Genomic DNA, 115,343 nt, shown 5'->3' on the forward strand with positions numbered 1-115,343 from the left:
GAACTTCGAGATTTGCTTCATCTAAAAATCCTTTGTTGATCGTGACAAAGTCGTTTAAGATAATGGCTGGTATATAGTGTGTTTTCCCATCAATTTTAACAATTGAATTTTCACCAAAGTTTTCTTCAATATTAAAGCTATCTTTCTCAATAAATTGATCAAGTGGTTCTGCCATGCCTGCTTTAATACGTTTATCAAGCTTATCAATACGATAATTAACAAACACGTCGACTTCCCCACCTGCTAGAAGGGAGGTTTCTAATTTGGTATTACCCGCTTCATCGTTAACATACCTTACATATTCAACTTGAATATCAGGATTCGCTGCGTTCCAGTTATCTACTGCTTCTTGTGGTCCACTTTCAGCAGGAACAGCTCCCCAAAACTTCAAATGAACGACATCATTGTCCGATTTTTCATTCCCTCCATTGCTTGATGAGCTTGCGCAGCCCACAACAAAACTAGAAACTAACAACATAAAAGCAATTAAAGTTAGAAACTTTTTCAATTAAGACACCCCTTACATCTTTTTGTTTATCCCTTTATACCACTTGCTGCTACACCTTCAATAAACCACTTCTGACACGCTAAGAATAAAATAAGGACTGGAAGAATTGCACTAACGGCCGCCGCCATCATTAAAGTATAATCCGTACCAGATTCATCTATAAAATTAGAAAGTCCTAAAGGTACCGTAAATAATTCTTCACTTGTGATAAAAATGAGCGGATTGACAAATTCATTCCAATTCAGAGTAAAGCTTAAAATAATGAGCGAAACAAGCGCTGGCTTTGAAAGAGGAATAATGATTTTTGTCCAAATTTGAAAATGATTTGCCCCCTCCATTTGCGCAGCCTCTGAGAAATCCTTTGGTATAGACAAATAAAACTGCCTTAGTAAAAATGTGCCCAATGCGGTGAAAATACCCGGCAAAATAAGAGCCCAATGCGAATTATAAATCCCCATGTAATTAAATAAAACAAATCTTGGAATGAGGGTTACTTGCTCCGGAATCATTAGCGTTGCTAGATACAAGAGAAAGATAGCGTCTCTTCCCTTAAATTGAATTCTTGAAAATCCATACGCAGCAGCAGAACTGAATATCACAATTCCTATTACAGTGATGCCTGTCACTTTAATCGAGTTCAAATAGTACACCCAAAATGGCTTCGTTCCAAACCAAACCTCTTTATAATTACCCCATTCAAACGTAGTAGGAATCCACTCAATCGGAAAAGTAAATACGTCAATTGGTTTTTTAAATGAGGTTGATAACATCCAAATAAAAGGAAGGACCATACTGAGCGCAAACAACAATAATAGTGATGTAAGAATAAGCTTCTTCCAATTTTTCCTCAGCCATGACACGTTCTGCGTTTTTACATCAACACTATTTTTTGTGGTTACAACTTGCGCATCCATCACACCACTCCTTTCATTAGTAATTTACCCATTTCTTCTGTCCACGCCATTGGAAAACGGTTACAAGAAAGACGATTAAAAATAATACCCAAGCCATTGCTGATGCGTAACCCATGTCATAAAAACTAAACCCTGTTTGATAAATATAAAAAGTAATTACGCTTGTGGCGTTTCCAGGTCCACCTTGTGTCATGATAAAGATGGCAGCAAATACCTGGAATGACTGAATAATACATGTAACGAGAACAAAAAACGAAGTTGAAGATAATAATGGTACTGTGATCTTAAAGAAACTTGTAATCGGGCCAGCACCATCTATTCTTGCTGCTTCATACAGTTCCTTTGGAATTCCTTGCAACCCTGCTAAATAGATGATCATGTTATATCCAATATTCATCCATATTGTCATAATGATAATCGCCGGAAGAGCCCAGGTTGTACTTGACAACCATCCAGGTAAATCCGATATTCCTAGGCTTGCAAGAAATGAATTAATGGGACCGTATGATGGACTATAAAGAATGGCCCATACGACAGATACTGCAACAATACTAGAAATATAAGGCATGAAGATCATTAACCGAATTGTTGACTTTAAAAAGACTTTATCGTTTAGAATAACTGCTGTGATTAATGATAAAATCATCGTACAAGGAACTACGACAATGGTAAAAACGATATTATTTACCAAACTCTTAGTAAACCATTCATCGGACCACATCTTGATAAAATTTTCGAAACCAATAAAGCGGATCCCCTTAAGGCCTTCAAGAAAATTCCAATCTGTAAAACTAAGAACTAATGAAAACAGAATGGGAATTAACGTTAAGAGGCCAAATCCTATTAAACAAGGAAGTATAAATAACCATCCAGTTAAAGCCTCTCTATGCGTACGAATCAACCTACCTCCACCTTTCCTAGACCTTTTGTATATCTTTGATTGTAAGTGAACGATAAAGAGATAGGTACCGACATATGTTTGAAGATGAGGGACTATTCCATGAACTTGAAAGCCCTTACCTACAATTCTTTGATATCGCACTCCAATTCACAGAAAAGTCATAAAAATAGTATCAAGTGAATAACTTGATACTTTAACTTAGACTAGTTTTTTCCATTTTGAAATTGTACCGGAGTTAAACCCACGTATCTTTTAAAGATTTTTGAAAAATACTTTGGATCCTCAAATCCTACTTGAGCTCCTACTTCTACCCAGTCTGCTTGTCGATTTCTTAATAGTTCCTTTGATTTTTCGACCCGAGTCTCCTGCAAATAATGGGTAAAGGTTTTCCCAGTTTCTTTGGTAAATAAATTACTAAAGTAATTTTCACTTAGGTTAACCAAACTAGCGATATCTTGAACTCGCAATGGATCCATATAATGAATTTTTAGATATTCAATTGCTTTTTGTATTTCAAATCTACTCTTTGAAGATTTTATTGCTTGAAGCATTTCTTGAATCACAAGATGAAGGCGGTAACACCATTCACGAAGTTCAAAGTACGTTTTGAATTGTTGAATTTGCTCAAATGGAGATTGACCTTGGAGCATTCCCTCAAGATTTCCCCCCCAGTCTCTTAACAACATAATATTTGTTGATAACCACTGGTACACACTGTCCCGTACAGATTGTGGGGGGATAGATTCATCAATTGCAATAGGGAATAACTTGTTAAAAGCATCGTCAGCTTTATCAGTTGCATCTCCCTCAATATACACTTGATAATCTTTAAGCGATTGAGACTCAAAGAATGTAGAGTATTCTCTTTTGGAGGGGTGTACTTCCTGATAGAGAATGACATGTCCATCTCCTCTATGGAATCTGTATTCATTTGCTTGGATAGCTTGTTCTAAGGCTACTTTTCGATTACTGACGTCTCCAAAAATTTTACTTAAACCAATAGAGGATTTATTATAATTCTTATGTAACAGCAATACTGCATTTTCAAGATATTCCGCATCTATTCCACTTATAAAGAATAGGAAATGATCCAATTCTAGCTCTTCAACTAGTGAAAAAGTTACTCCTTTGGACTGTTTCAGAATTGATTGGATTTCCGAGTAATCCATTTGATTTCCACTAAGAATACCTACCTGATACAGATTACTTTCCCTAAGAGATTCATCATCTACCATTGAGGTACCCAATAACCAATCTTCTAGTTTATGGTTCTGCCCATTTTTCGCAACTTGATTTTGAATATTCGAAGATGAAGTGTCACTTTGATCTATTGTATTTTTTAGATTTAAGACCACACGCAATAACTCCTCAGGCTCTGTAAGTTTATTGATGTAGTCATTGACACCTAAACGTAATGCTTCTCTAATGGTACTAAAATCATCTAGAACACTTAATATTAGTATTTTTATATGTGGAAGTTCTTGTCGAATTAAACGAATCATCTCTAACCCGTCCATATTCGGCATGCGGATATCTGTAATGACTATATCTGGGATATGCTTACGGATTAATTCCAGACCGGACTTACCATCTGAGGATTCGCCAATTAGTTCGATATCGTACTGGTCCCATGAAATACTTGAAATAATCCCTTTTCGAACAAATACCTCATCATCAATAATGACAATTCGAGTTTTCACTTAAAATCCCCCCTACAGCATTGCTAATTTACCATTGGATGACTGTTGGCTCTTCTAATAATGGTTAGAATCGTTTAACAGGTAATGATAATGTCACATATGTTTTTTCTTCTATATTATCACGCCATATCTTAATCCCATATTGTTCACCGAACATCATTTGAATCCGCTGATGAACATTTTTAAGACCTATACCAGAGAGTCCTTCATGTTTTTCTTTTTGTATGTCATTCATTAATTGACTAGCCTTCTCTTGATCCATATTTTTTCCATTATCTATAACATGAATTTCTAGGATGTCATTCGTTGATTGAGTGCGAATTTCCATTGTCCCCCCATGTAAAAACAATCCGTGATTGTATACATTCTCTACTAAAGGCTGAAGGGACAATTTAGGAACAATACAATCTACAGTATCAGGATTAATTTCTTCAATCACCTTAATTGAATCACCAAAACGATATTTTTGTATCGTCAGGAAGGCTTCAACATTCTCAAGCTCTTCTTTTAATGTAATTTCTTCTTGTCCTCTATGAATACTCATATCTAGTAGTTGTCCTAATGACATCAACATTTTAGTTATATTTTTTGTTCCAGCCATAACTGACATCCACCTTATGGTATTCAATGTATTATAGAGAAAATGGGGATTGATTTGTGCCTGGAGTGCTTCTAATTTAGCTTTTTCACGATTCCTTTCAAGCAAAACTCGCTGCTTTACATTATCTCGTGTCTGCGAAATCATTGTATTAAAACTCTTACCTAGGAGCCCGATCTCATCATTGTTTTTACTTGTAAATGTAACATCTAAATCACCTTCCTCGACTCGCTTCATTGTCTCACGAAGTTTGATTAAAGGACGTGTCAGCATGGTTGAAAAAAGAATAATAATCCCGATAAATATAGCCATACTTACCAACAATATAATAAAGACGATATTTTGAATTTTGCTGACATCCGTAAATATTCCATCATGGGATACAATTTGCAAAACCCTCCACCCCGTAAGTGGGATATGATAGGTACTAACAATCGCCTTCTTACCGTCGACCTCCCAATTAAATGTATCAATTCCCCTTGTAAGTGTTGGCTTAATATATTGATAGATTTGGTTAATATTCTTGCTTTCATCACCTATCATACTTCCTTGTTCATCCACCATAAAACCGTAACTGTCAGGAATATTCGTTCGAACTTTTAAGATATTAATATAGTTTTCAACAGGCTCACTTATAATTAAAACTCCTAAATTCTCGGTTAAACTTTGACTTTTGATCACCCTTGATACAGTTATAAACCCCTCTTTTTGGGGATGAATGTAATTTTCTTGGTTCAATGACCACACCATGAAGCCGTTTTGATCGACCGTCTGCTTATACCATTCCGAACGAAGGATTCTCTCATACGACGATTCCGAACTTCCCCAATTTGTATACATATTTCCATAATTATCGATTAAGGTTAAATAGACATTATCTGATATAAGAGTTGTGGAGATTTCGAGGTATTTATCATTAATTAGTTTACTAATATCAAGCTGCTCTCGTTCGGTCGTGTATGGTCGCTTTAATAATTCACGAATATGATCCTCCAACACAATTGAATTCGAGGCATACATCATTGCTTTTAATTTCCGCTCAATATTCATATTTACCTGATGTAACCGGTCAGACGTGGTTGATTCAATTTGATTGCGAAGTACATTTTCAACTTCTTTATATCCTATTATACTTGCTGCCAAAATAGGGATTAAGATAAAGGTAATAAATGCCACAATAAGCTTTGTTCGTAAGCTGATAAATTTCATAAAATCCCCCTACTACACATTCATTAAAAAATCGCTTACATTTCGTTTTCCTGAATATATATTTCGACAAATATCTACTATATCCTCTAACAAGCATGATTGGCTTTAGAAATGGGCAGGGTTTTTAATCTACTATGTAAATAGAGTAAGCGTGAGGTTGATTGCTACCATTGTTCCTTTCACCTAGTAATACTGTCCTTAAAATTCCATTACACAAGAAAAAGGGCACCTTCATATTTGAAGATGCTCTTTACAAAAAGGATGTCTATTTAAAAACAGTTCAAAACGTACAATGCAGCCCCTTCCCTATATTTGGATAGGGACAGAAGATCTCTTTACGAATACCCTATCGTTTTAAGGAGAACTTTTCTTGAACACTTCTATTAACCAAGTATTTTGGTAGTTGCCCTTTTAGGACATCCACTACATTTTGTGCGGTTTTTTGTTTTAAATCCATTTCCGACTCCTCCGAATAAAAGGCGACGTGCGGGGTTAAAAGGACATTCTCCATCCTAAGTAGTGGATGATCGCTATTGATTGGTTCTTTTTCCAGAACATCTAATGCAGCCGCTGCAATTTTTTTCTGTTCTAAAGCTTCAATGAGTGCTTGTTCATCAATGATAGGTCCACGTGCTGTATTAATAATACATGCCTCTTTTTTCATGAGGTTAAACTGTTCAAAGCCTACCATTCCCCTTGTATGTTTGTTAAGCGGAGTATGAATCGAAATAAAATCAGAACGTCTGCACAGTTCATCCAATTCCACTAAATCAACATTCATTTCTTCAGCAACTTCAGCTGGAACAAATGGGTCATACGCAATCACTTTTAATCCAAAGGCTTGGGCCTTTTTTGCAACATTTCTCGGGATGTTCCCAAAGCCAACAAGACCTAGGGCTCTATTTTTCAATCTATAAATCGGTTTACTTACTTTATAATCCCATTCGCCACTTTTTACAGAGTTATTTAAAGTTACTATTTTTCTTGCCAATGTTAGTAACATAGCAACGGCATGGTCCGCCACTTCATCAAGACAGTAATCCGTTACATTGGTGACGAATATCCCTTTTTCAGTTGCTGCATCGATATCAACTGTATCAAACCCTATTCCATATCTCGCAATCACTTTACAATTTTCTAATTGATCAATGACACGCTTGGTAAAAGGTGCATATTGGTGGATGATGCCATCTGCATCTTTCGCGATATGTATGACGTCTTCCTCGGTTTTACATTGCGCTGTTATGATTTCTGCATTTAGTTGTTCTAACACTCTCATCTCAGGCTCGAGTGTACCATATTCATAATCCGTGATGACGACTTTAAACTTTTTCATTTTTCGGCACCCCTATGTAATAGATTGAAATGCAGATGCTAAAACAGGAAGGATGAGCAACCCGAGTGGGCCAAGAAAATAACCTCTGACCCACAGGAGCTATGTCACTTAATCAACTACTCTTTCTGGTTTACCCGATTCAATCGACTTATGGGCAGCACTAAGGATTGCGGTGACATGATGAGAGCTTTCAAGGCTAATGTGGGTAGGTTGATTATCGAGTACGCAATCAACAAAATGTTCGATCGCTAAAGGGACAGCGCCTATTCGTTTACCCCCGATTTCAAAGTTTAGTTGGTTTCTTGGAGTCGCAAACCCATCAGGGCCACCATATTCGATATTCTCGATTTTTCGATCGAGGTAAATAACCTCTTCTTCTGTAACCACTTCGACAAAGGAATCAACAATTGTAGGATATGTATTCGGATAGATCCAGCAGGATTCAAAGGTTGCAATCGCCCCGTTTTCATACTTTGCCTGAATCTGGACTGCATCAGGGGTATCTATCCCTTTCCCTTTAAGTACTTTATGAACAGCTGTCGCATAAACCTCGACTACCTTTGAGTCAAATAACCAGTTCATTAAATCAATATCATGTGAGGATAAAAAATAAGCCGGCGATGTTTTATGCGACCATGTAATCATTTCTGTTGGGACAGCGATTCTATCATTCTTTCTGGCATAGCCCATAATTGGAGACAGATTTTTCTTTTGCAGTAGCTGTTTTGCCTGAGCATATGAGGATAACCATCGATTACTGAATAATGTCATCACTGTTAGGTTCTTCTGTTGGGCAAATGCAACGATTTCCCTACTTTCTTCAACACTTATGGTTAAGGGCTTTTCTACAAGCACATGCTTTCCAGCTGCCAATGCATCCATCACAATAGAAAAATGCGCGAAGTCTGGAGTAGCTATACTTACCGCATCAACGTCCTCTGTATCTAGCATTTCCTGATGATTTTCATAATACGTAACACCAAATTGATCACTTATCTCTTTTCCACGAGTGGGGTTCGGGGTTGCCAACGCTTTGATTTGGCTTCGATGGTATTGCTGATAAATCGTCATGTGCTGCTGCCCCATGATTCCTCCACCAATTTGTCCTACCTTCAGCATTTTATTAAAACCTCCCAGTTTATTAGGGACCTTTTGTAAATCGGATCCCGTGTGGGACGAGGGACCTGTCCCTGCGTCCCAGTTATGACCCCATTGATATTGTTTGTAGAATGGTGAAGTCTTTTTCTTTACCCCAATTGAATAGGATGAAGTCTGCTGGTGAGCCTACTTCAAGGGTTCCGACTCCGTCATCTGTTAGGCCAAAGAGTTCTGCGGGATGTAATGAAGCCATATTGATGACTTCTTCAAGCGAAAATAGCTCATTTTTTAACACCTTTTCAATTCCTACATGTAGTGGAGTAGCAGATCCTGCAAGGATATCTGGTGTACTTGCTAAATGTAGGAATCCATCTTCTTCAAGGACCACATCATCATTAATATGCGTGTGATAGCGACCTGGTGGTAAGCCTGCTAAATTTACAGCATCACTTGTTAAAATGGCCTTCTTGCCTTTAGCTCGAACCATGACCTTCAACGTCGAGTATGGCAGATGATGTCCATCTGGAATCAGTCCTGCCCAAAGTTGATCCTCTGCAAGTTGAGCCCAAATATAATTTGGATGACGCTTAATATAAGGATGTGCCCCATTGCCAAGATGAGTACTCATGGTAGCCCCTGCATTTACAGCTTTCTGTATATCTTCTTCCGTACTATTGGAATGTCCGATTGCTGCAACTACCCCTACTTTTGCTAGGTTTTCTATAAATGGTATTGCTCCTGGCTTTTCAGGCGCCAGCGTAACTTTGCGAATACGTCCCCCTGCAGCCTCTTGCCATTCTAAAAATTCATCCCAATCCGGATCTCGAACCCAATCTCGGTTATGTGCTCCTCGAGGACCATCCTCCGTTGAAATAAATGGTCCTTCAACGTGAATGCCAATAACCGCATGATTGACAACAGGGTCTATCTCACACGCCTTCGCTATTGTTTTAACACAGTGAAGGATCCTTTCTTTTGTTCCTGTTACAACCGTTGGACAAAACCTCGTTACGCCACCTTCTTGTAACACCCTTACAACATTTTGAATGGTCTCTACCGTAGAATCATGACTATTGATGTCAAAGCCACCAATGCCATTTACTTGAACATCAATCAACCCTGGCGCAATCCAATTTTCAGCCTCTTCCGTTGCTTTCGTGATCGAAGAAATTCTCCCATCCTTGACTTGAACTTCAATCGTCTCACCGGTAACCCAATGCTTTCCAACCCATTTTTGTACCATGTAACTTCCTCCCAACATCAATTTCCTTTATGGAACCTCTTTCAATAAGCTTCGGTTGGAGCAAAATATCAACTTCATTAAATTCTCCATCCAGTACTTCCAGTAGGATTTTACAAGCGATTTTTCCCATTTCATAGTTTGGTTGATGAATGGTTGTGAGGCCTGGCGAAATCATTGAGGAAACTTCAATATCATCAAGGCCCATGACACTCACATCATCTGGTATTTTTAAGCCCATCTCATTCAACTGTTTGTAAACACCTAGTGCAGTCATGTCATTACAAGCAAAAATGGCAGTTGGTGGATTCTGTAAGTTCATCAGTTTTTCAGTCAAGTTTCTCCCATTTTCGAATTCGTAACTATTCTCAATCGATTCATATTCATTTGTTGAAATAAGGATGTATTCTTCAGGTAAATCAATTTGATATTGAAGCATCGCGCTGCAAAATCCATCAAAAACACTTTTTCGACTAAATCGATCAAGAGGAGCAGAAATAAACCCTATTTTCCGATGACCTTTTTTTAATAAATGCTCTGCAGCCATAAAACCTGCTCTTTCATAGTCAAATAGAATTTGCTGACAATCAAAGTTCTCCATTTTTTGATCCAATGCTACAAGAGAAACACCTCTCTCCTGTATCTCAGAAAACATGGAATAGTCATTAGAAATGGATGAGACAATGATTCCTTTCACTTGATTTTCATACAACGTTTGTAAATAACCCTTTTCAACATCCGCACTTCTCCCTGAATTACATAACAAAACCTGCTTACCTGCTTGCCTCGCTACTTCTTCAATTCCCAACAGAAGTTTCGGATAAAAAGGATTACTTATCGAAGGAAGGATTACCCCGATATTTGTAGTAATTTTCTTCTTAAGCTGACGTCCAATCATATTAGGCATATACCCCAACAAATCAGCCGCTTCCTCCACTCGTTTCCTAAGTAACGGTCTAACTCCATATCCACTATCACTTAAGACCCTCGAAACAGTGGCTGGAGAAACTTTTGCTTCCTTAGCAATGTCGTATATCGTAATATTTTTTTTAGATTCATTCATCATAGTTCTCCTCGTTAGACTACATCATATAAAGAAGGGTACATCCTCAAATGCTGATTAAAGGAATGTACCTCGACTTTTTTAATTACGTTATTTTACATTTTTATCAATATCATCAATCATTGCTTCAACTTCTTCAATGAATGTATCAAGATCCATTTCACCTGTTAAATATTGTTGAAGTAGCTTTGGTACTTCATTGATTAGCACTGGGTATTCTTTATAGAATGGAGCAGTGACAGACTTTTCAATGATTGCAAGTAAGTTGTCTTTCCATTCTGCATCAATTTTATCGAAATGCTCTTTAATTACAGGAAGTTTCCCCCATTCCGTACCAGCTGCAATTTGGGTTTCACCATCCATTAAAGCCTCTTGAATAAATTGAACAGCCGCTTCTTGATTTTTAGAAGCTCTAGGAACAATGATTCCTGCCGTAAATGCATAAGAACCATTTACTTCTGAACCTGGAATTGGGATAACCGTTGTATTTCCTTCACCTACAGTTGGTTCAGCCTCAGGAGCGTGTGAACCACTCTGTAAAAGCATGGCAACTTGATCAGCCTTATAGTTATTACGGCCCGCATCTTTGTTTGTGAATGTATCGATTGAGAAAACGCCTTCGTCAGCACCCTTTTTCCAAATCTCTAGCATTTCTCTCATTTCAGGTGTATCAAATGTTAATACACCATCCTTGTCGTAAAAGGTTCCATTCATGGCTTGTGCAACTGAAATTAATGTGGATTGTGCATTTGGTCCCCACTGAATTGTCATACCTTGTTGGGTAACCTTACCGCCTTCAACCTTTGTCATTTTCTTTGCATATTCATAGAGTTCATTCCAATCTTTCGGTTGAATCACTTTGCCATCGGCATCTAAAAGACCAGCTTCTTCAAACATTTTCTTATTCACATTGATTGCATATGTTTCTAAGCTGATTGGAATTGCAAACTGGAAGCCGTCAATCTCACCAAAGCTAATCGAATTACCAACAAAATTTTCTTTTGCAGTAGGACCTTGGAAAAAGTCCGTTTCATTAAAATCAATTAGTAAATCCTTTGCGAGAAACTGGACAGCCGTTGCAGTTCCATCAACCATTGCGATATCAACATCTGTTTTTCCTTGCGACCATTGTAAGGCAAAAGTAGATAGTACTGTTCTGTCTGCATATGGAGAAATTTGAACTTGGATATCTTCATGATTTGCATTGAACTTTTTAACTGCCTGATCTAATTTTAGTTTTTCAACCATCCACGCATCGGCCCCGAGTTTTAACGTTACTTTTCCGCTATCTTTTTCTTCTCCACCTGATATCTTTTGTGTTGGATCTTTCGATGAACACGCAATAGGGATTAATAACACAATGGAAATAACAATCAAACCTAGTAATCTAGCAAATCTCTTCATACATCTACCCCCTGCAATTTTTTATTATCATTGAGAACCTACTCGCCTAAATAACAACAGCTCCTCCCTTCTACCCTTTAATTGACCCTTGTGAAATACCTTCTACCATCTGCTTTTGGAAAATAATAAATATGATAATTGGCGGTAGCATCGATAAGACGATTACTGCAGCCAAAGTACCAAACGCCCAAACCTCTCCTTTAAAAAGGGTTAGACCAACAGTTAATGGCATGGATGCCTGGTCAGTCGCTAATGTTTTGGCTAATGTGTATTCACCCCAAATGTTATAAAAGCCATGGATGATGATAATAATTAATCCATTTTTGGCCATCGGCAGCATCACTCTCCACCATGTTTGGAAGACGCCACACCCATCGATTGCTGCTGATTCCTCGATTTCTTTTGGAATACTTAAGAAGGTTGCCCTCATAATAAAGATGGCAAATGGAAGCCCCACCGCTACGTTAGGTAGGATCAGTCCTAGATTTGTATTTAAGATTCCTAAGCGATTTTCCATAAGGTACATCGGAATAAGAAAGATCGCCAGTGGAAGAGTGATTGTCATTAGCAAAGCAACAAGTAAGATATCTTGTCCTTTAAACGGCAACCTTGCAAATGCATAACCAGCTAACGCACTTAAGATTGTGATCAAGATAACCCCAACAATGGTGATGATGGCACTGTTTACAAAGTAATTTGAAAAGCCTTCCGTAAATATCTTGATATAGTTATCAAAGATGATATTATTCGGGAAAAAGCTTTGTGGTACCTGAAAGATCTCTTCTTCTGATTTAAATGAATTGAATAATGTATAAATGAACGGAGTAATGAAAAACAATGCTGCTGCGAATAGAATAAAATACTTAATCCCACTACTTAATCTTGAAACTCTCATCATCTTCCCCCCTTCATTACGCCTTTTCTTTCGTACGGTTAATATAGAAATTAATTAACGAGAATACGAGTGCTAATGTTCCAAGGATATAAGCCATCGCTGAAGCATAGCCCATATCAAAATACGTAAAGGCTGTATAGTAAATTTCTTGGTAGAGTACAAGTGTTGAGTTACCTGGCCCACCATCCGTCATGACCATCGGTTCTACAAACACCTTCAGACCATGTAGGATTGCCCAGATTCCGGTTAAAATATAAGTCTCCTTTAAGTTCGGGAGGATGATATAGAAGATTCTTTTAAAACCACTAGCTCCATCAACCTCAGCAGCCTCAAGGATATCCCTTGGAATCGATTGCAATCCTCCTAGGAATAGAATGGTTTCGAATCCGATCGTTGCCCAAAGACTTACTCCGATAATACTCGCCATTGCCGTATCCCCATTGTTCAACCAGGCATACGTCAAAAATGGCATATTTAAGACGTCACCTAATATATGGTTTAACAGACCATAGTTTTCTTGGAGAATCCATAGAAATACAAGTGCTGATAAAGAAACAGGAACAACAATGGGCAAAAAGATAATCGTGCTAAGAAAATTATTGAATCGCTTCGTATGGAATATGAGTAAAGCTAATGTTAATGAGATAACCATTACGAGCACAAAATAGGACGTTCCAAACACAAATGTATTTTTTAACGAAACGATAAAGTTTTTGTCCTTAAGAGCTTCAATATAGTTTTCCAGCCCTATAAATGTTGGCTTTGCATCATATACAAAATTGTAATCGTGTAAACTCATATAAAACGAGTAGACAAGTGGATAAACCATAAAAGAAAAAATAAATAAGAAAGCAGGAAGAATAAAAAGGATGCCATATAGTCTTTTTTTCTGATTCATCGATCTAATCTTTTTAGGTTTAACCACCTTGTTCTCTAGCATCGGCTGGCTTTCCATAAGCTTGCCTCCCTACATATAGAAATCGATTTCTAAAAATTGGTTATTGGTATTGTTTTAGGCTTTCCTTATTCAGTTCGGAAGAAGATTGTTCGTCTAAAAATAGAGTAATGTCTGGGTGGGTTTTAAGAATGGTTGCGGGAATCATGTTGGTGACATCTTTTTCAAAAACATCTTTGATTGCTTTTGCTTTAACTTTGTGAGGTACACAGGAGATAATCGTTTTACAACTCATAATTTGATGAACTGACATTGAAATAGCTTGATTTGGTACTTTGTCTACAGACTCAAACCATCCTTCTCTTACTTGCTGTGCTTTGCAATCGTCATCTAAATTTACAATTATGTAGGGGTCCTTTGTGTCAAAATCAGCTGGAGGATCATTAAAAGCAACATGAGCATTTTCTCCAATACCAATTAATCCTAGGTCAATTGGTTCTTTACTTATTTCTTTGGATAGCTCTTTGACCTTTTCTTGATAATCGCCTTCTCCATCTACAAAATGGGCTTTCTTTAAGGAAACAAAATCTACAAATCGTTCTTTCAGATACTTTCTGAAGCTGGCTTTATGGGATTCAGGCAGGTTCACGTATTCATCGAGATGGAACATTTCAACCTTACTCCAATCAACCTCCATCCTTATCAGATGATTGATGGTTTCAAACTGAGAAGCACCGGTAGAGAGCGCGAGTCTAGCACTACCCTTTTCCTTAATCGCTCGATTTAACACTCCAGCTGCTTGAGCCGCAGCTTCTTTTCCAAGTTTCTCAGGAGTTTCTAGTATTTTTACATTCACATTAATTCCTCCATCCTTTTTAGAAATCGATTTCTTTTTAATATTGTTAATTATCTAAATATTTATTAAATAATAGCACGTTCGAAAGACTACGACAACGCTTTCAACATATTTTTTTTCGGAAACTGTGATACTTTCTTCCTAGATGTTTTAAAATACGTTGAATTTCCGGATGTTATTCCTAGTTTTTAAAATAAAAATTGATAAAAGTTTTATTAGTTACCACGTTCGGTTTCAGGCGAATTTCTAGAAACTTTTCTAGGATAGGGAGAAATATTTCATTTTTTCCTGTTCTTTCCAGATTAAAAATGTTTGAATAACACATTCTAATAAAAAATAGTAGGGTGGTTATGTTGATAGCAAATTTTTTTAGAATTGCAAATGCAATTGTGTTATGGGCTATTGTTATATACTTTCTTCCAAAAAAATCGTTTAAAAGATTTTTGCCAGTTACTTTATTTTGTTCGTGTCTTTTGTTAATACAAACACTCTTAAACCCAATTTTTAACTGGTGGAAGGTTAAAGGAGGTACCAAATACATGGTATTTGATGCCTTAGCCTTTATATTTGGTCCCTTTTTTACAATTAATATGTGGGTGTTTCATTTTACTTATGGGAAATTTTCGCTCTATGCATTAAGCAATTTAATCATGGATCTCATTTTCGCCTTTCCCTTAAACGCTTTTTTTCAAAAGATCGGTCATTATAAACTAAAAAAGTTTAATTCTAAAATCATCTTTTTAATTTTCTACTCATTTTCTCTTTTGAATTACGCTTTTCAGAAATTCTTCGAAAAGAATAACTCGGAATTAACTAACCCTGAATCCAGTAAATAAACTGGATTTTTTTTAGTGTGTCAAAACTCTATAAAAAAAATGACAACCATATAGGTTACCATTTTATCTTTCGCATTTTATTTTGGTGGGACGTGGCCCGTCTAAATGATATTCATACCGACCTGTTCATCTTAGAAATTCTATAAGTTAACAAAAAAGTCCATCACCAAATAGGTGATGAACTGAATTGAACTAGATAAACTTTTTCTTAAATATAATTATGTGAGCTTTAACCTTAAACACTACCATTTTCATCACGGCAAACCAGTCCTGTCACAAATTGTAACCATGCATAGACTCCGGTTTTAACCGTTTCTGATACAGCAGAATCCTTACTTGGATCTAAGCAAACAAAGTCAATATGACGAACAGAAGAATGTCTACCAATCTCTATCAAAGAATCAAACAACTCAGTGGTAGATAAGCCTCCTGGTGTGGAAGCAGGTACCCCTGGGGCAACCGATATATCGAGTACATCCATATCAACTGTTACATACACCCGGTCCACTTTTTCCGATAACTTGTTAAGTGCTTCTTTTACAGTTTGAACAAATCCCGCTTTGCGAGCTTCTTTCAACGTTACCATTTGAATAGAATGTTCTTTGGCGTATGTAACCAGTGGTCTTGTATTAAAATAGCCATGCAAACCTATATTGATGATATCTTCTCCTCGGACGGTTGAACCATCCACCAATTGTCTTATTGGAGTTCCGTTTGCAGGTCCTAATTCAGCCGGATCACGTACATCCAGATGGGTATCAAGTTGCAGGATTCCAATGGACTCATCTGGAAAAGCTTCCTTAACCCCTCTTACTGCACAGGCTGTTATGGAATGGTCACCGCCAATCATTGAGGTGATCGTATTAGGATAGGATGATGCTAAGTAACTTGTAACCTCTTGTATTCGATGGTGGGATAAGGGAATGTCAGTAGTATGCATTACGATATCCCCTGCATCTGCAACCTTGTAATCTACTAAATCAATATCCTCATCGATGTTGTAAGTGGAAAAGCCTTTCCATATCCGACGAAATTCCGTTGGATATAAGGATGCACCTGATACACTAATTGAAGAGCGTGAAATCGGTGCACCATATAGAAGAAGATCTGGTTTTTCCTCCATATGATTAATTTGTTTGACCCACTGGTGAACATAAATTGGGTCATCTGTATTCACATTCCAAGACCATTCAGGTGGTTGTAGCCACTGCTTGCTCATAGTTACCTACCACCTTTACACCCTTTTTCCAGACGGCCTTTACATGGTTAACACCAAACAAATATTGTAATTCCTGATAGTTCTTCACATTCCATAACACCACATCTGCTTGCTTCCCGATTTCTAGCGAACCTATTTGATGTTGACGATTAATCGCACATGCTGCATTATACGTTGCAGCCGTTAATGCTTCTGCAGGTGTCATTCGCATAGTGATACAGGCCAAGTTCATCACAAGCGGCATCGATGTAGTCGGGGAAGATCCTGGATTACAATCAGTAGAAATCGCAACAGCTACACCTTCATCAATCATTTTTCTTCCATCTGCTGCTTCTTCTCGTAAATACAAAGCGGTTGCTGGTAGTAAGCAAGCAATTGTTCCAGCTTTGGCCATTTCTTTTATCCCATTTTCAGAGGCCTTCAACAAATGTTCCGCTGAAATGGCACCAACCTTGGCTGCTAATTCCGCCCCGCCATATGATACAATCTCATCTGCATGTATTTTCGGAATCAATCCGTATTTTTTCCCTGCTTCTAAAATTCGTTCTGATTGCTCAGGCGTGAAAACATCCTTTTCACAAAAGACATCATTAAATTCCGCTAATTGCTCCTCTGCCACAATTGGAAGCATTTCATTAATTACATAATCAACAAACTTTTCCTCTCTCCCTTTGTACTCGGGTGGAACTGCATGTGCTCCCATGAAAGTTGGAACAAGGTCAATCGGATGTGTTTCTTGTAGTTCTTTCATGATTCGAAGTTGCTTTAGCTCGGTTTCAATGTCCATACCGTAACCACTTTTTCCCTCGACTGTTGTGACACCATGCTGTAAAAAGGAATCTAAGCGCTTCTTTGTTTGAGTGATTATCTCCTCTTCTGTGGCCTGTCGGGTCATACGGGTGGTTGCATGAATTCCACCACCCTCATTCATAATCTCCATATAAGAGACACCTTCAAGACGCATTTCAAATTCACGCTCACGGCTTCCACCAAAAGCAACATGTGTATGGGGATCAATTAATCCGGGCGTCACCAAGTAACCAGATGCATCAATTACTTCAGCCGTTTCTATTCTAGTTTTAAAATTCTGTTCCACTTCTTGAGTCGAACCTACCCCTTTAATAATTCCGTCTTCGATCCATAGGCTCCCATCTTCAATTATTCCTAATTGAGACATGGCTTCCTTTGAACGGGGACCTGCCTCTTCGGATACAAGCGTTGCCAGCTGTCCAATATTTTTAATCCAAATCGGTTTTCCCATCTTATTTACTCTCCATTTCTAACATCGGAATGTTTACTCCTCTTTCACGTGCCGTTTTCTTCGCTAACTCGTAGCCAGCGTCTGCATGGCGTACTACACCCATTCCTGGATCTGTAGTTAGAACGCGTTCAATACGTGCTTCTGCTTCTTTCGTTCCATCCGCAACAATTACAATTCCTGAGTGGAGCGAATATCCCATTCCAACTCCACCACCATGGTGAAGGGACACCCATGTTGCTCCACCAACAGCATTGATCATTGCGTTTAAGATCGGCCAATCCGCTACGACATCAGAGCCATCTTTCATCGCTTCTGTTTCCCGGTTTGGTGATGCTACAGAGCCTGAGTCAAGATGATCACGTCCAATTACGATTGGAGCCTTTAATTCGCCATTTGCTACCATTTCATTAATAATTTTACCGAAACGCGCTCTTTCTCCATATCCTAACCAGCATATTCTGGATGGTAATCCTTGAAACTGGATTTTTTCCTGGGCCATACGGATCCAATTACATAAATGGTCATTGTCACTGAACTCACGTAAGATTACTTCATCTAGCTTATAAATATCTTCTGGATCTCCAGAAAGTGCAACCCATCTAAAAGGACCTTTTCCTTCACAAAATTGAGGTCGGATATAGGCTGGGACAAATCCAGGAAAGTCAAAAGCGTTTTCTACACCTTCGTCCTTGGCAACTTGGCGAATATTGTTTCCATAATCAAATGTAACTGCGCCTTTCTCCATCATTACAAGCATCGCCTTTACATGCTTAGCCATTGAAGCCTTAGATTCCTTCACATATTGGGTTGGATTATTTTTTCGTAACAGTGCTGCTTCTTCAAGGGACATGCGTGATGGTACATACCCGTTTAAAGGATCATGCGCAGATGTTTGGTCTGTAACGATATCTGGAATAAATCCTTTTTCAAGCATCTCCGGAAGAATATCTGATGCGTTTCCTATTAGTCCAATTGATAATGCTTTTCCTGTTAATTTCGCCTCAATAGCGATACGAATGGCTTCATCTAATGAATCTGTTTTTATATCTGTATATCGGGTTTCAATCCTTCGGTCAATTCGAGTTTCATCAACATCAATACCGATACATACTCCGCCATTCATTGTCACAGCCAGAGGTTGAGCACCACCCATTCCGCCTAGACCCGCAGTTACTGTAATCGTGTTTTTAAGTGTGCCACCAAAATGTTGCTTCCCTACCTCTGCAAATGTTTCGTATGTTCCTTGTACAATTCCTTGAGAACCAATATAAATCCAACTTCCCGCAGTCATTTGGCCATACATCATAAGCCCTTTTTGGTCGAGTTGATGGAATGTTTCCCAATTTGCATAGGCAGGGACAATATTGGAATTCGCTATAAGTACTCGTGGTGCATCTGGGTGAGATTTAAAAATAGCAACTGGTTTCCCTGATTGAACCACTATTGTTTCATCATTTTCCAATTCTTTTAACGACTTGACGATGGCATCAAAACAATCCCAGTTACGTGCCGCCTTTCCAATTCCACCATAAACAACTAAGTCCTCTGGCTTTTCTGCAACCTCATGATCTAAATTATTCATTAACATACGAAGAGCAGCTTCTTGCAGCCAACCTTTCGTATTTAATTCAGTTCCACGATATCGAATAACTTTTTGAGTTTTTGTTTGTTCCATCTCGATGGCCTCCTTTGATATAAAAACATAGTGATTTAGTTTCGTTCATATTTTTTAAACGTTAGAGCAGCTTACCAACCTTCTCTTCAACCACTGAAATAATCTCTCCCGAGTGTATAAATTCCTTCAAGATTTCTAAATAAGGGTAAAGATATGTATCTTCGTCCATTTTTGGTATGGATTGTTCAATACGTTCTAGCACAGCTGTTGAAGCTGAGCCGGGAGTCAAATTACTTTCAACAAATTGATGTGCATTATATATTGCCAAAAGCTCAATCGCTAAAATATATTCCAGTTTTCTTGCTATTTCTCGTGCCTTTTTCGCCGAGTTATAACCCATGGCTACATAATCCTCTTGATCTGCACATGTAGGAATACTGTCAACTGTTGCAGGTGTGGATAATAATTTCATATCATTTAGTAACCCTGCTTGAGAGTACTGTGGAATCATTAACCCTGAATTAAGACCCGCATTCTGAACAAGGAATGGGGGGAATCCTGAAAGATGTTGATTGATAATCCGATAGTTCCTGCGTTCAGACATTTTCGCTAATGCAGTTACTGCAATACAAGCTGAGTCCAATTCAATGCCTACGTAGGATGAATCGCAATTACTTCCTGAAATGGCACCACCATCTACCTCATCTGGCCATAAAACTGGGTTGTCACTACATGCATTCATTTCTATTTCAAAAGTATTCAAAGCATCAAAAAGTGTTTTTTTGGCAGCTCCATGAAGCTGCGGGATGGCACGTAAAGATAAGGCATCTTGTAAACGGTGATTAATCGACTGTTTTGCAAGTACCGAGTCCTCTAAGATCATTCTTACATTTGTAGCTGTGTTTTTTTGATGTGGGTGTGGTCTGACTTTCATCAAACGATCGTCAAATGCACGTGTGGTTCCCCTTAATACTTCTAATGACATTGCCCCGATGATATCTGCCGCCATAACAGCTTGTAACATGTCATACAAAGCTAAGGCTCCAATAGCAGTTGGACTAGTTGTACCACTAATTAACGCTAATCCTTCTTTTGCGGAAAGTTCAATTGGCTCTAATCCTACTTTTTGAAGGGCTTCTTGTGATGGCAATAACTCACCATCTACATAGGCCTTTCCTTCCCCTAGCAGAACCAAGGCGATATGAGCTTCAACACTTAGATATCCAACGGAACCTTCACGAGGTGCGAAGGGGATGACACCACGGTTTAAAAATTCTCGGTACATTTCCAACGTCTTGAGTCGGACCCCCGAATACCCTTGGCCTAAATTTTGTAACACCATTAGCATAATAGCCCTGACACTTTCCTCTTCTAGTGGTTCACCAACTGATGTAGCGTGAGACAAAAGAATATTCCTTTGCAAAACCTTCGTTTGATCGGCAGAAATAATTTTTGTGGATAGAGCGCCAAAGCCCGTATTGACCCCGTACATAATCCGTTCTTCATCAATCCACTTGTTTACGAGCTGACAGGACTTTTCTACCCGCCTTCTGTATTCGTCCGAAAACTCAACTTGAGTACCAAAACGCGCTATGGAGACGAACTCATCTAATGTAATTTCATGACCTAATACTACTTTTTTCATCTTGTTGCCTCCATTAACTTTTCTATTTCCTTAATCAAGATTATTTTTCAATTTTATCGAAAAAGAACATTTTGATTGCTGAACAAACTTGAAGTACAAAAATGAATAAAACAGCAGAACCACCTAGCGCAGCAAGGTATTTAACACCATCTACCCCTTGTTCCCCACCTGCAAATGCAACCATTACGTAAGCAATAATAGCAATTGAAATCGCCCATACTAGCATTTTCCATTTTGCCGGTTCTTCATCAAAACGAATATTCACAGTACATAACGTTGCAATTGAACGAACCATTGAATCTGCTGCTGTTGCAAATGAAAGGATTAATGCGATCATCACCACAGGAATAATAATTGCTCCCAAAGGTAGATTGGCTAAAAAGGCCCATAAACCGGCAACAGCTCCACTTTCTTTAATGGTAGAAACGAGATCGACTGTATTGTTTTGTTGCCAATGTAGGGCTGTCCCACCGAAAACTCCGAACCAAACAATACTAAATACAGCCGGTAGGATCCAATTGATTAACATGAACTGTCGAATCGTTCTTCCATATGAAATGACTGCAAGAAATATCCCCATTAATGGTGCGTAGGCAATCCAAATCGCCCAATCATATAATGTCCACCACATAACAAGTGCTTCTCCACCAATGATTCCCGGATCAAGACCCCAACCCCAAAAATTTTGTAGCCAGTGTGAAAAACCTGCCGTAGTCGTTTGTAAAATATAAAGGGTTGGACCAATAATGATAAGTGCTACTAAAATGACATAGAATACGGTGGTATTGATGTTCGCCATTCTGCGAATCCCTTTATCTAAACCATTCAAGGCTGAAAGCGTAAACATTGAAGTTATGATAAAAACCAGTATGAGCCAAACGATAGGTCCTTGCTTGATACCATAAAACGTCTCAATACCTGAACCTACTAAAGCTAAACCAGCTCCAAGCGAGGAAGCTAAGCCAAGTGCGATTGCCAAAACAGATAATGTATCAATAATCCCTGGCCAAATTCCCTTTGTGATCTTTTCACCAAACAATGGCGTTAAGGTCCCTGTAACAGACAATGATTGCTTACGATTAAAATACATATATGCAACTACTAATCCACTCAGCGAATACATTGCGTAAGGAATGAATGTCCAGTTGTATAGGGAACGTCCCATTGCATAAATGGCAGCCATAGAGGTACCTGGTTCGATTCCCGTATTTTCCATTTCCCCATATATGTTGCCAAAGTATATGATCGGTTCATTAACTCCATACGTAATGACTCCCGTAGCTATTCCACCAGTCAAAGCCATTGCAAACCATGCCGAGAATGGATATTTAGGTTTCGCCTCTGAACCCCCTAAGCGAATGTTACCTAACTTTGAAAAGGTTACGATTGCCACAAGAATTAGTGCAACAATGGATATAATTTGATAAAGCCAACCGAGTCCGCGTAACGATCCTACAAACCCATTCATTGAAATATCCGTCAACAATTGATTGTTCACAATTCCGAGAATGGCCCCTCCACCTACAACAAGAAAAGCCGGTACAAAAACTGATAATCGCGTCAATTGCTTTTTGTCTACAACGATTTTAGTAGCCCTATCATTTTCTGTTTTCAATGACATCATAGATTCCCCCCTACTTATAATTCTGAAATAGATAAAGAAGCGAAAAACGAAAGGACAACTCTTAGACTTAATACTAGGCGCTCGTTGACCTAACAGATAATTTTTCCTTATCCTAATATACTGAAAATTTTAACGAATATTTTCTCATAGAAATAGGTGATTCATTTTCGAATTATGATATTTTCTTTCGAATTTTTATATAAATAGGACTTTAAATATCCAAAAACTTATAATTTTTTACGATTATTGTAATTATTTACGTTTTTAATATTAATGAATTTTTTACTCCATTCCTTCTCTTATGTGCATACGATATTCTCGTGGAGATATCTTGGTCATTTCTTTAAATATCCGAGTAAAATAACTAGGATTACGAAACCCAACATGATATGCGATTTCTTTAATCGTTAGCTGCCCATCATGTAGGAGGCGCTTTGCTTCATTAATACGTATATTTGTTAAATACTGACGAAACGAAATCCCCTGCTTTTTCATTAATAAGTGGCTGTAATACGATGTACTCCTCCCGACAGCTACTGCAACATCTTCTAATGTTAAATCAGGATTGGTATAATGCTTTTCGATATAAAGGAGGCCTCTTTCAATTACATCTTTCTTTGAAAACACTTCACCCGTTTTAGCACGATCAAGTAAATCGTATAAAAACAAAAGGATTTCCTGCACAATTCGATATAGTACACGATTGAATAAAATCTCTGAAAATATTTTCATATAATATTCTTCCATTTCATCGTGATCGAGTTGATAGGTTTTCATGAATCTTCTGATCTGAGCTAGGATGCTTGTTAGGCGTGTCCTTAATTTTTCCGGATTTGGAAAAGGCGTTTCCATATGTAAAAACTCCTGATGCATCCATCTTTTTATTCGATGTTTATCAAAACTGTTTAACATCTCTACCCATTCCCGCTGTTCAGCAGAGGTTAAAAAGGGGTCTATTTCTCGCCACTGTTCATTAACTTCTTTTGGTAAAATGACTTGACGATACCCAATAAAAAACGTCATTTCTAACAGCCTTCTAGCCACTATATACATTTCATATACAGATTTCATTTCATTATTAGGCGGGATCACGACTGCAGCAAGAGGTTCGATGTTTGAAGCCTCCCACTCCCTTAAGATTTTAGATGCTTCTTCTTTTGTATGCTGTGTTGGATTTTTGAACAAACATACAACCATGTCTGATAAGGGTAAAATTGTTGGATGGTCCCTGAATGGAAAATAAGTCAAAAATTGTAGCAAATCCGAAATTTTTTTGTTATTCTCCACATGTAACAGCATTAATGAAATATCACCATTATTTTGTTCTTGATCTAAAAATATAGATTGATAAGAATAGCCTTCATCCTTGTTAGGTGAAAAAGTATGTATTGGTTCTCGACTTGCAAGTAGTGACAATGCCATTCTTAGACATTGCTTGATTTTTACCGGATCGAGTGGTTTAACAAGTAAATCAACACTACCTAATTCAATTGCCTGCTTTGCCCGTTCAAAGGTCGCTTCTGCTGTAACAGCAATAATTTTGGGTGAAAAGTTTTTCACACTCCTTCTAACTTGTGACCAATGTTCAGCCGGTATCATATCTAATTCCAAATACAGAAGTTCAGGAAGTTCTTTTTCAATCACAGCCATTGTTTCCTTTACTGTGTTCGTTACGAAAACTTTATTAATCGGGATCGAGTAAGTCGATATAAGCCATTCAATTGCAACACCTTCATTGTAATCCCGTTCTGCAATGACTATTTTCATAGTTTCCTTCGCTCCTTAAAATTAGTAATCTCATCTATACTTAACATCAAGGCAATCCTTCCCTTGACTGGAGTTCTCATCCTAACTACTACATTATAGCAAAGTGAAACCTGTTCCTCCTTTCCTATACTAAGATTTTAATACGACAGTATAACAGTCTAACCCAGGAGTCCCTTTTCCTCACAAAACCAATTGAAACAAACAATTGATAGACTTGAAAATTCCCCGATATCATTGAGTTCAACCTTTAAAAATCGTTTGTTTGAAGTCGAAGAATTCAAAAATAGCCCGATTAGTACAGATTACTGTAAAATCAAGCCATTGGTTTTCCACTATAGTTTACACTGACATTCTTTGCATAAAAAAAAGCCCTTCAAGGCTTTCAAAAAATGCGGTGGGACGAGGGGACAGGTCCGTTGTCCCACCATTTTTCTTGGGATGAGGGAACCCCACTATTTTTGTTCCAGGACTTTTATAAATTCTCTCATGTAGTCTGGTAGGTCTGGTGGACGGCGGCTAGAGACGAGATGGCCGTCGGTTACGACAGGTTCGTCAAACCAAGTCGCGCCTGCATTTTCCATGTCATCTTTAATTCCTGGAGTGCTCGTCACTTTTTTCCCTTCCAGTATCTTAGCTGAGATTAGTACCCAACCTGCATGACAAATTTGTCCGATTGGCTTTTTGTCATCGTTCATTTGCTGTAGCATCGATAATACTTCCGGAAACCTACGAATTTTATCTGGAGCCCATCCTCCCGGCACTAAAATCGCATCGTAATCTTCTGCTTTTATATCACCATACGCAAATTCGGAAATGGCAGGGACACCGTACTTACCTATATATTTCTGATTCGCTTCTTCACCAACAAGGTCCACAATAGCCCCTTCTTCTCTAAGCCTCATAACCGGGTACCATAGTTCTAGATCTTCAAAGTCGTGGTGAACAAGACCGATAATCTTTTTTCCCATTAATCGCATTACATAACCATCCTTTCATTTCTAGTTTCATTCATTGTACCATTTCAAAAGGCTATCTTAAACTGAGGAGGTTTTATATAGGGTCAAAGCGAAGAAATGTATAATATAAAGGTTTGGTGAGTCCTTTCTTCCTATTCTTCAATAGTAAAAATTCAAACAAACGTTTGTTTGAAATCGGCATTTACAAAAATAGCTCGATTAGTACAGGTTACTGCACTATCGAGCTATTAGTACTCTAGTATAATTTCTTATAAATCAGATATGAAGTGGGACGAGGGACCTGTCCCTCTGTCCCTAGTTTGCAACTAGGTTGTTTTTGTGCAGGTTTCTTCCAGATGTGAATTCTGGTAATAGATCTGCATGTGCATCAATTAATTCTTTTGTCATATCCCAGATTTCATCAAGTGAAAGGACGGAAGCAGTGTGTGGGTCCATCATGACTGCTTGATAAACATAATCGATATTTTTAGTTAGAACAGCTTCAACTGTTAGTTGTTGTACATTGATATTTGTCATGTTCATCGCAGCTAATTGCGGAGGTAGTTCACCAACATAGCAAGGTTGAATTCCTCCTTTATTAACTAGACATGGAACTTCTACACAAGCATCATTTGGCAGGTTTGTAATCAAACCTGTATTGGCGACATTACCCCAAATAACACGGTCTGTACCTGTTGTGATAGAATGGATGATTGGTGCACCATATTCATGGCTTTTCTCTGCCTCAATGATTTCCCCATTTTCCACTTTAACCTTGGTTTCTTCAAACTTCTTTAAGTTGTTTTCGCTTCGACGAATATATTCGTCGATAGGAATATCAAAGCGTTGAATAAGTTCGTCTCTTTTAATAAAGTATGGAGTGTACTCTGACATATGCTCACTGGATTCTGTAACAAAATAATTCAATCGTTTCATCATTTCAAAACGGACCTTATCTTGGCTATAAATTTCTTCTTTCTCCATGGCTTCAAATAGTTTAGGATATAAATCCTCACCATTCTGCTTTAATTCTAAAAACCATGCCATATGATTAATTCCAGCAACCTTATAATCTAGTTCTTCAACTGGAATATTCAAGTAGGATGCAAGATCATCAGCCGTATTTTGAACACTATGACATAGTCCAACAGATTTAATAGAGGTTGCCTTAGATACGGCATGCATTAACATGGCCATTGGATTTGTATAGTTTAATAGATAGGCATCGGGACAAACTTCCTCCATATCTTTGCATATATCAAGCAACACCGGGATTGTGCGCAATGAACGGAATACTCCACCAACTCCTAGAGTGTCAGCAATTGTCTGTTTAAGCCCGTATTTTTTAGGAATTTCAAAGTCTTTGACTGTCGCTTCATGCATTCCTACCTGAATTAGATTTAATACAAAGTCAGCATCTCTAAGTGCTTGCTTTCTATCCAATGTCGCAAATACTTGGGCTTCTTTTCCTTTGATTAAGTTACTAGCCATTTTTTTTGCGGTATCCAGTCTTTCTTCGTTGATATCTGTTAACCAAAAAGTGGTGTCTGATAGTTCTGGATAAGAAATAATATCTGATATTAATCGTTTGGCGAATACAACACTTCCAGCACCTATAATAGTTACCTTTGTCATAATGAATCTCTCCTCAAATCATATTTATTCTTTCATTCCAGAACCGACAAAGCCCTGAATAAAGTATCGTTGGAAGAACAGAAATACAAGTAAGATAGGGATAATCGATAATAAAGTGAGTGGCATTATTTGAGTCCATTCAATATAATGTTCACCTTTTACCATAGCTAGACCTAATTGGACAGTGTACATGCTTTTTTCAGATACAACAATTAGTGGCCATGCTAATTCATTCCATCTCCACATAAATGTAAAAATAACGAGCACTGCGATTAGGGGTTTAATATTTGGCAAGATGACCTTAGTAAAAATTTTAAATTCACTTGCTCCGTCAATTCTTGCCGCTTCAATTAATGAGTTAGGAATATTTAAAATGTACTGTCTTGCCAAAAACAGTCCAAATGCCTCTGCTGCTCTAGGTACGATTAGACCAGCGTAACTGTTGATCCAATCCAATTCTTTTAATATAAAGAAGTTTGGTACCATTGTGATCTGGACGGGAATCATTAATGTACTAAGTACCATTAGAAATAAAAAGTTTCTTCCTTTGAAGCTGTATTTTGCAAAGGCATAGCCAGCCAAGCAGTTGATAAACACGGTAAGCGCCACAGCTAAAATACTGACAATTAAAGAATTGCCGATATAACCAAGAAAAGGAGCTGCATCTAGTGCATCAATAAAATTACTCCATCTTAACTCTTCAGGAAAAAGAGTAACATTCTTTGAACTTACCTCCTCAGGAGACTTTAGAGATGTAGACAACATCCAAAAGAACGGCATGATAAATAATAGAGCCATAAAGCATAAGGCGATAAATGCAACTGTCTGTTTTACAGTAAATGACCGTTTCCTTCTTCTCTTAGGTTGCATACTTGTAATGTTACGGAAGTTCCTTGTTGGGTTTGTTTCTGGATGTTCTTTATGAGAAATTGGAGTAGCTGTTGATTTCATGAATCATCCCTCCCTATCCGAAGCTGTATAGCAGTTAATACCATAATAATCAGGAAGAAGACGGTACCGATTGCTGATGCATAGCCCATGTCACCTTCAACAAATGCTTTTTGGTAAATATACTGAACGATTACTGTTGTTGAAAAGCCTGGACCACCATTTGTCATCGTGTAGATAAGGTCAAAGACCATGAAACCATGTATAACTTCCATCACGATGATAAAGACGGTTGTGGGTTTAATCATGGGAAGTGTAATTCTCCAGAACTTCTGCCAATCATTTGCTCCATCCATATCTGCTGCCTCATAAAGGCTGTCCGGAACAGCTTGGAGTCCTGCTAAATAAATAACTAAACAATAACCAATTCGTAGCCATAGCGTTGTAATTATGATGGCCGGCATTGCCCAAGTCGTTGAAGTTAACCAGTCAACTGACCCAATTCCAAAGTAAGAGAGAATTTCATTAAACAATCCATAGTGTGGATTGAACATCCATGTCCAAATGAGTCCTGCTGCTGTCATGGAGACAACAACAGGAGCAAAGAAGATCGTACGAAAGATAGGGCGCAGAGGAATCTTGCGGTTAAGCAAGATAGCCCCTAATAAACCGAATGCAGCACTCAAAGGAACAGTGGCAGCTGTATAATAGACGGTATTTCCAAGCGACGTCCAAAATACGTTATCCGAAAACAGTTTCACGAAATTTTGAAATCCAATGAATACTGGTGCCCCAAGAATACCCCAATCATGAAAGCTAATATAGAATGTGAAAATGATTGGAATAATCATAAAGATTAAAAACAATAAGACATTGGGTGCAATGAATATATAGGGGGCAATTGCTATTGAGTTCTTTTTATACCAATTTTTCATGAAATACATAGCTATAACCCCTTTTAGTTTTCTTCAAGTATAGAGTTGATCCTTTCATTGAAACTCTTAGCTGCATCTTCAGGTGTTGTATTGGAAATAAATAACTCTTCTAATGTCTCTGCTAAAGCTTGGTTTATCTTAGAAAAATTAGTGCTTGTCACTGTTTGAGCCAACTCCGATGGCACTGTCTGTGATTGTTCGATAAATAGATTCAGCATTTCAGGATCCTCAACTGCATAATTAAATGGTTCAGTAATATCTGTACGGGAAGGTAAGAATAAACCTTTCTCTACAAATGCCTTCATAACTTCTGCTTCACCCATATAGGCTAAAAATTTCTTAGCAGCCTCACTATGTTCAGAAGCAGCCGGAATTGCTATACCATTACCACCTAAGTCAGATGCTGCAGACTGCTTCACAGGCATGTATGTAACGCCCCATTCAAAATCTTTCATATCAGTTTCGTATTTCGGTATCATCCAGTTTCCTGAGATTAATAGTCCAACATTTCCAGAAGAAAATAACATATTGAAATCATCTGAACCCTTCATGCTATTACCTTGTGACATATGGTTCTTAAACATATCCTGTAAAAATCTAAAAGATTCAATAGCCTCTGGAGTATCTACATTTCCTTTTGTTGCGTCTTCATTTAGTATGGTTGCTCCATTTTGGAAGAAGAATGGTAGAGAACGGTATGAGGAACTCGCTGCCCAGTTAAATGCAATTCCTTTTTCAGCTAGCCCAGCATCCTCAATTTTTGTAGCTACATCAATAAATTCTTCCCATGTCCAAGCATCTTCAGGCGTACTTGGAGCTTCAATTCCTAGTTCATCTAAATATGTCTTATTATAGAAAACGGCTAAAGTATCTGTGTGATGTGGTAAACCAAAGATTTTATCTTCAAACGTGACTGCTGTTAATAAACTAGAATTAAAGTTTTCCTTATCTGCTTCTAAAATATCGGTAACATCTAGTAAAGCACCTTTACTAGCAAATTCTCCAAACTTTTGGTATTGAATTCGGAAGATATCTGGCGAGTCATTCGCAGCGATTCTTGTCTGGATTTTGGTGTAATAGTCCCCTTGTGATGGAGATGGTACTTGGTTCGGTTTTACATCAATATCTGGATTTTTTTCCTCAAAATCCTCGATCATATCTAAAAATGCTTGTTCCTCTCCGCCCGCAGCAGCCCAGTATACAAATTCAATTGTTTCTTTATCACTATTCTCTGCCGGATCTGATTCTCCATTACTACTATCAGATGAGCCTGCACACCCTGTTAATAAAAAGGCAATCATAAGGGATACAAAAAGAATAAAACCAGTTTTATTAAACGCTTTCATTTTACTTCCTCCTTTTTTAAACGCTTTCATTTAAATCCCCCTCCACTTAATGGCTTTACTAGAATAGTTGCGATTGGGCTGATTCCTCCTTTTAATTATTTATTATTGTTACCGCAGCTTTTGCGGACAATTAACTCAGTTGGCAAATATGTAGTTAATGGAAGTGTGATTTCACCTTTTACTCGTTCTGATAGTAATTTAACAGCTATTCTACCTAACTCTTCTTTATGTACGCGAACTGTCGTCAAAGGTGGATTTATATAGGGTGACATTTCTAAATCATCAAAGGAAATAATAGATATGTCATTAGGTATCGTTAAGCCTTTTTCCTGAATCGCCCTATATGCGCCATAGCTCATCCTATCACTGGCAATGAATAATGCTGTAGGAAGATGATCTAAAGCCAAAATTTCCTTCATCGCACGGTACCCACCATTAACTGTAAAACTGCCATTTTTAATCCATTCTTTTTTTATAGGAATATTAGCGTTATTTAGGGCTTGTTCATATCCTTGGTATCTTGCTTCCTCAGTTATTACACTTTCGGAAAGTGCATTTGCCCCAATAAAAGCAATATCTCGATGTCCAAGATTCAATAGATGACTAACCGCATTGAATGCACTCTTTTTAAAATCAAGGGTGACATAATCAATGGGTAAAGAGGGGTTTCCCCCAACAGATATGATGATTGAGACCTGTTGTTTAATCGTTTGAAGATATGAGTTTTCAAGTGGGCCAACAACAATAATAGCAGTGTTATCTCCAGTGAATTTAGTTGGCAACATACCTTCCTGCAATTCCTGTTCATCTATGGTAAATTGTATATTTAAACCCTGGTCCATCAATTCTTGTTCAATACCATAGATAATTTCTGAAAAATATGGATCCTTGTATTTATTTTTTGAATTATTTAGCAATAAACCAATCTGTACTTCAGAAATATTTCTGATTTTTTCTGTGGGTTTCATATGTTTTTTATATCCTAGTTCTCTAGAAATACTAAAAATCTCATTTCGAGTTTCTTCATCTATTGATGTTGGTGTATTATTCAGTACTCTTGATACAGTTGATACTGACACATTTACCCTCTCAGCAATATCTTTTAATGTAACTTTCATAACTTGCCCTCCAATTATTTCAGAAAAAACTCAGAAATTTTCTGTAAATTTATTGTATATTATTCAGAATTTAAAATCAATAAGAATTATTAAAAAATTTAGTCAATATATTTCTGAGATACAGGACCGGTCCCTCTGTCCCAGTTTCACTACTATATTAGCATTTCTTTAAGACGCAAATAATAGTTCCATCAAGCTTTTGTTTGAAAAATATTTCGCAGTTGATACAAGTTAAATTAATAAATAGTACATTATTAATTATTTCCTCTCTATAATTTCTGTAGTGGTACGCCCCTCTCGTCTCTCTCCCTTTTGTACTTGTCCTCATTAAAGTGTTTAGCGTATGATACACTAGACACACAACAAGCATTGCTGGATAAAGTGTTTGTCTTAAGCAATTGGAGGCGTAATCAATATGAAATTAGGTCGAAAAGTTAAATATAATCTTGTGCGTTTACTTAGAGTTAACGATAGCCCTCATCAGGTGGCGTTAGGTTTTACATTGGGTTTTATACCAAATTGGTATCCTACTTTTGGACTTGGCGTGATTCTCTCGGTCGGCCTAGCAAAATTAGTTAGGGCGAATACAGTGGCAGCCTTTGTAGGTGGTTTGATTGGGTCTCCCTTGTGGCCTGCGTTATTTTTGTTAAATTATAAAGTTGGTAGTCTTCTTTTAGATAGGAGTACGAGAGTAGATGAACTCGAGGATGTTGACTACGCAGATGCTCTGGAACATACGTTAGATGGAGTAAATAGCCTTTTTTCAAAAGGATTTACATTTCTAGAAGGGGCCTTTATTAATACCGTTCTTTTCTCCATATTCTTTTATTTCATCGTGAAATTTCTATTTAAAATGTACCGTAAAGGTTTATTACGTATGATCAGAGGGAAGTTTCACTGACCGCTCCTGTGGTTCTAGAAAGCTAGGCTTTCCTCCCCAAACACTTCACATACATCTCCTTTCATCTATTTGATGCACATTGGGGTCTAGCCCAAAGAATTAGAATAGTAATTCACCTCGTTTCACCACTAGAACAGCATTTCTACTCCACCCAAAAAGTCGTCCAATCAAGCGTTGATTGAAATTGAAAGTGCTTGGTACTGTTGTCTTAGACTGCTAATCAAACGTTTGTTTGAAATAAAATTTTGCAATTAGTACAGGTCGAAGTAAATTAATAGTACCGTAATATTCTTTAACACTTGGTTCTGGGACAAGGGACCTATCCCTCTGTCCCTCCCGGGCGTCACTGTGACGCAAAAAAAATGTAACGTTTTAGCCTTGTAGAACGTTTTTATTAGTATGAGAAACCTGGCCAGGGAAAAAGGAGTTACGTCTTATGTCCGACAACAAACATGCAAGGAAAATAGGACACGATGCTGACTTGAATTCCATTGAGGAGATTTGTTCTGCGACATGGGAAAAAGTATATCGATATATATATTATAAAGTTCAAAATCGTGAGGAAGCCGAAGATATTACGCAAGAAACGTATGTAAAGGCCATCCCCTTTTTACAAAAGGGAGGCATTCAACCAGAAAAATACAGTGGTTATTTGAGAAGCGTGGCTTTAAATTTGCTTCGTGATGTATGGCGCAAGAAAAAGCGGAGAGGCACACACGTTAATCTCGAAATGATAAATCCACTGGAAAGTGCCATAGACGATGCTACCGAAATGAGTGCACAGAGGATGGTTATTGAAAAAGCACTAACTCAACTGAAGAAAGAGCAGCGCACCATTATCGAATTAAGAATTCTACAAGGATATTCCGTAGCGGATACAGCTAAATTGATGAACAAAACAGAAGCAAACATACGTGTAATACAGTATCGAGCCATCCAAAAGCTTTCTGAAATCCTTAATGCACATGAAAAGGAGGAATAAATGAATGAACGACAATCATAAAAAACTATCTGATTATATAGATGATTTAAATGCAGAGCAAAAACCAAGTGCACATGGAAATCCAACAAACAATGAAGAACTAAATGAACTTTACGAAACTGTAAGGAAAATTCACAGCTTAAAAGAACCATGTATGCCACAGACAGGTTATGAGAAAACATTAGTAAATTCTATTAAAAAGAACAGACCAAAAAAGAAAACATCATACAAGAAAAAACGTTTCTGGGTTACAAGCGTGGCAAGTATCGCAGCCATACTGTTCTTAGCAATTGCACTGAATTTCTTCTTGCCTCTTACTAACAACGCCAACATCGTTCACGCCATGGAAGAAGCTTTTCAAGAAGTAAAAGCATATCATGGGAATCTTACAATCGTCGAAACCAATGCGAATGGAGATTCGATCACACAGTCAACATTAAAAGTATGGGCAAATCAAAATGGCGACTATTATACGGAGGGGTTGAAAGGCGCGCATAAAGACTTAGTTACAGTAAATAATGGCGAAAAGAAATGGCAAATTGTTCCCGATCAGGAGCAAGTTCATCTGTTCGCACCATTTCCTGATACGTATCGTTTTACATTTGAACTTGGACATGAGATTGAAGAAGTGAAAAATGCGCTATCCACTGAGGTGATCGGGGAAGAATCGATTGATGGCCGTGAAGCCACGATTTTGGAAGTTATTCCACAAGGTGGAGAGCCTTATCGGATTTGGATTGATCGTGCTACAAATCTACCGATTCAAAAAGAAACGACGATGTACAATGCGCTTCAATACAAAATAACATTCACTGATTTGGAAGTTACTGAACAGATTCCAGATGAATTACTGACATACAATGTTCCAGGCAACTATGAAGAAATCGAGTCAGATGGTGAGCAAGTTTTAAATAACTGGATGGAAGTTAAGGAGTATGTCGACTTTTCACCTAAATTACCGAGTGGAAATCCAGCTGGCTTTTCATTAGAGAGGATCGCTATCTTAACAGATCATGAGACTTTGAAGCTTTATTATATGAATCCTACTCAAGACAAAATAATTACTGTCATTCAAGGAAGGGCTACCGATGAATTCACTCCTGATTCTAATGCCATTTTAGGTAAAATCGAGAATCAAACTGCAGAGATTCTGTCTCCTATAGCGGATCATGGAATCCTTGTAGGCTCCATTCCGTATGCTAGTACAACTGACCTTCACTCTATTCGATGGCAGGAAAAAGATCTAGAGTTTACTATAATTGGAAATACGACGTTAGATGGATTGGTTGATTTCACAGAAACTATGACAGATGGTGATGTGAATATCCCATTGGATGAGTCCTCCAAAAAAGGAAAAATCGAAGTACCTGTTAACCTAGAAGTTGAGAAAAATGACCAGAAAAGTGCAGATGCAGGACACTCAGTCTTTAAACTTGACCCATTATTTGCCTCACAAGTTTTTGTAAGTCTGAAGATTTCACCTGAAGGTATTAGTGGTGAATATCCAATAACAGAAAGTGACTTAAAAGTAGTTGAAAACACAGGGAAAGATGCCATAGTTGAAGTAACTGGAAAGAAAACTCCTATATCAAGAGTTTACCTAAAGAGGTTAATCAGACAAGATTCTACTGGAATATGGACGGTTGTAGGATACGACCCCAAAGAATAGATGCTATGGTTGGCAAATAGAAAGCTGAGAGCTATAGATGCTAAAAAGTTACTTATTGTTAATTGGAAAAACTGTCTTAGTTAGACAGTTTTTTTCTTGTATTTCGGATATCTTTATTTGTAAGGAAGAAGGAAGTAGCATAGAATTAAAAGGCGTTCTTTTCCATTTTATAAGGAGTGAATACATTGAGAAAAGCCTCTATTTTGTTTATTTCAGTCTGGTTTTTCATTTTCCTAACAGTTACCAATCGGAAAAAGAACGAACCTCTTCCGAATTAAAATACTGACGACTTTTGTCGATATAATATTTAAATGTATAGTGTAAGGTGGAAAGAAAATGATTCTTAAATATTGGCATTTTCTTATGATGAAATATTACTCCCATTTAATTAGTGATGCCAGGGATCCAATACTTAGAGAAAAATTGATAAATAAGCTTGAATACCACAGTAACGAATATAATAAAAAAGTAAGATAATCGTATAATCGATAAGGAGGCGAGATAATTGCAGCGGATGAAAAAATGGATATTGCCAGCTTTCTTGATTACGATTATTGCTGCTACTCTTGTGATTTCAATTCCGTTCCTTCAACCTGAAGAAACACAAAATGAATCATTAATCGTTTCTAACATGATGAAAAGAGAGCCCCCCGTAAAGAAGATCAAAACCATTGATATTAACGAGAATCAGATTTCCCAAGGAGACTTGCTGTTAGCCAACAATACCTACCCGATTAAACAAACGAGTATAAAAGAAGATATTGTAGCCTTATCATCAATAGAGGAATTAGGTAAACAATTCGGGACGAGCGTTGATTCTATTTCTCTATCAAAAGAGGCGGGACTCGAATTTTCTATGATGATGGATGCAGCCAAAAAGGATGGGCTGGTTCACTTTTCGGTGAATAGTGGATTTCGAGACTTTGAAGAACAAGCAAAACTCTATAAAGAGATGGGATCTAGTTATGCCTTGCCACCAGGTTATAGTGAGCATAATCTAGGATTATCACTCGATGTTGGCTCGACCATGATGAAAATGGAAAATGCCCCTGAAGGAAAATGGATGGCAGAAAATGCATGGAAATACGGATTTATTCTCCGGTATCCAGAGGACAAAACAGATATTACCGGAATTGAATATGAGCCATGGCACTTTCGCTATGTAGGCTTGCCCCATAGTGCGCTTATGAAGGAAAAGGACCTCGTGCTGGAGGAATACATAGATTATCTAAAAAAAGAAAAGAACGTGATGACAACGGTTGGAGAAATAGACTATTACATCTCCTACCACCCTGTTTCAGACACACTTGAAATCGTAGAACCTATTCTTTCTCAATATGAGATTTCTGGGAATAACGTGGATGGGGTGATCGTGACGAGATATCGGTAGTATTTCATGGTTCAACAAAAAATAAGAGATGCCTGTAAATTTACAAGCATCCAAAAAATATCATTATCACTTTAATATAGTAACTTTAACTTATCCCGAAGCGATCTTGCACCGGTATCCCTAGACGTTACTGTGAGAAAGAAGTGGGACAAGGGACCTGTCCCTGTGACCCACACTTTTGACAACTTTCGAATCTTCAACATGAGCTTCGCCTATTGTCTACCTTTGGTCAATGGAATTGACTCGTATTCTTCAGGGTTAATGTCGTACACGGTTCCATCGGCTACGCCGTTGATAATTCCGTATAGACCTCTTTCAACTGCTTTTACTAGTTCCCCCTTTTTCTTTTGGCCCATGCTTTGTGTTTGGCCTCTTACTTCAAACAACACGGCGCCACTTCCGTTTAATGCAAATGTTCCTAACGCTGTTCCTGGTAGGTCAAGGCCTTGTGGATAAAGGGAAATGTTTGCATTCCCTTTTTCTTGTAAGGCGTCAAACACTGCAACATTCAGCTGGCGCGAGAAATCATAGTCGTATGTATCCGCATATTCGGCATATTTTTCAGTTGTGGCTGGGTCTGGGACGAATTGGCCACTGATAGAGAACGTGACTAGATCGTCTGTGCCTTCTACCTCATAGTATGGTGCTTGATGGTGTAAGTCTACAAATACGTCCACCTTGCCAAACTCAGCTTGAAGGTCCTTATACACGTCACGAACGACCTGGGATTCAGGTGTAATGAACCATCCTGGTTGAGAAGAATTCCCTGGGAAGTCCTCAGGCTGTGGGACATAATCAAGGTTTGGATTAAAGTCACGGTTAACATCAAAGCCTGGCTGTGATGCATAATCAAAAGTCTGATTCTGATATGTATAGTAGTTCCATGTTGGTCTTACGCTTGCTAATTGTGGAAAGTCCTCTACTACCTCTGCCCATGTTAAATCATTTCCACGACGACTCAACTCAGACGCGTCTGGGTTCATTTTCGGTAGCGCTACAATCGTAACCTCTTCACGAATCTTTTGTGCTTCAGGAGAATTTGTACCCAAGAATTGTAAAATGTTGAGTATGGCCTCCGTTCCTGTCGGTTCATTTCCGTGAATTTCACTTTCGAGTAAAATGACCTTGTCTCCTTGGCCAACTGTCGCCTTGTAGATTTCTCTACCTCGGTTTGAGTAACCCGCTACCTCAACCTGAACCTTTCCTTGGCTGCTCTTTGCGATTTGCTGCAGTTTTTTCCCTAACTGCTCATGATTCGTGAACCCCTCTACAGATAAAACTTGCTCATCAGGTGTCCCAGGTGATGTTTCCGGTTGTTGTGCAAACACCGGCGTTACCAAACTTGCCGATAATGCAATAACCCCTAACGTAGAAATAACCTTTTTCTTCTTCACTACCACCACTCCACTCTACTATTTTTTCTGTGAATACAACTAGATTGTATGAGTTTAGTAGATTTAGATTTGTCGATTTCCGCTGTCGAAACTGTACTAGTTTTGACTATTTCTATCAAATTACTTCGAAAACCGAAACTTTTATTAAAAATGAATAGTTGGTCCTATCCTATCAAATCAGCGGAAATACCTAGTTTTTATGTAGAATTGTAACTTTTGGAGTATAGGGTTTTAGATTTGATTACGGTCTAAATTTTCGACAAACTTCGAGAAGTTAGCGTGACCTAATCAATTCATTACGAATTTTTCCTTTGCTCACATCATAGGAATAAACGTGGTACTACTTTTGGTGTAGGGCTTTTGCAAAAATGGCTATATTTCAAGGAAAGGTGATGTAAGTATGAATGTGTTAGAAGTTCGGAATTTAAAGAAATCATTTGGTTCCATTCAAGCCGTTAAAGATATTAGCTTTTCTGTAAAAGAAGGAGAGATTTTTACCATCATCGGTCCAAATGGGGCAGGAAAAACAACAACACTAGAAATGATAGAAGGCTTGGTCACGCCAGATCAAGGAGAAATACAGTTTGGTGAACTGAACTGGAAGAAGCATGCACTAACGATCAAAAGGAAAATTGGTGTACAGCCACAATCGAGTGCCATGTTTGATTTATTGACACCAGAAGAAAATTTGAATCTATTTGCTACATTTTATGACAAGGCGCGGTCAACGGAGGAAATTCTCAAATTGGTTAATCTTACGGAGCACCGGAAGAACCAAGTAAAAAAATTATCGGGCGGTCAGCGGCAACGACTTGCCATCGGGCTTGCCATGATTAGTGATCCCGATATTGTATTCCTGGATGAACCGACAACTGGCCTCGATCCTCAGGCACGACGAAATGTGTGGGACATTATTCTTGAGCTTAAAAATTTAGGGAAAACGACGATTCTTACCACTCATTATATGGAAGAAGCTGAAAAACTGAGCGACAGAGTATGTATCGTTGACCAGGGGTTGGTTGTAACCTTGGACTCCCCTTCCGGTTTAATCGAAAAATTAACAAACGAAAGAGAGGTACGATTATCCTTCCTTGATGGAGAGAAAGCCGCCCAGGATGCGGAGCTTTTTGCAAAGTCGATTGAATCTATAACACGAACAGAACGGGAGGACACCACGCTTAATCTATGGACCATTAAACCAGAGGATTCACTGTTTAACCTCTTTAAATTCACAAAGGAAAAGGAATATCAAGTCGAACAAGTTTCCATTCACGAAATGAGTCTTGAAGATGTCTTTATAGCTTATACCGGTAAGGAGTGGAGGGATTAGGATGAATAATCTCAAGCAATTTAAACAAATGTTCCTTGCTCAGCTAAAATTAACCTTCCGTGAAAAACAAGCTTGGTTTTGGGGGATTTTCTTCCCAGTCATTTTAATGGTTATCTTTATGACGATATTCAGCGGTGGTTCAAGTGATGATTTCAACACGAAGGTGGTGATTGTGAATGAATCTCCGAATGAAACATCTACGATGATGGAAAAACAACTGCAACAAGTTCCGATTATCGAAGAAAGCGGAGATGGTTCGGTTAGTGAAGATAAAGCAAAAGATTTAGTAATAGAAAAGGAAGTCGATGCTGCCATCATTTTGCCAGAATCGGCACAGTCAACATCGATCAAGCTGATCGTAAACAAAGAGAATGAACAAAGTGTATCAACCCAAGTCGTTTCGGGAATTCTCGATAATTTCATTCAGCAGGCAAACTTACAAGCCGTTGGTGCCACCCCAACTTTTAACCAGCAATTCGAGACGGTTTCCTCAGGCGATCCGGAATTAGATTATACTGACTTTCTCTTAACGGGAATGATCGCTTTATCCATTGCTCAAGGTGGCTTGTTCGGAATGGTTGACTTAGTGGATATGCGTAGAAAAGGATTAATCAAAAGGTTACGGATGACCCCTGCAAAAATGGGCATCTTTGGACTTAGTGATATGATCATGCGTCTTGTATTTAGCATCATCCAAATCACGCTCTTATCCTTAATTGGCGTATTCGTATTCGGGGCCAATCTGTTTATTAACTTCCCTAGTTTACTATTAGTCTTCTTAATGGGAGCTCTCGCTTTCAATGCGATTGGCTATTTTATTTCTTCTTTTAGCAATACGAATGAAGCCTATATGGGAGTGGCAAACATTGTTAGCTTTCTCATGATGTTTGTTAGCGGCATTTTCTTTCCTATTGAAACAATGCCTGAATGGCTGCAACCTATCTCAAACATCCTTCCGCTCACCTATTTTGCAGACGGCCTAAGAGACAGTATGGTCTATAATACTCCTATTCTTTCATCCCCGCTTTGGCTTGGTTTTGGGAACATGCTCCTTTGGGGTGGGGTCGCCTTTATCTTGGGTTCCTTGTTATATAAAAGACAATCAATTGTATCAACGAGGTAAAATGATGAAAAAGGAGGGCAGATACCTGCCCTCCTTGGTGTTACCTGGACTCGAAAGTGGGACAAGGGACATGTCCCTGTGGCCCAGGTCATGCTACGAAATAAAATACAATTAAAAATATCCAATCAAAGTCCGAAATCCCACGTGCCGCTATAGTCCAGCTATTCTCCAAAAACGGCCCTACCCATTACTGCGTGTGTAGCGCCGGCTTCAACTAAGAGTGGAAGGTGCTCGTATTTAACGCCACCATCAACCCATATTTCTCCGTTAAAGTTGTAGTTCTTAGCAACCTTCTTAACCTTTTCAACCATTGCCACATTAAACAATTGTCCTTGTCCGTCGGGTTCTGAGGTCATAATTAATATGCCATCTACCTGATTCATTAAGTAAGAATAAGAATCTACTGGTGTTTTTGGATTGAAGGCTAAACCGCATTTTTGATTTGCCTTACGTACTTTTGATAAAAAATCACTTGGATATGGAAGTGACTCAACATGGGCAAATATGATGCTTGGTGATAAATCCATAAGTTGTTCCAAGTAATCATATGGATTGGTAACCATTAGATGAAATGAGAATGGAAGATGTGTAACACTTCGAAGAGCTTTTATGGTTTTCTGTCCAAAGGTGATATTCGATATAAAGTTTCCGTCCTCAATGTCGATGTGAAGATCGTCATAATGCACTTGAACTTTCTTTACTTCTTCGCCTAGTTGCAATGGGTTTGCAGATGCAATCGAAGGTGAAATCTTCATTTGTACCTCCATTATTTCTCTATGACCGTATACCTGGTGTAACATGTCATATTTTTTAATGAATTAACCACCAGCAGAAACTACCTCGAAGACCACTGCTATCGTTCGTCCCCCTTCCTCAAACGTCGGTGGGACAAGGAACATTCCCCTTGCCCCACCAGCATCTGTCAGTTCCTGAATCTTTTTACCTCATCCATGAATTCTTTGACTCTCTTTTTATCAACATGATTATGGAAGTTTCCGTCGTATTTAAATGTTGTTCCAACAATGGCTCCATCTGCCACCTCTAACTGCTGTTCAAAATTGGTTAGCCTCACACCCGTATTCGCGAAAAGAACAGTTTCCGGAACAGTTTTCTTCACTCGCTTCATAAGTTGAGCATCTGTCTCCACACCTGCTGTTAACCCAGAAACACAAAGTGCATCAGGCTGATTATTAAAGACTGTTGACTTTGCAATACTTTCAATTGTTCTAGGTGCCAGATAACTAGCTGCCTCAGGAATAATATTGAATAAAACCTTCACATCACCTACACCTAGATGATGCTTATGACGAATGGTGTCCCCTACATTGGTATTCCATATCCCGAAGTCGCTTGCATAAGCACCAGTAAAGATTTCTCTAACAAACAACGCATTCGTTGCGGCTGCTAAATCTAGTGACTTCTTGGCATCCCATAAGACATTTACACCAAATGGAATTTTAATTTCACTTTTCAATTCACCTATGATTCTCGCCATTGCAGCAACTGTCTCGGTTCGTACATCTGTTAGATACGGCAGGCTAAACTCATTGGAAAACATAACCGCATCTACTCCACCATCTTGAAGGGCATGTAGGTCCTTTCGAGCCATCGATATCACGTAGTCCATCCCTTTTTCGTTGTCAAAATTCGGGTCTCCAGGAAGTGGTAATAGATGACACATTGCAATAATACATTTCTCCGTTCCAATTACTTCTTTTAACCAAGTCATACCTGCACCTCTTGTTAGTCATATTTTTAATTCGTATTCCCTGATGTTGATGGTTTTCTGAAGAAGAATAATACCGCTGCTACGAAGGCTACGATTAAGAACACGCCAACTATTTTTAACTTGGCGAATAAGGAAAACACATAGGCTACTAGATTACCAGCTGATAATGCAGTAATGTCGGTTGCACCTTCAGGGAAGTCAAAGCCTGTATTCATAGCTGTTTCAGTAATAACCGGAGCAAAATAGCTTGCAAGCATGAGAATGATAGCCATTACAATGGTTCCACTTATTAACGTTCTAAAGAAATCCCCTCTATGAATAGGAGTGGCCATCGCGATAAAAAATGCAGTTGCAGCTAGATCACCGAAAGGTAAGGTTGTATTTAATGGGATAATCATTGCTAGGAGTAGGGTAATTGGAATGAGTAGGATTCCGATTGTGATTGTGGTTGAATGTCCAAGAGTTACGGCTGAATCAAGTCCGATATAAAACTCCGAGCCTTTAAAACGCTTTTCCAAGAAGGCTTTTGCCGCGTCTGAAATGGGCACTAGACCTTCCATAATCACTTTAACCATTCGTGGTAAAAGGAGCATAAGGGCAGCCATCGCTACACCTAATTCAATCGTTTGCTTCACATCATAGCCAACTACTAAACCGATTAAAATACCTAGGAATAACCCAATCATAAATGGTTCTCCGAATATCCCTAGTTTTTGGTTAATGGCGGCTGAATCAATTTTCCTATTTTTAAAGCCTGGAATCCTGTCATATATCTTATCGAGGAGCATGTAAATAGGGACGGTCGTAATTGCAAACCCCTGGGGAATGGAGATACCTGGTATACCGATCTCTTTTTGAACCCTTTCAGCAGATACATCGGCGATTTTCAGAGCAATGATAGCGTGCCCTGCTGCCCCAAGTAATCCATACCAGAAACTATTTGTGATCGACATAATAATCGCACCTGAAAAAGCAAAGTGCCAATAATTCCATATATCGATATTGACAGTTTTGGTTTGCTTTGTCAGAAGCATGAGGAAATTAACAATAATAATAAAAGGAATGATAACGGCTCCTACTTTTGTAGCGAATGCTACACCAGCTGCAGCAGGCCAGCCCGCATCTACAACAGATAAATTAAGGTCGAATTTTTCTATTAAAATAGTTGTTACTGGACCAACATAGTCCCAAATAAGATTTAACACTAGGTTTAGACCGACAAACCCAATACCTACTAGAACACCGGCACGAATTGCCTTTCCGATACTAAGTCGGAAAACAAGCCCAACAATTGCAATAATGATTGGAATCATAACAGTGGCACCTAAACCACTTATATAATCAAACACGCTAATAATAAAATCCATACACAATCCCCCTTATGTGATAAAACTAAGATAGACTCTCTAAAATTTCTTTTTCTGTTTGCTCTACGCCCACTCCAGTAATAAAGGAAATACCTAATACAATAGGAATTGAATAAGAACGATCGACTTTCATCGACGTAACAATCACATTTGCTTGATCTACATAGCGTGAAATATCACCAAGTGTACATTGGATAATGTTTGCTTGAATATGTTGAGAGCTTAGTAATTTTTGGACTCGATCACAAATTAAGGTTGAAGTTGCAACACCTGCACCACATGCTACGATTATGGTCTTCATTGTGCACCTCCTTTCTCGAGTATGTATTGTTTTCCAAATGATGTATGAGTAGTTAGAGACTGTAGAAAATGGAAGAGGACGTGTATGAGTGCTTTTACATCAGATAGACATACTGTTTCAATTGGAGTATGAGTATACCTTGTAGGAATCGAAAAACCAGCTGTCATTATGCCTTGTTCAGCAAATGATATAAAGGCATTTTCAGTAATAACTCCGAGTGCGACTTCATGTTGCAGGGGTATATTCTGCTGCTCGGCAATCGTAACGATTTGATTAAATAATCCTTCATCAGGGAGTACCCCGGCTAATGTCCCACGGCCATGAAAGTTCATACACGTTATGGCTGGTCCATTGCCAATGATCACATCAGAATATCCGCTCATATCCGGTGTATCACAAGAAGGAGTGACATCAATTCCTATCGAAACATCTGGTGATAGTTTTCGCACTACTGGCATGATGCCCCGAATATTAAACTCTTCTTGCACACATGCGACTAGATGAATATCCCATTGGAGTTTATCTTTTATCTGAAATAGTTCCTGAGCTAACAGTAGCAAGCATGCACAAGCTGCGCGGTTATCCATGGCTTTATTGGAAATCAAGTCACCTGCTAGTTCCGTAAAATCAGAATGGTAGGTGATAAATGAACCCACATTGACTCCTAGTTCCTTCACATGATCCCTCGTTCGTGCCCCAATATCAACATACATTCCATCAGTGGGTACTTTTCCTTTTTGATCTTGCTTTGTAAAATGATGGGACGTGGTTCCAATGAGCCCCGGGATAACTCCTTTCGAGCCGATTACATCCACTTTTAGCCCCGGCAACACATTTACATGTACTCCACCAATTCGTTCAACCCGCAAAAACCCGTTCTCCTCAACCTTTCGGACAATAAACCCGATTTCATCCATGTGAGCAAACAACATAAGCTTTTTCGGATTCGAAACACTAGAGAAAAACGAACATGTAACATTCCCTAAAGGGTCAACCTCGATTTGATCTCCATATGGCTTTAGACTTTTTATCATATAAGATATGACCTTATCCTCACGAGAACTTACTCCAGATATGGATGTGAGCTCTTTAATAATTTGTTTGAGCTGTTCCACCGATTCACCCCCTTTTCTCTAGTAAGATTGATTGAAACAACTCTAGAACGTCTTCTTTTGTCTCTGCCTTTTGAATATTATTCATAAATGCTTCATTTTGAAAAAGGGACGTTACTGCCTGTAACACTTCTAGATGTTGTGAAGAATGCTTTAATGCTAATAGAAACACAACATGCACCAGCACTTCTTCGTCTAACGCCCCCATGTTTCCAAAAGCTACTCCATCTTCTAAAATACCTATAGCAATTCTTTCTTTAATTACATAGGACGGTTCAGCATGTGGAATCGCAACCCCACAGCTGGTTGTCACTAATCCAGTAGGATACAAAGCCTCTCGTTCCAAGAGTGCTTTTTCATACCCCTGCATTACGAAGCCCTTTTCGACTAATTTGTTTCCAAGCCAACCTAGAAGTTGTTCTTTCGAATTGCATTTCAACTTAAGAAAGATTAACTCTTCATCCAATAAACCATTAAGTAGATTCACTCATATACCACCTTCCTCTTTGCCAGCTGTTATAATATCTTTAGAAAAACTGTTCCAAGACTCGAGATCAGATAATTGTAAAAAACCTTCATCTGTAATAATGGTTTGGACCTCAAAGATATCCGCAATTTTAAAAAAAGAAATTGAACTGAATTTGCTACTATCTACTAATAAAAATCGTTCCTTACAAATGTCTATGAAAGCCTTTTTCACACTAGATTCCTCTATATTTGAGTTCGTAATTCCCTTGTGAATATGTATCGCATCTGCAGTAAGGAACACCTTATCTACATGGAATTGACTTGTAAGCATTTCTGTAATGGGGCCAATCAGACTGTATACACCTTTTCTCTTTTGACCGCCAAGAACGACTAACTCTATTCCATCATTCTCGGCCAGAACCATCGCAACCTTAATATCATTTGTAATGACTGTAATATTTTCCATATCCTTAAGCTCGTTAGCTAACATTAATGTAGTAGTCCCGCTATCAAGCAGAATGGTTTCACCAGGAAAAATATATTGTTTTGCAACTTTAGCAATCTGTTTTTTGCTCTCATTTGCAATTTGCTCCTTCAAGCTTTGTTTTGGTTCAAAATTAGTCCCCTTCTTTACACTCTTTGCGCCACCATGTGTTCGAATAATAGCACCTTCTTTTTCAAGTACTTGCAAATCGCGAATGATAGTGGGTTTTGACACCTGGCATAAATCAATTAGTTCAGTCGTTTTAGCAAATCCTTTCTCATTGATGAATTGCAGTATTTTTTCAGCCCTTTCAGCCTGAAGCATAAAAAATAACCACCCTTCTTACCAGCATTCTATGAACCGATATGATTGTTTATGAATTCATTTGAGATGTTTTGATAAAAAATATAAGGGTTTATTATCGTACCGGAAGGAATAGTTAGGAAAAAACGCTTTTGGTTCACTAGGGAGGGAAAGAATGTAGTAAATATTACAACATTTTACAATTTTATTTTTTATGATTGGTAAACAGGCTTTACAGGGTGAAACAATTTGATTATATACATCTCGGATTGGTCTGGGACAAGGGGACAGGTCCCGTGTCCCATCTTGAATAGTCAGTTACATGATTTTTGTAGGATCTAATATATCCATTTTAGACCAGCCCTAAAGGTCTACCCTTTTAGGAACTATATGGGTTTGTCCCCCTACAAAAGTAATGTAAGTTCATCCCTTTTATGCAATAATATTCTGGTAGATATCTAAATCTACAATTCATACATAACGAAAGTAGGAATCAGAATGGCGACGGGAACTCATACAGTAGTAATTCCAGTAGATGTACAAGCAGTTTGGGACTATGTTAGTGATCTTGAAAAGTGGGCAACGACAGTACCAGCGTATAAAGAACATGAAATCATCAATGACAAGCAATCAATTTGGACGTTTGAAGGTAATGTAAAAGGGATTAAAAAGACGGTAAAAGCGCAGGTAGATATTACTGAGTGGAATGAGCCTTCTAATATTAAGTTTGAACTGAAAGGGTTATCAGATAACTTTACAGGTAGCGGTCACTTTACTGCAGAAGAGGTTAATGGGAAAACAACCATGACTTGTACCGTGGAAGTCCATGCAGGCGGATTATCGGGTGCCGTGTTAACACCGATTATTAAATGGGCTGTTCCAAAAGTTGCAACTCGTTTAACAGAATCAATCGCTCGTAAAATTCCAGTGTTTTCATAGTTTTATAGATGAAAATCTCTCAAGCAAAGTAGAAAACAATCTGATATAACCAAAGTAATTTTAAAAATATGCATTAAGAAAGAAGATGAACTACATGATTGTATGGATTCATCTTCTTTTTTATTTTAAAGGTAATTATCAACAGCTATCTGCTAGTACCATTAATAAAAAGCCAATGACACTATTCAGCCCTACATGATTTATGTATAGTTATAGGGGAGGGTGAAGATATGAGGTTATTAAAATTTCTTTTTTTCACCATAGTTGTATTTGTGATTCTAGGCTATGGGGTTTACTATTTTGGAACCAAAATAGTATCTGATTAGTCAGAATTAGAAAATAGCGGAGAAATTGAAGATATTAAAAGGGCAGTTGAAAACGATCCAGAGTTAATGACCTTTTTGAAAGACGCAAAATCAGTTGATAAGAGTAAACTTCCATTTACAACAAAAGAGGAGGCGACTAAAGTTCTGATTAATAAAGTCGGTATTACTCAACTAAACGAGATTAGACACCAAGGACAAGAAGGTACAATTTCTAATGAAGAAGTACTTGATGAAGTACAGAGCAAATTAAGCGAAGATGAAATTCTAGCATTAAAAGTAATTGCCTATAAAGAATTATATAATCAATAATGTAAAAGAGAGCTTCTTAATAGCTCTCTTTTTATGATTCTCCATTCTAGCTCGCAACCTTCGACAAATTTCGGGGTGTCACTGTGACCCAGTAAACCCAGAAGTATTACTCACGACCATTGTCTAGGTAGGTATATAATGTGTATTTAGAAATGTCTAAAAAGCGGCATACATGATCCCCTGCCTTTTTAATTAAGAAGGCACCGCGTTTGTCTAGGTATTTAATCGCTTGTATCTTATCTTCCTTTGTCATATGGACAACTGGTTTACCGATTTCCTTTTGGCACTCCTGAATGAGGTATTCTAGGAGCTCATTTACATCTTCTACAAAGACCTCTTTCACCTCTGAATTTAGACTATGCATAGTGATTGATTGGATTGTTTTTTCTGCCATAATTAAATCAGAGATATCAAGATTGATACAGATTGCACCAATAGGTGTACCTTCACTATTATTAATATATATGGAGGTTGACCTTAGAATCTTACCACTCTTTGTATGTGTAATATAATTATAACGATCTCCATCCTTTACCGTTCCACGAAGAACCTCAAGACCTAAATTTGTGCCACTGTCTCCGATTTTACGACCAGTAATCGTAGGATTTTCAATCGCCACGATAGAATTCTCGTAATCACCCGTTAAATCATGGAGGACCACTTCACATTTATCCCCAAATTGTGCACTTATTCCTTTGATGATTTTTTTGAGTAACTCCAATTCATCTTTTATATTTTCCACTCTCTTTACCTCGATTCACATTCCACTGTTTTTCTTAGATAATGATTTGATTTTACTCCAATTGAAGATTTAGTCAATGATTTCTGCAATCACATCAATCTCCACAAGTATATCCATCAACTGACTGCCAACTGTTGTACGAACTGGATACGGTTCACTGAAAAACTCCCAATAAACTTCATTATATTCGTCAAAATACTTTAAATCGGATAAATGTGCTGTCACTTTGACAACATCGGACATTTTTGCGCCTGCCGCCTCCAATATTTCTTGGATATTATGCAACACCTGTCTTGTTTGTTCTTTTATTGTTGCTGGTGTTTCTCCTGTTTCAGGATTTTTTGGCCCTTGACCTGCTACATAAACTCGATTTCCAACCTTTACTGCTTGTGAATATGCCCCCACTGGAGTGGGTGCTTGACTTGTTACAATTCCTTCTTTCACCATATATCCCTCCAAATTAATTATTATCCATATTAAGTACAACTAGATTGTGAAAAAGACGGCGTATACGTTGAATAGAATGATTCTCACGTGTTGGGTGAACACGATTTGTTAGCAGAACGGCAAATAGATCTTTTTCTGGATCCATCCAGATACTTGTTCCTGTAAAACCAGTATGGCCATAAGAGGATGGAGAAAAGAGATCTCCTGCTGGAGAACCATGTTGATCTTTGGCCTGCCAACCTAATGCTCTAGCTAGATTCAATGAAGATGTAAAATTATTAGTCATAACCCTAACAGTAGGAGCCTTTAGAAAGTCTTCTTGGTCTGTTGCACCCTTTCGTAACATCATTTGACAAATAGTGGACATATCTTCCGCCGTTCCGAATAACCCTGCATGACCTGCAACCCCTCCTAGCACCACACAGTTTTCATCATGTACCTGACCTTTTACCATTTGGTTTCGCCATGGACAGTTTTCGGTTGCAGCAATTCGATTTTTTAACATTACTGGTGGATTAAATAGGGTATTCTTTACTCCAATAGGATGAAAAACGAGCTCATCCATTGCTTCATCAAGCCTCTTATCCACTACTTGTTCAATGATATCTCCTACAATCATAAACCCCTGGGATGTGTATTCTACATAAGTTCCTCGTTCATGTCTAAGGGGCAATTGCCGGACGGCCACTTTCATATCTTCCACTGTCTTTGCATGTTTGTATAAGGGCTGCTGACCTGGTATCCCGCTTGTATGTGCTAGTAATTCAAACAGCGTAATCTCGGCCTTATCTGTCCCCTCATAGCTCGGTAGAAAATAGGAGATAGGATCTTCGAGTGAAAGCACACCTTGTTCAAAAAGCTTCATAAGAGCAAGGGCAACTAGCGGTTTTGTAACGGAAGCCAAATCCCACAAACTATCAATTTCTGTCTTTTGGCCACCCCATGCTAATGTTCCTATTGCACCTTGTGCCACTATTTCATGGGAATTTCCATATGCAAACACAGCTCCTGAAAAAGACTTATCATTTCTTGCTTGTTCAAGTAACTTTACAACATTCATCATTTACTTCACCTTCTTCAAGAAACTTCGCGCTATATTTTCATAGATATCAACGGCTTGTTCCACCTGGGTTATCTCAACGAACTCGTTTGGAGCATGTGCTTGCTTCAAACTCCCCGGTCCGATAATAACAGTCGGAATATTAGCAATGGTAACAAGCTTACTCATATCACATCCTGCCGGAAATCCTTTCAGTTGATGTATTGATTGTGTTACATTGTTGATAGTATTGAGTGCCACTTCAACAATCTTCTCTGAAGAATGTGTCTCTGATGGAATCGTTGCTACTACCGTCTCTATTTTTTCAATATGTAAATCAGATACAGTTTCTTTGATATTTGCTAGAACCCTATCTAACTCTCGATCTGCCTTAGCATGTGTTTCTCCGGGTAGGAGCCGTCGATCAATAATCATTTCGGTGTAACCTGGTATAGTGTTCTGTCTTGTACCACCTTGGATAATCGTTACTTCTGCACTTGCAGGACCGAGTAAAGGGTGTGGAAGTTGAATCAGTTGTTTATTTAACTTCTCATATTCCAAGACAAAATGTGCGGCATGGACAATAGAATTAATGCCTAAATCAGGTCTTCCTGAGTGTGATTCTAGTCCTCGAAAACCTAGCCGTCTCATGTATGTACCTTTGTGAGCAGTACAAACCTCTAACTGTGTCGGTTCACCTACTACAGCCCCATCTGCTTCTATACCCTGATTGACTAGGTGTAAACTACCTAGTCCCCCTGCTTCTTCTCCCATAACAGCCGTCAATATGAGTTTTCCGCTAAGTTCTTTCTGATTTCCGGTAAGCCGTTCCATGGCTGCAATCATGCTTACAAGACTTCCCTTGGCATCACATGCTCCAAGTCCGTATAAACGATTACCTTTAATCTTTGGTTCGAATGGAGGATTATTCCACTTTTGACCCTTTGGATTGTTCACATCCATGTGTGAATTGAACACCAAGGTTGGTCCTGGACCGAACTCTAAAGTCATTATTAGATTATCCTTTCCAGGTTCAACTGTTTGACGTTCGATGATGGCGCCAAAATCCTTTCCCCATGCCTCGATCCAATTTGCAACATCAGCAACATCTCCTGGTGGAGTTGGACTTTTCAATGCCATACATTCCATTAATCTTTTAATAACCTTACTTACATTTGACATAAAATCTCTCCTTTTTATGTCCGGTTTATTTGTGCGATCAATGCTTCAAGTTCACTAATTGAAGCATTTAACTTATGTGTAGAAACTGGGGCAGACTGTTCAATAATGGATGCTTGTTTCAGACCATTACCAGTAATGACACATACCACTGTGTCATTTGGTTGTATTCGACCGTCTTCAACACCTTTTTTAACTGCTGCTAAAGATGCTGCAGATGCTGGTTCGGCGCATATTCCATCATGACCAAGCCAGCGTACTGCTTCTACTATTTCAGCATCGGACACATTTTCCGCAAAGCCACCTGAGTCGTAAATAGTATTTAATACACGTTCACCGTCTTGAATGGGTGCATTTCCAGAAATACTTTGGGCAATTGTTTTTGACGAATCACCATGTTTTACTGCTTTTCTTTTCCCACTTTGATATGCTCTCGTAATTGGCCCAGTTGCTTCGGGTTGTACAGCTACCATCCTTGGTAATGTATTTATCCACCCAAGCACTTTTAATTCTCGAAACCCCTTCCAAGCTCCATAGATTCCCCCACCTGTTCCAACTGGATGAACCATGAAATCTGGTGCCTGCCAGCCAAACTCCTCACTTATCTCATATGCATAACTCTTCATCGCTTCATGTCTGATAGGATTAATAAAATTAACAAATTGGTATAAGCCAAGCTCTTGGACAGCCAGTTCCAGCATTTTAGTAATCTCTTCAAAGTTATTAAAATGAAGTGTTGCGACATTTGCACCAAATAAGGAAATTATCGCCTTTTTCACGGGATTGGCTAAATATTCGACAAGTACAGTTGCATCAATTGCAGCCCGTGAAGAATAAGCTGCAAAAGATGCCCCAGCATTACCAGAACTATACGTTAGGCCCTTCGTTATTCCCAATTCCTTTGCAAAGCTAATAGCAAGACTGAAACCACGGTCTTTAAAACTTCCAGTTGGCATTAAGGTATCATTTTTAAAATAAAGATTTCTCAATCCGAGCTCTTTTGCTGCGTAGACAGACTTTATTAAGGGAGTGCCACCTTCTCCAAGTGAAACTATATTTGTATCTTCCTTTAATGGATAAAACTCGTGCCAGCGCCACATGGAAGTTCCACGTCCCTTGAATATATCGGGGGATATATCCTGCTTCATTTGTTGTAAATCGTATTGTACTTCCAGTAAACCACCACAACGCGGACATGTATTTAAAGGGAGAGATAGTGAAAAATCGGCTGTACATCGATCGCATACATAGTGAGTCGCATATGACCAAGACATGATATATCCTCCTAATTATTTGGCATTGGGATTAAAACCTTCTCGGATATAATCTCCTAATATATTAATAGCTAAAACGACAAACATAATCATTAAGCCTGGGAAGAGCGACATCCACCAGGCAGAGCTAACATATAACTGACCTTCACTAAGCATATTTCCCCAGCTTGGTATACTGATTGGTACTCCTAGCCCTAGGAAACTCAGGGAGGATTCCGCAATAATTGTAGCTGCCACATGGAATGTAGCAATTGTTATTATAGGTGCTAAAATATTCGGGAGGATATGTCGGAATAATAACCTTCCATCACTTGCACCAATTGTACTTGCTGCAACAACAAAGTCGCTTGTTTTCATACTAAGAACCTCAGAACGAATGACCCTTGCATATTCAACCCAGCCGGTTATACCTAACACGATAATAAGATTCCCTAATCCACCACCAAGTACAGCAACAATCGCAAGTGCTAATAGAATAGTAGGAAACGCTAATTGGATATCTGCAATTCTCATCATAAAACCATCGAAAATGCGATAATATCCTGATAATAATCCAATAAATACGCCAATTGTTCCCGATATTACAACAGCTAGAAGACCAACTAAAATAGAGATACGTGTTCCGTAAATAACTCGACTTAATATATCACGACCGAGATTATCTGTACCCAATAAATAACCAGGTTCCGCACCTTCTGCCCAAATTGGTGGTTTCAAACGTGCTAATAAGTTTTGTGCATTCGGATCATGGGGAGCAATTAGTGGTGCGAACACTGCAATTATGATAAATAGTACAAGAGTAATGATAGAAAACCAGTTAAAGAGATTACCTATGTTTCCTTTACGTTTTTTCTTACCCATAAGTATCCCCCTTTCTACTTGTACTGAATGCGTGGATCAATAACAACATATAGTAAGTCCACAATCAGATTAATTAACACAAATATTCCTGCTAATAAAATGATGGCTGTTTGAACTAATGGAAAATCACGAAAATTAATTGCCTGAATAATCATTTGACCAACACCTGGCCATGCAAACACCATTTCAGTTACAACAGATCCTCCTAATAGAGCACCAACCTGTAATCCGACTATTGTAACAACAGGTAATAGACTATTTCGTAATGCATGTTTAGCTATAACTTTAAAGGATAGTAATCCCTTTGCCCTAGCTGTCCGAATATAATCCGAGCTAAGTACTTCAATTAATGAGGAACGAAGTAATCTTGTAATTAATGCCATCATGTGCAGGCCTAGTGCAAATGCTGGTAAAATTAAATGCTCCCAACCGCCAATACCTCCGGTTGGCAGAAGCCCCAATGAAACAGAGAAAAAGAGGATGAGCAATATACCCACCCAAAATACTGGAAAGGATTGCCCAATTAGCACAAATGACATGATTAAGCGATCAAACAAAGAACCTTGCTTAAGTGCTGAGAGAATTCCAGCTGGAATGGAAACAAGCAATGCAATAATTAGTGATGTAGAGGCTAGTTGAAGGGTTGCTGGTAACCGTTCCAAAATTAGTTTGAGAGTAGAATCATCGTAGCGTAAGGATTCTCCTAGATCAAAGTGAAGTAAATCCCAAATGAAAATACCGTATTGAGTTAGTAAAGGCTTATCCATGCCAAGCTCTATTCGTAATTCTTCCATTTGCTCAACAGTTGCATCGGGAGGCAACATAATCGCTACCGGATCACCTGTCATTCTAGTAATGAAAAACACTACTGTTGCTACTCCAAATAAGACAAAAATTGCATATAAGCAGCGACGAAGTATATATGATAACAAAGATTTCACCTCCCATTGTTTGATTATTTTAGTGATGCATTATACATATTTAATACGCCTATTACGTTTGGTTCCCACTCAACATCATTACTCATCGCATATAGACCATCAAGTTGCCACAAATATACATATGGTGCTTCTTCAATAAGAAGCTCTTGAATTCCAGTTAAGGCTTCTTGTCGAATTTCAGGATCTATATTTTGCTCTTGAACATCCATTAGCTGGTCTGCTTCATCATTTTTCCAGACATTATATCGTCGGTCACTCTTGATATAAGATTGGAAGTTACTAATCGCATCCATTGTCCATCCAGTATTACCTAAATAGTAAAGGGGTGCTGAGGTTTTAGCCGTAATATTACTCATAAGTGTGGTACGATCCATTAAGTTTACTTTTACTTTAATGCCGACTTTTTCTAGTTCCGCTGCAATCGCTTGAACAATCGCTGAATCTGTATTAGCAGCATCTAAATCTACTTCGAAACCATCTGGATATCCTGCTTGTGCCAATAGCTCTTTAGCTTTTTCAAGGTCATATTCAAAAGGCTTAATATCTGAGTCCACTCCAAAGTTCTGTGATGGAATTAATGTAGCTACACGTTTGGCATATCCGCCAAGTACTGTATCAATAATTTGCTGTATATTTACTGCATGATTCATCGCCTGACGTACTTCCTTCTTCGCTAATGGACCATCCTTAGTAGTATCAATTACAAGATAGAAAGTACGAATCCAGTCTGCAGCAACAACGCTAATATTTTGATCACCTTCAAGCTGTATCGCAACGTCAGATGTTAGACCTGTTGCAATATCAATTTCACCTGTCTTCGCAGCAGCTACCATATCAGCGATATTTGGAATTGTTCTAAACACTAATTTGTCGATTTCCGGTGCGCCTTTAAAATAGTCTGCATTTGCTTCCAAGACAACCTCATTATCCTTTTTCCACGAAACAAATTTGAACGGGCCAGTTCCTACCGGATTCTTTGCGAAGTTATCCTCGCCTTCCTCTTCAATATATTGTTTCGGTACCATTACCCCACCGAAAAGAACTGTTTTGTTAGGGAGAATTGGATCTGGAGCTTCCGTTACAATATTAACGGTATACTCATCAACCACATTGACCTCCTTCACATTACGGAGTTCAACAATTTCATTCAAACTATTTAATCTTTCAATACTATATTTTACTGTCTCGGCATTGAACTTCTCCCCGTTGTGGAACGTCACATCATCTCGAAGCTTGAATTGCCAAGTTGTATCATCAATTGCTTCCCATTCCGTTGCTAAACTTGGTGCAAGATTATTATTTTCATCACGTGTCACCAGCGTGTCAAAGATATTAATTAAAATATTCATATCTGGCATGCTACCTTGGTTTTGTGGGTCCATTGTACTTGCATCAGATACTTGGGCCACAACTAGCTCTTTTTCACTACTGTCCTTCTCCTTCTCCTTCTCATCACCTGAACTAGTGTTATTAGAGGTACACCCAGTCAAGATGACTAGTAATATCAAAATTATCGATAATGCCTTTTTCATGTAAAAAACCCCTCCCTTAATTATGAAAATACTAAACTATACTTTTTTCTCCTACTATGGATTTAAAGCCTTTTTCAGTAATCACTCCTGTTGGAACAATATGTCGATCTAATTGTATAGTTGTTCCATTTGAATCCTTAATTTCTCTATTTCTTACTGGATCATGCGAAATTCGGAATAGCGTCGCATTCGTTATTATTCCATCTAGTCTGCACCAATTCTTTATACCAAGGACTTCTGAAGGTGCGAGTGTGACAGATGCAATAATATCCATTAGCGACAATCCACAATGCAAAGTTTTCGTCATAGTTGTAGCCAGATCATAAACTGGTCCTTGAATATTACGGATATGCACATCAGTACTAATTGAAAACGGGAAATATCCATTATGAATTGCTTTGCGGCATACATCAAAATTAAAACTTGCCGCTCCGTGCCCTATGTCCATTTTCACCCCCCTTGCCAAAGCCTTTTCTAATGCCATCACGGGGAGTCCATTAGATTTCCAAGGAGTACCAATTTTCCCATGATAACAATGTGTTATAACATCCCCCTCGTCAAGAAGCTCTAGAACATCTTCAATAACGGGAGGAGCTTCACCGATATGAACCATCAATGGTAAACCTGTTTCACGCGCTACTAGCTTAGCTAGCTTTAATGGCTGGGTACCCATTTCACCAACAATAGCACCACTTGAACGTACTTTAATACCACAAATAAATGGGCGATATTCAAGCACTGCCTGCACAGTGCGTTCAATATTTATTAAATTTAGATTTGAGACTTCTTGTAAATGAACTAACCCAATGGAACTAATATTTAACCAAGCTCTAATTTGTGTCTCATAGTTGGGAACAATGTATTTTTTAAAGCCTGCAATTGTGGCTTCTCCAGCACTTCCCGCATCCACAACTAGATGAACCCCCGTATCCAAACCTACATCATCTGGAGGCACACTTAGCGAAGTAAATCCATCGAAAACATGGGTATGTAAGTCAATCCAACCTGGGCTCAAATATAAGTCAGATTGTGGAACTGCATCTTGATATGTAGAATAATCGATCCTGTATCCTCTAGATGTTTTTTCTATGTGGCCAGGCTTACAAGTTCTTGATATGGGGTCGATTACATTGACGGTCAAACCCTCATTCATAATAATATTTGCCCCCTTTTAATGATGAAGATGACATGCAACTGAATACTCAGAGGATACCTCTTTTAGAATTGGTCGGACCTCCTTGCATATGCCCATCACATATGGACAACGTGTATGGAAAGGACAACCTGAAGGTGGATTTGCTGGACTAGGTACCTCACCTTTTAAGACGATTTTTTCTCTTTTTACATTTCGCTTCGGTTCTGGAGCCGATGATAGCAGGGCCTGTGTATATGGGTGTAATGGTTTTTTATATAGTTCACGCTTACTGCCTATCTCTACTAAATTACCTAAATACATAACGCCAACTCGGTCACTTATATGTTTCACAACGCTTAAGTTATGTGAGATAAAAATATAAGAAAGATTTAATTCCTCTTTTAAGTCTCTCATTAAGTTAAGGATTTGAGATTGAATGGACACATCCAACGCTGAGACGGCCTCATCTGCAACAACTAGGCTAGGATTTAATGCAAGTGCACGTGCAATGCCAATACGCTGTCGTTGTCCACCCGAAAATTCACTAGGGCTTTTACTACGGTCAGTTTCCTTTAGACCAACTCTTGTAAGAAGTGGCCCCACACGTTCTTTTGCTTCCTTCCAATCTGCAATTTTATTTACGTAGTAAGGTTCTGCCAGTATTTGTTCAACAGTCATTTTGGGATTGAGTGATGAATAGGGATCTTGGAAAACCATCTGAAATTGACTTCTGATTTTTCGCAGTTCCTGTCCCTTAAGATGAGTAATATCTTGATTATTAAAGAGGATTTTCCCATCAGTGGGTTCAAGAACACGCATAATCATCCTTCCTAAAGTTGACTTCCCACATCCAGATTCACCAACTATACCTAGCGTTTCCCCCGATTTCAGGGTGAAAGAAACATCATCAACTGCCTTTACATGACCAACAGTTCTTAACAATACTCCCTGCTTTATCGGGAAATATTTTTTTACATGCTGGACATCTAATAAAATTTCACTCATATCTGACTCCCTTTCTGTATCATTCCTGCTATAGTAAATCACACCGTACGAAGTGACCTGGTTTTAATTCTCTAAGTTCAGGCATTTTTTCAAGACATGATGGTTGAACCATTTCACAGCGACTCGCGAAACGACAACCAACAGGAAAGTCTGAAGCATCAGGAACTGTTCCCGGTATCGAATAGAGGATATCTTTTTCTTCCTCCAAAGAAGGAATTGACTCCATTAACGCATTTGTATAGGGATGCAAAGTGTCTTCAAATATCGAATCTGCATCTGCAGATTCAACAACTTGACCGGCATACATAACTGCAACATGATCAGCTATTTCCGCGACAACTCCTAAGTCATGAGTAATCATAACAATGGAACTATGGAATTCATCACGCATTTTTTTCATTAGTTCGAGAACCTGGGCCTGGATGGTAACATCGAGTGCAGTGGTTGGTTCATCCGCGATTAATAGCTTGGGCTCACAAATCATTGCCATTGCAATCATCACACGTTGACGTAAACCACCTGACAACTGGTGTGGGTATTCTCTTACAATCTCTTTCGCGCGTGGTACTCCAACAAATTGAAGCATTTCAATCGCCTTCTGTAGTGCTTCTTTTTTTGAAATCGAACGATGACGCAAAAGAACTTCAGAGATTTGATCACCTATCGTTAGAACAGGGTTTAGAGAAGTCATAGGTTCTTGGAAAATCATCGAAATGTCATTCCCTCTGATTGCTGCAATTTGTTTTTCGCTTAGTTTCGTTAAGTCCTTTCCATCGAACATAATTTCTCCTGAAACAATTTGTCCCGTAGGTTTAGGAATTAACTGCATAATAGAGAGCGAGGTAATGCTTTTACCAGAACCTGATTCCCCTACAACACAAACGATTTGCCCTGGATAAACTTCTAAGTCAATTCCATCAACTGCTCGTATTTCTTTCTCTTTACTAAAAAAATAGGTTCTTAAATTTTTCACTGAAAGAAGAGGCTCTTTCAAAAAATAACCCCCTTTTTATGTAATAGGTTTCCACCTCAAATTGGAAGCGTATTCAATTATCTATAAATTCTTTATACATTAAAAATTTAAAATTATCAACAAAAACTTTTTTGTTGCATAAATTTTTTTTTGGTGACAATTAATCTAGTAATAAAAAAGACTACTAGAGATCCAGTAGTCGGTTCATTATATGAAGATATTAAAACATAACCTTTTTGGGTATCCAATTCGGGTTAAATTGGTCTCCCGTCCCTGGTAGTACCCCTTGCTCCTTATAGCGTTCAGCGAAAAGTCCAAACTTATCTTCATCGAGCTCTACACCAAGTCCTGGTTTGTTGGGTACATCTAGCATACCATCTTTAAATCTAAGTAATCCGCCCTTTAAGATGTCATCTGTTAAATGCATGTAATGACTATCTGCGGCAAAGGAAAGAACAGGCGTAGATGCAGCCACATGTGCATAAGCGAGAGTAGATATTCCAAGCTCACACCCGCTATGTAGGGAAAATCCAAACTGAAGTGTTTCACAAACTGCTGCTAACTTTTTTGTTGCAAGAATGCCTCCCCATTTATGGGTATCTCCTAAGATAACATCAACCGATCCCAGACGAAAAGCAGGTGCAATTTGGTCAAAATCAACCACACACATATTTGTAGCCAAAGGAATTGGAACATCCCTTCTTATCCGTGCCATCCCTTCTAAATTTGGAGTAGGATCCTCTAAGTATTCCAAATTATATTCTAATAGTTTCCTAGATACTTCTAATGCTGTTGATGGCGACCACACAGCATTAGGATCAATTCGAAGACCCATGTCATCTCCAAATTCCTGTCTAATGGCAGCAATCGTATCAATATCATGATTAGGTGCAAAAACCCCCCCTTTTAATTTTATATCTGAAAAACCATAATCACTTACTAACCTTTTACAAAATCCCACAATTTCGTCAGGTGTTGTTTCTCCACCTTCTTCAACTCCGGGATAGCGATAGAACACATATGCAGAGAAAGGAACTCTACTTCGATATAATCCTCCCAAAAGTTCATAAAGTGGCTTGTCAACCGACCTTGCCATTACATCCCATAGGGCTGTTTCGATACCGGCAATTGCTGCTAATCCTGCATATCCTGAAAAATAAGAAGTTAATTGAAACTTTGAAAGAATGAGTTCTAAATCAAATGGGTTACTACCAATAATAGACTCAGCCATTCCCTTCATTAAACTTTCAATTTGTGTCCCACCCATCGTTTCACCATAGCCCACTAGGCCATTATCCGTATGCACCTTCACGATATTTCTAGTAATACCCGTACGAATCCCCCATGGCCAACGTATCGGTGCTTTTAATGGTATATTCACCGGAGTAATCTCAACCGAACTAACTCTCATTACAATTCCTCCTTTTATCTTAATTTCTCAAAATCAATTACCTCCTGTTTCACTCGACGAATATGGTTAGACAACAGTGATATAGCCTCATTTACTTGATCCTTCTTCAGTGCATTAATTATGGAAAGGTGTTCGCTTTGACTTTGATCACTCCTTTTCGTCTTAGTTAACGGAACTCTAATCCAAAACAAATAATCATTAATTGACTTCATTGTTTTGGTGATCCAGCTATTCATTGACTTCTCTATAAAAAATTGATGAAACTCGTCATTCCACTTATTATAAGATATTACAAATTCATCTACTTTCCCTGTAATCTTTTCAACAGTTTGCATTGCATTTTGTTCTAAAAGTATTAAGTCTTCTTTTGTTATATATGGAAAAGCCTGTTGTAGTGCTAGGATTTCAAGAGAACTTCTAACATCATAAATATCACATATCTCCTTGAGTGAAATTTTCTTAAGGACATGGCCCCCATATGGTTGATACTCCAAAAAGCCATCACTTCTAAGTCTTTTTAACGCCTCTCTTATTGGAGTCGCACTTACTTGATACATTTCAGAAAGCATACTTTCACCTAACTTAGACCCAGGAGCAATCTTATGTACTAAAATATCCTTCTTTATTTCCTCATAAACCTTATCAGCCAATGTTAAGTGGTTTACCCTTTGATTGATCATTCAATCCACTACCTTCACGTTTTCTATATTATATATTCTATAGAATATTCTTTTATGAGTACGAAACGCAGAAGAAGCGGTTTATTTCTAGAATTACTGTGGATTTTGAGTGATGAGAAGAAAGTGAAGGAATGGGTTAATGAGGAAAACCTTGTTGATAACAAATAACTGCATCTATTTTATTCTAGAGTTTTACTTAGCCATATAAAAACCGCACCTCCAATTGCTTACTGTGTGTCTAACAATCAGTGTGCAGTTCACGTTGGAGGGAGGTTCAAGTTGTCTACTGACAAATTCAAGAATTGTTACCACGATCATCACCTCCCTTCCTACTGGAAACAAGTGCAACAACCCCCCCCCCTCCGAAATCCAGTTGCAATAAAAGCCTATTGTATTATACATACTCATTATCAACCTTCGACAAATTCCGGGGGCGTCACTGTGACATCAAGCTCGCTCCCAACGCAATTGCCCCAGCCAATCCAGCATTGTCCCCAAGCTATACGTGGTGTGCTCGTATGATCTCACACTATACCTTTTCATGGCAAAAGTTTGACTTCCCTTGTTAGTGCTGAGAAACCCGTTTGCTTCAACGCCAGCTACTGCACTTTGACACTAATTGTTTAAGAGCATCAACATTCACAGCGAGACTTTCGAAAGGATCTCCTTCAAATTCCTCCTGTTCAACGGTAAACCATTCAACGCCAAACTTTTTTCCTTCCTTAATGAGGGAGTCGAAGTCCAGTTGACCTTTTCCAATTTCAGTCCCCATCTTTTTTCCATTTACAATTTTCATATCTTTCATATGCAATGATACAACACGTTCTTTATACGTGGTGATGATTTCTAATGGATCGTGACCAGCGAAGCTAGCCCAATAACAATCCAGCTCCATTTTTACTAGATCTGGAGCTGTTTCGTTAAATAGGAGATCAAAACCTGTTTGATCACCAAATGTTGCAAATTCAAAGTCATGATTATGATAGCCAAAAACAAATCCAGCTTTTTTGCATGCTTCACCAATTTGATTCAACGTTTCCGCCGTTTTTTTATAATCATCAGCGGTCTCCCTCATCTCTTTTGGAAGTGACGGGCAAATAATCAGGTTATTGCCTATCGCCTGATGGTATTCAAATGTCTTCTCTAATTCATCATGTAAAAGTTCCTGGAGACCCACATGAGCACCTGCAACGACCATTCCCTTTTCTGCTAACAATTGTTTCACTGCATCTGAAGGTGTATGGTAGAAACCCGCAAATTGAATACCTTCATACCCAAGACTAGCGACTTTTTGAATCGTTCCTAAAAAGTCCTTCTCTGCTTCTTTCCATACAGAATATAGTTGGATCCCAATTTTACTCATCAATACCTTCTCCTTCCATTACGGTGAGAGTGTGTGTAAACCTTTTTTTATCGTTAGCTGTCACCAGCAACTTCACTTATTTTCACTGCTTCTCCCTTTGCAGCAGACAAATATAATCCATTAATAATTTGTTGGAGATAGACACCTTGTTCAGGTGTACTTAATGGCAGTGTGCCATTTAAACAGGCATCTACAAATCTTTTAATCTCTTGTTCATGAAAGTTTTGTTTTGGTAAATGTGCTGGTGTAATGTCGATAAGGGACTCGTACTTTTCTTGATAAATCTTTAACGGAAAGACATCAGCTCCACCTTGGTCACCCATTAAGGATACGCTCATTTCTTCTCCTTTCTCGACATTTGCAGCAAAGGCTGTTTCCAAAAGGATAGACGCACCATTTTTGAAAGTGATCATCCCACGGGCCATATCTTCAACCGAAAAATTCTCCCAATCCCATGAACCCATTAGACCTACGCCTTTTCTGTTCCCTAACTTTTGGTAAGTTACACCCAAAACAGTATCAGGCTCCGGGTAGCCCATCAGATATAAAGCTGTGTCTAGCATATGTACCCCAATATCAATTAATGGACCTCCTCCTTGGAGTTCCTTATTTGTAAAAACTCCCCATCCAGGTATCCCCCGACGGCGCATCGCTGTGACACGGGCAGCATAAATTTCTCCAAGTTCTCCGCCATCGATAAATCGCTTTAGCATTTCAACTTGAGGGGCATAGCGAAAATGAAAGCCATATGTTAGTATTTTCCCAGCCTTCGAGGCAGCAGCAGCCATCTCCTCTGCTTCCTCTGCTGTTATAGCCGGCGGCTTCTCACATATAACATGACAGCCTGCATGTAGGGCAGCGATTGCAGCAGGATGATGGAACTTATTTGGGGTACAGATACTCACTGCATCTAATGGGACCTCTTGTAGCATTTCCTCATAACTTGAAAAAACGTGCGGAATGTGGAAATCCGCTGCTAGTTTATCAGCTTTTTCTTTTACAACATCACTTACGGCCACAACCTCAACCAGCTCGCCACATTTTAAATAGTTGGGAACATGTACGTCCCTTGCGATACCACCTGCTCCGATAATTCCTACCCTTACTGTTTTTCCCATGTTTTTCACCACTTTCTAAATGATTATCCTAATTTATATGCTAGGAATAGCTTAAATAGCCAGCACGATAAATCTAAACCTATAATGTTGGCTTATTTAAAAATGAAAACCAGATCTTATATGTCTTAATCATAAGGTGTGACTGAGAAATAGCGAGTTTACCCACTATGGACTGCCTCGGTCAGCCCCTCTTTCATCATGCATTGTTGATTGGCTGGCCCAAAAAATAAAGTGCAGAGTCATGTACTGTTACGTTTCATCACTCTGCACTTCTATTTTATGATACACTATTCTTTTTTTTATTTACTACTAAAAGCTAAACTTAATTCCAATTTTAATCCAACACTGGTAGTTTAACAAGTACATTCAATTGTTCACCAGGCTTGATGTCTTTTAGGATACTGTCTTCAATATGCTGACCATTTACATATACTTCTACCATTCTTACATTTTCGTCTCGCTTCATTTCAATATGGAGTTCTGCCCCTCTAAAAGTACGTGTAACAGAAGCTTCATTCCAGCTTGAAGGGAGCTGAGGATTGATACGAAGTCCTTCTTTTGTTCCTTTTATTCCAAACAATCCATCAATGATAGAACGATATACCCAAGATACTGTTCCCGTATTAAATAAATGGCTAGAGCGTCCTGCCGTACGTGGGAATTGTCTATAAGCACCACGATAATAGTTCGGAATGAACACAGGTAATTGTCCACGTTGAATCACGTCATTCATGTCAGGGCCAGGAATCATTTTTCGAAGTAAACGGAATGCATTCTCTGACTCCCCAGCGTGGTATAGTGCATAGATATAGAAAATTGCCGCATGATTATAGACAGATCCATTTTCTGCTGAACCTGGATGTTTTTGAGTTACACGACCTACATCCTCACGCATCGCAGTGTAAGCTGGACCGAGCATTTCAACTCCATATGGAGACTCCAACTGGTCAATGACAGCTTGTAGTAGTTTCTGTTTTTTTGCTTCATCAGCTGCTCCACTTAATAGTGCCCAACCTTGTGAATTTAAAAAGATCCTACCTTCCTTATCTTTGCTAATCCCAAAGATCACGTTATCATCAGTGATACCGCGTGCGTACCATTCTCCATCCCAGAGATACTTATTAATCACTTCGTTTGTGTTTTCTGCTTCCAGGCGATATTCCTTGCTTAGCTCACTTTGCCCTGCAGTTTCACAAATTTCAGCCCAAATGGCAAATGCGTATGCAGAAGCTGTTGTTAGCCAACCAGAAACACCTTTCCCTTTATACCCCACCATATTCATAGGGTCACACCAGTCGCCTTGATTAATATAGTTAAGCCCCCGCTCATCACGATCACGGATCAGCCATTGCATAGCTAGATGAATATGTTCAAAGACAGTTGCCGTTTTGTTTCCGCCTTCAAAAGGAACAACTTCTTCTAAAATGCTATAATCATTTGTTTCATCTAAATAGGCACTCAAGCAAATTGGTAACCAAACACAATGGTCTGTATGTGGTACTTGGTTGATATATTTTAATTCGGCGTCGGGATGCAAAATAATTCCATCAGGCATTGCACCAGTTTCCTTTTGCTGACTTAATGCTACTAGAAACGCATTTCTTGTCATCTGTGGCTTAATATAACTCATCCCCATATTATCCTGAAGATAATTACGTGTTTGAGGATCTGTCGAAAGGCGATTTGTTATACCATGGTAGTACATTTGACGTGGAAGCCAGTGATTTACGAAATTATCTAAGTGTGCATCCGGTGTCTTGATTTGAAGAATGCCTTTACCGTCCGCAATATACTCTGCATATTCTTCCTCAGCCATTGTAAATCCATCTAAACCGTTTTCCGATTTTGTTTCAAAATATTTTTGACGGATTGTTAATATGTCCTCATCTGTTCTGGCTGCTCCAAATAGGAAACGATATTCTCTTTCCTCTCCAGGATCTAGTTCCTGCTTGTACTGAAGCACTGCAGTTGGCATTTCATAACGTGCATCTCCTTTTGAGAGTTCGTCTTGTTGGATGGCTGTTGGAGATGTGATACCACCTTCACCTTCAAATGCCTCCTGATTGACTTCCCAAGAGAAAGGCTTTTGGTCGGCTACTAAAAACGTTTTATCCTTCAAATATTTAATCTTATCATAATCTTGGTATTTCTGATAAGGCGTAATGGAGGAACAAATAATCCCTTGTAATGCTTCGTTATATTCGCCAGACTGGTTCATCCATGACATATACCCAACGGAGAAATAAGGATAGATGCTTAGTTTTCGTTTCTCGGATGAAAGATTTGTCACTTTCACACGCCAAAGCTCCATCGCTTCATCTTTTGGTAAACTCAAGGTCATTTCAATCAAAATATCATTTCGTTGAACCTTCCAAACAATATTCTTCTTTCCTACCTTAAATGAATACTGATCAGGAAGGATACGCATAGGTTCATAAGGGGCAGAAAACGTATCGCCATTTTCTTCATCCTTTATAAAAACAAAACGACCAGGATGATGAGCATAATAAGGTTGTTCTGGCTGCATAAATGTCTTTGCTTCCAAATTGGGTGCATGAGAGTATTTAGCAGGTTCTGGTTGCATAAATTGCGAAACGGCATAGCCTCGACAATTGACATGAATCATCATCTTATTGTTCCATAAAAAGCCTGAAGCCTTTGGCATACTTGTTGGACTCGTTAATTCATACGATTCATTGTTATCTGTTGCTCTAATCATGTTATTCCCTCTCTTCTGTTGCCTTGGTAACTGATATTTATCTATTACTTTTAAGCTAATGGTTTGTAATTGGTATTTATATGTGATTTTGTTGCTTCAATAATCCATAGACTGCCCCTAATAAATTGGCATGTTGACGAAGTTCACAGGTCGCAATTGTAGGTTTAATCTTTGCAAGGTCAATGGCTGAAATAATAGCATCTAGTTTTTTATTGACATTTGTGATCAAGTCTTCTCTAGCACTAATGCCGCCACCAATTAAGATGATTTCAGGGTCATAGATATAGTGGAGATTATAGATACCAACAGCAAGCAAGTGATAAAATTCATCAATGGCTTTCATACAATCTTTGTCTCCAGCATCGGCCATCGCAAAAATCTCTTCGCCTGATAATTCTTCAGGGTCTAATTGTTTGGCTTTTGCCACCTTCCGCACCAGTGCTTTAGTCGATGCGGTTCGAGCCCATACATCATTACTATCGGAAAAATTGGTGTTAAGTAACATGTATCCAAACTCGCCACCATGAAGGTTTGCGCCTTTATGGAGGTGACCATCTTTAAAAATAGATCCGCCAATTCCAGTTCCGATAACCATGACCATCACGTCTTTTTTTCCCTTCGCTCCACCCTTCCAGACCTCTGCATAACCGGCACAGTTGGCATCATTTTCGTGAAATACAGGAAGGTTTGTACGTTCTGATACGAGTTTCTTGATATTGGGACCATGGATATAAGGGAGCGCGCTCGAGCCATATACCACCCCTTCATACGAAACCGCACCACAGCTGCTTATCGCAATTCCTTCTGCATCTGAACATGTTTTGCTATAGGTTTCGAGTAAATCCAGTAAGCCATCGAGAGTTTTAGGTGTTCTCTCCTTCGATGAGTGAAGGATTTGCGCATCCTCATCGACAATTCCGCATTTCACATAGGTTCCACCAATATCAAAGGCAATGTATTTTCTCATGTTGTTTCCCTCGTTTGTTAGGATAGGACTAGACCCTTGGAATCTCATCGATTTCAAGGGTCTGACAGTGCTTTTTAGCTTATTTATAGAGTTCGTCATTCTCCACTTCGAACTCTTTGGTTTCGATGAGTTGCTTGTACCAGTACGCAGACTTCTTAAGTGAACGATTTCGGTTATTTTCTAGATCAATGGACACAAGTCCATAGCGATTCTTGAATGCGTTCATTGGTGATACATTGTCAGTGAATGCCCAAAGCATGTATCCTTTACAATTTGAGCCTTGTTCAACAGCTTTTAATAGCCATTTCAAGTGCTCGCTAATGAACTCAATTCGGTAATCGTCTTGAATGATGTTCTCTTCATTCTTGAATCTTCCTTCGTTTTCAACACCCATACCATTTTCAGCAATGAACCATTCGATATTTCCGTACTCTTCTTTCATTCTCATGGCCATGTCAAACATGATATGCGGGTAGATTTCCCAGCCGCGGTAAGGATTCATTTTCTTACCAGCAAGCTCATGTTTTTCGTAGTAATATTCCGGATGGAATGGTGTGTCTTCATTCCACGCAGATGTACGAGCTTTTACACGGTGTGGGAAATATAAGTTAATACCCACATAATCAACCGTATTTTCCTTGATCAACTGAAGCTCTTCTGCTGTATGTTCGAACGTAATATCGTGTTTTTCCATTAATTCGAATAATTCTTGAGGGTATTCCCCTTTAATCGCAGGATCTAAGAAGACGCGATTGAAAAATAAATCATAAATTCTTTCCGCTTTTTTGTCATGTTCTGAGGATGAACGAGCATAGGTAACCTCTGGATTTAGGATGGATCCAATTTTGGCACCTGTTTTTTCTTTTAAGCCCATTTCTTTGAACAACTTAACAACCTTCGCAGTAGCAAGACCTTTGTTATAGTTCCATTGCATCCATTTTTTTGTATTTTGTTCAAATGGCCAACGAATAGAATCTAAATAGACACGCGTTTGAACAACAACTGGCTCATTGAAAACAAACCAATGCTTCACACGGTCGCCATAGCGTTCAAACACTTTTTCCGCATATTTAACAAATAATTCTACAACATGCTTGGAGCCCCAACCGCCGTATTTTTCAAATAAGTATGCTGGTTGCTCATAGTGTTCAAGACAAATCATCGGTTCAACACCATTCGCAATCAGTTCATCTATTACATTTCCAATATAGCTTGCATATTCCTCATCAACGATCGCATTCTCATAATCAGTTAAGAAGCGTGACCAGTTGATGGAGGTACGGTAATGAGTAAGTCCGATCTCCTTCATAAAGCCAACATCTTCTTTATATCGATTGTAAAAATCAGTTGCAACCGCTGGGCCATAGCCGTTATGCCATACATTTTTATTGTTTTTATACCATAGGTCTAGGTAAGAATCTTGGAAATCCTTTTTCCCCGTCCAGCCTTCTGTTTGCCAAGCTGAAGCTGCAGCTCCAATGATAAAATCCTCCGGTAGCCTCATTGTTTGTTTTTCCATTTCTCATCTCTCCCCATGTTATGTTATTTATCAAATGCGCCTTGGCGTATTTGCGCACGATTTTAGGCCCACAGGAAGTGGGTCATAAAGACGTTGCCACAGGATGTGGCGTTTTTAGTCTTTGAACTTACTGCTCGAAAAGTTCCTTTGAAAAATCGTGGCATCCGCCGGAGGCTTTAACTTTATTCAGTCGGAGTTTGATCCCCGACTGAATAAAGTTATAATTTCACAAATTTCCGGTAATCTGTCGGAGTCATTCCTGTCACCTTTTTGAACACGGCAACAAAATACTTATATTCGTGAAATCCTACTTGTTCCGATATCTCATTCACTTTAAACGGTGTTTCCGCAAGTAACACCTTCGCTTCTTCTACCCGTAACTGGTTCACATATTCATTAAAGTTAACGCCCGTTTTTTGCTTAAATAAGGAGCTAAAGTAATTCGGAGTAATATTAATGACATCCGCTACTTCGTGAACCTTAATATTCGTCCGGTAGTAATCCCTAATATAGTTCTTCGCCTGATCGATTAGCATATCTTGCTTGTCCAAACCTTTTAGAAGTAAATTCTTTGTCTGTTCTACAAGTCTTGCATAAGTTCCCTTCAATTCCCCAATGGAAATGGATCGATCACTCCAAACAAACAATAGCTCAAAAGATTCGCTGTGAATTTCTTTTGAAAAGGGTTCCTCTCCAAGAATGCAGGTTAGTAAGATATTCTCCTCTGTAAAAAATGAGATAGAGTTGAGTCCATACTCTTGTAACCCATGCTCTATTGTTTTCTTCCACTCATTTTTAAAAGACCGAATCTCTTCAGAAGAGAGGTTTGCTACTTTTTCCGTATATTGCCGTTGCATACTGACAAATGGAAAAATAGGTATGTGCACATACCTTTCTAGTTGAGTAGGATTGTCCCCTTGCAGATCAGATAGCTGCTGAATCATAGCATTCTGCAATTCAGCTTCGTATTGTTCCTTTTGCCTCTGTTGTTCTAATTTGATTTTATTTTTGATTTGGTTTACCACTTCGACAAGCTCATCAATATCAACCGGTTTTAACAAATAATCTTTCACACCGACCTGAATTGCTTTTTGTGCATACGCAAACTCATCGTATCCGCTAATGATAATGGTGCGAATATGCGGGAAATGTTCATGTAGATAGGTTGCAAGTTGCAAGCCGTCCATCCTCGGCATCCTAACATCGGTAATCACAATATCAATGTTTCCATGTTGGATTACTTTCTGAATGGCATCTTCACCATCGTGTGCTGTATCAACCACTTCCACACGGATGGTTTCCCAAGGAATCGTTTGCTGCAACCCGCGAGAAATAATAGGCTCATCATCCACTATTAACATCTTACATGTCATGACTCATCACCTGCATTCTCTACCTGTTTTGTGTCCCATAAAAGGGGAAGTACAAGCCTAACCAATGCGCCTTCTTCAGGTTTTTCGATACGTAATCCGTAAGGTTCTCCAAACACAATGGATAGTCGCTCATTTATATTACGAAGTGCGTAGCCTGTATCCGTTCGTTCACTCTTGAAACCCCATCCGTTATCAATCACGTCAATCCAAATCTGATCATCCACTTTGTAGCAACGAATCGTGATGACTCCTTGATTAGGCAGTTCGTGAAACCCGTGCTGAATGCTATTTTCAACGAGGGGCTGAATCAATTGTTTCATGATAAAAGTCCGCTTGATGTCATCATCCATATCCACATAGAATGCAAGGCGTTCTCCAAGGCGGCTTTTTTGTAGTTCTAAATAAGACTTAATATAATTCATCTCTTCTTCGAGCGTTACCCATGTTTTTCCCTGATTAAGATTCATCCGGAACACTTTCGATAATTGCTCGATTTGTTGCCCTGTTTCCATTGCGTTTTCAAGTCGTGCTGTCCACCGAATCATGTCTAACGTATTGTAAAGAAAATGTGGATCAATTTGGTTTTGTAGGGCCTTTAACTCTGATTCTTTTTGCTTAATCTTCAGCTTGTATTCTGTATCAATGAGCCTTTGGATGGTCTTCACCATTTTGTTAAAGCGCATCCCCAAGCTCCCAATTTCATCATTTGACGTTACCTCTACACTTGCAGTAAAATCTCCTTTTTCAACCTGTCGTGTTTGGTAAGTTAAGTCGATGATACGTTTGATATGGGTGCGATAAAAACCAACTAATGCAATAGCGCCAAAGATCAGAAGAAGGAAAATCATATACCCTACTGAGCTCCGAACCTTATAAAGCCCTTTAACCAGATCCTTTTCCTTGACCATCACAACCGAAGTCCAATTTGTCCCACTGAGCTTTTTCTTAACGACTTTGTACTCCTCATCCTCTAACGTAATGTCATACGTAGGCTGTTCCCCTTGACTTAGCCAGTCAATAAACTCCCGATCCGGAAATGTTTGTCCGATAAGAGATGGATTAGAATGGAGAATGACTTCACCCTTACTTGACATCAACAGATAATTTCCTTGTTTCACATCAAAGGCTTTGAGAATCTTTTCTTGGTCAAGACGTATTCGTACCATCCCAATCGGTCGATCGATATCGTTTATATCGTTAATCACCCGAGATAGGCTTATGACATATTTCTCTCCACCCCAACCGCTCTCAACCCTGTAAGAATCACTCCATATGGGTAATCCCTTGCCTTCCTCTGCAGCCAGGTCTAAGCCATTTTCGTCTGCAGAAACCGGTTCACCAAATGTTAATTCACCACTAACCCCTTTTAAAAGAATGGATGAAATATACTCATTTGACATGAGCTGAAAGGTAAAATAGCCTTTCATTCCTTCCACATTTTGATTAAAGGAGGTGGACGTTTCTACTGATGAATTAAAAAATGTACGGAAGTCCTTATTGTAAATCATGTAAGCGGACATACTCTCGACATCGCGGATGATGGACATAAGTTTTTGTTCATCCTTACTAAGTCGGTCTAAGATGTCTTCCTCGACTTGTTTTTTTAGCACTTCCGTTGTTTGGTTGTAGATAAGTATTCCAAATAATGCTGTTGGAATAGTGATAAAAACAAGGAAAATGAGTAAGAACTTTCGTCTTAAGCCCCAGTTTTGGATCATTTTGCATTCAACCTTTATGTTATACCCCAAGTTGTGGGGGGATGAAGACAGGAACGGTAACCCATAAGCTGGATTTCAAAACCCAGCCTTATCCTTTTACCGCACCAGCCGTCATACCTTTTACAATATTCTTTTCAAAAATGATATAGAAAATTACAATTGGAATTAATGACATCGTTAATCCAGCCATTTGTGCGCCATAATCTGTTGTAAACTGACCAGCAAATTTCGCAAGTCCTAATGGCAGTGTTTGTAGTTCTGGATCATTAATTAACACTAACGCGAACGAAAATTCGTTCCAATTGTAGATAAAGTTCAAAATCATAACCGTCGCTAATGCCGGACGTGACATCGGCAAGATAATCGACCAGAAAATACGGAAAATCCCACAACCATCCATAACCGCTGATTCCTCAATATCCTTAGGAAATGCCTTCATGAAACTTGTTAAAATAAAAATCGTAATTGGCAAATGGAAGGCGATATAAGGGAACAGTAGTGTAATTGGTGTATTTAACAGACCTAAATTTTTCATTAAAATAAACATAGGTACTAATGTTGCATGAATTGGAATCAATAATCCAAACACGAAAAATCCATATAACCATTTACTCAACTTGAAGTCAAATCGAGATAAGAAATAGGAAGCTAATGCCCCGATAAAAACAGTTAAAGCTGTTGCTGTTACCGTAACAAAAATACTATTTTTAAACAGCACTCCCAGGTTCGCAATTTCCCAAGCATTCGCAAAGTTATCGAATACAAATTCCTTAGGGAATCCTAGCTGGTTAACCGCAAACTCCTTATCCGATTTAAAGGCGTTAATTGCCATCCATAGAATTGGATATGCATTTATTATAGCGAAAAAGATTAACGCAAGATAAATAAGTGGTTTCTTACTACTTTTTTGCTTCGATATTTTATTCGTTTTCTCCACTATGTCCACCTCCTATATCATTTTCTTTCCTAATACTTTGTTGACGACAGCAATTAAGATAAGACTAAAGAAGAAAATGAATACAGACACAGCACTACCATATCCATATTGTAATTTCGAGAATGTTTCATTAAACATATAGAGTGCCATAACATCAGTTGAGTGGGCTGGTCCACCATTTGTCATGACATAGATTAAGTCAAATGTCTTCAAGCTACCTGAGATACATAGGATAACCGCAACTAATATGGTATCCCAAATCATCGGAACCGTGATTTTCCAAGTGGTGGCCCATTCAGATGCTCCATCCATCTTGGCTGCTTCTAATACTTCACCAGGTACATTTTGCAAGGCTGCTAAGAAGATGATCATGTATAGACCAACGAACTGCCATATGACAACAACTAAGACAGCGATCATGGTCCATTTCGTATCCCCTAACCAGTTTTGCGCTAGTGAATCAAGTCCAACTGTTCGTAACACTTCATTGATTAACCCGTTTCGGGAATTATAAATTAAGCTCCATGTTAATGAAATGACAACTGTTGATAAAACAACAGGTAAAAAGCCAATCGTTCTAAATAGCTTTGCACCTCTTATTTTACGGTTAAGTAAGAGCGCAATGAATAATGCGATCGGGACCTGCCCCAATACAGAAGCTAATACGACATAAATATTATTTTTTACTGAATTCCAAAAAAGAGGATCCGAGAATAACTTTTTAAAATTGTCTAATCCAATAAAAGTCATTTCATTGAATCCGTTCCATTCCATTACTGAATAATAAAAGGACTGGAGAATTGGATAGATGGCAAACACAACGTAGAGGATGAAGGCCGGTAAAATTCCTAATACGATTGCGACCTTGCTAGTCTTTGTTAATTTCATGTTCTCCCCCCTAAATGCTCACAGGTTACTTAGAAATCAAGTAACCTGTGATGGACATTATTTGCTTTCTGCTTCTTTTTGCATTTCTTTTGCAAGTTGTTCAGGTGTTTTGTCACCTAATGTAATGGATTGAAGACCATTGTTGATAATATCAGTTAATTCAGGTGTTAATGTCGCATCGTATACTGGTGCTAATCCACCTTTTACATAACTATTTGCATCCTGGAAGATTTGTGGAATGCTATCATCCATCTCAACATCTGCAGGTACAATAATATTTGCTTTAATTAAGCCTTGGTATAATTCTTCATCATAGTAGTATTTTAGGAATGTGAATGCTGCTTCTTGTTCTTCTTCACTTAACTGGCTGCTAACTGCGATACCGCCACCAGCAACACCCGCGATTTTTGCTTGATCTCCATTTCCACCTTCAAAGCTTGGGAATGGTGCTACACCGATGTTATCAGCATTTTCAACACTGTCTAAAATTGGACCAATTGCCCATGAACCTGCAAAGTGCATTGCAGAAGTACCTTTAATAAATTCATTTCTTGATTGAGCTTCATCAAGAGTATTCATATCTTCATTAAATGCATTCATTTTTGTTAATTCATCAATTACTGATAATGCACTAACAAACTGTGGATCTTCAAAAGAAGCTTCTCCGTTCAATGCTTTGTTTAAGAAATCACTTCCTGTAAAACGATCTCCGATTGTAGAAATGTATACAGACTGTAATGGCCAGATTGCTTTGTTACCTAAAGCAATTGGAGTAATACCTTTTTCATCAAGTGCTTTTACAAGTTCTTTAAACTCTGCATATGTTGCTGGAAACTCATCGTATCCAACCTCTTTTAGCATTTCTTTATTGTAATAAATTAAGCTTGTAATACTTACGTTACCTGGGATTGCGTAATAGTTTCCATCAACCGCATAGTCTTGAAGGATTGAATCTGGAATAACCCCTTCCCAATTATCAATGATTGGGTTAAGTGGAAGAATTGCTCCACCTTCAGCTAAAGGCGCTGTTCTTGCACCAGGCCATACACGCATTAAGTCAGGTAATTGATTTCCTGCAGCCTGTGTTCTTAGTTTTGTTTCATATTGATCATGAGGAATCTCTTCGATTTTCACTTGAATATCTTCATGCTCTTCATTAAATTTCGCAATAATGTCTTTGGAAAGCGTATTTTCCGGACGATCTTCTGTCCAGTCGGTCCAAAGATTTAACTCAATTGCGCCATCCTTTGAAGACCCTTTACTTTCTTCGTCCTTGCCACCACATGCGGCTAGTGCCAACAGCATTACAGCTGCCATTAGGATAAATCCTAATTTCTTCATATATATTCCTCCCTTTTTATCTTCCATTGAAGCGTTTTCATCATCTTACAATGATTATTATACCGCTTTCATTTTTTTCAACTATCCTACAAATCTATAAAAACATCCAAAATTCTCGGCGAGGTGATTTCGGTTAAATATCTGGACTAAACGCCTGAAAATCAACATTTTCATATAATAGAATACTAATTTCACAATATAACAGCTACGCTTACATACTTCTTTTCTACACAAAATCAATTCAAACAAACGATTGATTGAATTTATAGTTTCACGACATTACTGGCTTAGACCATTAAACAAACGTTTGTTTGAAATCGACTTTCATAAGAAAAGCCCGATTAGTACAGATTTTGTACTATCGAGCCGTATTTTTTCTACTATAATATAAGATTGTGTTGGATTAGTACATTAGGTAAAACAAGGGGACAGCGGAACCGTCCCCCTTGTTTCTATTTGTCAACTACAAAATGAGGATTGTGTAGGATTTCATCAACTATCTCTTCCGTATTTCTAAGATTCGTGTCTAATAAGTATGGATGATTTTGAGGACTGGATTCCAATTGTTCTAATAAAAATAAGGCGCGGTCAATTAATTCAATATCTCCCCGCTTGTTAATCCGTTCAATGAGTGTCTCCTTTTCTGCTCTCAATACAATATAGTTCAGTGTAACTTGCAAATCAGAAATTTGTTTGTTAAACCACTCAAGTTCATCTTCTACCACAAAGTCAATGACGACTTTATAGCCATTTTGAATAAAACGTTTGGTTACATGGAGGATATTCTCCCACGCTAATCTCAAGGATGTCTCCCATGATGCTTCTGCTCCATATTCAAACATGTGTAAGAACGTATCACCTTCAATAAGAATACAGTTTTCAACCTTTTGAGCTAGACTTTTTGATGTTGTTGATTTCCCGACACCAACTGGACCTGAAACGAGAAAGATTTTTTGATTTGACACTGGTACGATTCCTTCCTAAGCTAAATTTCGTATGACAAAAATCATCCTCATCTTCCATCTACACCGAGTGCAATTGCCCCAGCCAATCCAGCATTGTCTCCCAATCCCGGTAGAACAATGTAATTGTCTATATTCTCTGGTGTTATTTCTGGAAGTGCGACATAACCATTGAGCAATTCCAACACTTGTTTACGTACTAACGGCAGTAAGTGCTCTTGTTTCATCACGCCTCCGCCAACGACAATCTTTTTCGGAGATAAGACCAAAATGTAATTCATTAATGCTTGTGCTAAATAATAAGCTTCCATTTCCCATACTTGCGGATGGTCTGTTAATTCTTGGCCTTTTTTGTTCCATCTTTTTTCAAGGGCTGGTCCCGCTGCAAGACCTTCTAAGCAATCCCCATGATACGGACAGAAACCATCAAACGTATCATTCGGATGACGCTTCACCAAGATATGGCCCATTTCAGGGTGAGTTAATCCTTGGTATGGCTTACCATCAATGACAGCTCCGACACCAATTCCCGTTCCTACTGTCATATATAAGCAACTGTCAAAGCCTTTCGCAGCACCCCAAGTTGATTCAGCTAATGCTGCTGCGGTTACATCCGTATGAAAACCAATGGGGACATCAAACTGTTTTTTAAGTTCACCGACGATATTATAATTTCTCCATTTTACCTTGGGTGTTTCTGTGATATATCCATACGTTTCGCTTGCCCGATCTACATCAATCGGACCAAAAGAGCCAATCCCGATCGCCTCTACCTCTTTTTCATGGAAAAATGAAAAAACCTTTTCCATTGTTTCTTCTGGTGTGGTGGTTGGGAATGTCACTCTTTCGATAACTTCCCCGTGTTCATTTCCGATTCCACAAACAAATTTTGTTCCGCCGGCTTCGATTCCGCCAATTAACATATCATCCAACCTTCTTTCCAGTTTAGATTGCTACTAACGGGACAGGGTGAGCATCCCATATCCCGCTTTTTTATACTGCTGGACAAAATCCATTGTAAAGTGATGGTTTGATTACCCGTTCGACACTCTACCTTACTGTATCGAATTGATTGCTGATACACGTAACTTACCAAGATCGACTTTTTCATTCTCCAGATGGCCGATTTCGATAGTCTTCGATTCGTTTGGCAATAAATCAAAGAAATTATCACTAAAATGAATTTTCTTTGCTGGTATTTCTAGTTTTACCATCCTTGCAAGATTATCTGTTTTTACGGTAACTGTTTGTTTCTCTTGGTCAACAACTATATCAAGTCGAGCTTGTGGAAGGGCCAAGTCTTTATGGTCTCTTAAATAATACATATTTTGTTGTGCTTTACCTTCTGTAGAAGAAAGGCGAACAACCACTTCATTGGCCGGGTAACCTTTTAGCAACTCAGCTTCTGTGTAGCTTGTGATTTCCACCGAAGAATTCCCCTTAACCTCAACAGGGATAGTTGTCTTAAACAATTCTTCCCCACTAAAGCTTTCAATCTTTAACTCTAGTTCATCCGTATATGCCTCTACATAATCATTAACAACCCAAATCTTCAGGTCACTTCCTGTATCATGATCAATCGTTAGTAATAACGGGTGGAAAAATTTCTTCGCATAGAAGTATGATGCCTTAGGTAGTTGATAATAATCTATCATTGACCAACTTGTACCTGGCCAGCAGTCATTTAGCTGCCATACAAGCGCACCGCTCGTAAACGGTTTGTTACGACGATAATGCTCAATTCCACATTTTAATCCTTCCGCTTGGGTCAGCATGGAGAAATTCATGTATTCCTCAATATCCGTTGGGATGCCTGTGTAACCTTCCATTAACATGATGCCTTTTTGGTGATGATAATCCTTGTTGCGATATGACATTTCATCACTACCCCAGTAGAAGGTTCCTTCAGGAAGATTATCTTCTAAAGTAAAACGGTTCGCGGAAGCATGCATACCAAATTCACTACTAAAACGGGTAAAATCCTTTTTATAGTTTTTGAAAGATACACCTTCGACACTATAATCCTGACCTAGATTCTCTCCAAATTTACGAGGTTCCACATTACCATGCCACACCTGCCAATTGTGACGGTCTCCTACTTCTTGGGAATCATGGTCATTCCCACCAAATGGAGAGCTTGGCCAATAAAGGCGACTCGTATCTAACTCGTCTAGTAATTCAGGAATCAGCTCATGATAGATTTTTTCACCGTAAAATGGGGTGTTGATGTTTCCAGCCGTATACTCTACTTCATAAAGCCAGTCATTTTCATTGTTTCCACACCATAACGCAATACATGAGTGATTACGTAGCATTTTGATGACTGCCTCTATTTCGGTTCGTACATTTTGCATATAGTTATAGTTGTAATCCGGGTATAGCGCACATGCAAACATGAAGTCCTGCCAAACGAGCATACCTAGTCGGTCACATTCCTGATAAAAAATATCTCGTTCATAGATTCCACCGCCCCACACACGAATCATGTTCATATGTGCCTCTTTTGCCTGCGTTAAGAGCTGGCTGTATCTTGAATCCGGTGTAGCTCCGATAAAACTATCAATTGGAATCCAGTTCGCACCTTTCGCGAAAATTTCTACCCCATTTAATACAAAGGTAAAACGGTTATTTCCTGCCGCATCCTTTTGCATCACCTCAATGGTACGAACTCCAACCTGTGTTGTTTCCGAATCAATCGTCTCATCGTCACACAGAAGTTCAACATCAAGCGTGTACAGGTGTGGTGTACCTAAATCATGCGTCCACCAAAGCTTTGGATTTTCAAGTTCGATTGTAAAATTCACATGGTTTCTCGTTACCTGAGCCGTTTTGATCATCCCATTCGATCCATCATGAAACTTCACGTTCACTGCCAAAGGATGATTGCGAACAAACGTCTTCGTGTCGACATCAATTTCGACGATAGCTCTATCATTCTTGATTTCTACTGTTCTTGCAAATACACTATCAATCTTGGCAATTTTTCTTTTTTCGAGTCGAACATCTTTCCAAATACCTGCCGTTACGATTTGCGGACCCCAATCCCAACCAAAGTGAGACTGCGCTTTACGAGCCCAAATGCGATCCTTCCCATAACCAGCCCAATAGTTCTTTTCCTTTTCCTTTAATACATCAGCTACCACATCAAATTTAACCGCAATGATGTTTTTTCCATCAAGGACCTCTCGTGTTACATCGAATACATGTGGAATATACATATTTTCAGTAGAGGCAATTTCGCATCCATTTAAATAAACCGTTGCATACGTATCGAGTCCTTCAAAGATTAATTCTAAGCGCTCATCGGATTGGAGATTTTTCTTATCATAGTGAAACTCCGTACGGTACCACCAAATTTTTTCCGAAACCCATTTAGATTTCAAATCATTATGTCCATAGAATGGGTTATCGATTAATCCCTTTTGAATTAACGTCGAATGAACATCACCAGGTACATTTGCCGTCATCCAAAAATGATCAATATAGTCTGGAGCAGCGATTACTAAATCACGTTCTTGGCCTTCCTCGAAATACTGGATTTTCCAGTTATGTGTTAGTTTCATTTGTTGTCATCCTTTTCGCTTCCATTATTCAATACCTTCAAACATTCAATGCTCGGTAGATTTCCTCAATATGAACCTCAGCTAGTGCCATTACTTGATCTGCACCGCCATAATAGATTTTCACGATATCATCTTCGAATAATGCACCACATGTGAAGACAACATTTCCAAAGAATCCTTCTACTTCGTATGGTGCTTCAGGAACAAGAATTGGGGATTCTGTTTTTGCTAAAATCTTATTTGGATCTTCTAAATCAAGTAATACAGCACCTAATGTGTAACGATTGTCACGGTCTGCACCATGATAGATTTCAATCCAGCCTTTTTCCGTTTAGAACGGAACAGCTCCACCACCAATTTTTTGTGATTGCCAGCCTTCTTCCACACCCATTAGGAATTTATGCTCTCCCCAATGTGTTAGGTTTGGGGAAGTGGCCGTCCACATTTCACCACGTCCAATTTGCTTTGGAACTGGACGATGAAGCGCAAAATAATTTCCATTAATCTTTTCAGGGAAAATCGTCACATCTCGATTTTCGGTTGTAAAAATAATCCCAAGTCGTTCTACTGATTTAAAATCCTCTGTTCTCGCCAACGCAGTTGTAATCCCTTTATCTGAAACAGCTGTATAGTTAATATAGTAAAATCCATCAATAAAGCTAATTCGAGGATCTTCAGCACCAAATGCTTCATAACGATTGTTCGGAAAGATAAATGGCTTTTCGTCTACGATAAAGTCGACACCATTTTTGCTTCGCGCAATACGTAAATGGGACATCGAAGTTAAATACACATATGTATCAATATCTATTTGCTTCACTTTTCGAGGGTCGGAATAATCATACGCTGGATTGTTACGGTCAAGATCCAACACATCTACATAAAACTCTTCCCCATCACTCTTTAAAACAGGTACAGTTAGTACATCCGGATTGGTTTGTACAGGCCGCTCTGCTACACGCATCAGTAAAATAATCTCATCTTCATATCGTGCAACACCCGCGTTGAAAACGCACTCAATTGTAAAATCAGGACGTGACGGTATGACATCTTGCGGTCTAATGAGAGGGTTCTTCATACTTCTCTTTATGTCCATTTTTGTTTTCACTTCGTAACTCCTCCTTATAAAACCCTATCGAATCATATTGTTCCAATAATAATGGGGCATGAGAAAAATCCCCTACCCCATCGTCCCTTTTATGGATGAGAAACAATTAATTCCAGGTTCCCTTTCACTTCAAATTCACCTAGTCCCGCTGGTAAGATAAAGTGACTGCCTTTCTTAATTGAAAAACTACCTTCTTCTGTTACAATTTCAGCAGTACCGCTCAATACACTGCAGATTAGAAAAGGCTTGTCCTGATGGAAGGCTGCAGAATCCTCAATATCCCATTTGTACACAGAGAAGTAATGTTCCTTTACAAAAGTAGTAATCGTAGCACCTGAAATTTGTTCAATGCTAGGCTTTACTGTCACCTCTTCATGTGGAATGGTGCTTACCTCGATTGATTTCTGAATATGCAATTCACGCTTGTTCCCATTTTGATCGACTCGGTCATAGTCATAGACGCGGTAGGTTGTATCGGAGCTTTGCTGGGTTTCCAAAATAAGAACACCCGAACATAGGGCATGAATGGTTCCACTTGGTACATAAAAGAAGTCGCCCGGCTTTACCTTCACACGACTCATTAATTGGTCCCACTTGCCTTCTTCAATCATCGAAACAAACTGCTCTTTCGTTTGAGCTGTATGCCCATAGATAATTTCTGCATCATCTTCACAGTCGATTACATACCAGCATTCGGTTTTACCAAGTTCGCCATTTTCATGCTCGTTCGCGTACTCATCATTTGGATGGACTTGAATCGATAAATCATTATTGGCATCTAGAATTTTGGTTAGAAGTGGAAATACGTCCCCTTCCATATCACCGAAGAGCTCGCGATGTCCTTCCCACAGTTCCCCAAGGGTTTTCCCTTCATAGGGACCTTGATTTACAACACTCTGCCCATTTGGATGTGCAGAAACAGCCCAGCACTCGCCTGTTAAGTCTGATTCGATTTGATAGCCAAATTCCGTTCGTAATTTAGTACCGCCCCAAATACGTTCCTGAAATTGTGGTGTTAGAAAAATTGGTTGTTTCACAATAGCACTTCCCTTTCCATTACTTCTGTTAATTAATCGGATAAAAATAAATGTAGTATTTCTTCAAATCCACTTTCTACAATAAATGAATCACTAATACAAAGGAACTGTATCCCGAACCTACTGTTTACATTCACTTGTGGAATGTCTTTGAATTAAATTAGCCGGGAGTAATATTTCTTGCATCGGTTCATTTGGATGATCAATTCTCCAGAGTAACTGTTTAAACGCATAAGATCCAAATAACTTTAAATCCATTGCCATTGTTGTGATTGGAGGATCAGATAGTTGAGATAATTGACCGTTATCAAAACTGCATACTGACACATCATCCGGTATTTTACGTCCTATACTCTTTAGTGATGAACTAACCATAAAACCATATCCATCATTGACACATAACCAAGCACTTGGCACGTTAGTTAACGATTTAATCGTTTGGTCAATTGCAGCACTATTTTCTTCTATATGAAGAAACATGACTTCCTCATTTCGCGTGATATTTCCATCCTTCAATGCTAATAAATACCCTTCCATCCGTTCGTAGTAGCTTGGTGAGAAATTAATATTCCCCACAAAAGCAATGTCGCGATGCCCCAAATCAATAAGGTGTTTCGTTGCTGTATAAGCTCCAAACCTATTATTCGTTAAGATTGCATCAGCTTGTATCAATGGATGATGATGGTCAATTAATACGGTAGGAATACCAGTGGAAATCACTTTGTTGATATATTCCAAACTGATATGAGATACGATGATGATCCCATCGACTCTTTTTTCTTCTATGAAACTTGGTAAAATTAAATGTTCCTTTGAAGATTCCGAAATCGATTGTATCAGAAGGTCTACTTTGTTATTAATGGCATTTTGTTCGATCGATAAAAAGATTTCCCCGAAAAAACTCTTAAGGGAAAAGGCAAATTCCGTAGCAATCAAGCCAATCGTTAGATTCCTTTTTTCTTTTGAGACTGTCTTTTTTCCTTTATATACATATCCTAGATCCGCTGCAGTTTTTTCAACTAATCGTTTGGTATCTGCACTCACTCCACTTTTTCCAGTTAAAGCTTGTGATACGGAGTTTTTTGAAATCCCCAATTTATCTGCAATATCTTGCATCGTTACTTTCTTTTTCATATTTCCTCCTAGATTCATTACGAAATCTTTTTGTAACGTTACAACAATAATACCACTAAAAATATCAATATGGAAGATAACAATCTAAATTTGACAAGATGTTGAAGAACTCCTTCTTCCTTGACACTAACGTTACATTAACATTATAATCAAAATGTAATTAATTCTAGTAACATTACAAATCTACATTTAACAACCTTGTAATTACCTTTGTAATTATAAAATACTATTTACGTATTTTATTAAGTTACTAGGAAAAAATAATTAAACCAACAACGAAACCTACCTTATGAACGCATTTTGTAAGCGATTAAACAAGGTAAGAGTAATTGTAAAACAAGGGGGAAATAAAAGATGAAGTTCAAAAAAACAGCTACACTTTTGGCCACAATTGGATTAACTGCAACTGCTTTATTCGGTTGTAGCACAGGTAATGATTCTTCTTCGGGCAATAAGGAAGAAGGAGTGACTACAATTGAGTTTTGGGCAGCTCCTAACCCAACTCAACAAGCTTTCTGGTCTGAAATGGCGAAGGAGTTTGAAAAGGAAAATGCTGATATTAAAGTCAATGTATCGGCTATTAAAGAAAGCCCTACTTCCGAGGCAAGTATTCAGTCTGCTATTGCAGCCAAACAAGCACCAACAATGTCAGAAAATATCAACCGCGGATTTGGTGCGCTTTTAGCTGAAAGTAAAGCCATTGTACCTCTAAATGAAATTGAAGGATTTGATGAGTTAGTTAGCACACGTCAAATGACAGAAACAATTGAAAGCTGGAAATCAGGCGATGGTAGTCAATACATCTTCCCGATTTACTCCAATTCCATGTTATTTGGCTGGAGATTGGATATTCTAAATGAACTTGGATTTGAAGAAGCACCAAAAACATATAGTGAAGTTCTTGATGTCGCTCAAAAATTAAAAGAAAAATATCCTGACAAATATGTGTGGGCAAAACCAGATTTAGCAGACCCAACAGCATGGAAGAGATGGTTCGACTTCTTTATGCTCTATAATGCTGCTTCTGATGGTAATGCATTTGTACAGGGCACTGAGTTTGTTGGAGAAAAAGAAGCTGGAACTGAAGTATTTGAATTTGTTCAAAATCTAGTAAACGAAGATGCGGTATTAACTGCACAAGTAACAGATCCGTTTGAAGAAGGCACAGGAATCTTTACAGATGTTGGACCTTGGACTCCAGGTTCTACTTGGAAGGAAAAATATCCTGAATTGGTATATGGCGAAACTTATACACTAAGTCTACCACCGGTTCCAGATGATATGGACCCAGAAAATGCAAAAACATTTGCTGACGCAAAAGGTGTCGTAGTCTATGCTTCCGCAACTGAAGAAGAACAAAAAGCAGCAATGGAGTTTTTAACTTGGGTGTACTCTAATCCAGATGCTGACTTAAAATGGCTTCAAACGACAGACCTTCCTCCAGCAAGAGATGATTTAGGTTCAAATGAAGCATTTGCAGCTTATTTTGAAGAAAAACCATTTATGAAAGCTTATGCAGAAGCTGTAGCATTAGGGGTTCCATCAATGGAAAATTCTAAATACAACGAAATTCAAACAGTTATCGGACAATATGCATTCAATAAAATCGTGAAAGGCGAAATCGACCCTGAACAAGCCTGGAACGATATGGTGGATGCTATTGAGGGGGAACTTAAGTAATGCAAAAAACATCAAACGGTATGGGCTGGCTATTCACTAGCCCATACGTTCTTTTTGGGATTATATTTTTCTTTATACCTCTTATCTGGTCATTATTTTTAGCGTTTACGGACTGGAATTTGATTTCACCAGAGTTTAACTTTGTTGGCTTTAGTAATTTTATTGACGCAATCAAAAGTCCTGGTGTACAAGCAGCGTTTTTTAATACCTATAAATTCCTTATTATTTACGTACCAATCGTAGTGGCATTGTCATTGACGGTTGCCATTGTTGTCAATGGGCTACCAAAATTTAAAGGGTTTTATTTAATAGGTTTCTTTCTTCCCTATTTATCTTCTGGCGTTGTATCTTCATTAATTGTCAATGGAATTCTTTCATATAATGGTCCACTGAATACGTTTCTTCGAGAAAAGATGGGTATTAATATTGACTGGCTTGGAACGCCTACGGCCGCATTAATTGTTGTGTCTTTCATGCTTGCATGGAAATTCACAGGTTATTATGGGTTGATTTTATTCTCTGGATTAGCAGGGATTAATAAAGAAATCTATGAAGCTGCAGCAATTGATGGTGCATCCAGATGGCAAACCCTTTGGAAAATTACCATCCCTCAATTATACCCAGCATTGTATACAGTTCTCATTTTGGCAATTGGTGTTAGCTTCGGTATCTTCACAGAAGTGTATCAATTAACGGGTGGAGGCCCTAACAATGCAACCAATACATGGCAAATGGAAATCTTCACAAGAGCATTTACGAACTTGCAAGCTGGTTATGCATCCGCAATCGCTTTAATAGCAGCCGTTGTTACATTTGTCTCTATTTATATTATTAGAAAACTTATTGAATTGTGGGGTAAACGAAATGGTTGGAGCTAAGAAAAATTATATCGTTCGCTACCTTATTGCATCTATCTTGTTACTGATTATGGTTTATCCGTTTATCTACCTGATTTTAAATTCATTTGCGGATTGGTCTCAAGTTGATAAGAAATTAATCCCGTCAGAATTCACATTACGTTCCTATGAATGGTTATTTTCAGGTGGAGATGTTGGTATAGCTCGTCCATGGCTTAACGCCTTCTTTAATAGTGTGGTCGTATCCCTTGCATCAACCTTTTTAATGATGCTAGTCGGAGTGTTAGTTTCTTTCGCTCTATCAAAGTTAATTTTCAAAGGAAGAGATTTCGTCAATAACTTTGTATTGTTCCATATGTTCTTCCCTGCCTTAATTTTATTAATTCCTACCTTCTTATTAATCGAACGAGTAGGTTTATACGATACGTATCTTGGTTTAATTATTCCAAAGGCGGTTAGCTTATGGGCGATATTCATGTATACCAATTTCTTTAAAGCAATACCCAACACCTTTATCGAAGCTGCAAAACTAGACGGTGCTAGTAATTTGCAAATCTTATTTAAAATCATTTTACCGATGTCGAAATCAATCACAACTGTTATTTTCCTATTCTTATTCACAGAACGCTGGACGGAATTATTATGGGATATGATCGCTGTTCGTAGTGATGAAATGTTGACATTAAACGTATTAATTTCTCAAATGTTCGGCCCTTACGGTGGTTACCCAGGACCAATGTATGCAGCTTCTGTTCTCTTAACCATCCCAGTTATTATTTTATTCTTGTTCTTCGCGAAAAAGTTCCAAGAAGGGATGCAATTTACACTTAAATAATCTGGAGGTTTATTGTGGGTAATTGGTGGAAAAAAGCAGTCTTTTATGAAATTTATATGCCTAGCTTCTGTGATGGCAATGGCGATGGGATTGGAGACTTTATTGGAATCACATCGAAGTTGGATTATCTATCTAATTTAGGGATAGACGGAATCTGGTTAACTCCTTTCTATCAATCACCAAAAGTAGATAATGGATATGACATTTCCGATTATTATTCTGTTGATCCAGACTATGGCACAATGCGTGACTTTGAGAACTTTCTCGAAGAGGCTCATGCAAGAAACATAAAGGTCATTGTTGATATCGTATTGAATCATACTTCATCTGATCACCAATGGTTTCAGGAATCCAAGTCATCAATAGATCACCCAAAACGAGACTGGTATATATGGAAAGATCCTGTGGATGGCAAGGAGCCAAATAACTGGGAATCTTTCATGGGTGGATCAGCTTGGAAATGGGATGAAGTGACTGATCAATATTACTATCATGGGTTTGCTGAGCAACAAGTAGATTTAAACTGGACAAACCCAGAAGTCAAAAAGGCCATGTTTGATGTGATGAAATTTTGGCTTGATAAAGGTGTTGATGGTTTTCGCCTCGATGTGATTAATCATTTAAAAGTGAAAGATCATTACCCTAATAATCCAATTGATCCAAATACGAATAAGCAGTTACATGTGAATGATAAAGATCAGGACGGCATTCTTGACGTCATCAGAGAAATATCAACGTTTGTACATTCGTACCCTGATACATTTTTGGTGGGCGAAGTTGGCTCGGAAGATTTAACCGTATTAAAAGAATACTGCGGTACAAATAAAATGGATGTCGTCTTTCAATTTAATCTAGGTAGTATATCAACGCTTGATGTTAATCATATCTATCAACAATTGGTCGATATGGAAAGAGAATATCGTGATGATCAAACCCCTACCCTGTTTTTTGGTAGCCATGATATGTCACGATTCATATCAAGGTTTGCGATTCCTGGCTATGAAGAAGAAGTTGCGAAACTCATGGCGACTCTTATGTTAACTGCTAAAGGGGTTCCATTTATCTATTATGGAGATGAAATCGGAATGCGCGACCTGATCATTGAGGATATTTCCAAGATGAAGGATGTTCAGGGAGTTATTGCTTATCAGCTAGCGCTTCAAGCTGGTAAAAAGGAAAATGAAGCGTTAGCAGAAGCGAATCAACATGGAAGAGACAGCTCAAGGTCTCCTATGCAATGGGCGTCCACAAGCTATTTTGGTTTTTCCGAAGTAGAACCTTGGATTTCATTACCCGATAACGATATAACGGTGGAGAATCAGCTAGACAATGCTGAATCGATGCTTACTTTCTACCAAAAGGTAATCAAGTTAAGGAAGGCTATTCCTGCATTAGCTATTGGAAGGTATGAAACTCTTCAACTAGATAACAAGGTAATGATGTATAAAAGAACAGATGAGCATTCAACGATCATTGTGTATTTGAACTTTAATCGTGATTGTACAACGATTTCGTTGGATGCTGCTTGCAATGTCTTATTATCTTCGCGAAGAGCCTCCGTGGTGAATAATCAGGTGTTAGAGATAGAACTTCTACCATACGAAGCGATCATATTCGAGGAAAAGAGAGGAAGAGAGTAGTGCTCAAACAGAATGAAAAAAAAGTAATTTCTAGTATTCAATTACTTGAAGAATACCGTGCAAATAGAAAACAACCTTATGAAAAAAAGAGAATTGCTTTTTCAGGAGTAACGGACAGAGATATCTATAACATTACAGCCCCATTTCAAGATGAAGGAAAATGGGTAATTGCAGGACGAGTGGAAAAAAGGGATAGCGAGGCTTCTGAAGTCATGATTTTTGAAAACCATGACGATCAGTGGGTCTTGCGTGAGAATAGTCCGGTCTTTCAATTGCAGGATCCTTTCTTCACAAAGATTGGGGAAGAGTTGATTTTAGGAGGAGTAGAAACTTTCCCACACCCTACCCTCCAAGATGCATTGAGCTGGAGAACTGTTTTTTATCGCGGGAAAAACATTGCCACTTTAGAAAAGTTCTTTGAAGGCCCTGATGGCATGAAAGATTTACGTTTGGTGGAGTTAAAGGATGGCTCTATCGGTATCTTTACACGCCCTCAAGGAGAAAAAGGCGGCCGAGGAAAAATTGGCTTTACCAAAGTACGTACACTGGATGAGTTATCCATACAAGGTATCGACGGTGCACCATTATTTCAACAATTTTTAGATGAAGAATGGGGTGGCGCAAATGAGATCCACCTTCTTTCAAATGGCCTGCTCGGTGTCTTAGGACATATCGCACGGTTTGATGAGGCTGGAGATCGTCACTATTACTCCATGATTTTTGTCGTAAATCCAGAAACTGGCGATTACAGTAACATGCAGATCATTGCAGAGAGAGCCGATTTCTTGGAAGGACCCACAAAGCGCCCGGATTTAGTAGATGTCGTGTTTAGTGGAGGATTGGTTCGTAAAGCAAACGGAACAGCAGAATTGTATGCTGGCATAAGTGATGCAGACGCACAGGTGCTACTCATACCAGATCCTTTTCAATTATTTGAACAATAAAAGCATAGACAAGGATTAGGAAAAAAAGGAGGTTATTCACACTTGAACTTAGCGGAAAAAAGGGCACAGTTTGAACAAACCAAAACAATATATGAAACTGCAACACTCACCTTTATTGGTGTAGATGGTTATGACGTCTACAACACCTCCATCCCCTTTTTGTATCAGAATAAAACCTATCTCTTTGGAAGAGTAGAGAAACGTGAAGAATGGGCACGATCTTGGGTTCGTTTATTCGAGAATACCGGAAAGGATGAATGGACATTAGTGCAGGATTCCATGATCTATCAATTGGAAGATCCTTATATTTCATTTATTGATCATGAACTCGTGATGGGTGGCACCCACGTTCGTTATAAACAAGGTGAAGTGGATACCTTTTACGGTTATTTTTATAAGGGTACCGAATTAGACAATTTATATTACTTTACAACCGGTCCTGATTATATGAAGGATATTCGCCTTGTTCAGTTACATGATAACAAGATTGGCGTCTTTTCAAGACCAAGAAGCGAAGAAATCCGGAAAAAGTATGGCAGCGAGTCTATTGTAGGATTTACAACCATCAATCATGTTAATGAATTAAATGCAGAAGTGATTGAGAATGCCTCTATTATCGAAGGGTTATTCGATCAGGATGAATGGGGTGGTTGTAACCAATGTTATCTATTATCCAGTGGGTACATCGGAGTCATTGGACATAAATGCTACAATCAATCCACTGATAACGGAGAAGAACGTAAGGTGTATATGAATGTTTCGTTTGTTTTTGACCCTCATACGCATACATTACTAGATGAAAAAATCATCGGAACACGTTCTTGTTATCCAGAAGGACCTGCGAAACGACCAAATCTAATGGACTGTGCCTTTACTTCAGGAATCGTAGCGAGACCTGACGGGAAAGTAGATTTATATAGTGGGATTGGTGATACAGAAGAAGGAAGAATCACCATCGATAATCCTTTTGAAGGATATGGAGATATCGTCGAAGGGAAAATCAGATAGTTTGAATACGAATAAAATAATGTCTTTGAATTAGCTTTCTAATTCAAATTCAACAATAGGAGTTAAATTGATGAATATCTATCGTTATGAAGAAAATCCATTACTAACACCAATGGATGTCACACCGTATCATAAAAACTTTGAAGTAATTGGGGCATTTAATGCCGGAGTCACAGAATATAATGGTGAAACCATTCTTGTATTACGGGTTGCAGAGAGACCTCTGAGTGAAGATCCAAAAATTGTAAAAGCACCTGTATATAATCCAACAACGAACGAGCTGGAAGTAATTGAGTTAAGAACAGACGATCCAAGGTATGACTTTTCAGATCCTCGTGTGATTATCGATGTAGAAACAAACAAGTTTGCCTATTTAACATCGCTCTCCTATTTACGTTTAGCAAGAAGTAAAGATGGGCGTCATTTTACAATGGATGAGAAACCATTTGTGTATCCATCGAACCAACACGAAACATTCGGAATTGAGGACCCGCGTGTTACCAAAATAGATGACACCTATTATGTGTACTTCAGTGCCATTTCTCCAATGGGTGTGGGAGAATCCTTAGTATCTACGAAGGATTTAGAAACGATTGTCCACCATGGCATGATCTTTAGTCCAGAAAATAAGGACGTTACAATTTTCCCTGAAAAAATAAACGGAAAATATTATGCCTTACATCGCCCTGTACCGAGTGCAACCGGCGCTCCTCAAGTGTGGATTGCTGAATCAGATAATCTACTCTACTGGGGGAATCATCAATTTATATTTGGTCTACGTGATAATATGTGGGATGATGCACGGATAGGAGCTGGAGCGGTTCCAATCAAAACAGATAAAGGCTGGCTAGAACTTTATCATGGCGCAAGTAAAGATAATCGATATTGTATGGGTGCCGTCTTACTAAACTTAGAAGATCCTACAAAAATAATTGCTCGTTCCGAAAAGCCGATTCTTGAACCAGAAGCAAGCTATGAAGTCGAAGGATTCTTCGGAAACGTCGTATTTTCATGTGGAGCATTGGTTGAAGGTGACATTGTAAAAATGTATTACGGTGTTGCAGATACCTCAATGGCTTGTGCGGAATTAAGTCTATCTGAAATACTCGATTCATTAAAATATGAATGAACTAGAAACTACTAGACATTGAAATATTAATAGAGGACCGTACATTCACTATATATGTAAATGTACGGTCTTTCTTTTTTGTGTGTTCAACGATACTCTATTTATTAAAATCATTCCTTAACCTATTATTCGGGTCTATCCCGGTCGTGGCGTTTCGAGGCGTCACTATGACCTAAAAAAGAAATTTTCCAAAAATCAAACTGATAGTTTGATTTCCAACACACTCCAACTAACAGCGTGTTTCCATTTTGTTTTTTCTAGGATTTACTAGTCCTAGAGGTGATCTTTATGATAGATGTTGCAGTTATTGGTCAAAGTATTAAAAGATCTCGTAGAAAGAAAAAACTAAGCCAAGTAGAACTAGCAAAAACCCTAGAAATATCCAATAAATACTTAAGTGAAATTGAGCGTGGGATTGGAACACCTTCAGTAGATCTGTTATTGAGAATTGCAGTTGAACTTGATATTCATCCTGGAGAACTATTTGGGGATTTTGAGTTCACGAGCCAAATCAAACACCCTGAGTTAATGCTTAAATTAGATGAGATCTATCAAGATATCCCAAAGAAATACCACGAAGATATAGTAACCATGAACAGAACAATGGCGAAGTTCATTATTTCTGATCCAAAGATGAAATAATAATTGGTAATCTTATTACCTTTACTCCAATATTGTTGATAATTCACCTCTCCACCGACCAATAACGTTTCTCTTGAATAATATCCCCCGCACCACCACCACAAAAAAAGGAGCAAACCACATGAAAAACATTCAACTCACTTACGAAGTGAACCCCCACACAATGGCTATCCGTCCCGCAAAGGAAATCGAGTACTCAGCGATTGTCAAAGAGGAAAATCAAACCCTCTACATAAGACAAACTCCACTCCAAATCATTAAAGCAGCTTGCCTCGAGGGCGGCTCTACATACGAAGGCCGACGCAAAGCCGTCACCCATCTGACTGGAGCAATTCAAAAGGTACCTATTCCAATCAATCCCCGAAGAAATATGTTTGCGTTTCCCACTCACTCTCCTACCGCGTTTGAGTGCAATTGGATCTTCTACCACCATATAAAATCAATCGTACCTTCTCACCAAAGCAACACAATCCAATCCATTATTCATTTCAAAAATCAACAACAACTGCTTATGAACGAATCTTATTATCTATTAGAAAAGCAATACACCCGGACAACTATGTGCGTCTTACAATATTCAACACAAGAAAAAATGCAAGCGTATCCAATGCTAGGAATGTAACTATAGGTTATGAGGACTGGTCCCATGAATCAACATCATCTCCCTGAGACGCTGGACCTGTCCCTCAGACTTACTATTGACGCAGCAAACTGAACATAAAAACCCCCTGGATGCGAAACTACTGTCCCGCTCCCTCAAATTAAAACAAAAAGGATGAACGAACATGTCTGGAAATATACTACTGAATGAACGACCAATAATTGTTGTACCGACTCTTGCCAAATTGCTCGGTACGAATGAAAGTATTATCCTTCAACAGATCCACTACTGGCTCCAACGTAGCAAACATATCAAACTTAATCGAAAATGGGTATATCTCACCTATGATCAGTTGGTCGAACAAATTCCTTTCCTCTCAAAAAGCACGATTCGAAGAACAATTCTTAAACTAGAAAACAAAGGCTACCTAACCTCACAAAACTTCAATCGATTGAAACTAGACAAAACGAAATGGTACTCGATAAATTATGAGAATCTGAATGAATTAAAGGATGAGGGTTTTGGCGAGGACCTTACTTCCTTGGAGGAAAAACTTATTCCATCAGACCAACCTGAACAAGTGGAATGTTTAGATAGAGCAGACGATGTGCTCAACCTGGACAGCCCATGTGTTCAAATTGAACAGTCGAGCAGTCCAACTTGGCACGTCGAGGAGTTCAGTTTGATCACACCTATACCAAAGATTACTACAGAGATTACTACAAAGATTACATCAGAGACTTCTTCTTCTTCAAAAGAATTACAGCAAACCAATGAAAAAGAAGACCCGTTCCGATTCTTCGAGCAAAATGGATTTGGTACAATCGGAAGTTTTCTAGCTGATAAAATTAAGGCCTGGTGTAATGACTTATCAGACGAACTCGTGATTGAAGCTATGAAACTTGCTGTAGAAAATTCATCGAAGCGCTGGAATTATGTAGAAGCTGTCCTAAGAGATTGGGTGGATAAAGGCTATCAATCCCTGGATGATGTACATGCTGCACGGCTTGCCTATAAACATCAAGCGAAGCATCCAACTATGAAAAAGACTACCAGACAAGAATTCCTTCCTGACTGGTTTCATACTCGTGATCAGAGCAAAGGACCTGTACATACTCCTAGCTTCGAAGAGAAAAAAAGATTGTTTGAGGAACGCCTTAAAAAGCCTAGGGAAGATGGTGATATAAATACGTTAGGATACTGAAAAATGACCTGTTCCCCTGTCTGCAAACGTCAGAGTGATAATGCAACCTAAAATTCTTGTTCTTGGCGACCGTTGTAACCTCAATTCTCTACATTTCATACTAGTTTATTTGTCGATATCTACTCATAATTTGTAGATATTTCCCGGGAATTTGTTGAAATTTGAAAAATAGTAATATTTATTGGGGACGAGGGGAAATTTTCTAATGTTTCTGGTACCACATTCTCATATATCGCCCAGGAAACGAATCAAAAAAAAAATGTGGCCAACCCCTTTCCTGTTGAACACTATTAAAGAGTTGCTTATACTGTTAAACCTTTATTCTAAACTCAAACATCTCACTAATAGGATGGCTCTCTCTTCGCACATGAGCGTTTTAATCGTAGCGTATATCGCCCATCGATACAAAAAAACACAAAAAATTACTAGTTCCACGTCACCATTTAATTTACTTTAACACTATAAAACTTTACCTCTTTGGAGGCCTAGCCCCAACTTTAGATTTCTTGATCTTTGATTTATGTAACTGATCTTTGTCAGCATAATTTTTAGCTTTCCTCCAATTAATCTCTAAAGTTTCCTTAATTTTCGTTATTGGTAATCCTTTTTGTTAAGTAAGTGTTTGATTCAATTAATATCAGAAATTGCTAGTATCCTTTCTACCTCCACTACCAAATTTCTTGACACAATTAATGTAGTGGGACTTGGGGTGACTGGCAAGTCTTTTTATAGGCACTTATAAAATAAAGTGCAGGACTCTTCATTTTCTGTTGCAAAGGTCTTTACTTTTATTTTGCAATAAACAGGTAGATTTGGGTTGAATGGAATTTATAAGAACTTAAATCCTAATATTTGCTCCTAGAGCTGAAATGAAGTAAAACTTCAAACAGTAGAACCCTCTAAAAATAATACACAAATCACGTATTATATTGTTCAAATTTAACCATAGGTATATTAAAGATGGACCGATTTCTCTGGAGATTGTTCCTTGTGTATCGGTTACAAGTGATTATTATTTACATATTATTTTTTTTACTTTGTATGGGTCACTTCTCGCTATTTTTATTCGCAACAAAAGAACCATAACCTTTTGGTTATGGCACTCTTCATTCTCTCCACTTGTACACCATTGTTCCTCGTTCTTATTTTTACATAATAAAACTTACTTCTTATTATTCTCCTACTTGGTTACCCAATTACCAAAAAGCATTGCTCCGATTACTAAACGATATGAACCTTTTGTTGCAAGTAGACTATTAAATTTCTAACAAATATCGACTTTATGTTTTGTTTGCAGTACTCTCCATGTATACAATTATCATTTTTTGTAAAAAAATGTAATAAGAGGAGCGGGTATTTTTCTTTATTCACTGTTTTATCACTTCCAAAAGCATTGCTCCGAAAACAATCTTTTGGAGGATGATTATGATGAATAGAAAACAAAAAGAAGAGTACGTAGTCTTAATGGTGAAAAAAACGAAAGACTTCTCTAACTTACTGGAATCGCTTAGATTAAAGAACATTCTTGTTGATTATGCTGCTGACATTCCTATTGGTTTGGGCTCACCCTTAGAGGCTATGAAAAATATGTGGTGTCTAAAAAAAATGGGTAAAGGGCTTCCGATTCCTTTAGGGGACATGGATGCTCAGGGACTTTATTTAGGTCAAGCACTAGGGCAAGAACACAAAAAGCACTTCGGTTGTTTGAACCGTTTTCAACTTGCCAACCACATGTATTTAGCGCATTATTTCAACTTCACGTTTTTCTACTATTTTGGTGACAAGAATAATCCTAAATGGCAATTCAAACTTGAACCAGGCTTTAGTTCACTGCCGTTTGTATCACCAGCTGATACTACTTCAGTAATACTGAACAATGAGCTTTGGACAAAATACTGTAATGATGAAAACGTGAAGACGAAAGGGCGAAGCAAATTCAAAGAAATGTTGGATTTAGCTGATGAATTGATCGCTAAAATAGGCCAACAAGACTGTTCATAACTTTATTAAGCGTACCCTCTCCTTTAATAAAAGGAAGAGAACTTTCTCTTCCTTTTGATATTTAAATTAGTTTAGTACAATTTACTTCAGACGGATATTGAAGATATCAGCTATCACTATAATTCTAACTTCGTTTATGAAGGTAATTATTACTATTCTAAAGGTTTAGTACAGATATTTAATTAGTCTGTCTAAGATTCATAGAAGGTAAAAAGTGTTTTAAAAAACAACTTTGTTTTTGATGTTTAAATGATTTTAGATGGTGATGTTTTTCCCTAATAAAAATTTAACATCTCCCCTTCTATTAATAGAACTATATATTAAATTTGCTCTCCAAAATTTAATGTTTTTTCAAAAAAAGTGGTACCCTGCAATCCTTTATGCAAAGTTCCACATCCATTAGTTTTAACTGACTTAAATACAGCAATATCTAAATTGTAAAGAATACTTTTTATTCCTTATAATTATTCTCAAACCGCCAAGCAACCCTGCACATTGCAATAAGGTCACGATTAGCTTCCCAGCCTAGTTCTCGCTTTGCTTTCGAAGCATCTGCATAACACTTATCTATATCTCCAGGTCTCCGTTCCACAATTTCATAGAGAAACTCAATACCATTAGCTTCTTCAAAAGCTTTCACTAATTCTAGTACACTAGTACCTTTTCCGGTTCCCAAGTTATATACATGAACACCTTCTGTTAGATTTTCCAGAGCAGTAACATGGCCCTCAGCAAGATCTAGTACATGTATATAATCTCTTACCCCTGTGCCATCTACTGTTGAATAATCATTCCCAAATAATCTTTGGTCCCCGTGAAGTTTTACATGATATGGAATGTTCCGTTTGCGGACATGATGAAGTCTACTACATAAACCCTACTACGAAGCAACAGATTTGAAGAGCGTGCAGTGGATGTGGATATTTTCAGAAGTTTGAATGAGTTGACCCCTCACTTTTTGAGGGGCTTTATTTTAAATTCCGATATTCATGTAGAAATTACATTCTTTCTGCGTAGATGATATATCGATAAGGCGCATCACCAATATAGCCAAATGGATAACAAGTCGTCACGATTAGTTCTTCCTCATCGTTTTGAAGTGTAATGATTGTCATATCATTTGCATCGACAATTTCGGTATGCTTGATTTTATAGGAATAATCACCATATGGGACTTCGACTTTCATTTCATCGCCAATTTCTAGTTCTCCAATATGCTTAAATACTGTGTCACGATGGCCTGATAATACAATTTGTCCATTTTCATCAGGGTAATAGGCCCCTTTGTAATGTCCTACCCCTTTCCCTAATTCATCTGGGTCTGTGCCTTCTATGATCGCTAAATCCGCATCTATTTTTGGTATGGTTAAGAGACCAACAACTTCCCCCTGTTCAGGAACAAACCTTTCTCTCTTTTTTTCTATTACAGGTTCCTCTATGACCTTTTTTGCCTCCTCATATGTTTCATTCGCTTCTGCCTTGGAGTGCATGATTTCCCATGATGCATATCCAATTACACCGATGCCAATCGCTAATATGAGGTAAATGAGGTATTTTCCCATCCCACTCCTCCATGTACCTTTTATTTAGGAAAAAGGATCCACTTGAATACCAAGTAGATCCCCTTGTTCTTTCTATTATAGATATGTCATTAAGCCATTCTACGGTTTCTTACGAAAAGTAGAACTCCACCAATTGCAACAATCAGTAAACCAAATGCTAATAGGTTATAGCTATTAGTTGCAGTTACTGGAAGCTTGTGACCTTCAGTCGTTTTGTTTGTGTTACTATCAGAAGTATTATCTACTGACCCTTTATTTGAATCGTTAGTTGTAGTAGATGTATTGTCTTTTGTTCCAGCTGTAGATTTGTCATCTGAAGACTCGTCTGTATCAGCTGGAGCAGAAGCAACCTCAAATACTCCATATTCACTGAAGTGAACAACTTGAGCAGTAACTTCTTTAGTCGCTTTATTAATCTTTACATTATAAGCTTCTTCTACTAATTTACCTTCTTTAACAAAGTAAACACTTAAGTCATTCCAGTTATTCACTTTTCCAGTAATAGGGAACGTTAAGGTAATAGGATTATTTTTGAAATCAATATTTTTCCCAGTTTCTAGATTCACTAACGTAAAATCATAAACAACTGACACAGCACCTTTTACATTTCTAGGTTCTGCATTTAATTCTAAACCTTGCATAGCAAGTGCAACAGGTAATTGAACCTCTACTGCTCCACCAATGTTAAGTGTAATCGATTTTGTGTTAGGACTTTCTTGTAATAATTGCTCAATGCTTTCTTTTGTTACAGTTACGTTAACAGCAGTGTGTGCGGAATAATCAAGTACAAGCTCACCTTTGTCATTTGTCTGTAAGACAGCTTCTGCATTATAAACGTCTGTTGTTACTTCTTCACCGTATACATCGTCAGTAACATTGTCGCCATAGACATCATCTGTTACTTCTTCATATACGTTATCTGTTACATCTTCTCCATACACATCGTCTGTTACTTCTTCGTATACATCTTCTGTTACTCCATCTCCATATACGTTGTCAGTAACGTCTTCCCCGTACACATTGTCTGTTACTTCTTCGCCGTATACGTTGTCAGTTACATCACCATAGTATACTTCATCTGTTACGTCACCACCATATACAACGTCTCTCACGCCGTACACATCAGCTGGTACTTCGTATACATTATTTACAACTGTTGAATTATCTTCATGTTCAGCTGCAAATGTACTAGTTGCAAAAGGTGCAACTATTAAACTAAATGCTGTTAAACCACTAATAAATGATAGCTTTTTCTTCATTTCCATTTCCCCCTATAAACAATACATGTTATAGTACGAGACTTTCCACACCTCCTTCTATTAAACTATTTGGAAATACCAATTATCCCAACATTTACTAATATATACTACTTTTTTACTATTTGTCCATATTTTACATCAATTTCCTGTAAATTTCTGAATCAAAAGTTGGATTTCTTTGTCGATTTTTGCTGAATCTCGGGTTCTCTCTAGTTCTTTAGCCTTATCTATTTCACCGATTCGATAATAGGCTAGGGCAGTTATTGCCGCTAGATTAAGAGAGTTTTCTTCGATTTCATTATAGATATCTATTATTTCCTTATAATTTTCATTTTTGAAGTGTGCTAGGCTCGCTTGATAATGCACCGCAGGTGTTAAACCAAACTTGCGGCTATTAAAGGCTGCAGGCAAGGAACTTTCAACGATTAGCTGATGCTCGTGTTTCATCACTTCATAATCATGAAGTGCAGATTCTACTAAGCTTGGATTATTCGTTTTGATTGCCTGATTTATCTTCGCGGACATGCTTAATTCATATAGCTTCGTATTATATCGATCAACTGCTAATGCTGCATCATAATAGGCAATCGCTTTATCAAAGTCCCCAAGCCTGTTATATGTAGTCGCGGCTTTGACTAGCACACTTGAGTTATTTGGTTCTAAGATTACCATCCTCTCAAGAAGGGCCTTTAGCTTTTCCACTATCTCTACTTCCGACCCCTTCGACTTAAGTGATTGAATATAGACATCACTAAGATCGAATAGATATTTCGTATTTTGTGGATGCTTACGTACCGCGTTCTCCAACAGCACTTGTTTTGCATCGAGAGTCTTTGTCAGTTTCGACTGCTCAAAGTCTTGTGAAGCCTGCATAAATTGGAACGTGAACACTAAGCATACCGCTACAACAAAGGTAAACAGAGAGACACATATTATAGAAAGTCTTTTTGGTACCTTTATTTCCTCCGTTACTTGTGTGGAAGTTGCCATAATGAGTAACCAAAAGACAAGTAACCAAACTGTCCCGTAGGAAAAGTTAAAATCTATAAAACTATGAACAAAAATAGTAAGAATAGAAAGCAAAACAGCGATATAGATTGGATTATCTTTTTCTCTCAATATGGACCGGAATATATTTACTAGAAAATAACCAAAAACAGCAATAAAAAGTAGTAAGCCGAGCCAGCCCGTATCTATTAGCCATTCTGCAAACCCATTATGTGCCTTATTCGACAAATAGGGGGTTTGTTGATATTGTCTATAAACAGCACCCCAAGCCTCCCCACCTAGCCCAATAACGGGGGAACTTTTACTCATCGTCACCGCATCCTCTAAAAAGTTTAATCTTTCTGCGGCAGACGCTGTCGTTAAGTTAATATTGTCCACTCTATCCTGAAGTTCTCCAGGCAAAGCCTGATAAACAAGACCATCATTTTTTATATCCAGAACCCCAGCAATTCCGATGACTAGAATGAGTGCTGGAACGATAAAGCGAAAGACTGGTTTTACTTCTTTCCTTTCTAAAGCCTTATCTAGTAGATATACCACAAGGAAAGTAATTGCTGGTGATAGTAGTAGAATCGCCCAAACACTAAGGGGGACTGACTCTTTACCTGTCATGATTCTATATGCTAAAATTGCCGAAAGTGAAGAAATGATTGAAATTGCTAGATAAATTACTTGTTGTTTTATTGATAGTAGCCATAAACCTAAAAATATAACAAATGGAAGAACTAGTAGCATCCCTCTTGATTCTGACAAAAGAACATTCAAAAGATGCGGAACCAATGGTATGGAATAGAAGACAATGTATTTGTAAGGAAGTTTCCGCTTTGTCAGCATTACAAGTGAAAAGAGGAAAAAGACCCCCAATACCATTGAAAATGTATTTGGATATTGAAAAACTCCCGAAGAACGACCCGCTATAAAACTATTCTTGAATGACATCCACCCAGAGTCGATAAAAAGCATATGGAATGAAATCCACAATCCCGTGAAACTAAAGATGATTGGCATCCACTTTTTGATTTCATGGCTCAATGTTGCCCAATAGAGACCAAGGAAAAAGGCTGTATAGGTTGTCCATCTGATCATGGAATCCCAAGCACCTCTTGGACTCTCTGCAAAAAATAGAGGGAGTAAGTAACATAAAGGTAATAATAGAATTATGATTACGTAATTTAATTGCGCTACTTCCTTATAAAGAATCCATCTAAGGAAAAGCACAAGAAATAGAGTTAACACGAATATACTGATTGGATAAAAGTCTTTGGCAAAATACAAACCCTTCTGATAGGGAGTAAGAATGAATAATAATGCCAATATGACAAAGGTAAACCATCTCATAAATAAATCCTCCGTTACAACTTACATAGAAGTTCAGTTTCATTTTTCTCCTAAATCTTGAAAAATACGTTTAAACAAACTTGATGGAGACGATCCAAACCACATTCTATTTTCTGGCACGACTTCATCTGGACCCATCCAGACTGCTCCCACATATTTTTCGTTATATCCAACAAACCAGCCATCAAAAGAAGTCGTTCCTGTTTTTCCAGCAATCTGTTGGCCTGAAATTTGGGCATTATCAGCTGTACCCTCCTGCACGACATCCTGTAACAAAGAGGTCATTGTATCAGCTGTTTCTTTCTCGAAAATTTTCGTTTTCTTGACATTTGTTTTGTATTTCACTTTTCCACTTTGTGTTTCAATACGTTGTATGGTTTGGGCGTGCACCATTTTACCTTCATTAGCAAATGATGTATATGCTTGTGCAATCGCTAGTGGAGAGGTTCCTACCCTTGTAAATCCTAGGGCTAGTTTATATTCGTCAGTCGGGTCAATTTCAAACAAATCAAACTTATTGATGTATGCTAGGCCATTTTCTAACCCTATTTTATACAGTAACCACGCCGTTGGAACGTTATAGGACATAACTAGACTTTCGTGGAGTGAAACTTCACCGTGAAATGTACCATCATGATTTTTTGGCTCATATCCATTAAACGATAGCGGCTTATCCTCTAGCGTGTCTTCAGGTTTCCAACCTAGCTCAATCGCGGGTCCATAAGCGATGAGTGGTTTAAAGGTTGATGCAGGCTGTCGAGTTGTATCAGTTGAATGATTGTACGTAGACAACTGATATTCACGACCACCCATAAGACCCGCTACTTCCCCTGTTTCACTTTCAAGGACGACCATCCCGCCTTCTACAAATGTGTTTTCATTTTCGGGGAATGTTTTCTGATCCATAAAAGAATCATATAGGTGAAGCTGAAGATCGCGATTAAGATTTGTTGTAATGATGTACCCTTTTCGGAAAATCTCACTTTCCTCCTGGCCAAATATGTCTCTTAACTCATCGGATGCAAGATCCACATAGGTTTGAGCAAATGTGTTCTTATGGTGTAAACCTTTTAACAGTTCTGGAATATCAGATTGATAGGTGTCTGTTTCGATATAGTTATCGTTGACTAGAGTCGTAATCATGTTTTCTAAATCAACCTGGATATTCTGTGATTCAATATTTTTAGATTTGTATAAGAGATAGATCTGTTCCATAACGGATGTATCCTTTAACCTTTTATCGAAATAATAATTTGCTGCATTTTCAAAACCTACTATTCCATTGTCGAGGTAGGCCTTGTTTATGTAGACTTCGAATGTTTCGTCTTTCGAATATGTAATCATGATTACGCTTGTTAGTAGTCTCTTTATCGTTTGGGTAGGATATAATAGTTGCTCCAGGTTATCCTTTTCTTTTTTCATATATGTAGTAATAAGTTCCGGTACATCCTCAGAACGTATCCATGTATTGTTCTGCTCTACTATTTCTTCACCATTGTTATCTAGAAGGATGGTACTTGTTGGACTTTTTAGATTTTCATTGACCTCCAAGACTTGATTGAATATAAATATGATGAATACGAATACACTACCTGTAACAGCAATTAGTAATAATCGCTTATGTTTTTTCATTTTTGCCCCCCAAAAAACAAAATCTAACAATATACTACAATAAAATGACAAAGAAATGTTAAAAAAGTACCAGTTCTTACAAAAAGTTCTGGTACTTTTTTCTCACTAACAACATACATGTTTTATTCTTTTGTTAAATGTGACAAGCCTTTTACTATCATATACTTCACTACCATAATCCTCATAACAGACCTTTGTGAGATAGGGACAGAGGGACAGGTCCCGTGTCCCAAAAGCGCGCAAAAAACCCAGGAAGTATGTTCTTCCTGGGTCCTTTTTGGTTAGGAGTTTTATAGCTTTACCATATAATTGAATGCTGCTCGCTTATGATAGTACATTTTCATTTCAATAGTAGATTTGAGATTCTCACAGAGGCAATCCTCCAATAACGCTCGATTCTTGCTAAATTGAAAGGTATGCCAATAATACTTTGTTTTGTATATCATTTTTTTCATGCATATCTCCCCTTACGATTTGTGTACACATAAATCAACGGAGTCGTGTTCGGAAGGGAAGCTGGCTGGCATAGTCCAAAAAAACGTTAGCCCCTGTAGTTTTGCGTCATCACTTTTCAATGATTTTGCCGTTTCGTACGATTTATGTATGCCCTATCACCACTATAAAATAGAGTGTACATCTGCCAAAGGGGCTTAAGTTCTATTTTCAATGCAAATACAGCTTTTGTAGTATGGGACAGAGGCCAACCAGCGTGGAGAGGGAAAGGTCCCGTGTCCCAGAGGTTTGGTGAGGTAGGAAGGAGCGGTAATGCGGGTTGAGGCCTGCTTGAAACTCTATAGAACGTAAAAAAACCAAGATCATCGGGACCTTGGTTTGTTGTTTACATTTATAGGGGTTTTATAGTTTGGCTATGTAGTTAATAGCCGCACGCTCATGGTAGTGCATTTTTGATTCGATATTAGATTTCAATTCTTGACAAAGGCAATCCTCTAATAGTGCTCGATTCTTGTTAAATTGTATGCTGTGCCAAAAGTATCTCGCTTTATAAATGACTCTTTTCATGCATATCTTTCCTTCCGATTTGTTGTAATCATAAATCGACGGAGCTTCGTGTTCGGGAACTGGCTGGCGTAGTCCAAAAGACCTTAGCCCCTTTAGTTTTGCGTCACCATCTTTCAATGATTTTGCCGTTATCGTACGATTTATGTATGCTTCATTATTACTATAGACTAGATTGCGAATCTATTAAAAGGGACTTTAGGACTATTTTAGATCCAAAAGATGATTTTATTGTAGGTTTTTGTCGTTTTCGCTCGAAATTTAGCAGCTATTAAACCTTGCCACTAGTCGTGAATTTGATCGTAATGGAGGGAACTGGTGGTTTATAATAAAACTACATAAATATAAGAACGGAGAGGCAATTGACATGGGCAAAAGAATATTTGTTATCGCCATATCCTGTTTAGGTATCTTTTTCATTCTTTATTTTTTTACATTCCGCTCAAGTGAACCTACCCACCTTGCAATTCCAACAACATCATTAGAAGAGAGCATTTGTAAAAAGGTAACCGAACAATTCGGTGACTGCCAAAGAATTCTTATGTTTGATGCTCGGTCAAACCTAGTTTTTATTGAAAGTAGCTCTGGTATCATTCCCGTATTAACTAACCAAGAGTTTACTGATTTTAAGAAGTTTATTTACCCCATAATGGACTTTCAGGAGTTCAATGAAGAGAAAGTTGAAAGAGGTCCGATTAATTGGCGGGCTGACAATCATGTCCAAGAGGATTTTTCCATCATTTATGGATTTGCTGAGGATGGTGCAAAGACGATCGTTATTAATAGTGAAGGCAACATCCAACCAAACCGTTTTTTAGTACGTGATAACTTGTGGGTTTGGTATGCGATTTTTAAGAATGACGTTCAATTGCCAGTTGACGTTACTGTCTATGACGGAGATGGTCAGATTATTTATGGTGAAAAGGCGGGGGAATAATGTTGGATTCAAAACTCACACTTGATGGTTAGCGGACAGGTTCGATGTCCCACCGTTTGATTAAAAAGCCCCTTGCGAGGTCGCAAAGGGCTTTTATGGTTTTTTTATCGCTTGTTTTCTGCGTGTTGCAGTAAAGGCGATGATTCCGGCTCCAAGTAAAAGGAGACCAACTAGTAGTATGTTGTAGCTATTTGTTGCTGTTGTTGGAAGCTTCTTGTCATCGTTTTTCTTGTTGTCGTTCTTTTTGTCTTGATTTTTATCGTTTGTTTCTTTTGGTGTGTTGCCATTCTCTTTATTTTTACCTGGGGTTGTTACTTCATCTTGGTCATCACCTGGTTGTTCTTCAGGTGTTTCTCCAACTTCAGGATCTGTTTCTTCATCTGGCTTATCCACCGCAGCTTCTGTTGTGACTAGAGTTGTTCCAAGAATGAAGCGCTCCTCGTTGTTTTCGTCATATCCCATGATTTCGATGGTATATTCTGTATCAGGCGTAAGGTCCCTTAATAGGTAACTTGTATCCATTGTTTCTTCTACCACCATTTCCCCATTCACAAAAACTATATAGGTAAAGTCTTCAAAATCATCGGTTGTGACAGGCTTCCAGCTTAATTCGATTTCTGAATCTGAAACTCGGTCAATGGAAATATCGACGTATTCATAGAATACAAGTACCTCTTTTTCCTTAAGTTCTTTAATGATTGATAGTGTCTCAGAACCCGGCGTGAGATCAAGTGCATTATTCAGGATTAGTACAAACACTAAATTCGGTAATGTTAGTAGACTAGAAATATCCGTAATTTCATTGTATCCCAGGTTAAGGTACTCGATATTTACGTTTTCTAATGCGGAAATATCCTTTATTTTATTGTTCTGTAATGATACAAATAATAGGTTTGTAAGTCCTGATATAGCCCCAACATCCTCAATATTATTCCAATCAAGGGTCAGCATCTGTATGTTTGTTAAATTTTTCAAAGGAGTAATATCCGAGATGTTATTGTTGATTACTGATAAATAGGCTAGATTCGTTAGACTCTTTAGTGGCTCAAGGTTTGTGATCTCATTTGAATCTAATGTCAATTCCTCAAGATGTACCGCTTGTTCCAACCCAGTTAAGTCAGTGATGCCTCTGTCTGATGCATCAAGACTTGTTAAAATGGTTAAATCACTTTCAACGATAACACGTGAATGAATGCGTAACGCATCTTTCACCGCTTCTTCTAAAGCTGGGTCAGCAAATTGAACTGGGTCGCCTGATGGAGTCGGTGGCGTTGATACATACGTATAAGCATTTCCCCATATAAAGCTGTCCTCGTCCACTCCTTCAACACTGATATCAAGATCCGTTAAAGGTGCAAGACCTGTTAGCTTGTAAAATGGCTTAGATACAGGTGTTTCTCCAACTTGATCACCATTTACATAGATAATGAATTTTGTAATGTTATCCACTACTTCTGAAAAGTTGAACTCCACTTCAACTGTAGATTCCGTTACATCGGTTACTTGAATCTCGTGCTCAAAGTCGCTCCACTCTATATAGACGCCATTTATGTACAATTTTTTAATGACTTCCATGTCCTTAGATCCTTTTGTAAAATCAAGATCTGGGTTACCAAACACAGTTGCGTAAGTTAAATTCGGTAATTCAAGCAACACTTTGATATCTTCTAGTTCGTTATATGCTACGTAAACTGAATCGAGATTTTCCAAGTTTGCTAGGATTTCAATACTAGAAATCTGGTTTACATCTAAATCAAGGTACACAAGTTGTTCCAGATTTTTAATTGGTGCTATATCCTTGATTTCATTACCGCTTAACATAAGGTCTACAAGATTTGTTGCCCACTCAAGTCCAGTTAAGTCATTGATTTCTAAATAGCTCGCATCAAGCGATATTAATCTTTCCATATCATCCACATGGATGTCACGGTGATAGATTTTTAACGCATCCGCGACGGCCGTTTTTAGATTTTCATCTTTAAATGTGACCTTTTCTCCTGCAGGTGGTGCAGTCGTAGTCGCTTCGGCTTCGATTGTCTCAATGGTGCCATCCTTGTAGAAAAATTCAACTTTTAATTGATAGGCAGTTTCTTGTAAAAGGTCTGTGTACGTGTAAGTTGTAGAATATGGATCTGTAATCGTTTCTACTGCTTCGTTATCGAGGTACACTCGGTATTTATCAAAATCCGTCTCGTCCCATGGTTCTTCCCAAGAGATTGAAATGGACTTTTCTGTAACGCCATCAACGTACAATTCCTTTTTAATGATTAGTTTTTCATCGTCTAAAAGAATCTCAATTGGATTTGTCAGGTAGTCGCGCTCACTTTCCACCTTGAATTCAGCTGTGATCTCTTCGTCCGTTGAACCATTGTATGTGTTAAGTTCATAGGTTCCGATTGGTAGTTCTAGATTCTTAGTCTCTTTGTCAAAATCAACAAAATAACCCTCATCGTCTAAGTAACCGTAGTATTCGACGTCTGTTACATTTTCACTAACTCCTATGATAGAGAAATCAAATCCCCATGGGATGTTTCCATTATTAGTGGAAACTTTGATGTTTGTTACCACATGTTCCTCTGTAGCTTCCTCTGCAGGCGAGTCTGTTGGCTCAACAAGTTCCTGTGTTTCTGGAGTAGTTGAAGCTTTTACTGAATCTTGAGTTTCTGGCGTTTCTGCTGCCTCAGTCGGTGCTCCTACTTCTTCCTGTTCCGTTTTTTCGCCATTTTCTTGCTGAGGTTCTCCAGAATTGAACACTACTTTTTCACTTGTTAGTAGATTTTCAGAAGAAGTCACTGCTGCGATTTCATATGTATATGTGGAGTTTGGCTCAATTTCTGTATCTTCATATGAATACTGTATGATGTCTCCATTTACACTTTGGACAGTTGGCTCTATTTTGTTTGCTTGTCCATTTTTACTAAGTTGATAGCTTGTGATTTCTTCATTTTGCGGGAGTGATGCTTCCCACGATAACGTAATGCCATTCTCTGTTTCTGTCAAACTTACTTGGCTTAGCTTGTTTTGCGCATGAGTCTTACTGATGGTCAATGGACTCACGAGCGAAAGCAGTAATACTAGGACCATGCTTACATGCAGCCATTTTCGATTACGCATTCTTTCTTCCTCCTACCGGAATTACCATAATAATAGAAAACCATCCAGACTATTATATATTAGCAATTATGAAAATAATATATAAATTTTCCTATATTTAACATATTTCGGCGGGTGAAATATTTGGGACAAGGGACCTGTCCCCGTGACCCAAAGTTGGTGTTGCGCTTAAACTGGAAGGATTGCGTTATAGCAATTTTTGGAACTAGGCCATTGCTAGTTTTATAGCAGATTAAGAGACAAAAAAACTAGCAATCAATGATATGATTGCTAGTTTTTCTGGAATTTATTGGTGGGACGAGGGACCTGTCCCTGTGTCCCTATTTGTTGCCTTTTGGTGGCTTGTTGTGTGCTTGGACGTTGCTGGTTGTTTTGTTTCCAGCGTAGTCGACTGCAACAACTGATACTTTTTGATTTTTACCTCTTAACCATTTTGTCAGTTCAAATGATGTTTCACCATTTTCAAACTCACCCGCTACTTTTCCGTCAACTGTAACATACCAGTAAGCCACGCCACTATTGCTATCATCAACATCTACAGTGATTGTTTTGCTATCATCTTCTAATGTTGTTTCTAATTCAGGGCCTGTTAGATCGAGTTTAATTGGTAATGTCATAGATTGAGATTCGGCACCTTCATAGTCAAGCGTTGCTTCTGCTTTTAAATAATATTGACCTTCTGGCGCTTTATTGCCATTTGTCATTGTTCCATCCCACGTCCACTCTGGGATGAGGTAGTACATGGCTCCACGCCCGCCATCATAGTAGTTTTTACGAACAAACTCTTCCGTGATAATTTCTTTTACAACTTGACCTGCCTCATTTACGACACTTAACTTCAAGTCCTTTGCGTTACGGATAAGGGATAAAAGATAAGTTGCACTTTCATTTGTCCCGTCACCATTTGGAGAAATCGCGATAAGGTCTGGGTTAAGCTCACCTGATACACGGTCAACACCTAAATAACTATAAGTGGTCCCTTCAGTATGCGTCATAACAGCCGTTGTACCGTAGAATGACATTGGATCCCAAGTTGGTGTGTCAAAGATTGGTGCTGCTGTCCAATCGCCTTTGAAGCCAACATATGGTACAACTAATTCTGGATTTGTGTCAGTTGGGTCCGTTAATTTTACAAAACCTTCTAACCAATAGCCATTTGTAAAAATTGATTTTAAATCTGCATCTACGTCACTCACATCAATCGTTACATCAAATGTTTTTGTACCGTTTGCTGGTACTTCTATTGTGCTTGTAGCTTGACCGTTAACTGTTGCAACATTTCCTAAATCCGTAGATCCGAATAAGTTAGGTGCTGATACTAACACACCGCCTCCATTAACAGGCGTGTCTGTTTGTGCATTTGCACTTACTTCATATGAAACTGCTTCATCAGAGTGATTTTCTGCTGTTAGTGTGAATGTAACTGTATTTCCTTTTACTTCTTTAAGTGCTACCTTTGCTTCTCCTGTTGTAGAATCCGTCACCGTTACAGGAGTTGATAATGCTGCATGAAGTTGCATTAAACCTGCACCTTGACGACGTGGAGAAACAAGTGCCCCATCAAACTCAACTGGTTTCGCTGTGTTTAATAATAATTTTTTCGCAAACTTAGATCTGTCTGCATTTTGAAGACCAAATTCCTGGTCGACACGTTCTAATACTAGTGCGGATCCGCCAGATACATGCGGTGCTGCCATTGATGTACCACTCATCGTTTGGTATTCATTATGGTCAGCCGTTGAGTAAATTTGTCCACCTGGTGCTGTGATTTCTGGTTTGAAATCAAGGTTTGGTGTAATACCCCAAGAAGTGAACGCACTCATTTTTCCAGAATCCACATTTGGTAGAGACGTTTTTTCACCATTGAATGCGATTTCTACAGTTTGTCCATCTTGAAGAGCTGCTGCAAAGCGGTCTCCATCTGCTTTTAACATAAATAATTGTGGAATCGTAATCGCCTGGTCTGATGCCATATTTACAGTTCCATCCGTGTTGTTGTAGATGATAACCCCTGCTGCTCCAGCCTGTTGAGCGTTTAGAGCTTTTGTAACGAAATCTAAAGTGCCGCGTTGGATTAACGCAAATTTTCCGTTTACATCTTTACCTTCGAAATCCTCAGGAGCTCCAATACCTGCATGAACTAATTCAAAGCTTGTCCCAACTTCAGGAGGTGTTTGGCCTGCAGATAAAAACGCAACCGGTTCTGCGTCACCTTCACCAATTTTAGCTGTCGCTTGGTCTGTGGTTAGGAATGTATTTTCAAAAGATGCGACTGAAATCGAATCAAAGGAAACACTTGGTGAACCTACAACCCCATAATCAGGATTTGAAGCATATGGATAAAAATATCCGTCTGCAAAGAGCGCAGAGTTACCAGCTGAAATGGACACAACCACTCCATTGTCAACCGCACGCTTAACTGCTTGTTGCTCAGGAGAATCTGAATCTACGAATCCAGCTGTCGATCCAAGACTCATGTTCAGAACGTCTGCACCTAGTTTAAGTGCATCATCAATTGCCTTGATGTAGATATCGCCATATGTTGATGGCACTCCTTCACCAAATACACGCAGAGCAAGTAATTGTGCTTCTGGAGCTACACCTTTAATGCCGCCGTTTTCTTCATCACCGTTAGCAGCTACTGTTCCAGCAACGTGCATTCCGTGCATGCCAGTGTCGACATCATCGTCGAGGATATCATCATTGCCATCCATGTAGTTCCAACCATAAGGAACTTTTTCATTCCAATACTTACCTGGAAGATCGAATTCAGAGATGTCGCTGCCGACTTCAGCTTGGGTAAGTTTTGCTGTTGAATTATCAGATAGGATCATGTCTTTGTGAGAAGGGTCGATACCAGAGTCAATGATTCCGACTACCATACCTTCTCCCTTGAAACCGTAGTCTCTCCACGCTTGTTGAGCCTGAACAAGCTCTTTACTGTATTTCATATCTGGTTCTTCATTTGGAATTTTGTATTCCGTTGCGATGTAAACTTCTTTTACTTCAGGAACTTCTTCGATTTTAGCGATATCCGCATATTTTACCTTACCGCTGAATCCGTTCACAATCGCATCGAATTCTTGCTCATATTTAATGTTGATTTTCTTCCCTTTGATTTTATCTTTAGCTGTCTTTTTTTTGTTTTTTGCAGCCTTCTCTAATTGTTTTCTTTGACCTTTTGAAAGCTTATCGTACTTTTTCCCCTGTTTTGTTGCTACCTCAACCGGGGCATCGCCTTCCATTTCTACCACGACACGAACCTCTTGATCAGGATCGATGTTTTGTAGATTTGTCGCTTTTAAATCGGTGTTTTCTTGTTTTGGTTTCTGTGCATCTAGCTGAGCTGGCGTAATGCCACCCGTAACCGCAAACGCGCTACCGCTAAATGCTAATAGTAAAACTAGTAATAATGCCGTGATTCTCTTCCCCATTTTCATCCTCCCTTTTAAATCGGGACACTAGACCTGCCATCTTGTCCCATGAAATTCCAAGACTAGTAAATCTTCTAAATAGTCCCCCCTCACGGAAATTTCGACCCCAAAACATTACAAAATTTTCGGGATATTCAAACTATACTAAATTACTATTTATGGAACTAGCGCTAAAAGTCATAGGAAAATTCAGCCAAAAACTAGCGTGAGTTTTGTTGTAATTTGTCATATTAGTTCAATAGAAGGATAAACAAATGGGTCAAAGGGACAGGTCCCTTGACCCTGCAATAGTGTAAAGGGATGAAGTGCTGTGGGTACAGGTAGTAGATTAATGGGGCTGGAGGGTCAAGACCTTACTTTCCCTTTCCTTTAAAACATGCCATACTCCGCTCGAATTTCATTCTCGCTATGTCTGGGATGGAGGGACAGGTCCCTTGTCCCACTGAATTTCGTCGATTTTCAACAAAGAAAATACAATTTTTTGTAATATTTTGTATGAATTTAGCGAACGGTTTACATTGATGGTTCTGAAAATTACAAATAAACTATAAAAGACTATAACTCTATTACTAAAGAAGGAGGACGTTAGATGCATTTTTTTAAAAAGAAAAAACTTAGTATCTTATTTTTACTCGTTTTATTGTTTCAAACTGTAGTAGCACCTATGGCGTTTGCTGACGAAGTACCGGTGGACAAGCCATCTCTAGTAGCACTCGGTGATTCAATCACCTTTGGATGGAATCTCTATGAGGGGGAGAATGCAGATAAATCAAAGCCATCCTCACATGCATTCCCGAATTATATACTAGATGGTGGGTTTGATGTCACAAACTTGAGTTTTCCTGGTTGGACTTCGGGTCAATTGCTAGATGCGATCAAAAACAACCCTTCGTATCTACCAGCAATTGCCCAAGCTGATGTCATTACGCTAAATATCGGAAACAATGACTTACTTCAGGCTGCCGACGTTTCGACGCTCATTAAAGAAGGACAATCGTTAACTCCAGAAAAAATAGCGGAAATTACAAAAAAGATTGAAGCTGCTTCTCTTCAATTAGCTAGTAATCTCGCACAAATAATGGGTGCCATTCGTGGGGTGAATCAAGAAGCACCAATTCTCTTCTATAACGCCTATAACCCATTTGGTGCACATATCGAACAAATCGTGCCTAATTTACATACGATGGGTGAAATGATTATCACAAATGTGAATCAAAAGGTAATCGCACCAGTTGCAGCTAGTGTACCTGGAACGTTTTTAGTAGATGCTTATTCGGCTTATAATGGAAAACAAGCTGCTTACATTCTACCTTTTCCTGATGTACACCCTACCGTTGATGGCCAAAAGGCATTGGCTGCATTAGCGGACCAAGTATTACTTTCATTGTTGCCGCCAGAACTTCCTGAACTGGAAATCCTATTAACTGCTACACCGACGGATTCTACTGAGGGCCCTGTCACAATAAATGTTGCTACAAACCACGAAGAAGTCTTGGAGTTAAAATGGCTTCCGGGTGAATTGCCTGTAGAGGATTTTGAAACAGAAGGTAATGAAATTGCGTTAGACAATCCAGTGTTTGAAGTAACTGAAAATGGATTCTACACAGTTTATGTGTTGAGCGGAAATGGTGAGGAGAAGGTCGCTTCCATTGAGGTGAAAAATATTGTTCCACCGGTTGAAGAACCGCCTGTGGAAGAACCTCCAGTAGAGGAGCCGCCGGTCGAGGAACCTCCTGTTGAAGAGCCTCCAGTGAATGAGGAGCCACCAGCAGAAGACCCTAAGGAAGATCCTAAAAAAGAAGAGCCTGTTAAGGATGAGCAAAAAGTAACACCTGAAAAAACAGAAACAAAATCAGGTCCAAAGCTACCTAACACTGCAAGTCCACTCTATAATATGCTTGCGATTGGAATCGCAACTCTTCTATTCGGCTCAGCCTTATTGTTTGTGTACGTGAGAAGAAATAGAACAGCTTAATAAAAAGCCTATCTTTCTATCGAAAGATAGGCTTTTTTGTGGGACAGAGGACAGGTCCCGCCCCGCTTATTCCCAAATTGCATTTACGTTGTTGTTGAGCATTTCTTTAATATCATTCGCAGCATTACTATTATTTAGGTGCTTCGTGAAGTCTTGCAAGTGCTTTTTTGCTTGCTGCACATCGCCTTTATCATAATGATGCTGGGCTTGTTCTAATCGGTTTGTTAGTTGTTTCATTAGTGAGTGTTCGATTTGTTTTGATTCCGCAAGCTCTCCAATTTGCTTGGCTAATGTAGCTGTTGTTACATTAACTGTCACGGTAATTGTGTTAGACGTATATTCTTCATCTTGATAAGTCACGATTGCCTGTATTTCCGTAGTTCCTGCATTTTTACCGGTAATTTTACCGTTCTCTACTGTAGCAACCTGAAGTGAGCTACTTACCCATTCCACATCAACTTCACCTAAATCGACTTGTTCTCCATTTGTTAGGAGGACAGAAAGGTCAGTTTCCATTTCCTTACCTTGAAGAAGGGTATCCTCTGCCGAAATAACAACTTTATCTAGTACTACTTCTCTCTCAAACGTTAGTTTGAAGTCATCGTAATAGGCGCCTGACGTTGTAAAGAAGTTAGAAGCTCCTCCAAACAATCTAACAGAAACAGCATTTTCAGGTGCAGTGACTGTTGCACGAACGGTTTGCCACTGTTTGTGTCCGCCCCTAACATGAATGATATTGACACCATCCACATCCTTCCCAACTTGCTTACCCGTTGCATCGAAATAACGGAGGAAGAAGCTTGCACTGCCATCCTCTAAATACATTTCAACTGAACCTGTATATTCCACACCAGCTGTCACCGGAATCGGATCTGATACAACAAATACGGTTTCATTTTGAGATCTATCCGTGATTTTTAAAGAATTGTTTCCTGTCTTGGCCTTTTCATTCGTTACCCCGTATGAAACATTACTGGTTACGGTAAATAAAGACGACCAACCCGGAATCGAATTGTTTTCCCCTATTGTTCCTTCAAATCCTTCGTTTTCAAATGAAACGGGAACGGTTTCGTAAATAGGTACAACAGGTAGTTTCCCACCATCAATGACAGGAATCATTTTTAAATAATAGCTGTCACCGTCGATAAAATAAATATTTTGATTGCCTTCGTTATCATAGGCAAGTTCGATAAACGATACTTCAGGTCCTGATTCGATTAAGCTTACATGCTTGAGGTCGTCTGATTTCGGATCCACAACGGCTAGTTTTCCGCCAATATCCGTATACAGCAAGCCATCATCGCCGAATAAAATATGAACTGGTCGCCACATTCCTCTATTTTTGATATTTGGATAGAGATTCTTCGATTTTACAATTTCGTACGTATCTGGGTTCATCGCAAATAAAATTCCATCGACGGCTCCCCATAACAATCCATCTTCATCAAACGTTAACCCGCTTATCATTGGAGGTGCATCCAATTCTGGGAAGTCTAATTCAAATTCAGTTATTTTCTTCTTACCTGCGACATCCCACACAAACATTTTTGCCTTTTTGGCAGTTGGTTCGATGTCTAATCCACCTCGAATGGTAGTTGATCCATAGATTTTTCCATCTTTATAAGCAAGCCCTACAATACTTTGATCTTGGACTACATTTCTATGCGTCTCTCTTTCACCTGTAATAGGGTCATAGATTGTAAACGTTCCACCTAATTTTTGATAGTATGGTATGGTTCCAATTAGCAATTTTTCATTTTCGAATTTCATGATATATGGACGGTCTTGTTCATATTCATCATATAAATTAAAAAGTGTTTCAACTTCTAGCGTATCTGTATTCATCTTCTGAATAGACGCTCCGGAGTAAATTCCGAAGTACATATCAGAGCCATTTCCAGCAATCATGCCCTCTGCTTGGCCTTGTGAATACGTCGTAACTTCACCTGTTTTCGTGTTATACCTTGCCCCTTTTGGTCCCCCTGGGTAGGTCGTCATGTACAGGTTCCCATCAGGACCAAGTCCAAGACTATGTAAAGCGATCGGCACATTCCCATTCATCGCTAAAGGTAAATCGATGATTTTTTGAGCGTCCAAATCCACTGTCATGATTTCTCCAGTTCTTTTGACCGTAACAAGTAGTAAATCCGTGGCATCGTTACTAAAATCAACGAATGCACTACCTCGCCATCCGGCAGGATAACGTATACCTGTTTCCCTTGTTTCTAATGTGTTTACATCAACTTCTAAAATATGGCGTTCGTTAATTACATATGTTTTGCCATCATTCACAGCTAGTTGAGAATATCCAAAAGCTCCGAAGTCGTCCTCTGAACCATCGCCTTTTATACCACCGATTACTTGATCAACCCACTCTTGCGTCGTTAAATCATATAGCAAAATCGCACTCACACCACTAAATCGTACAAATAAGTAGTTTCCAGCGACCTCCATATCATAGGCGAACTGCATTTCTTCAAGTGTACTCCCCATGATATCCGCTACATTTTTCGTGATATTTTCTTTTTCTAGAGTCTCCGTGTTGATGCGGTACACACTTCCAGTAACCCCAAGGCCCGCGTAGAGGTAACCATCGTGGTAAGTCAACGATCGTACATAACTCGCGTCACCCTCGGCATCTATTTTTCCGAGATCAATAAATTTTTGCTGAGTGACATCGTATTTGAAGATTTTACCTTCCTTTTCTTTGTATGTTCCGATATAGACGTTTCCTTGGTCGTCTACTGTGCTGCTCCAGAATTGATGGCTCGCATCCGGAATCCCTAGATTCTTAACAGACTTTGTTTCTGGTGAATAGCTCCAAAGTTCACCCGCATTGCTTTCTGCCAATCCAGCAATGTATACCGTTCCATCAGGAGCAATAATATGTGTCCAAACCTGACTTACTTTTCCTAGTTGCGCATTAAAGAGAACCGTATTGGTTTTCACATCAATGACATTAAATAATCCT

Annotated in this window: 90 protein-coding genes, 2 pseudogenes and 2 riboswitches (2 of these 94 cut by a window edge); of the genes and pseudogenes, 21 read left to right on the plus strand and 71 right to left on the minus strand. The window is 38.5% G+C overall.

All coding sequences use genetic code 11. From position 1 onward, the window contains the following. From AC6CHV_RS16330 to AC6CHV_RS16450, 25 genes are all read right to left on the minus strand, one after another. On the minus strand, positions 1-508 hold the 5' portion of the coding sequence (locus tag AC6CHV_RS16330) for an ABC transporter substrate-binding protein (protein ID WP_440272384.1). 830 nt of this gene lie to the left of the window's left edge; 508 of the gene's 1,338 nt are visible here — the first part of the coding sequence; it begins with the start codon at positions 506-508; its stop codon lies beyond the left edge, outside the window. Positions 509-534: 26 nt separating this feature from the next. Then, positions 535-1,422 carry a carbohydrate ABC transporter permease gene (locus AC6CHV_RS16335; protein ID WP_121445622.1) on the minus strand — a complete coding sequence of 296 codons (888 nt, stop codon included), beginning with the start codon at positions 1,420-1,422 and terminating at the stop codon, positions 535-537. A 16-nt stretch (positions 1,423-1,438) separates the two neighbouring features. Next, complete coding sequence (locus AC6CHV_RS16340) at positions 1,439-2,323, minus strand: carbohydrate ABC transporter permease (protein ID WP_341333086.1); 885 nt, start codon at positions 2,321-2,323, stop codon at positions 1,439-1,441. 203 nt (positions 2,324-2,526) lie between these two features. Then, on the minus strand, positions 2,527-4,023 hold the full coding sequence (locus AC6CHV_RS16345) for a response regulator transcription factor (protein ID WP_341333087.1): 1,497 nt from the start codon (positions 4,021-4,023) through the stop codon (positions 2,527-2,529). 64 nt (positions 4,024-4,087) lie between these two features. Next, positions 4,088-5,830, minus strand: a complete 1,743-nt coding sequence (locus AC6CHV_RS16350; protein WP_341333088.1) for a sensor histidine kinase — start codon at positions 5,828-5,830, stop codon at positions 4,088-4,090. A 346-nt stretch (positions 5,831-6,176) separates the two neighbouring features. Further along, a complete protein-coding gene (locus AC6CHV_RS16355; RefSeq protein ID WP_440272385.1) occupies positions 6,177-7,166 on the minus strand; it encodes a C-terminal binding protein in 990 nt (329 codons plus the stop codon). Positions 7,167-7,274: 108 nt separating this feature from the next. Further along, positions 7,275-8,285 (minus strand): Gfo/Idh/MocA family protein, encoded by a 1,011-nt coding sequence (locus tag AC6CHV_RS16360; protein ID WP_440272386.1) that lies wholly within the window; start codon positions 8,283-8,285, stop codon positions 7,275-7,277. Between the two features lie 82 nt (positions 8,286-8,367). Continuing rightward, positions 8,368-9,507, minus strand: a complete 1,140-nt coding sequence (nagA, locus tag AC6CHV_RS16365) for an N-acetylglucosamine-6-phosphate deacetylase (protein ID WP_440272387.1) — start codon at positions 9,505-9,507, stop codon at positions 8,368-8,370. Next, positions 9,467-10,567 (minus strand): LacI family DNA-binding transcriptional regulator, encoded by a 1,101-nt coding sequence (locus tag AC6CHV_RS16370; RefSeq protein WP_440272388.1) that lies wholly within the window; start codon positions 10,565-10,567, stop codon positions 9,467-9,469. Before AC6CHV_RS16370 ends, nagA begins: the two co-directional genes overlap by 41 nt. Before the next feature lie 90 nt (positions 10,568-10,657). Beyond that, entirely contained in the window at positions 10,658-11,971 is a 1,314-nt protein-coding gene (locus AC6CHV_RS16375; RefSeq protein WP_440272389.1) for an ABC transporter substrate-binding protein, read from the minus strand. 70 nt (positions 11,972-12,041) lie between these two features. Further along, positions 12,042-12,866 carry a carbohydrate ABC transporter permease gene (locus tag AC6CHV_RS16380; protein WP_440272390.1) on the minus strand — a complete coding sequence of 275 codons (825 nt, stop codon included), beginning with the start codon at positions 12,864-12,866 and terminating at the stop codon, positions 12,042-12,044. Between the two features lie 16 nt (positions 12,867-12,882). Further along, positions 12,883-13,821 carry a carbohydrate ABC transporter permease gene (locus tag AC6CHV_RS16385; protein WP_440272391.1) on the minus strand — a complete coding sequence of 313 codons (939 nt, stop codon included), beginning with the start codon at positions 13,819-13,821 and terminating at the stop codon, positions 12,883-12,885. A gap of 43 nt (positions 13,822-13,864) precedes the next feature. Continuing rightward, positions 13,865-14,617: a glucosamine-6-phosphate deaminase gene (locus AC6CHV_RS16390; protein ID WP_440272392.1), complete on the minus strand. Its 753-nt coding sequence runs from the start codon at positions 14,615-14,617 to the stop codon at positions 13,865-13,867. Between the two features lie 1,071 nt (positions 14,618-15,688). After that, on the minus strand, positions 15,689-16,672 hold the full coding sequence (locus AC6CHV_RS16395) for an agmatinase family protein (protein WP_440272393.1): 984 nt from the start codon (positions 16,670-16,672) through the stop codon (positions 15,689-15,691). Further along, positions 16,644-17,933, minus strand: a complete 1,290-nt coding sequence (gene hutI, locus AC6CHV_RS16400; protein ID WP_440272394.1) for an imidazolonepropionase — start codon at positions 17,931-17,933, stop codon at positions 16,644-16,646. The genes AC6CHV_RS16395 and hutI overlap by 29 nt, the downstream gene beginning before the upstream one ends. Position 17,934: 1 nt before the next feature. Continuing rightward, a complete protein-coding gene (hutU, locus tag AC6CHV_RS16405; protein WP_498079236.1) occupies positions 17,935-19,608 on the minus strand; it encodes a urocanate hydratase in 1,674 nt (557 codons plus the stop codon). 61 nt (positions 19,609-19,669) lie between these two features. Next, on the minus strand, positions 19,670-21,193 hold the full coding sequence (locus AC6CHV_RS16410; protein ID WP_440272396.1) for an HAL/PAL/TAL family ammonia-lyase: 1,524 nt from the start codon (positions 21,191-21,193) through the stop codon (positions 19,670-19,672). Between the two features lie 40 nt (positions 21,194-21,233). Then, positions 21,234-22,817, minus strand: coding sequence for a BCCT family transporter (locus tag AC6CHV_RS16415; RefSeq protein ID WP_498079237.1), 1,584 nt, complete (start codon positions 22,815-22,817; stop codon positions 21,234-21,236). A 282-nt stretch (positions 22,818-23,099) separates the two neighbouring features. Continuing rightward, positions 23,100-24,584, minus strand: a complete 1,485-nt coding sequence (locus AC6CHV_RS16420) for a helix-turn-helix domain-containing protein (protein ID WP_440272398.1) — start codon at positions 24,582-24,584, stop codon at positions 23,100-23,102. Between the two features lie 452 nt (positions 24,585-25,036). Further along, entirely contained in the window at positions 25,037-25,561 is a 525-nt protein-coding gene (locus tag AC6CHV_RS16425) for a type 1 glutamine amidotransferase domain-containing protein (protein WP_121445605.1), read from the minus strand. Positions 25,562-25,855: 294 nt separating this feature from the next. Beyond that, a complete protein-coding gene (locus AC6CHV_RS16430; RefSeq protein ID WP_121445604.1) occupies positions 25,856-27,175 on the minus strand; it encodes an alpha-glucosidase/alpha-galactosidase in 1,320 nt (439 codons plus the stop codon). A gap of 24 nt (positions 27,176-27,199) precedes the next feature. Continuing rightward, complete coding sequence (locus tag AC6CHV_RS16435; RefSeq protein ID WP_207899825.1) at positions 27,200-28,126, minus strand: carbohydrate ABC transporter permease; 927 nt, start codon at positions 28,124-28,126, stop codon at positions 27,200-27,202. Next, positions 28,123-29,007 (minus strand): carbohydrate ABC transporter permease, encoded by an 885-nt coding sequence (locus AC6CHV_RS16440; RefSeq protein WP_121445603.1) that lies wholly within the window; start codon positions 29,005-29,007, stop codon positions 28,123-28,125. Before AC6CHV_RS16440 ends, AC6CHV_RS16435 begins: the two co-directional genes overlap by 4 nt. 14 nt (positions 29,008-29,021) lie before the next feature. Beyond that, positions 29,022-30,374 (minus strand): ABC transporter substrate-binding protein, encoded by a 1,353-nt coding sequence (locus AC6CHV_RS16445; RefSeq protein ID WP_121445602.1) that lies wholly within the window; start codon positions 30,372-30,374, stop codon positions 29,022-29,024. A 65-nt stretch (positions 30,375-30,439) separates the two neighbouring features. Further along, entirely contained in the window at positions 30,440-31,462 is a 1,023-nt protein-coding gene (locus tag AC6CHV_RS16450; RefSeq protein ID WP_121445601.1) for a LacI family DNA-binding transcriptional regulator, read from the minus strand. 415 nt (positions 31,463-31,877) lie between these two features. Between AC6CHV_RS16450 and AC6CHV_RS16455 the strand changes: the two genes are divergently transcribed. The 4 genes from AC6CHV_RS16455 to AC6CHV_RS16470 all read left to right on the plus strand — a co-directional run bounded on the left by AC6CHV_RS16455 (position 31,878) and on the right by AC6CHV_RS16470 (position 36,404). Then, positions 31,878-32,363, plus strand: a complete 486-nt coding sequence (locus AC6CHV_RS16455; RefSeq protein ID WP_121445600.1) for a DUF2062 domain-containing protein — start codon at positions 31,878-31,880, stop codon at positions 32,361-32,363. 436 nt (positions 32,364-32,799) lie between these two features. Next, positions 32,800-33,345, plus strand: coding sequence for an RNA polymerase sigma factor (locus AC6CHV_RS16460; RefSeq protein ID WP_121445599.1), 546 nt, complete (start codon positions 32,800-32,802; stop codon positions 33,343-33,345). A gap of 4 nt (positions 33,346-33,349) precedes the next feature. Continuing rightward, the gene (locus AC6CHV_RS16465; RefSeq protein WP_121445598.1) at positions 33,350-35,014 is read left to right on the plus strand and encodes a LolA family protein; all 1,665 of its coding nucleotides are present in this window, start codon (positions 33,350-33,352) and stop codon (positions 35,012-35,014) included. 514 nt (positions 35,015-35,528) lie between these two features. Continuing rightward, positions 35,529-36,404, plus strand: coding sequence for a M15 family metallopeptidase (locus AC6CHV_RS16470; RefSeq protein WP_440272411.1), 876 nt, complete (start codon positions 35,529-35,531; stop codon positions 36,402-36,404). 212 nt (positions 36,405-36,616) lie between these two features. Here the strand turns inward: AC6CHV_RS16470 and AC6CHV_RS16475 are convergent, their stop codons facing one another. Beyond that, the gene (locus AC6CHV_RS16475) at positions 36,617-37,798 is read right to left on the minus strand and encodes a M14 family zinc carboxypeptidase (protein WP_498079238.1); all 1,182 of its coding nucleotides are present in this window, start codon (positions 37,796-37,798) and stop codon (positions 36,617-36,619) included. A gap of 400 nt (positions 37,799-38,198) precedes the next feature. On the opposite strand from AC6CHV_RS16475, the gene AC6CHV_RS16480 reads away from it, so the two are divergent. After that, complete coding sequence (locus AC6CHV_RS16480; protein WP_498079239.1) at positions 38,199-39,128, plus strand: ATP-binding cassette domain-containing protein; 930 nt, start codon at positions 38,199-38,201, stop codon at positions 39,126-39,128. Position 39,129: 1 nt separating this feature from the next. Further along, on the plus strand, positions 39,130-40,251 hold the full coding sequence (locus AC6CHV_RS16485; protein WP_440272401.1) for an ABC transporter permease: 1,122 nt from the start codon (positions 39,130-39,132) through the stop codon (positions 40,249-40,251). 161 nt (positions 40,252-40,412) lie between these two features. Here AC6CHV_RS16485 and AC6CHV_RS16490 read toward each other — a convergent pair whose 3' ends face one another. The 7 genes from AC6CHV_RS16490 to AC6CHV_RS16520 form a co-directional block, all read right to left on the minus strand. After that, positions 40,413-41,006, minus strand: coding sequence for a ribulose-phosphate 3-epimerase (locus AC6CHV_RS16490; RefSeq protein WP_440272402.1), 594 nt, complete (start codon positions 41,004-41,006; stop codon positions 40,413-40,415). A gap of 167 nt (positions 41,007-41,173) precedes the next feature. Continuing rightward, positions 41,174-41,980: a BtpA/SgcQ family protein gene (locus tag AC6CHV_RS16495; protein ID WP_341333118.1), complete on the minus strand. Its 807-nt coding sequence runs from the start codon at positions 41,978-41,980 to the stop codon at positions 41,174-41,176. Between the two features lie 26 nt (positions 41,981-42,006). Next, the gene (locus AC6CHV_RS16500) at positions 42,007-43,347 is read right to left on the minus strand and encodes a PTS transporter subunit IIC (RefSeq protein WP_498079240.1); all 1,341 of its coding nucleotides are present in this window, start codon (positions 43,345-43,347) and stop codon (positions 42,007-42,009) included. A gap of 25 nt (positions 43,348-43,372) precedes the next feature. After that, on the minus strand, positions 43,373-43,648 hold the full coding sequence (locus AC6CHV_RS16505) for a PTS sugar transporter subunit IIB (RefSeq protein WP_121445586.1): 276 nt from the start codon (positions 43,646-43,648) through the stop codon (positions 43,373-43,375). Further along, positions 43,645-44,763, minus strand: a complete 1,119-nt coding sequence (locus AC6CHV_RS16510; RefSeq protein WP_498079241.1) for a M42 family metallopeptidase — start codon at positions 44,761-44,763, stop codon at positions 43,645-43,647. Before AC6CHV_RS16510 ends, AC6CHV_RS16505 begins: the two co-directional genes overlap by 4 nt. Positions 44,764-44,767: 4 nt before the next feature. After that, positions 44,768-45,247, minus strand: a complete 480-nt coding sequence (locus AC6CHV_RS16515) for a PTS sugar transporter subunit IIA (protein WP_498079242.1) — start codon at positions 45,245-45,247, stop codon at positions 44,768-44,770. Next, the gene (locus AC6CHV_RS16520; RefSeq protein ID WP_498079243.1) at positions 45,248-46,036 is read right to left on the minus strand and encodes a DeoR family transcriptional regulator; all 789 of its coding nucleotides are present in this window, start codon (positions 46,034-46,036) and stop codon (positions 45,248-45,250) included. It lies immediately after the preceding gene. Between the two features lie 477 nt (positions 46,037-46,513). On the opposite strand from AC6CHV_RS16520, the gene AC6CHV_RS16525 reads away from it, so the two are divergent. Beyond that, the gene (locus tag AC6CHV_RS16525) at positions 46,514-46,954 is read left to right on the plus strand and encodes an SRPBCC family protein (RefSeq protein WP_498079244.1); all 441 of its coding nucleotides are present in this window, start codon (positions 46,514-46,516) and stop codon (positions 46,952-46,954) included. Between the two features lie 392 nt (positions 46,955-47,346). Next, positions 47,347-47,589: a hypothetical protein gene (locus AC6CHV_RS16530; RefSeq protein ID WP_498079245.1), complete on the plus strand. Its 243-nt coding sequence runs from the start codon at positions 47,347-47,349 to the stop codon at positions 47,587-47,589. A 106-nt stretch (positions 47,590-47,695) separates the two neighbouring features. Here the strand turns inward: AC6CHV_RS16530 and AC6CHV_RS16535 are convergent, their stop codons facing one another. From AC6CHV_RS16535 to AC6CHV_RS16675, 29 genes and pseudogenes are all read right to left on the minus strand, one after another. Beyond that, on the minus strand, positions 47,696-48,331 hold the full coding sequence (locus tag AC6CHV_RS16535; RefSeq protein ID WP_121445581.1) for a PAS domain-containing protein: 636 nt from the start codon (positions 48,329-48,331) through the stop codon (positions 47,696-47,698). 69 nt (positions 48,332-48,400) lie between these two features. Then, positions 48,401-48,778 carry a Rid family detoxifying hydrolase gene (locus tag AC6CHV_RS16540; RefSeq protein WP_498079246.1) on the minus strand — a complete coding sequence of 126 codons (378 nt, stop codon included), beginning with the start codon at positions 48,776-48,778 and terminating at the stop codon, positions 48,401-48,403. A 13-nt stretch (positions 48,779-48,791) separates the two neighbouring features. Continuing rightward, the gene (locus AC6CHV_RS16545) at positions 48,792-49,841 is read right to left on the minus strand and encodes a serine hydrolase (protein WP_498079247.1); all 1,050 of its coding nucleotides are present in this window, start codon (positions 49,839-49,841) and stop codon (positions 48,792-48,794) included. Continuing rightward, on the minus strand, positions 49,842-50,999 hold the full coding sequence (locus AC6CHV_RS16550; protein WP_498079248.1) for an ArgE/DapE family deacylase: 1,158 nt from the start codon (positions 50,997-50,999) through the stop codon (positions 49,842-49,844). Between the two features lie 14 nt (positions 51,000-51,013). Further along, positions 51,014-52,270, minus strand: a complete 1,257-nt coding sequence (locus tag AC6CHV_RS16555) for a threonine synthase (RefSeq protein WP_498079249.1) — start codon at positions 52,268-52,270, stop codon at positions 51,014-51,016. Positions 52,271-52,285: 15 nt separating this feature from the next. Then, on the minus strand, positions 52,286-53,131 hold the full coding sequence (locus AC6CHV_RS16560; protein WP_498079250.1) for an ABC transporter permease subunit: 846 nt from the start codon (positions 53,129-53,131) through the stop codon (positions 52,286-52,288). Positions 53,132-53,145: 14 nt separating this feature from the next. Next, positions 53,146-54,063 carry an ABC transporter permease subunit gene (locus AC6CHV_RS16565; protein WP_498079251.1) on the minus strand — a complete coding sequence of 306 codons (918 nt, stop codon included), beginning with the start codon at positions 54,061-54,063 and terminating at the stop codon, positions 53,146-53,148. Between the two features lie 23 nt (positions 54,064-54,086). Continuing rightward, positions 54,087-55,604, minus strand: a complete 1,518-nt coding sequence (locus tag AC6CHV_RS16570; protein WP_498079252.1) for an ABC transporter substrate-binding protein — start codon at positions 55,602-55,604, stop codon at positions 54,087-54,089. Positions 55,605-55,635: 31 nt separating this feature from the next. Continuing rightward, entirely contained in the window at positions 55,636-56,757 is a 1,122-nt protein-coding gene (locus AC6CHV_RS16575) for an amidohydrolase family protein (protein ID WP_498079253.1), read from the minus strand. Positions 56,758-56,775: 18 nt separating this feature from the next. After that, on the minus strand, positions 56,776-57,744 hold the full coding sequence (locus AC6CHV_RS16580) for an ABC transporter ATP-binding protein (protein WP_341333128.1): 969 nt from the start codon (positions 57,742-57,744) through the stop codon (positions 56,776-56,778). Positions 57,745-57,772: 28 nt separating this feature from the next. Beyond that, positions 57,773-58,738: an oligopeptide/dipeptide ABC transporter ATP-binding protein gene (locus AC6CHV_RS16585; RefSeq protein ID WP_121445571.1), complete on the minus strand. Its 966-nt coding sequence runs from the start codon at positions 58,736-58,738 to the stop codon at positions 57,773-57,775. Positions 58,739-58,937: 199 nt separating this feature from the next. Continuing rightward, positions 58,938-60,128 carry an enolase C-terminal domain-like protein gene (locus AC6CHV_RS16590; RefSeq protein WP_498079254.1) on the minus strand — a complete coding sequence of 397 codons (1,191 nt, stop codon included), beginning with the start codon at positions 60,126-60,128 and terminating at the stop codon, positions 58,938-58,940. Positions 60,129-60,142: 14 nt separating this feature from the next. Continuing rightward, positions 60,143-60,808, minus strand: coding sequence for an FCD domain-containing protein (locus AC6CHV_RS16595; RefSeq protein ID WP_498079255.1), 666 nt, complete (start codon positions 60,806-60,808; stop codon positions 60,143-60,145). A 589-nt stretch (positions 60,809-61,397) separates the two neighbouring features. Beyond that, complete coding sequence (locus AC6CHV_RS16600) at positions 61,398-62,171, minus strand: TIM barrel protein (protein WP_498079256.1); 774 nt, start codon at positions 62,169-62,171, stop codon at positions 61,398-61,400. Positions 62,172-62,224: 53 nt separating this feature from the next. After that, a complete protein-coding gene (locus AC6CHV_RS16605; RefSeq protein WP_498079257.1) occupies positions 62,225-63,289 on the minus strand; it encodes a Gfo/Idh/MocA family oxidoreductase in 1,065 nt (354 codons plus the stop codon). A gap of 334 nt (positions 63,290-63,623) precedes the next feature. Further along, a complete protein-coding gene (locus AC6CHV_RS16610) occupies positions 63,624-66,008 on the minus strand; it encodes a GH36-type glycosyl hydrolase domain-containing protein (RefSeq protein ID WP_498079258.1) in 2,385 nt (794 codons plus the stop codon). A gap of 76 nt (positions 66,009-66,084) precedes the next feature. Then, a complete protein-coding gene (locus AC6CHV_RS16615) occupies positions 66,085-66,975 on the minus strand; it encodes an ROK family protein (protein WP_498079259.1) in 891 nt (296 codons plus the stop codon). A gap of 79 nt (positions 66,976-67,054) precedes the next feature. Further along, the gene (locus tag AC6CHV_RS16620; RefSeq protein ID WP_498079260.1) at positions 67,055-68,494 is read right to left on the minus strand and encodes a family 1 glycosylhydrolase; all 1,440 of its coding nucleotides are present in this window, start codon (positions 68,492-68,494) and stop codon (positions 67,055-67,057) included. A 218-nt stretch (positions 68,495-68,712) separates the two neighbouring features. Beyond that, the gene (locus AC6CHV_RS16625) at positions 68,713-69,867 is read right to left on the minus strand and encodes a response regulator (RefSeq protein WP_498079261.1); all 1,155 of its coding nucleotides are present in this window, start codon (positions 69,865-69,867) and stop codon (positions 68,713-68,715) included. Then, entirely contained in the window at positions 69,864-71,585 is a 1,722-nt protein-coding gene (locus AC6CHV_RS16630; protein WP_498079262.1) for a histidine kinase, read from the minus strand. The genes AC6CHV_RS16625 and AC6CHV_RS16630 overlap by 4 nt, the downstream gene beginning before the upstream one ends. 88 nt (positions 71,586-71,673) lie before the next feature. After that, on the minus strand, positions 71,674-72,522 hold the full coding sequence (locus AC6CHV_RS16635; RefSeq protein WP_498079263.1) for an ABC transporter permease subunit: 849 nt from the start codon (positions 72,520-72,522) through the stop codon (positions 71,674-71,676). Positions 72,523-72,534: 12 nt separating this feature from the next. After that, complete coding sequence (locus AC6CHV_RS16640; RefSeq protein WP_121445562.1) at positions 72,535-73,410, minus strand: ABC transporter permease subunit; 876 nt, start codon at positions 73,408-73,410, stop codon at positions 72,535-72,537. A 57-nt stretch (positions 73,411-73,467) separates the two neighbouring features. Continuing rightward, a complete protein-coding gene (locus AC6CHV_RS16645) occupies positions 73,468-74,751 on the minus strand; it encodes an extracellular solute-binding protein (RefSeq protein ID WP_498079264.1) in 1,284 nt (427 codons plus the stop codon). A gap of 452 nt (positions 74,752-75,203) precedes the next feature. Then, positions 75,204-75,716, minus strand: coding sequence for an AAA family ATPase (locus AC6CHV_RS16650; RefSeq protein ID WP_498079265.1), 513 nt, complete (start codon positions 75,714-75,716; stop codon positions 75,204-75,206). A gap of 47 nt (positions 75,717-75,763) precedes the next feature. Further along, on the minus strand, positions 75,764-76,636 hold the full coding sequence (locus AC6CHV_RS16655; RefSeq protein WP_498079266.1) for an ROK family protein: 873 nt from the start codon (positions 76,634-76,636) through the stop codon (positions 75,764-75,766). Positions 76,637-76,768: 132 nt separating this feature from the next. Further along, the gene (locus AC6CHV_RS16660; protein WP_498079267.1) at positions 76,769-79,276 is read right to left on the minus strand and encodes a glycosyl hydrolase 2 galactose-binding domain-containing protein; all 2,508 of its coding nucleotides are present in this window, start codon (positions 79,274-79,276) and stop codon (positions 76,769-76,771) included. Between the two features lie 37 nt (positions 79,277-79,313). Next, positions 79,314-80,372, minus strand: a pseudogene (locus AC6CHV_RS16665) (glycoside hydrolase family 130 protein). A 101-nt stretch (positions 80,373-80,473) separates the two neighbouring features. Further along, the gene (gene manA, locus AC6CHV_RS16670; protein ID WP_440273063.1) at positions 80,474-81,424 is read right to left on the minus strand and encodes a mannose-6-phosphate isomerase, class I; all 951 of its coding nucleotides are present in this window, start codon (positions 81,422-81,424) and stop codon (positions 80,474-80,476) included. A 117-nt stretch (positions 81,425-81,541) separates the two neighbouring features. Next, the gene (locus AC6CHV_RS16675) at positions 81,542-82,555 is read right to left on the minus strand and encodes a substrate-binding domain-containing protein (protein WP_498079268.1); all 1,014 of its coding nucleotides are present in this window, start codon (positions 82,553-82,555) and stop codon (positions 81,542-81,544) included. 354 nt (positions 82,556-82,909) lie between these two features. Between AC6CHV_RS16675 and AC6CHV_RS16680 the strand changes: the two genes are divergently transcribed. The 11 genes from AC6CHV_RS16680 to AC6CHV_RS16730 all read left to right on the plus strand — a co-directional run bounded on the left by AC6CHV_RS16680 (position 82,910) and on the right by AC6CHV_RS16730 (position 95,096). After that, positions 82,910-84,235, plus strand: coding sequence for an ABC transporter substrate-binding protein (locus AC6CHV_RS16680; RefSeq protein WP_440273044.1), 1,326 nt, complete (start codon positions 82,910-82,912; stop codon positions 84,233-84,235). Further along, positions 84,235-85,113 (plus strand): ABC transporter permease subunit, encoded by an 879-nt coding sequence (locus AC6CHV_RS16685; RefSeq protein WP_121445554.1) that lies wholly within the window; start codon positions 84,235-84,237, stop codon positions 85,111-85,113. Before AC6CHV_RS16680 ends, AC6CHV_RS16685 begins: the two co-directional genes overlap by 1 nt. Next, positions 85,100-85,927 carry a carbohydrate ABC transporter permease gene (locus tag AC6CHV_RS16690; protein ID WP_121445553.1) on the plus strand — a complete coding sequence of 276 codons (828 nt, stop codon included), beginning with the start codon at positions 85,100-85,102 and terminating at the stop codon, positions 85,925-85,927. The genes AC6CHV_RS16685 and AC6CHV_RS16690 overlap by 14 nt, the downstream gene beginning before the upstream one ends. 14 nt (positions 85,928-85,941) lie before the next feature. Next, a complete protein-coding gene (locus AC6CHV_RS16695; protein ID WP_440273045.1) occupies positions 85,942-87,567 on the plus strand; it encodes a glycoside hydrolase family 13 protein in 1,626 nt (541 codons plus the stop codon). Then, a complete protein-coding gene (locus AC6CHV_RS16700) occupies positions 87,567-88,511 on the plus strand; it encodes an MTP-1 family protein (protein WP_440273046.1) in 945 nt (314 codons plus the stop codon). Before AC6CHV_RS16695 ends, AC6CHV_RS16700 begins: the two co-directional genes overlap by 1 nt. Before the next feature lie 42 nt (positions 88,512-88,553). Then, positions 88,554-89,519, plus strand: coding sequence for a DUF1861 family protein (locus AC6CHV_RS16705; protein ID WP_440273047.1), 966 nt, complete (start codon positions 88,554-88,556; stop codon positions 89,517-89,519). A 70-nt stretch (positions 89,520-89,589) separates the two neighbouring features. After that, on the plus strand, positions 89,590-90,648 hold the full coding sequence (locus AC6CHV_RS16710) for a BtaManbiosPhlase (protein ID WP_121445551.1): 1,059 nt from the start codon (positions 89,590-89,592) through the stop codon (positions 90,646-90,648). Between the two features lie 288 nt (positions 90,649-90,936). Continuing rightward, complete coding sequence (locus AC6CHV_RS16715; protein WP_341333146.1) at positions 90,937-91,290, plus strand: helix-turn-helix domain-containing protein; 354 nt, start codon at positions 90,937-90,939, stop codon at positions 91,288-91,290. 121 nt (positions 91,291-91,411) lie between these two features. Then, positions 91,412-91,912 (plus strand): competence protein ComK, encoded by a 501-nt coding sequence (locus AC6CHV_RS16720; RefSeq protein ID WP_341333147.1) that lies wholly within the window; start codon positions 91,412-91,414, stop codon positions 91,910-91,912. A 163-nt stretch (positions 91,913-92,075) separates the two neighbouring features. Continuing rightward, a complete protein-coding gene (locus tag AC6CHV_RS16725; protein ID WP_341333148.1) occupies positions 92,076-93,095 on the plus strand; it encodes a DnaD domain-containing protein in 1,020 nt (339 codons plus the stop codon). Positions 93,096-94,520: 1,425 nt separating this feature from the next. Continuing rightward, positions 94,521-95,096 carry a hypothetical protein gene (locus tag AC6CHV_RS16730; protein WP_341333149.1) on the plus strand — a complete coding sequence of 192 codons (576 nt, stop codon included), beginning with the start codon at positions 94,521-94,523 and terminating at the stop codon, positions 95,094-95,096. A 451-nt stretch (positions 95,097-95,547) separates the two neighbouring features. On the opposite strand, the pseudogene AC6CHV_RS16735 reads toward AC6CHV_RS16730, so the two are convergent. From AC6CHV_RS16735 to AC6CHV_RS16760, 6 genes and pseudogenes are all read right to left on the minus strand, one after another. Beyond that, positions 95,548-95,901: pseudogene (locus tag AC6CHV_RS16735) on the minus strand (GDP-mannose 4,6-dehydratase); the annotation flags it as partial. Between the two features lie 193 nt (positions 95,902-96,094). Then, positions 96,095-96,658 carry a class D sortase, LPxTATN-specific gene (gene srtD, locus AC6CHV_RS16740; protein ID WP_341333150.1) on the minus strand — a complete coding sequence of 188 codons (564 nt, stop codon included), beginning with the start codon at positions 96,656-96,658 and terminating at the stop codon, positions 96,095-96,097. An 89-nt stretch (positions 96,659-96,747) separates the two neighbouring features. Next, complete coding sequence (locus AC6CHV_RS16745; RefSeq protein ID WP_498079269.1) at positions 96,748-97,917, minus strand: LPxTATN C-terminal sorting signal domain; 1,170 nt, start codon at positions 97,915-97,917, stop codon at positions 96,748-96,750. A 138-nt stretch (positions 97,918-98,055) separates the two neighbouring features. After that, entirely contained in the window at positions 98,056-100,263 is a 2,208-nt protein-coding gene (locus tag AC6CHV_RS16750) for an O-antigen ligase family protein (RefSeq protein WP_341333152.1), read from the minus strand. Positions 100,264-100,302: 39 nt separating this feature from the next. Further along, positions 100,303-101,895: a transglycosylase domain-containing protein gene (locus tag AC6CHV_RS16755; protein WP_341333153.1), complete on the minus strand. Its 1,593-nt coding sequence runs from the start codon at positions 101,893-101,895 to the stop codon at positions 100,303-100,305. Between the two features lie 290 nt (positions 101,896-102,185). Next, positions 102,186-102,350: a hypothetical protein gene (locus AC6CHV_RS16760; protein ID WP_440273049.1), complete on the minus strand. Its 165-nt coding sequence runs from the start codon at positions 102,348-102,350 to the stop codon at positions 102,186-102,188. A 53-nt stretch (positions 102,351-102,403) separates the two neighbouring features. Continuing rightward, positions 102,404-102,490, minus strand: a riboswitch (cyclic di-GMP riboswitch). 476 nt (positions 102,491-102,966) lie between these two features. Then, positions 102,967-103,052: riboswitch (cyclic di-GMP riboswitch) on the minus strand. Between the two features lie 227 nt (positions 103,053-103,279). Here AC6CHV_RS16760 and AC6CHV_RS16765 point away from each other — a divergent pair. After that, positions 103,280-103,849: a hypothetical protein gene (locus AC6CHV_RS16765; RefSeq protein WP_440273050.1), complete on the plus strand. Its 570-nt coding sequence runs from the start codon at positions 103,280-103,282 to the stop codon at positions 103,847-103,849. A 93-nt stretch (positions 103,850-103,942) separates the two neighbouring features. Here AC6CHV_RS16765 and AC6CHV_RS16770 read toward each other — a convergent pair whose 3' ends face one another. Together AC6CHV_RS16770 and AC6CHV_RS16775 are read right to left on the minus strand one after the other, a co-directional pair. After that, positions 103,943-106,963 (minus strand): fibronectin type III domain-containing protein, encoded by a 3,021-nt coding sequence (locus AC6CHV_RS16770; protein ID WP_498079270.1) that lies wholly within the window; start codon positions 106,961-106,963, stop codon positions 103,943-103,945. A 320-nt stretch (positions 106,964-107,283) separates the two neighbouring features. Then, positions 107,284-110,397 carry a S8 family serine peptidase gene (locus AC6CHV_RS16775; protein WP_498079271.1) on the minus strand — a complete coding sequence of 1,038 codons (3,114 nt, stop codon included), beginning with the start codon at positions 110,395-110,397 and terminating at the stop codon, positions 107,284-107,286. A gap of 589 nt (positions 110,398-110,986) precedes the next feature. On the opposite strand from AC6CHV_RS16775, the gene AC6CHV_RS16780 reads away from it, so the two are divergent. Further along, positions 110,987-112,372, plus strand: coding sequence for a GDSL-type esterase/lipase family protein (locus AC6CHV_RS16780; RefSeq protein WP_498079272.1), 1,386 nt, complete (start codon positions 110,987-110,989; stop codon positions 112,370-112,372). A 66-nt stretch (positions 112,373-112,438) separates the two neighbouring features. Here AC6CHV_RS16780 and AC6CHV_RS16785 read toward each other — a convergent pair whose 3' ends face one another. Beyond that, positions 112,439-115,343: the 3' portion of an FIMAH domain-containing protein gene (locus tag AC6CHV_RS16785; protein WP_498079273.1), read on the minus strand. 242 nt of this gene lie beyond the right edge of the window; 2,905 of the gene's 3,147 nt are visible here — the last part of the coding sequence; the start codon falls outside the window, past its right edge; it ends in the stop codon at positions 112,439-112,441.

This window comes from Ferdinandcohnia sp. GQ5, assembly GCF_059759275.1.

Excerpts from the sequence above, each read along its gene's own strand:
- AC6CHV_RS16485 (WP_440272401.1), top strand. The coding sequence starts at position 39,130 with ATGAATAATCTCAAGCAATTTAAACAAATGTTCCTTGCTCAGCTAAAA.
- AC6CHV_RS16570 (WP_498079252.1), bottom strand. The coding sequence starts at position 55,604 with ATGAAAAAGGCATTATCGATAATTTTGATATTACTAGTCATCTTGACT.
- AC6CHV_RS16775 (WP_498079271.1), bottom strand. The coding sequence starts at position 110,397 with ATGGGGAAGAGAATCACGGCATTATTACTAGTTTTACTATTAGCATTT.
- AC6CHV_RS16615 (WP_498079259.1), bottom strand. The coding sequence starts at position 66,975 with ATGAGAAAATACATTGCCTTTGATATTGGTGGAACCTATGTGAAATGC.
- AC6CHV_RS16720 (WP_341333147.1), top strand. The coding sequence starts at position 91,412 with ATGAAAAACATTCAACTCACTTACGAAGTGAACCCCCACACAATGGCT.
- AC6CHV_RS16435 (WP_207899825.1), bottom strand. The coding sequence starts at position 28,126 with ATGAAATCAACAGCTACTCCAATTTCTCATAAAGAACATCCAGAAACA.
- AC6CHV_RS16380 (WP_440272390.1), bottom strand. The coding sequence starts at position 12,866 with ATGAGAGTTTCAAGATTAAGTAGTGGGATTAAGTATTTTATTCTATTC.
- AC6CHV_RS16335 (WP_121445622.1), bottom strand. The coding sequence starts at position 1,422 with ATGGATGCGCAAGTTGTAACCACAAAAAATAGTGTTGATGTAAAAACG.
- AC6CHV_RS16460 (WP_121445599.1), top strand. The coding sequence starts at position 32,800 with ATGTCCGACAACAAACATGCAAGGAAAATAGGACACGATGCTGACTTG.
- AC6CHV_RS16360 (WP_440272386.1), bottom strand. The coding sequence starts at position 8,285 with ATGCTGAAGGTAGGACAAATTGGTGGAGGAATCATGGGGCAGCAGCAC.
- AC6CHV_RS16445 (WP_121445602.1), bottom strand. The coding sequence starts at position 30,374 with ATGAAAGCGTTTAAAAAAGGAGGAAGTAAAATGAAAGCGTTTAATAAA.
- AC6CHV_RS16610 (WP_498079258.1), bottom strand. The coding sequence starts at position 66,008 with ATGATTAGAGCAACAGATAACAATGAATCGTATGAATTAACGAGTCCA.
- AC6CHV_RS16410 (WP_440272396.1), bottom strand. The coding sequence starts at position 21,193 with ATGAAAAAAGTAGTATTAGGTCATGAAATTACATTAGATGAGTTCGTC.
- AC6CHV_RS16355 (WP_440272385.1), bottom strand. The coding sequence starts at position 7,166 with ATGAAAAAGTTTAAAGTCGTCATCACGGATTATGAATATGGTACACTC.
- AC6CHV_RS16525 (WP_498079244.1), top strand. The coding sequence starts at position 46,514 with ATGGCGACGGGAACTCATACAGTAGTAATTCCAGTAGATGTACAAGCA.
- AC6CHV_RS16630 (WP_498079262.1), bottom strand. The coding sequence starts at position 71,585 with ATGATCCAAAACTGGGGCTTAAGACGAAAGTTCTTACTCATTTTCCTT.
- hutU (WP_498079236.1), bottom strand. The coding sequence starts at position 19,608 with ATGGAACAAACAAAAACTCAAAAAGTTATTCGATATCGTGGAACTGAA.
- AC6CHV_RS16530 (WP_498079245.1), top strand. The coding sequence starts at position 47,347 with ATGACCTTTTTGAAAGACGCAAAATCAGTTGATAAGAGTAAACTTCCA.
- AC6CHV_RS16770 (WP_498079270.1), bottom strand. The coding sequence starts at position 106,963 with ATGCGTAATCGAAAATGGCTGCATGTAAGCATGGTCCTAGTATTACTG.
- srtD (WP_341333150.1), bottom strand. The coding sequence starts at position 96,658 with ATGGGAAAATACCTCATTTACCTCATATTAGCGATTGGCATCGGTGTA.
- AC6CHV_RS16540 (WP_498079246.1), bottom strand. The coding sequence starts at position 48,778 with ATGGTGAAAGAAGGAATTGTAACAAGTCAAGCACCCACTCCAGTGGGG.
- AC6CHV_RS16765 (WP_440273050.1), top strand. The coding sequence starts at position 103,280 with ATGGGCAAAAGAATATTTGTTATCGCCATATCCTGTTTAGGTATCTTT.
- AC6CHV_RS16470 (WP_440272411.1), top strand. The coding sequence starts at position 35,529 with ATGAAAAAATGGATATTGCCAGCTTTCTTGATTACGATTATTGCTGCT.
- AC6CHV_RS16415 (WP_498079237.1), bottom strand. The coding sequence starts at position 22,817 with ATGATGTCATTGAAAACAGAAAATGATAGGGCTACTAAAATCGTTGTA.
- AC6CHV_RS16730 (WP_341333149.1), top strand. The coding sequence starts at position 94,521 with ATGATGAATAGAAAACAAAAAGAAGAGTACGTAGTCTTAATGGTGAAA.
- AC6CHV_RS16750 (WP_341333152.1), bottom strand. The coding sequence starts at position 100,263 with ATGAGATGGTTTACCTTTGTCATATTGGCATTATTATTCATTCTTACT.
- AC6CHV_RS16555 (WP_498079249.1), bottom strand. The coding sequence starts at position 52,270 with ATGTCTTGGTCATATGCGACTCACTATGTATGCGATCGATGTACAGCC.
- AC6CHV_RS16760 (WP_440273049.1), bottom strand. The coding sequence starts at position 102,350 with ATGAAAAAAATGATATACAAAACAAAGTATTATTGGCATACCTTTCAA.
- AC6CHV_RS16455 (WP_121445600.1), top strand. The coding sequence starts at position 31,878 with ATGAAATTAGGTCGAAAAGTTAAATATAATCTTGTGCGTTTACTTAGA.
- AC6CHV_RS16375 (WP_440272389.1), bottom strand. The coding sequence starts at position 11,971 with ATGAAGAGATTTGCTAGATTACTAGGTTTGATTGTTATTTCCATTGTG.
- hutI (WP_440272394.1), bottom strand. The coding sequence starts at position 17,933 with ATGGGAAAACCGATTTGGATTAAAAATATTGGACAGCTGGCAACGCTT.
- AC6CHV_RS16690 (WP_121445553.1), top strand. The coding sequence starts at position 85,100 with ATGGTTGGAGCTAAGAAAAATTATATCGTTCGCTACCTTATTGCATCT.
- AC6CHV_RS16450 (WP_121445601.1), bottom strand. The coding sequence starts at position 31,462 with ATGAAAGTTACATTAAAAGATATTGCTGAGAGGGTAAATGTGTCAGTA.
- AC6CHV_RS16480 (WP_498079239.1), top strand. The coding sequence starts at position 38,199 with ATGAATGTGTTAGAAGTTCGGAATTTAAAGAAATCATTTGGTTCCATT.
- AC6CHV_RS16500 (WP_498079240.1), bottom strand. The coding sequence starts at position 43,347 with ATGGATTTTATTATTAGCGTGTTTGATTATATAAGTGGTTTAGGTGCC.
- AC6CHV_RS16745 (WP_498079269.1), bottom strand. The coding sequence starts at position 97,917 with ATGAAGAAAAAGCTATCATTTATTAGTGGTTTAACAGCATTTAGTTTA.
- AC6CHV_RS16425 (WP_121445605.1), bottom strand. The coding sequence starts at position 25,561 with ATGCGATTAATGGGAAAAAAGATTATCGGTCTTGTTCACCACGACTTT.
- AC6CHV_RS16595 (WP_498079255.1), bottom strand. The coding sequence starts at position 60,808 with ATGATCAATCAAAGGGTAAACCACTTAACATTGGCTGATAAGGTTTAT.
- AC6CHV_RS16680 (WP_440273044.1), top strand. The coding sequence starts at position 82,910 with ATGAAGTTCAAAAAAACAGCTACACTTTTGGCCACAATTGGATTAACT.
- AC6CHV_RS16580 (WP_341333128.1), bottom strand. The coding sequence starts at position 57,744 with ATGAGTGAAATTTTATTAGATGTCCAGCATGTAAAAAAATATTTCCCG.
- AC6CHV_RS16395 (WP_440272393.1), bottom strand. The coding sequence starts at position 16,672 with ATGAGCAAGCAGTGGCTACAACCACCTGAATGGTCTTGGAATGTGAAT.
- AC6CHV_RS16590 (WP_498079254.1), bottom strand. The coding sequence starts at position 60,128 with ATGAGAGTTAGTTCGGTTGAGATTACTCCGGTGAATATACCATTAAAA.
- AC6CHV_RS16440 (WP_121445603.1), bottom strand. The coding sequence starts at position 29,007 with ATGTATTTCATGAAAAATTGGTATAAAAAGAACTCAATAGCAATTGCC.
- AC6CHV_RS16755 (WP_341333153.1), bottom strand. The coding sequence starts at position 101,895 with ATGAAAAAACATAAGCGATTATTACTAATTGCTGTTACAGGTAGTGTA.
- AC6CHV_RS16710 (WP_121445551.1), top strand. The coding sequence starts at position 89,590 with ATGAATATCTATCGTTATGAAGAAAATCCATTACTAACACCAATGGAT.
- AC6CHV_RS16600 (WP_498079256.1), bottom strand. The coding sequence starts at position 62,171 with ATGAGTAAAATTGGGATCCAACTATATTCTGTATGGAAAGAAGCAGAG.
- AC6CHV_RS16560 (WP_498079250.1), bottom strand. The coding sequence starts at position 53,131 with ATGGGTAAGAAAAAACGTAAAGGAAACATAGGTAATCTCTTTAACTGG.
- AC6CHV_RS16370 (WP_440272388.1), bottom strand. The coding sequence starts at position 10,567 with ATGAATGAATCTAAAAAAAATATTACGATATACGACATTGCTAAGGAA.
- AC6CHV_RS16350 (WP_341333088.1), bottom strand. The coding sequence starts at position 5,830 with ATGAAATTTATCAGCTTACGAACAAAGCTTATTGTGGCATTTATTACC.
- AC6CHV_RS16780 (WP_498079272.1), top strand. The coding sequence starts at position 110,987 with ATGCATTTTTTTAAAAAGAAAAAACTTAGTATCTTATTTTTACTCGTT.
- AC6CHV_RS16430 (WP_121445604.1), bottom strand. The coding sequence starts at position 27,175 with ATGACAAAGGTAACTATTATAGGTGCTGGAAGTGTTGTATTCGCCAAA.
- AC6CHV_RS16645 (WP_498079264.1), bottom strand. The coding sequence starts at position 74,751 with ATGAAGAAATTAGGATTTATCCTAATGGCAGCTGTAATGCTGTTGGCA.
- AC6CHV_RS16625 (WP_498079261.1), bottom strand. The coding sequence starts at position 69,867 with ATGACATGTAAGATGTTAATAGTGGATGATGAGCCTATTATTTCTCGC.
- AC6CHV_RS16620 (WP_498079260.1), bottom strand. The coding sequence starts at position 68,494 with ATGGAAAAACAAACAATGAGGCTACCGGAGGATTTTATCATTGGAGCT.
- AC6CHV_RS16715 (WP_341333146.1), top strand. The coding sequence starts at position 90,937 with ATGATAGATGTTGCAGTTATTGGTCAAAGTATTAAAAGATCTCGTAGA.
- AC6CHV_RS16495 (WP_341333118.1), bottom strand. The coding sequence starts at position 41,980 with ATGACTTGGTTAAAAGAAGTAATTGGAACGGAGAAATGTATTATTGCA.
- AC6CHV_RS16640 (WP_121445562.1), bottom strand. The coding sequence starts at position 73,410 with ATGAAATTAACAAAGACTAGCAAGGTCGCAATCGTATTAGGAATTTTA.
- AC6CHV_RS16520 (WP_498079243.1), bottom strand. The coding sequence starts at position 46,036 with ATGCTTCAGGCTGAAAGGGCTGAAAAAATACTGCAATTCATCAATGAG.
- AC6CHV_RS16605 (WP_498079257.1), bottom strand. The coding sequence starts at position 63,289 with ATGGGAAAAACAGTAAGGGTAGGAATTATCGGAGCAGGTGGTATCGCA.
- AC6CHV_RS16545 (WP_498079247.1), bottom strand. The coding sequence starts at position 49,841 with ATGATGAATGTTGTAAAGTTACTTGAACAAGCAAGAAATGATAAGTCT.
- AC6CHV_RS16675 (WP_498079268.1), bottom strand. The coding sequence starts at position 82,555 with ATGAAAAAGAAAGTAACGATGCAAGATATTGCAGATAAATTGGGGATT.
- AC6CHV_RS16655 (WP_498079266.1), bottom strand. The coding sequence starts at position 76,636 with ATGTTAATTGGCGGAATCGAAGCCGGCGGAACAAAATTTGTTTGTGGA.
- AC6CHV_RS16550 (WP_498079248.1), bottom strand. The coding sequence starts at position 50,999 with ATGTCAAATGTAAGTAAGGTTATTAAAAGATTAATGGAATGTATGGCA.
- AC6CHV_RS16725 (WP_341333148.1), top strand. The coding sequence starts at position 92,076 with ATGTCTGGAAATATACTACTGAATGAACGACCAATAATTGTTGTACCG.
- AC6CHV_RS16490 (WP_440272402.1), bottom strand. The coding sequence starts at position 41,006 with ATGAAGATTTCACCTTCGATTGCATCTGCAAACCCATTGCAACTAGGC.
- AC6CHV_RS16660 (WP_498079267.1), bottom strand. The coding sequence starts at position 79,276 with ATGAAACTAACACATAACTGGAAAATCCAGTATTTCGAGGAAGGCCAA.
- AC6CHV_RS16420 (WP_440272398.1), bottom strand. The coding sequence starts at position 24,584 with ATGAAAATAGTCATTGCAGAACGGGATTACAATGAAGGTGTTGCAATT.
- AC6CHV_RS16575 (WP_498079253.1), bottom strand. The coding sequence starts at position 56,757 with ATGAATGAGGGTTTGACCGTCAATGTAATCGACCCCATATCAAGAACT.
- AC6CHV_RS16505 (WP_121445586.1), bottom strand. The coding sequence starts at position 43,648 with ATGAAGACCATAATCGTAGCATGTGGTGCAGGTGTTGCAACTTCAACC.
- AC6CHV_RS16685 (WP_121445554.1), top strand. The coding sequence starts at position 84,235 with ATGCAAAAAACATCAAACGGTATGGGCTGGCTATTCACTAGCCCATAC.
- AC6CHV_RS16465 (WP_121445598.1), top strand. The coding sequence starts at position 33,350 with ATGAACGACAATCATAAAAAACTATCTGATTATATAGATGATTTAAAT.
- nagA (WP_440272387.1), bottom strand. The coding sequence starts at position 9,507 with ATGGTACAAAAATGGGTTGGAAAGCATTGGGTTACCGGTGAGACGATT.
- AC6CHV_RS16385 (WP_440272391.1), bottom strand. The coding sequence starts at position 13,821 with ATGGAAAGCCAGCCGATGCTAGAGAACAAGGTGGTTAAACCTAAAAAG.